The organism is Thiothrix sp. UBA5583, from assembly GCA_002425225.1.
Classification (GTDB): Bacteria; Pseudomonadota; Gammaproteobacteria; order Thiotrichales; family Thiotrichaceae; genus Thiothrix; species Thiothrix moscowensis.
Genome location: DILV01000011.1, coordinates 1 through 94,342 on the forward strand (window position 1 = coordinate 1; position 94,342 = coordinate 94,342).

The following is a 94,342-nucleotide window of genomic DNA, read 5'->3' on the forward strand; positions in this document are numbered from 1 at the left end:
GCTGACTTGTGTATAAGGAGATGGGTTTAATCGCCTCAATCCAGGCACTCAACCGCGCCTCGGTCAGCAAGCTCTGTGACTGCTGATCCAGCACCAGCCCGACAAACTGCCCATCCACCACCGCAGGCGATTGCTTGAAGGTATAACCCTCAGTAGACCACTGCCCAACCACATCCGCGCCACCCGCCACGCCCCAGCGGTACAAATGAATCAGCGAATGCGCAAAGCGGTCGGGGTATTTCTCCTGATCGCCCAACCCGTACAGCGCAATCACCTTGCCGGACAAGTCCTTGCCTGCCAGTTGCGGCATGAAATCTTCCCAACTGCCATCCTGAATATCGGTGCTTTTACCCGGAAGCTGGTCGATGCCGTAAGTGGCAGTCCCCAGAATCAGCGCATCGTATTGCAACAATTCTTCGGCAGTGGTGCGGTTGATATTGAGCGGCTTGGCAGCGACATCGCCCAGCAGCTTCGCCATCTTTTTCGCCATCAGCCGCGTTGTGCCGGAATTCGTGCCAAAAAAGATGCCGATCTTATTCATGCGCAACCCCATGCCGCAGCTCGTGCAGGTTTTCCTGCAACATCTTGCGGTACTGCTCGGTGTAATAGGCGATTGCCGCCGCCTCTTTATCCTCGTCACCCAGCGTTTCCATGAAGTGGAAAGCGTTGTAACGCGCCGCTGCGTACAGGATCGCTGCACTGAGGAAATTCGGTGCCCATTCCGCGCTCAACTTATTCGCCAGATTGACGAATTCATCGGCGACCTCGTGAAAATCCAGTTCTTGCATGGTCAATCTCCTTGATTAAAGAACCCCTCACCCCCCAGCCCCCGCACCCAGCCGCCTTTGGCGTCGTCCCTCAAGGGGCGAGAGTGAGCAAAGATTATCTCTTAGCCCCTCTCCCCTTGAGGGAGAGGGGTTGGGGTGAGGGGTTTCTTACTCCAACCCTTCCGGCTTCGCCCGCTCGCCCTTGTCCGCCAACCAGCCCTCGCTTGCCTGCGGAAAACAATCGAAGCGTTTCACATACGGCTTGATGTCGAGCAGCGGCGAACCATCCAGCATATCCACCCCGCGCACGGTCAGCACATTGCCTTCCACCGCCAGCAACTCCACCACTGTCAGCCCCAACGGATTAGGCCGCGCCGGATGCCGGATCGCAAACAAGCCACGCGGCACATCATCCAGAAACGGCGTGCGCACCAGTTGCACCGCGCCCGCCCGATGAAACTGGTACAACAAAATCAGGTGCGAAAACCCCACCACATCCTGCAAACCCTCAGCAAATTCGGCATCCACTACCACCGAACCTTCCGCACCTTGGGCATATTGCCCCTGCACCGGCGCATCCGGCTTATCCACAAACGGCGTGCGGATGATGCCAATGGGTTGCAGGATGAGGGGTTGCTTCATACGCTATAAGACCGCTGTTCCCACTCACGCAAAATCTTCAAATCCCGCGCTGGCAAATACGCATAAGCCTCCATCTGGTCACGCAGCACCGCCTCCGCCACCGTGGTCGGCACGCCCTTGCGGTTCAACATGAGGAAATACCAGGCAAACGGATACCCCACCTTGCGGTCAAAACTGTGCAGGGCTTTTGCCATCTCAGCCCCCTGCAAACCGTGGTTTTCCGCGAAATCCGCCACCTTGTCGGTAAACGTTGCGGTCGGTTTGATATTGTAATGTTCCGCCTTGTCGCTACCCTGATACGCCTGCAAGACCATTACCCAATGCTGGCAGAAAATGGCATCGTTATGCCCCGCGCTACTGTTCTGCCAGTCCTGCATAAAGCGCAGCAGGTTCAGTACATGGCGGCTATGGAAATTCTGGTCGGCAAATACTTCCGCCATCGCCTGCAAGCGGCGGAAACGGTAATGCGGCTTGCCCACGGGTTCGGGTTCGAGGCGTGGGTAGTCAACCGGATCAAGAAACTCTTCCACGTTATCTGGCAGGAAATCGGGGTCGGAAAGCGGGCGATCCAGCACTTCCTGCAACACTTCCACCTCAAGCTGGATAAAATCCTGCGGCTTGTCGCCGGTCGATGCGGTGAAATACAGGGTCGTGCCGCTGATTTTGGTGGCAAACAGGATTTGCTCCGAACACTTGTCCAGCAGGGTTTCAATCTCACCGCCGGATTCGGTTTCTGCCCAGATACGCAAGTTTTTAGCAACAGGGCGCATATCAATGTCGACCACGCCACCCAGATGATGCCAGCCGCCGCGTTCCAGCACCTTGTCAAAGCTGAGGTTGAGCGGTGCGAACAGGGTATTGATGTTGTGCAGCAGTTCAGCATGGGTTGCACCGACGCTCAGTTCCGGGCACAGGGCGGCGAGTTTTTTGGCTTGCCAGTCGAATTCAGTCATGGGTATCCGTCTCCCGAAGCCGCTGACGGGCGACTTCCTTCACATCGGGGTCAGTGTCATAAACCAGTACTTCCAGCATCCCACGGGTAGCGCGTTCCGCGACCTTGACCCGCACGCCCCAGTCGGGGTCGTGGAGCAAGGCACTCAAGGCTTCCGGCTGGATACGTTCGGCGACAATGCGGCGGATTTCCGGCTCGCTGTCGTTCAGCAGCAAGCCGAGGCTCTCGATCGGCAAGCGTCTTGTTACCGTCATGCGCACTTCGCGGTCATTGTCGCAGATCATGCGGAACAGGCGACCTGCGGGCATCCGCCGCGCCACGTATTTGCGTACCAGATAGTCGTTGTCGTTAGCCAGCCGTTCCAGTTGCTCCGGCGGCAGGCGATCGGCGACGGTGATCCGTACTTCGCGGTCATTGTCGTCAATCAGGCGGTGTAGTTCTTCCACCGGCAGGCGGTAAGCCAGCACCCGCCGCACCACTTCGTCCGGGTCATCGACCATTTCCAGCAGGCGTTGCTGGGAAAGGTAACGCGCCGCAATCGCCCGCCGTTCCCAGAATTCATCGCCTGCATAGTCCTGCGCCAGATCAGGGTTTTCACGGAAAAAGCGTTCAATTTGCCGCCCGCTCATGGCTTTCACGCAGCGGTCGCCGGGCTGGCAACGCCCGTTGCTCAGCCGGTCAGTCCGATGCGGACACTGGCTGCAATCGGCGGTCGGGGTTATCAGATCCATGGGCGGCGCTTCAGTCATTGTCCTCCCCCAATTCGGCGATGACCACGCCGCTGGCGGCTTCCAGACTGGGGGTGAAACACAGGCAGTGGTTGCTGCTGTCGACCAGATACACATTGAAACCCTTGCCCTGTGCGGCAGGTTGCGGGCCACACACGTCGTCATCCATGCACCAGGTGAAATGCAGTTCCGGGAAATGCGCCCGCAGGTCAGTCAGATTGCTGTCAGCCAAGCCGCGTTGTTCGACCTGTTCCACCACACTGGCAAGCTGTTCCGGGGTCATCATCCTTCAGCCTCAAGCAGTTCGTCGTCATCGTCGTCGCTGCTGAAACGGGCGCGGGTTTCGGCATCCTTGCCCATCACTTTGCCCAGCCAGGGCGGCGGGGATTGCAGCGCGGTTTGCAGCTTGACCAGCAATTCGCTGGTAGGGACGACCGTGGGTTGCTTGATCGGGTGGATACCTTTCTTGACGATCTTGGCAGCAGCGGGGCCACCCACCGAAGCGATGAATAGCACCTGGCAATCAAGGATCAGGCTGGCGCGGTAGGCATTCTTGTCTTCTTCGGCTTCGTCGTCACCCACTTCACGCACATCAATCAGGCGGTATTCGGTTTGCGACACCTGATAGACCAGAAAGCGTTCGCAAGAACCAAAATGCCCGTTGAGCAGCTCGCCGCTGTTGGAGGCGCACGCCACGCGGATGGAGTCCGGCATCTCGCCGTCGGTATAGGGTTGGGGAGTCGGGATGTCGCTCATGATCGGCTCCTAAGAGAACCCCTCACCCCCCAGCCCCCTCTCCCTCAAGGGGCGAGGGGGAGCAAGAGAGGTTATTTTCTTAGCCCCTCTCCCCCTGAGGGAGAGGGGTTGGGGTGAGGGGTTCTTTGGTTAATTAAACGTATTCAATACAGCCATCTTCCAAACACACTTTCAGGCACTGTGGCTCGTCGTGTTCGCCTTCGCACTCGGTGCAGGTGTCTTCAACGATCTTGTAAGTGCCTTTGAACGGCTTGATGGATTTGGTTGGGCAAACGGGTTCGCAATCACCACAAGAGGTGCAGAGGTCGCGGTTGATTTTCAGTGCCATGACTATTCTCCTTTCACTGGGTTCAGCATTCAGCCGCGCTTGAAACGCAGCGTGGTCGGAAAGACAGGTGGGGGGCTGATCGGGTCGATGTACCATTTCGAGCCATCGGTCAACTCAATCGCACCACCCCATTCTTCGGCAGTATCCTTCTCGATGGTTGCCACTGTCTCTTCCATGTCCTGCTTGGCGACATAAAATTGCAGCTTGCCATCGGGCTTGCGTCGGATCATTACGTTGGGCATAGGAAGCTCCTTTAAGAAACCCCTCACCCCAACCCCTCTCCCTCAAGGGGAGAGGGGCTAAGAAAAGAGGATAAAAGTTTCTTGTTCCCCTCTCCCCTTGAGGGAGAGGGGCTAGGGGTGAGGGGATCTTAACGAACCAAATCGTAGTTATAATCCGTCGTCCCCATGCCGCGAGTTTCCTCGTCCAGACGCTCCAGCACTGCGTTAGTCAAAGTGCGCAGCATGTACATCGCACCCTCGTAACCCAGGGTAGTGTCACGGTGCATATGGTGGCGGTCGAAGATCGGGAAACCGATACGGATCAACGGAACCTCGAACTCTTTGCCTTTATGCAGCGTGTCACGCTGGATGAACTTGCCATAGCTGTTGCCGATCATGAAGTCTGGCTTGTTGGTGAACATCAGTGAACGGAAGTGCCACAAATCCTTGCCGATGTGGACTTCACTGTTCGCGCCGTAAGGGGAAGACGCCAGCAGTTTTTCCACTTCTTTCTTCCAACGCTTGTTGGCGTGGTTGCAGAGGATGTGGATCGGCTCTGCCCCCACTTCCAGCAGGAACTTGGTCATACCCAGCACGAAGTCGGCATCGCCGTAGAGGCCGAATTTCTTGCCGTGCAGCCAGGCGTGGGAGTCGGTCAGCATATCCACATAACGCCCGCGTTCCAGCAGCAGGGATTCGGGGATAGCCTTGCCAGTGATTTCGGCAACCTTCATCAGGAATTCGTCAGTCCACTCCAGACCCATCGGAATGTTGATTTTGGCAACTTCGTGTTTCCAGGTGTTTTGTACAAACTTCTTGGTCTTTTCCAACTGCCAGGGTTGCAGCAACAGGGTGTCATACGCATTCGGTGCGTCTTTCACCTCTTCCATCGTAGTGCCGCCGGAGTACATGCGGAACTTGCCGTCAGCCGGGGTATCCAGCACTTCAGTCGGGTCAGACAACAGGGTCAGGTCAACACCCATGTCGGACATCATGCGCTTGATAACGCGGAAGTTGCCGAGGTAAGTCTCAAAACCGGGTACGATATTGAGCTTGCCGTTGCTGCCAACTTCCTTGCCTTCCATGTGGTTGAGGGTGAAGTAGCGGGCAATGCCTTCAAACATATTGTCCCAACCGGTGGTGTGCGAACCGACGAAGCTGGGGGTATGGGCGAACGGCACGGGGTATTCCTGCGGGATATGCCCTTCCTTCTTGGTGTTATTGATGAACGCATTCAGGTCGTCACCGATAACTTCCGCCATACAGGTGGTGGAAACCGCGATCATGTCCGGCTTGTACATCGCCTTGGCGTTTTCCAGCCCGTCGAACATGTTCTTTTGGCCACCGAACACCGCTGCGTCTTCGGTCATGGAGTCAGATACGCACGAAATCGGCTCTTTGAAATGGCGGTTGAAGTAGGTGCGGAAATACGCCACGCAACCTTGTGAACCGTGGACATACGGCAGGGTATTCTTGAACCCCAGGGAACACAGCACCGCGCCTAACGGCTGGCAGGCTTTCGCCGGGTTGACGGTCAGGGCTTCACGCGCAAAGTTCAGATCCTGATATTCCTTGGTGGTTGACCACAGGAAAGTTTCCTGAATTTTGTCCGCCGGGTGACGCTCTTCGTAGTTATCCTGTTTGTTTTTCAGGTTGGCTTTGTACTCGTCATTACGGAACAAAGGGTAGCTGGGTTGGATGTTTTCAACAGCTTGGCTCATGTCTTTTCTCCTCCCGCGCCGCTAATCTGCGGACTACGGGTAGTCAATTTACAATCTGGGTCATACCCCTCACCCCAACCCCTCTCCCTCAAGGGGAGAGGGGCTAAGAGGTTTCTTGTTCCCCCTCTCCCCTTGAGGGACGACGCCGAAGGCGGCTGGGTGCGGGGGCTAGGGGGTGAGGGGTACTCTTCATTACGCAGCAGCAGCAATCGCTGGTGCAGCTTCGTCCTTGATCCACGGCGCTTTCATCTTGCCCCAGCAAGGGTTGTTCAGCGTCATGTCCATGTCACGGGCAAAGATGGCGAAGCCGTCATAGCCGTGATAAGGGCCGGAATAATCCCAAGAGTGCATCTGGCGGAACGGGATACCCATTTTCTGGAAGATGTACTTTTCCTTGATCCCTGAACCGATCAGGTCAGGCTTGATCTTCTTGACGAATTCCTCGAACTCGTAGCCGGTCACGTCGTCATAGATCAGGGTGGCGTTGCCCATTTCCTTGATGGTGCGGTCGTAGTCGTCGTTATGGGCAAATTCATAACCCGTACCGACCACTTCCATACCCAAATCTTCATACGCACCGATGACGTGGCGTGGGCGCAGACCGCCGATGTACAGCATGACGCGCTTGCCTTGCAGACGTGGCTTGTACTTGGCAATCACAGCTTCGTATTCGGCTTTGTAACGCTCAATCACGCGCTCAGCCCCGGCCTTGATGGTGTCGTCGAAGTAACTGGCAATCTTGCGCAGGGATTCGGCGATCTTGGTCGGGCCAAAGAAGTTGTATTCAACCCAGGGAATACCATACTTCTCTTCCATGTGGCGGCTGATGTAGTTCATGGAACGGTAGCAGTGCAGCAGGTTCAGCTTCACTTTCGGGGTCAGTTCCATTTCCGCCAACGTGCCGTCACCTGACCACTGGGCTACCACGCGCAGACCCATTTCTTCCAGCAGGGTACGGGAAGACCAGGCGTCACCACCGATGTTGTAGTCGCCAATGATGGAAACGTCATACGGGGTGGTCTGGAAGCTGTTGTCGCCGTCACGGTTGCTCAATACCCAGTCACGTACTGCGTCATTGGCAATGTGGTGACCCAGGGACTGGGAAACGCCCCGGAAACCTTCGCAACGCACGGGTACAACCGGCTTGTTGAGTTCCTTGGAGGCTTTCTTGGAAACGGCTTCGATGTCGTCACCGATCAGACCAATCGGGCATTCGGATTGCACGGAAATGCCTTTGGCCAGCGGGAACAAGGTTTCGATTTCACCAATCAGTTTCGCCAGCTTTTTGTCGCCGCCGAATACGATGTCTTTTTCCTGGAAGTCGGAAGTGAAGTTCATCGTGCCGAAGGTGTTGATACCGGTCGTACCAACGTAATAGTTACGGCGACCAGCGCGGGAATATTGTCCGCAACCGACCGGGCCGTGGGAAATGTGGATCATGTCCTTGATCGGGCCCCACACCACGCCTTTGGAACCGGCGTAAGCGCAACCACGGATGGTCATCACGCCCGGCAGGGATTTGCGGTTGGAGGTGATGCACTTCTTGGACTGTTCAACGCTCTGGTCGTTGACGGTCAAATGCTTGGCGCGGTCTTTTTTGGCCTTTTCGGGGTAGATTTCCAGTACCTCGGCGATGAGGGCCTGGGTTTCTTCTTTGGTCAGGTTCGTCATGTCGTATCTCCTGGGTCACCGCCACTAATCTGTGGACGGGTGAGGGAAGGATGGGGAAAGATGGTGGGTATCGCTGATGCTCCACCCACCCTACATACCCGGTTCGGAATTAAGCAGAGGCTTCTTCAGCAGCCGTCTTACCGACGATGGATTCGTCTTCTTCGTCCATCAGGCCGAATTGCATCAACAGGTCTTCCAAAGCGTCCATGGTGATCGGGGTTGGGATCACGAACATTTTGTTATTGATGATTTTCTGTGCCAGTGCACGGTATTCATCAGCCTGTTTCGCGGTTGGCTCGTACTCAATAACGGTCATACGGCGGATTTCTGCACGTTGTACTACGTTGTCACGCGGTACGAAGTGGATCATCTGCGTGCCGAGCTGGCGAGCCAGTTCCATGATCAGCTCGTCTTCACGCGCAGTATTACGGGAATTGCAGATCAGGCCAGCCAGACGCACGCCGCCGGAGTTGGCGTATTTCACGATACCCTTGGCAATGTTGTTCGCTGCGTACATCGCCATCATTTCGCCGGAGCAAACGATGTAGATTTCTTGCGCCTTGTTTTCGCGGATAGGCATGGCGAAGCCGCCACATACAACGTCACCGAGTACGTCGTAGAATACGAAGTCGAGGTCTTCTTCATACGCGCCTTCTTCTTCCAGGAAGTTGATGGCGGTGATAACGCCACGGCCTGCACAGCCTACACCTGGCTCAGGGCCGCCGGACTCAACGCATTTGATGTCCTTGTAGCCGACCTTGAGCACGTCTTCGAGTTCGAGGTCTTCCACAGAACCGGCTTCAGCCGCCATCTGCATGATGGAGTTCTGGGCTTTCGCATGGAGGATCAGACGGGTGGAATCTGCTTTAGGGTCGCAGCCCACGATCATGACTTTCTTGCCCGCTTCAGCCAGACCTGCCACCAGATTTTGGGTTGTGGTAGACTTGCCGATGCCGCCTTTACCGTAGATTGCACATTGACGCAGTGCCATATCTTGGTCTCCTTGTGTTAATGGATCAGAGTGATTTGTGACGATGAACTCTTTGCAAGCTGCGTGCCAAGGCGGCATTTTATTTTCAAGACACTGATTTTAAAGCAGTAATATTTTCTCGGCGGTAAAATGGCACAGTCTGGTTCAAGTCGTGTTCCCGACAATACCGATACAATTTGTATGGGTAAGGACAGTGCTTTCCTGCCGTTCAACCGTTGTAACCTGCCTGCCAGCATCCTTGGCAGCTTGCCGTTCCAGTTCCACCCCGCGCCCCTGAAGCTGGACGGGGTAGAAGTCCTGCATCGTTCCCTGTTCAAACACCTGCAAGGCTTGCCGGATACTGCGGCACGGGCGCAGCGTTTCATCGACTACATGACGGTACATTTCTGCCTGGAAACACTGGAAGAAGCAGGGCTGGAGCCAGGCAAGCCGCAGAAACGTGCCAATGCCAATTACTTGCGGGTGCTGCGCGGCTGGGGCTTTGATTCCAGCGGGCGTGAGGGTGCGGTGCTGAAAGGCTGGGTGGAATCGCGCTTTGGGCTAGCAGTGCAATACCATCAGGGCAACTTCGCGTTTGACCGTTGCAAGGGGCTGTACGGGACGAATGCGCTGGAAAGCCAGCTCGACCTTGTTTATACCTATTGTCAGTACGAACTGGCGTTGTCGCATTCCCAACAATCGCACCTGACCTTGTATCGCGGGGTGAATGCACTGGATGAGTACCGCATCCTCCAACGTGAGGGGAAACGGGCAGTGGTACTGCTGAACAATGTCAGCTCCTTTACCCATAGCCGCGAGCGGGCGGATGAGTTTGGCGATTACATTATTGAGGCGCACGTTCCGCTGGTGAAGGTGCTGGCCTATTACGATTTGTTGCCGAAGTTGTTAAGGGGGGAAGGGGAGTTTTTAGTGGTGGGGGGAATGTATGAGGTGAAGATTACCCATTTGGCTTTTATGGAGTGATCGTTTGGGATGGGTCTTTAACCAGCACCTCCATTTACTCTCATAAAGCCACCGACAGCGAATGTACGAAAACCGTATAAGTCATTGAAAAAAAATGGTGCCCGGAGCCGGGGTCGAACCGGCACGGTGTTTCCACCGAGGGATTTTAAGTCCCTTGCGTCTACCAATTTCGCCATCCGGGCAGGGTCTGGCTTTTATGTTATGCAGGTCGAGCTTTTTACCATTTGCAGGCGATACGTACAAGTAAAATAAGCCATCTTGCACGTTATAAAAGGCAGCCTAACCAGAAATCTGCGTGAACCGGTTATCCTGCATTCACGCAAACATCAGTCCCCCAACTTGCAGGGGGGCGTGGCATCATGCCTTGATCCGGTACTCCGCTGAGCGTGCATGGGCAATCAGCCCTTCGCCGCGTGCCAACGTGGAAGCAACTTTACCCAGTTCCGACGCACCTTCTGCCGAGCAATCAATCAGCGAAGAACGTTTCTGGAAGTCATAAACCCCCAGCGGGCTGGAGAAGCGTGCCGTGCGTGAGGTTGGCAATACGTGGTTTGGCCCTGCGCAGTAGTCGCCCAGTGCTTCCGCCGTATAGCGCCCCATGAAAATTGCCCCGGCGTGGCGAATTTGCTTGACCAGCTCACGCGGATTTTCCACTGACAATTCCAGATGCTCTGGCGCGATGTAGTTCGCCACTTTCACCGCTTCGTCCATATCCTGCGCCACGATCAGCGCACCACGTGCTTCCAGTGAGGTGCGGATGATGTCCTTACGTGGCATTTCTTCCACCAGCCGGTCGATGCTGGCTTTGACTTGCGCGACGAAATCGGCATCCGGGCATACCAGGATGGATTGGGCGTCTTCGTCGTGTTCGGCTTGCGAGAACAGATCCATCGCAATCCAGTCCGGGTTGGTCTTGCCGTCGCACACCACCAGGATTTCGGAAGGTCCGGCGATCATGTCGATGCCGACTGCGCCATACACCATGCGCTTGGCGGTGGCGACATAGATATTGCCCGGCCCTACCACCTTGTCCACTTGCGGGACGGTTTGCGTGCCGTAAGCCAGCGCTGCAACTGCCTGCGCACCACCAATGGCAAACACACGGTCAACATTGGAAATGGCTGCCGCTGCCAGCACCAACTCATTCACTTCACCACCGGGGGTTGGCACGACCATGATCAATTCCGGTACACCGGCAACCTTGGCAGGCACGGCGTTCATCAGTACTGAAGACGGGTAAGCCGCCTTGCCGCCGGGCACGTACAGCCCCACCCGATCCAACGCTGTCACCTGCTGACCCAGCAGCGTGCCATCGGCTTCGGTGTAGCTCCACGAGTCCATTTTCTGGCGCTCGGCATATGCCTTGATGCGGTCGGCGGACAGTTGCAAGGCATCACGTTGTGCCGGGGTGATGTTGTTGAGGGCTGCCTGCAAACGTTCCAGCGGGATTTCCAGTTCCGACATGCTGCCTGCATTCATGCGGTCGAAACGGTTGGTGTATTCGACCACTGCCGCATCACCACGGCTGCGCACGTCCTTGAGGATGCCGTTGACAGTGTTGAACACGGCATCATCGGAAACGCTTTCCCAGGCCAGCAGATCCTGCATTTGTTGCCAGAAACTGGCGTCTTTGGTGTTTAATTGTCTGATATTGAGCATAACGATATTCCGTCATTTACCCCTCACCCCAACCCCTCTCCCTCAGGGGGAGAGGGGCTAAGATGAGGAAAATTTATCTTGTTCCCCCTCGCCCTTTGAGGGAGAGGGGGCTAGGGGGTGAGGGGTGTTAACCCCTACGTTTTTCAACGGCTTCCGCCAGTTGCTCCAGCACTTGCACCGTGGTATCCCAGTTGATGCAGGCATCGGTAATACTCTGACCGTACACGAGTTCTTCGCGCTGTTTGCCATCGGCTTTCTGGTTGCCTTCCACCAGATGGCTTTCGATCATCACCCCTGCAATGGCCCTGTTGCCAGCGGCAATCTGCCCGGCGACATTGCTAGCCACTTCCGGCTGGCGGCGGTAATCCTTGTAGCTGTTGGCATGGCTGAAATCGACCATCAGGTACGGTGACAGCTTGGCCTTTTCCAGCGCAGCCACCGCAGCGGCAACACTGGCAGCGTCATAGTTCGGCTCTTGCCCGCCGCGCAGGATGACATGGCAGTCTTCATTACCTTTGGTGGCAAAGATGGCGGTACGACCTTCCTTGGTGACGGACAGGAAGTGATGCGGGCGGGAAGATGCACCAATCGCATCCACCGCAATGTTCAGGTTGCCATACGTGCCGTTCTTGAAGCCGATCGGGCAAGAAACGCCGGATGCCAGTTCACGATGCCCCTGACTTTCGGTGGTACGTGCGCCAATTGCTGCCCAGCTTACCAGATCCGCCACGTATTGCGGGCTGATCAGGTCGAGGTATTCGGTCGCCGCAGGCATCCCCTGATTGTTCAGATCCAGCAGCAGCTTGCGAGCCATGCGCAAACCCTTGTTGATGTGGAAACTGTTGTCCAGATCCGGGTCATTGATCAGCCCTTTCCAACCCACTGTTGTGCGTGGCTTTTCAAAGTAAACGCGCATGATGATGTGCAATTGGTCTTTCAGCGCGTGGCGGTAATGTTGCAGACGGGCAGCATATTCCAGCGCCGCATCCACGTCATGGATCGAGCAAGGGCCAGTCACCACTAGCAGGCGGTCATCCTTGCCATGCAGGATGTCATGGGCTTCCTGGCGGGCGTTGTACACGGTTTCGGTGGCGATTTCCGACAGTGGGTATTCACGATGCAGTTCCACCGGCGGAGTCAACTCGTGCATCCCAATAATGCGTAAATCATCGGTCTGGTATTTCATGCGTTGTTCCTTTGTTCAACCGCAGCCTGGATATGGGCGAGCAGGTCGCGGATGGGGGCGTGTTTCAGTTTCATGGACGCCTTGTTGACAATCAGGCGGGAAGTAATGTCCGCCATGTGTTCCAGTGGTGCAAGCCCGTTGGCGCGTAAGGTATTGCCGGTGTCAACCACGTCCACGATGCAGTCAGCCAGACCGACCAGTGGGGCAAGTTCCATCGAGCCATATAATTTGATCACATCCACCTGACGGCCTTGCTGGGCGAAATAGTGGCGGGTGCAGTTGACGAACTTAGTCGCCACCTTCAAACCCGCTTCCGGCAGCGGGCGGTCAGGGAAACCCGCTACCATCAGCTTGCAGCGGGCAATTTGCAGGTCGAGCAGTTCGTAAACGTCCTGCCCGCCGTGTTCCATCAGCACATCCTTGCCGACCACGCCCAAATCTGCTGCCCCGTGTTGCACGTAAGTCGGCACGTCAGTGGCGCGGATCACCAGCAGTTTCACATTGTCACGGTTGGTGTCAATGATCAGCTTACGGCTGGTTTCCGGGTCTTCCAGCGGCTCAATGTCGGCTGCTTTCAGCAGCGGCGCGGTATCCTTGAAAATGCGCCCCTTGGAAAGCGCAATCGTCAGTATGTCTTTCATGTCAGCCATTCACCCGCTGGATTTTTGCGCCCAGCCTAGATAGCTTTTGTTCAATTTTTTCATAACCACGGTCGGTGTGGTAAATGCGGTCGACGGTGGTTTTGCCTTGCGCCGCCAGCCCTGCCAGTACCAATGAGGCGGAAGCCCGCAGGTCGGTAGCCATGACTGGCGCACCTTTCAGGTAGGGCATTCCGGCGACAATCGCGGTATTGCCTTCCAGCCGGATATTCGCCCCCAAACGCATCAATTCGGCGACGTGCATCATGCGGTTTTCGAAAATGGTTTCGACAATCACACCGATCCCGCGTGATACCGCATTCATCGCCATGAACTGCGCCTGCATGTCGGTCGGGAAGGCGGGGTAAGGATCAGTGCGGAGGTCAACGGCTTTCAATGTGCGGTCGCGCATGTCGACTTCAATCCAGTCAGCCCCACTCGTAACCAACGCACCGGCTTCGGTGAATTTGTGCAGCACAGCATCGAGTGTATCAGGCGCGGCTTTCAATGTCCTGACCCGCCCGCCAGTAATGGCGGCAGCGGCAAGGAACGTACCGGTTTCAATTCGGTCAGGCAGTACTGAATAGTCCACGCCCTTGAGGCTGCTCACACCTTCGATAATGATCTTGTCCGTGCCAGCACCCTTGATGTTCGCACCCATCGCAATCAGGCAGTTGGCAAGATCCACCACTTCGGGTTCACGCGCCGCATTTTCCAGTACGGTCGTGCCTTCCGCCAGTACAGCGGCCATCAGCAGATTTTCCGTGCCGGTAACGGTCACAATATCCATGACAATGCGTGCACCTTTGAGGCGATTGGCTTTGGCGCGGATATAACCTTCCTCGACCACAATTTTCGCACCCATTGCTTCCAGCCCGGAAAGGTGGATATTGACGGGGCGTGTGCCAATGGCACAACCACCGGGCAGGGACACTTCCGCTTCACCGTAACGCGCCACCATCGGGCCGAGAACCAAAATGGAAGCCCGCATGGTGCGAACCAGATCATACGGTGCGCAGAAATGCTGGATAGTGGCAGTGTCGGTATGGACGTTGTTGTGTTCGTCGATCTCAACCGTTACCCCCATGCCCCGGATCACTTCCGCCAGGGTGGACACATCCTTGAGACGTGGCACATTGCGGATGGTCATGGGCGTTTCTGCCAGCAGGGTAGCTGCCAGCAGGGGCAGGACAGCATTCTTGGCACCGGAGATTTCCACTTCTCCGTCGAGGACAACACCGCCCTCAATGATGAGCTTTTGCATTTTATTAAGACCCGATTCAGTCGCTTGTCAGCAAAAGGAAGGAATAATAGCGAAAATTGTTGGTGGATTCACCGCATAGCGCAAACTTTCCTGCAAAGCTGCGCATGTGAGGAACTAAATCAAGACGATCACCTTCTAATTGTTAGCTTACATTGGGGAACAGGCTGATACGTGCGGGGGCGCGGCTGGCCTGACAACACATAAACTGGGGTCTAGTTAATCATGACAAAAGTACGATGCTTCGGGGGAAGTCGCTTGCTTGCGTCTTTCATTCTGCTGCTGGGCTTGGCAGCAACCCATTCCGCCAGTGCGTTTTACAACAGTAATTCGCCATTGGGAACCAACACCAACGAAATCATGGACGATGATTCCAGTGCACCCTTCATCGACCTGATGAAAATGTCCCTGCCCTTCCGGGAAGCTCGCCAGTTGAACAAAGGCGACATCCAGTACGACCGTTACGGCTGGCCTACCCGCATTTCTGCCGGAGGTCAGGCAGCTACGCGCTTTGTCAGCAAACTGCCCGCAGGCACCATTCCGCCCGGCCCTTACACCGTGCTGTACGAAGGTGAAGGCGTGCTGGAATACGGTAATGATGCCAAATTGCGTGATCATCGCCCCGGACGTGACGTGATCATCCTTGAACCGGGTCAGGACAACGAACTGAACGCTACCCTATTCATCAAAGCCACCAACCCGGCAAACCCGATTCGCAATATCCGCATCCTACCGCCCGGTGGCATTTGTTCCAGCAACCCGTTCCAGCGCGTGCCCAATCCTGGGCAATGCCGGGGTGACTTTCTGTCATTTGAGGAAAACTCCGACAAGATCATTTTCAACCCGGATTACCTCAACTACATGAAGGATTTTCGTGTTATCCGTTTCATGAACATGAGCGGTATCACCCGCAATCCGGTGTATGCATGGGAAGACCGTGCCAGTATTGATCAAGCCACATGGGGTGGCGTGGAAGGTATCCGGGGCGCACCGATGGAAGTGATGGTGGAACTCGCCAACCGCCTGCACGCTGACCCGTGGTTTTCCCTGCCCCATGCAGCCAGTGATGATTTCATCCGTCGTTTTGCCGAATACGTGCAAGCTCATCTCGACCCGACCCTGAAAGTGTATGTGGAATACACCAATGAAGCCTGGAACGGCATCTTCACCCAGCACGCTTTCGTCAAACAGCGTGGTCTGGCAATGGGGCTGGATACTGACCCCAACCAAGCTGCCTACAAATATTATTCCAAGCGTTCGGTGGAAGTGTTCCGGGTGTGGGAAAGCGTGTTTGGTGGTGACAAACGGCTGGTACGGGTCATGTCCGGCCTGATTGGCAGTACGCAAATGACCAAGACCATCCTGTCGTTTGAAGGTGCTTACCGTTTTACCGATGCCTACGCGGTAGCCCCGTATGTTTACGGCGACCTCAATGCCCTGCGTCAGGCACGCAGCGTCAACGATGTATTCAACATCATGACCAACCCCAAATACCCGCATTCATTACCGAATGAAATCAACCTGATTCGCAAGCAAGCGGAAGTGACCACCAGTTTCGGGCTGGACTTACTGGCCTACGAAGGCGGGCAACATCTGGTCGACATGCATACCAAATCCGATGACCAGCATCCCAACACCCTGTTCTATCAGGCCAACCGCCACCCACAGATGGCAGCCATTTACCAGCAATTGCTGCAAGGCTGGAAACAGGCGGGTGGCAAACTGTTTGTGCATTTCAGCTCGCCACGCATTTACCGCAAATACGGCAGTTTTGGTACCAAGGAATTTATTACCCAGGCCGAATCACAAGCTCCCAAGCATCAGGCATTACTGGGCTTTTCACGCAACAACCCTTGCTGGTGGAGCGGCTGTTCCGGCAATACACTGGTACGCCATACCAAACCTGCCACCACCCTGGAAGCCATGAAAAGCCAGTCTGAACCGCTGGATGCAACTGCCCCGCAACACGAATCTGTCTATGGCGAAGCCCCACCCTTTCCGATGGGCAACATGACGCCAGAAGCAGAATCACAAGCCTCAGCACCTGCGCAGGAAGCCGCACCACAATACAGCCGTATTCTGGTTTCGATGCAAAACGCCCCCAACGAACAGTACGTGATGGGCGGCAATGCCGTGATCCGCCGTATCCGCGATGCTGGTAATGTCTGGCAAGGTGCATCCACTTACCAATTGCGTACCGTAGTCAATGGGCAAATCGACGGCAAGAGTGACCTCGCCGCTTTGTGGCAAGGCAGTTGGGACACCAACAACCTGTACCTGCGCATTGGTGTGGAAGATGACCATGAATCCAGTGACTCCCGCGTACCCTGGGAAGATGATGCCATCGAGGTATACCTGGATGCGGATGGCTCATCCCATAACCAGTACGACGGACAAAATGATTTCCACTTCATCATCAGCCGCAAGGATGGACGGGTTGCGCTTGGCAAAAACTCGCCAGCAACGGAAACCATGCCGATGAATAGTCATGTCACCCGTTCCGGCAATGGTTATGTTGTGGAAATGACCCTGCCGTGGGATGCGCTGCGTATCCAGCCCCGCACCGGTATGCGTATCGGGTTGGATGTACATATCAGTGATGATGATGACGGTGACGGACGTGATGGCAAACTGACCTGGAAAGCACGCCAAGATGAAGCTTGGCGCGACCCTTCCATCATGGGCAAGGTTATTCTGGGGGAATAACTTACGCTGCCAAGGCCAGCAACCCGTCCCGTGTTTCCTGGGTAACGGGTTGCTGATCCTGACCTTTCAGAATACCGTCCAGATCGGTCGCCAGACGCTCGGCAGTACGCACAAAATCGTGAATGGCATCGCTGTCATTGATCGGGCTGGGTAAATTCAGGATCAAGGACAAACCGGGAGTAGACTGCTCCACCAGCTCCTCGGGAACCAGCGTCCACGGTTTCACACCATTGGCAACCCCAAACAGGTTGGCTTCCCCGTTCCCGGTCAGAACTCTACGGTGGAAAATATCCATGTCACCAAAAGCCAGACCGGCATTATCCAGTGCTGTCAGTACGTTTTCACCGGTAAAGCCCTCTTCCGTCGCAGCCGCCACAAACAGCACCAGTTGTGGTGGCAACACAACCGCTTCCCTGACAACTTGAGTCGCATTGCCAGTCTCAACAGGTACGGGTTTTGCTCCTGCCACACCTGACATCATCACATCCGACATGGCACGAGCATGAGGGGATGGACGCTTGCCATCGCGGGCTGGCATATCATCCAGCACAGATGAAAACTCGTTGCCGTCTGCATCACGTAACACAGGCACACTTTCGTCACGTTTCTGTGGAAGGTCACGACGGGAAATACGGCTAATGACATAGATTGCCACCAAGGCAACCAGCCCCAAAACCATGATAATCAGGCTTACCAGTTCCATTTACAGTCCTTTAATCATTTAATATTTTATCCATTTGCCAGCTTGACGGCTTCAGCCACATCCACCGTTACCAGCCTTGAAACACCCGCTTCACGCATGGTCACGCCGATGAGGTTGTCAGCAAGTTCCATGGTTGTTTTGTTGTGGGTAATAAAAATGAATTGTACCCGTTCTGACATGTGTCTTACCAGTTCACAGAAGCGCCCAACGTTGGCTTCGTCAAGCGGGGCATCCACCTCATCCAGCATACAGAAAGGGGCTGGATTCAGCTCGAAAATGGCGAATACCAAAGCTACTGCGGTCAGGGCTTTTTCACCACCTGACATCAGGTAGATGGTGGAAATCCGTTTGCCAGGCGGACGAGCCATGATAGCCACGCCTGTAGTCAGCAGGTCCTCACCCGTCATTTCCAGATAGCATTCACCGCCCCCGAACAAGCGTGGGAACATGTCACGCAAGCGGCCATTGACCAAATCGAAGGTATCCTTGAAACGGGCGCGGGTTTCACGGTCGATCTTGCGGATAGCGGTTTCCAGCGTTTCCAGTGCCGCTACCAGATCGTCATTTTGCTGGTCGAGATACTGTTTGCGCTCGCTTTGTTCATGGAATTCGTCGATGGCCGCGAGGTTAATAGCACCCAACCGCTGGATACTGCGCTGAATGGTTTCCAGTTGTTGTTGCAGGCTTGCAAGTGGAACATTGCCTGCCAGTTCTGTTTGCAATGCCACGGCATCAAACTCGGTTTTGGCAAATTGTTCAGCAATGGTTTGCTCACGCACCTGAATGGCTTGCCATTCCAGCTTGCGGGTTTCCATGTCCGTGCGGGTTTGTTCGGCTTGCCTTTCGGTCAGAATCCGCTCGTGATCATGCTGACGAATGGCACTTTCCTGTGCCTGTACATGCTGGCGAGCCTCGGTCAGGCGCAATTCGACAGCCGCGCGGCGTTCCAGGGCGTCTTCCAGTTCAGCTTGCTGGTCGGCTGCGGGGTCTTCCTGCATGTGGATTTGTTCGAGCAGGGCATCACGTTGCTGTTCCAGCAACTCAAGGCGACTGCTGATACGTTCGAGTTGGCGCAGGCTATGCTCACGTTGCTGGCGACTGGTTTCGAGTTCCAGACGCAGATCGTGTATTTCGTCCTGACAGTCGCGCTGGGCGCGACGGGCTTCGGCTACAGCCTGCTGGAGTTCTTCGCGAGTGGCAGCAAGCTGGTCACGTTCATGCTGGGCTTCTTCCAGCATTTCCAAAGCTACGTTGCGGTTTTCGGTGGCAATCAGCAGATCTTCTTCCTGCTGCATCCGCTGTGTGTCGAGTTCTTCGTGTTCGGATTGAACCTGTTGCTGGCGTGAATGCAGTTGGTCGATGCGTTGTTGCAGGGTGTGCAGGCGGCTGCGCTGTTCGGATTCGGCACGGTGCAGGCGGTTGGTTTCGGCCTGGGCTTGCTGGCGTTGCTGTTCGAGATGACGGATGCTATCGCGCAGGCTATCAGCGCGTTCCTGCATGTCGGCAAGGGTGGCTTCCAGTGTTGCCAGTTGTTCGCGCAGATGCTCGATTTCCTGCTGACGTTGCAGGATGCCGCTGTGGGCATCGGACTGGCGGCGACTGCGTAGCCAGTTGGAGCCAAGCCACAGACCAGCGCGGGTAATGATGGATTCACCGGGGGCAAGGGTGTGGCGTTGGGCAAGGGCTTCTGCCAACGTGTCGACGCAGCGGATGTTAGTGAGCAGGTTGGTTACTGATACTGGCGACCGGACTTTGCTAGCGAGGGTGGATGCACCGGGTTTCCCGGTGTTCCCCTCACCCAGCCCCTCTCCCTCAAGGGGAGAGGGCGGAAGCGTGTTTGACTCCGTTGCCAGCAGTGTGACTCCAGCCTTCGGAAATATCTCTGTTCCCCTCTCCCTTTGAGGGACGACCCGGCAAGGGGCTGGGTGTGGGGCTAGGGGTGAGGGGTTCTTCACCATCACCGCATCCAGATCGTCCCCCAATACCGTTTCCACCGCCGTTTCCCAGCCGCTTTCCACCCGCAACTGTTCGGCAAGACGCGGGTGATTGTCCAGCCCATTGGCTTGCAACCATTGGCTGCGGGCTTTGTTGGCCTTGTCCAGCCCGGATTGTTGCAGGGTTTCGAGGGAGGCAAGGCGGCCTTGCAATGACTGGCGGCGGGAACGCTGCATGTCGAGCTGGGCTTGTGTATCGCGCTGTTCCTGTTGCTGCTGGGCAAGCGTGGTAGACAGATCGGCAAGCTGTTGTTCAGCAATAGCATGGGATGCCTTAGCTTCTTCCAGTTGGGCTGCGCTGAGCTGAATGTCTTCCACAAAGCGGCTGGTGGAAAGGTTGGCGGTTTCCTGTTGCAAGCGTTCCAGGCGCTGGGTGGTTTGTTGCAATTGGCGTTCGATCTGCTCCATGCGGGCTTTTTCGACTTGCGCTTGCCGGGTAGGTTCGGCTACACGCTGCTGAATGGCGTGCCATTGTTCCTGCCAGTCATTGAGCTGGTCTTCGGCTGCAAACAGGCGCTCTTCCGTCAGACTGACCTGTTCGTTGAGTTCGTCTTCACGCGGTTCAAGGTCAGCAAGGGTCTGTTCCGCTTGTTGCAGCTTTTCACGGTCTTCGGCTGCGTGGCGCAGGGTTTCTTCGAGGCTTTGCTCGGCATTGCGCAAGGCTTCCTGCTGACGACGCTGGATGTCACGCTGATGGCGGATATTTTGCTCAATACGGGCAATGTCGGAACCCGCCTGATAGTACTCGCCTTGCACCGCGTTCAGGGTTTCGTTGGCATCGGTGTAATGATTGCGAAACTCCTCAATGATGGCTTCGAGATGACGTAACCGGGCGATTTGTGCCTGATAGTCGTTGGAACGCTGGCTGAGGTCACGCAGACGTTGCTCACCATCGGTCTTGAGGGCTTGCCATTGCAGTAGCAGCACGCTGGCTTCGAGCTTGCGTTCTTCCTCGCGCAATTCGCGGAAACGCTGAGCAGCCTTGGCTTGTTTGTCGAGGCGTTCGAGCTGCTTGTCGACCTCTTCGCGCAGGTCGGTGAGGCGTTCGAGGTTTTCACGGGTATGCGCCATGCGGGTTTCGGTTTCGCGGCGGCGTTCCTTATAGCGGGAAATCCCGGCGGCTTCTTCCAGCGTATTGCGCAACTCTTCCGGCTTGGCTTCGATCAGGCGCGAGATCATGCCCTGTTCGATGATGGCGTAGCTGCGTGGACCTAACCCTGTACCGAGGAAAATGTCGGTGATGTCGCGGCGGCGGCACTTGGAGCCGTTGAGGAAATATCGGGAATCACCATCACGGCTAACCTGGCGCTTGACCGATATTTCGGCGTATTGGGCATATTCACCGCCGATCTTGCCATCAGAATTGTCGAATACCAGCTCCACTGATGCCAACCCTACCGGTTTGCGTGAAGAGGAACCGTTGAAAATGACATCTTCCATCGAGGAACCGCGCAGGTTTTTGGCGGAAGTTTCGCCCATGACCCAACGCACAGCGTCAATGGTGTTGGACTTGCCACAACCATTGGGGCCGAGGATACCGGTGAGATTGTTGCGGAATTCCAGCGTTACCGGGTCAACGAAACTTTTGAATCCGGCAATGCGGATTTTGCTCAGACGCACTTTCTTTTTCCTGATTCAGGGCGCAGTAATGGACAAACGCGAGAGCATGATATAAAACCAGCGCATTTTCAACATCCGCCCGACTGTGTATCGGGTCACAAGGAGCCAACATGTCCACACGCCCCAGCAAGGAACTCGAAACCTTCCCCAACCCCAACCCGCAACGCGATTACACCATCCGCATTGATGTGCCGGAATTCACCTGTATCTGCCCTAAAACCGGGCAGCCAGATTTTGCCCAGTTCAAGATCGAATACATCGCCGATGAGAAGTGTGTCGAGCTGAAATCCCTCAAGCTCTACATGTGGAGTTACCGTGAGGAAGGTGCATTCCACGAAGCTGTCACCAACAAGATTCTGGAAGATCTGGCGACAGCCACCCAGCCACGCTTCATGCGTCTGACCGGAGTGTGGAATGTGCGTGGCGGTATTTACACCACAGTAGTAGTCGAACACCGCAAATCAGGCTGGGAACCCGCCCCAAAGGTGGAACTGCCTTAAAGTTTTTTAAAGGCAGCAGCAATGTCATCAACCGTCAGGGAAGACTTTTCCCTGACTGGCTCTTCCTCGGGTGCTTGCCAGTACTCGGGGGGAACTTCCAGTGTTAATGCACGGGTATTCAGATTAAATGATGCTTTGTCCTTGGATAATTCTATTGACTTGGGAAAACGGTAAGCACGTGAATAAAAACACAGCTTGTAAAAACTACCTGATAATTTGATTTTGCGGGCATAAAACGGTGTTTGTTCCGGCTCAGGTTCCGGTATTTTCTGGAGAGTGATAAAACCTTCTCGACTTAAATCAAACTCTAGCCAATCGCCAGAAGTCCAACCCAGTTTGCGAAACAGACCAGAGCCGAAAGACAGACAGATGTTGATTCTGCCGCTCACTTCTTCTCTGCCCAGAAAAATATCAAAACTACCCGATGACATTTGCTTGGCCATCTTTTGCTACTTCATACTCCCTAAAAACGGCTATTGCAGCCGCGTAACCCTCTAAACTACCTAATACTCTACCCGGCTAAGCGCGGGCTTACAACAAGCGGTTGAACATGTCACCTGAATCAGGCTATACACGAACGGTAATTATAAATACATTAAGACCGGATGATTATGGTTTTTAGCTATTGGATTGTCAATACAGTAGATTTTTCCTGATACCTTGTTTATCTTCCACTGCAAATACAAACAGGACATGACAGGAATTTCCCATGAACAAGCCCTACATCAAATCCATTGTTTCCTATTCCATGGTTGGCAGCCTTGGCCTGACCATCCTTGCCAGCCTGCAAGGTTGCGGCGGTGATCAGCCACCTGCCCCACCACCCAAGACAGCAGATGCCGGAAGCATAGCCGAAGCCAGCAAGGGCGAAGGCGTATTCATGGTTATTCAGCAAACCGCAGTCAACCCTGACACCTATGAGTTGAAGGAAAAATACCCTTCTGCTGAGGGCACTCGTGCCATTCTCAAAGACATGAACGGCAACGAACGCATCCTGAACGAAGCCGAGTTGAAAAAGATTGCCGAAGAAGAAGCCAAAAAAGTGGAAGACGGCACATCCAAGCTGACCCAGCCAGCGGCTGAAAACCAAGGTTTGAGTCTGGGTGAAACGCTGCTGGCATCAGCCGCAGGCGCATTGATTGGCGGTATGATTGCCAACAAGCTGATGGGCAACTCCAATTACCAGCAGCATCAGCAACACCAGCAGCAACGTGCCCAGACATCCATCAGCCGTCCGGCAGCCGGTGGTACGGATACCCGCGCGGTCAATCCGAATCAGGCACAACAACCCAAATCCGGCTATTTTGGCAACAACAGTGCAGGCAACCCCAGCAACGCTCCGGCTGCCAGCTCAAGCAGCAGCTCTACTGGCTCTGGTACAACCGGCAACAGCTCTCACGGTGGCTAAGGCATGATCCAGTTGGAAAAAGTACAACCCATCAGCCCTGCCCTGATGGAAGAAGTTGGGATGAGCTGGCACACCGACCCGGATGGTCAGCCCTATGTTGCCGATGAAATCGTGCCTGTAACAGAAGCAGAAGTGGACGCCTATTACAACGCAGCCAACGAGCTGTACGACATGTATGTGGAAGCCGCCCAGCACGTCATCGACAATGACCTGTTCCTTGATCTGGACATTCCCTACAATCTGGTTGACCCGATTCTCCGCAGTTGGGAAAACGACCACCGCCACCTGTACGGGCGTTTCGACTTTGCCGGTGGCATTGATGGCTTGCCGATCAAGCTGATTGAATTCAACGCCGACACCCCAACCAGCCTGTTTGAAACTGCCGTGGTGCAATGGGCACTGCTCAAAGCCAATGGCATGGATGAAGCTCGCCAGTTCAACTCGGTGTATGACAGCATCCTGCGCAATTTCCGCCGTTTGGTGACAGGTGAAGACGAGCCGGAACAATTCGACCGTTACTACAACTTCCAGAACATCCTGTTCTCCAGTATGCGCAACCAGCCGGAAGACGAACGTACCGTGCGTTTCCTGCAACAAATGGCCAATGATGCCGGTTTCCAAACCGATTTCTGCTACATGGATGAAGTCGGTTTCCTTGAACAGGAAGGCATTTTCAACCCGCGTCAGACCCGCTTCGACTACTGGTTCAAGCTATACCCGTGGGAAGACATTGCCCTGCAAACCGATGGTATCAACGGCATTCTGGATGAGATCACCCGTTATACCAATACGGTCATTCTCAACCCTGCTTATACCCTGTTGTTCCAAAGCAAGGGCATCATGAAAGTGCTGTATGACCTGTTCCCTGACTCGCCCTACTTGCTGGAAACCCGTGACCAGCCTTTGCAGGGTAAAAAGCAGGTAGCAAAAAAGATGTTCGGGCGTGAAGGAGCGAATACCACCATTTACGATGCAGCCGGACGCATCCTGCAAGCCACACCGGGGGCATACGACCGTTACCGCACCATCTATCAGGAATTTGCGGCGTACCCCAAAGACTCGCAAGGGCGCAGTTATCAGGCAGGCGTGTTTTTTGCGTGGGAAGGTTGCGGTCTTGGTTTCCGCCGTGGCGGGGACGTCCTCGACAACCTCAGCAAATTCGTCAGTCACCGCATCGTTTAAAGCAACTGGATGGAACCATCCGGTTCGACTCGCAAAACTCCGGCAATACAAACCAGCCGCTCCCCCACGTAAATCAGGGGGAGCCGGTTGCGCTGCCAGGGCGGCACACCCGCTTCCTGCAACAGGTTTTTCAAGCTGTGGTGTCCGCCTCGCCGGGGAATCAGCATGGTTTCCCCACCCTGGCGAAAACGCACACTGACCATCTCCGCTCCCACCTGCCAACAGCGTTCCTGCCAACCACCCAGCATTGACGGGTACAAGGTCATGTCCGCCACCTGCAACGGTACAGCGTCCGCCCAAACCTGCACAGTACTGGTATCATGTGCAGGCAGTGGCTGGAGGGCGTACACCTCATCGCGGTAACGGCGTATTTCACACCCTTCCCAGCGGATGCAAGGTTCTGCATCATCACGCGCGTGCAGCACATCACGAGTCACCTGCAACAGACGGGCTTCATCCGGCCTGACAAATCCGGCTTGTGCTAGCCATTCACGCAACAGGGCTTTTTGCATGACCAGTTCGTGGGCGCGTAACAGATTGACGGATAGCGTACCGGGTTTGCTACCTTGCACAGATGGCAGCTTTTCATGCAAAAAACCTTGCAGCAACTGGCGACTTTCCTGCTGCAAACGGGCAGCGCGGCTCAAGGTGTCCGCCACGGAAGGCCAGCGCGATTCCAGTACCGGCATGACCCGTTGCCGCAGGTAATTGCGATCGAAACGGTTTTCCAGATTGCTGGGGTCAGTGATGTAATCCAGTTGATGCGCATCGGCATACTGTTGCAATTCCTGCCGGGTAAACCCCAGCAAGGGACGCCCCAGTTTGCCCAGACCAAATGCTCGTACTTCCGGCATGGCAGCCAGCCCATCGACACCACTGCCTCGCACCAGATGCAACAACAGGGTTTCAGCCTGGTCATTGCGGTGATGGGCAGTCAGCAACATTTCACCGCTGCGCAAATGGCGGGTAAAGGCTGCGTAACGTGCCGTGCGGGCAACCGCTTCCACGCTGTCACCTGCCAGCGGCACAACCTTCAAGCGTTCACAGGTAAAAGGGATGTTGTATTGCTCACAGATACGGCGGCAGTGACCAACCCAGTGCGCGGAAACACGCTGCAAGCCATGGTCGACATGTACTGCCCGCAAACGCAATTGCGGCATGGTTTGGCGCAATTGCATGGCGGCATGGAGTAACACGAGTGAATCAAGACCGCCACTGAATGCAAGCAGATAGGCGGTCGCAGGATACTGCTGAAAAAAAGCCGACAAACGTTCAGGCGTGAACATGTACGCCGTTTATTCCTCGAATTGCCCGAAACTCATGATTCGCTGGTAACGCTTGTCCAGCAGCTTGTCGATATTCATCGCGTTCAGGTCACGCAGATTGGATTCGAGTGCTGCACCGACAAAGTTTGCCGCTGCTTCCATATCGCGGTGTGCCCCACCCAAAGGTTCGGGGATGATCTGATCAATCAGACCCAGGGATTTGAGGCGGTCAGCCGTGATACCCATCGCATCCGCAGCTTCTGCGGCTTTTTCCGCACTTTTCCACAAAATGGAGGCGCAACCTTCCGGGGAAATCACTGAGTACGTTGCATACTGCAACATCATGACCCGATCGCCTACTCCAATCGCCAGCGCCCCGCCGGAACCACCTTCACCCACGACCGTACAAATAATCGGGGTTCGCAGCTTGGCCATTTCGTAAAGGTTACGAGCAATCGCTTCACTTTGCCCGCGCTCTTCCGCACCGATGCCCGGATAAGCTCCCGGTGTGTCGATGAAAGTAATAACGGGTAGATGAAATTTTTCTGCCATGTGCATCAGGCGCAGCGCCTTGCGGTAACCTTCCGGGCGCGGCATCCCGAAATTGCGCTTGATGTTCTCGTTGGTATCACGACCTTTCTGATGACCAATGACCATCACAGACTGCCCTCGAAAACGGGCAAGACCGCCGATAATGGCTTTGTCATCGGCAAAAGCGCGATCCCCGTGCAGTTCCTGGAAATCGGTAAACAGATACCGGATCAGGTCAAGCGTGTAGGGACGCTTGGGATGGCGGGCGAGCTGGGAAATCTGGCGCGGTGTCAGCTTGGCAAAGATGGAACGTGTCATTGACACGTTTTTTTCTTCCAGTTTGGCAATCTCTTCGCTCAGGTTGATTTCCGCGTCACCCACATAACGCAGCTCTTCAATTTTCGCCTGCAATTCGGCGATAGGTTGTTCAAAATCAAGAAATTCAGGATTCATGCCTGTCGTTTTCCGTCACCCCTTATGGTCAAGCGGCTAATTTTACATGGCTTGTTGACAGATTACGACTTTAAAAATACTGCTCGGTCGTGATATGCCCCGGTTTATGGCGCAAATGGCGCTGCATTCCACGTTCTGCCAGCAATGCTTTCATGTCATCAAGCATGTTGTGATTACCGCACAGCATGACATGACTATCCTCCGCTTTGATCTCCAGCCCTGCCAATGCCTCCAGCGCACCACTGGCAAGCGCTGTTGTGACACGGGTTTCCAGCCCGGCAGGATTGGCTTCACGGGTTACGCAAGCAACAAAGCGGAACTGTTGGGGATTCTTGCGGGCGAAACCCTGAATCAGGTCAGCATACAGCAACTCTTCCCGCTGTGGCACACTGTGAACCAGCACAATCTGCTGGAAACGTTCCCACACTTCCGCCGTTTTCAGGATAGAAAGGTATGGCCCCAACCCTGTACCTGTCGCCACCATCCACAGGTTGGCAACCGTCGGAATTTCTTCCAGCACGAAAAAACCCTTGGCAGGCTGGGAAATCTCCAGATGATCCCCGGCGACAAGCCGTGCCAAAGCGTTGGAAAGCCTGCCATTGGGAACGATATTGTAGAAAATCTCCACTTCTGCTTCGTGAGGTGCATTGATCAGGGAATAGGATTTTGCCACCAGTTCTGTTTGACCATTGACCACCACAGGCAAGCGCAAGGTGACAAATTGCCCCGCCTTGAACGGCATGGCTTGCGTGCGGATACGCAAGGACAACAAGCGTTCTGTCCAGCGATGATTAGCCACAACTTCAGCCTTGTGCCAGCTTGTACGAACAATGGCTGTCATACCTGCCTCCCTATAAACCCAGTAAAACACTAGGAAACAAGTATAGTCTTGCCCCAACAACAGGGAATAGAGCGCCTACCAACCATGCGGTATTTCACCACCAGCCACAGACCGTTATAATTGCCGCCTCATTGCGGGAGAACAGCATGACCACGTATAAATTCATCTTTGACATCAATGGCTTTGACGACTTTGCAGAGCGTGTCATCAAGGCATCAGCCAGAAACCCGGTTCTGGTTGACTTCTGGGCTGACTGGTGTGGCCCTTGCCTGTTTCTTGACCCGGTTTTGAAATCTGTCATTCCCGACTATCACGGCAAGGTTTTGCTGGCAAAAGTTGATACCGATGAAGACGAAAACATGAAACTGGCAGGGCGTTACAAGGTGCGCGGCTTCCCCACGGTTCTGCTGATTGAAAACGGCGAAGAGGTTGCCCGCTTCAGTAGCGCCCGCACCAAACCGTTTGTACGGGAATTCATTGATGGCAATAGCAAACTACTGGAGAGGTTAAGTTCCGCCCATCCATAAAAGCTGGAATCATTCTTGTTGATATGTCATTATTTCGATTAATAGATAAAAATAAAGTCAGTTGAGGAAATGGTACGTTATGAAAACAACAACGCTTGTTTACACTGCCCAAAATGGATTTTCAGCAACTTTGCCTGCTATCAGCAGCCCCCAATTGCTGGTTTTGGTCTTTGGTCACTCGAAATTCCTGCATGATCCAGCCCCGTTTGCAACCCTGCACGAGCAATATCCCCAAGCTGTCTTTATGGGCTGCTCCAGTGCTGGTGAAATACTGGGTAAGAGCATCCATGATGATGGTCTGGTTATTGCCTTGGTACAGTTTGAATCCACCCGCTTGCACGTTACGCACGCCAGTATTGATGACGTAAAAGAGTCACGCAATATTGGGCGCTTGCTGGCTGACCGTCTCAGTGGCGAAGACTTGCAAGGCATTCTGGTGTTGTCGGAAGGGTTACATGTCAACGGCAGCGAACTGGCACAAGGTTTCAATGATGTCGTGCAAGGTATCACTGTCACAGGAGGTCTTGCCGGAGATGGCGACCGCTTCGCCCAAACCTGGGTGTTACAGCAGGATGGTCAGCCTGTCAGCCACGGTGTTACTGCGCTGGGTTTTTATGGGAATGTTCGTATCGGTCACGGCTCCAAAGGTGGCTGGAAACCATTCGGCCCTGCCCGTGAAGTGACCCGCGCTGAAAACAACGTATTGTATGAACTGGCAGGCAAACCCGCCTTGGCTCTGTACAAAACCTATCTGGGGGAAATGGCGGAAGGTTTGCCAGCCACCGGTCTGCGTTTCCCGCTGGCACTCAGTATGCCCGGCGAAGACAAGGAGCTGGTACGCACCATCCTTGCCATTGATGAGGCTAGCCAGTCACTCACCTTTGCTGGCGACATTCCGGTCGGTGCTTACGCGCAACTGATGCGAGCCAATCTGGAACAACTGGTGGAAGGTGCGGAAGATGCCGCCCTGATGAGTGCCACCGAGACCGACACGGAAGTGCTGTGCATTTCCATCAGTTGTGTCGGGCGACGCATGGTCATGGGTGCAGATGCCGAAGAAGAAGTGGAAGCAGTACTGGATATTCTGCCGGAAAAAACCACCCAAATCGGCTTTTATTCCTACGGGGAAATTTCACCGTTTGCCAAAGGCTCTTGCGACCTGCACAACCAAACCATGACCCTGACCACCATTCATGAGTGAGCTTGACCGCACGCTCAACCGGCAACTGCGTTCTCTCGGCCTGAGTGCGGAGAGTCCGCCAGACGTTGCCAGTTGGCGTGCCTTGCTGGCAAAAGTCAGCCAGACTTACGGTGAACACAAACACGGTCACTACTTGCTGGAACGTTCCCTGGACGTTTCCTCGCAGGAAATGTTGGCGCTGAATGAATCCCTCAAGCTGGAATCGCAGGAAAAAATCCGCGCCCTGCAAAAATCGCAGGAAAAATCACGTTTTCTTGCCAACATGAGCCACGAAATCCGTACCCCGATGAATGGCGTGTTGGGGATGCTGGACATTCTTGCCCAGACCACACTAGACCCGCAGCAGCGCGAATACCTGAAAACGGCTTACAGTTCCTCGGAAATTTTGCTGGATGTGATCAATGCCGTGCTGGATTTATCCAAGATCGAGTCAGGCAAACTGGTGCTGGAACGTATCCCGTTCAACCTCTCCAAACTGCTGGATGACATGTTGCTGCTGTTCAGTGGTTCTGCCACCAAAAAACACCTGACACTGAACAAACACCTGCCGGATAACCTGCCCCCCTGGTTTTACGGCGACCCGATCCGACTCAAGCAAATCTTAGGCAACCTGTTGGGCAATGCGGTGAAATTCACCGACAGCGGTGTTGTCAGCGTACATGCCGACTTGCGCGAAGATCTGCCGGGTCAAGCACGCATTCGTCTACTGGTCGCTGATACCGGCCCCGGCATAAGCCCTGCCCAACAGGAGGTGTTGTTCAATGCCTTCAGTCAGGCCGATGAATCCACCACCCGCTTATATGGTGGCACGGGTTTAGGGCTAACCATTGCCCAGGAACTGGTACACTTGATGGGCGGGCATATCCGCATCAAATCCACTCTTGGACAAGGCAGCACTTTCTATTTCGACCTGATGCTCGACAAGCATACAGTGGCAATAGCCACTATTGCGGCAAAACAACCGGCGTTAGCAGACACTAACCAACCAATCACGCTCAGCGGACATCTGCTGCTGGTTGAGGACAACACCGTCAATATCAAGGTCGCCAAGGTGATGCTGGACAAACTGGGCTTCACCTTTGACATTGCGATGGATGGGCACGCAGCAGTCGATCTGCTGGCAAAAAACCGCTACGACCTGGTGCTGATGGATTGCCAATTGCCTAGCATGGATGGTTACGAAGCTACCCGCCATTTCCGCCAAATGGAACAGGAACGGAATCAACCCCGTACCCCGGTTGTTGCCCTAACAGCCAACGCAATGCAAGGCGACCGGGAAAGCTGCTTGCAGGCTGGCATGGATGACTACCTGACCAAGCCGATTGCCTTGTCAATCCTGCGGCAGAAACTGCAACACTGGCTTGCCGCCATACCAAGCGCAACAGCCTAATCCGCCTGACCCAACATGGCACTTGCCACTGCTTCGGCAATGCGGATGCCATCCACTCCCGCTGACAAGATGCCACCTGCATACCCTGCACCTTCACCTGCCGGATACAAGCCTTGCACATTCAGGCTCTGCAAATTCTGTCCACGGGTGATACGCAACGGTGATGAGGTACGCGTTTCCACCCCGGTCAGCACCGCGTCATACATGGAAAAGCCCCTGATCTGGCGCTCGAAGGCAGGCAAGGCTTCGCGGATCGCCTCAATCGCATAGCCCGGCAAGCTGGGGGCAAGGTCGGTCAGATGCACCCCCGGCTGGTAAGACGGCTCCACCGCCCCCAACTGGCTAGACTTGATGCCCTTGATGAAATCACCCACCAGTTGCCCCGGTGCTTCATAGTTGCCGCCGCCGAGTTCAAACGCACGTGATTCCCACTGGCGTTGGAATTCGATACCCGACAGCGGGTTGCCGGGGTAATCCTCCGGGGTAATACCGACCACAATTCCGGCGTTGGCGTTGCGTTCGGCGCGGGAATACTGGCTCATGCCATTAGTCACAACTCGCCCCGGTTCCGAGGTTGCCGCCACCACCTGCCCGCCGGGACACATGCAGAAGCTGTAGACCGAACGCCCGTTTTTGGCGTGATGCACGATCTTGTAATCTGCCGCCCCCAGCAGCGGATTGCCCGCGTGTTTGCCAAAACGTGCCTGGTCGATCAGAGTTTGCGGATGTTCGATGCGGAAACCGAGCGAAAACGGCTTGGCTTCCATGAACACCCCGCGCTCGTACAGCATCTGAAAGGTATCCCGCGCACTGTGCCCCAGGGCGAGGATCAGATGGTCGGTACGGATTTGTTCACCGCTTGCCAGCACTACCCCGCGCAAATGCCCGGCTTCGATCAACACATCCGTTACCTGTTGCTGGAAACGGATTTCGCCCCCCAGCGACTCGATGTCGTGGCGAATATTTTCCACCATTTTCACCAGCCGGAACGTGCCGATATGTGGCTTGCTGACGTAGAGGATTTCTTCCGGCGCACCTGCCTTGACGAATTCGGTCAGTACCTTGCGCCCGTAATGTTTGGGGTCTTTGATCTGGCTGTAGAGCTTGCCGTCGGAAAACGTGCCTGCTCCACCCTCACCGAATTGCACATTCGATTCGGGATTAAGCTGGTGGTTGCGCCACAACTTCCAGGTATCCTTGGTGCGTTCGCGTACCTTTTTGCCACGTTCCAGAATGATCGGGCGCAAACCCATCTGTGCCAGCACCAGCCCCGCCATGATGCCGCAAGGGCCAAAACCGACCACCACTGGGCGTTGTTCCAGCGGCTCCTGTACCTGTGCCACAAAACGGTAGCTGGTATCGGGGGCAGGATTGACATGCTGATCCTTGGCAAACCTTGCCAGAACCCCGGATTCCTCGGTGAGCGTAGCGTCAATGGTATAAACCAGCACGATGGCATCACGCTTGCGGGCATCATAACCACGTTTGAATACCGTAAAATCCAGCAAGTCGGCAGCAGCAATGCCCAGACGCTCAACAATCGCGGCAGGCAAAGCGGTATCGGGGTGTTCCAGCGGCAAGCGCAGTTCAGTGATGCGTATCATGGGGCTGTGTTTCGTGAATTCGGCAAAAGCGGAATTATACACATACACGGCTCACCTAGACTGGTAGCCCTTCACAAAATAATCCAGCGGTTTAAAATCGACCACGCAACGCATAGCAGGAAGCCATTCACCGAGATGCTCAATGGTAAACAGGCGGCCTTCATGCGACTGGTTTTCCACACCATCATGAAACAGCACCACCCCGCCCTTTTGCCGTGAACACACCTGAGTCAGCACATTCTGCAAAATCTTGTCGCCCTGTTGGTTCTTTTCATCCCAGTCGAACGCCGACAACTGCCAGTCCACATGCTGGAAGCCAGCCTCTTGCAATGCCTGCATCACGTGCCCGGTTTGCTGGCGGTTAAACCAGCCATCCCCATAAGGCAGACGAAACAGCGGCGGTTGGGTGGTAAAAAACGGCTCCAGCAAGCGTTTCGATGCCAGAAAATCACGCTGCATCCTGTCGGGAGCCACCCCGGAATAGCGCAAATGCCGGTAGGAATGCGAACCGATCATGTGCCCCATCTGTTTGGTCTTGCCGAGGATTTCGCGCCGAGTCTGGCACTCGCGGTAGGCCGTGCAATCCTTGCCATCGCTTGCTGGGTCAGCCTGTTGGCATTGTTGTAGCACCGTCTCGCAGTCGATTTTTTCGGCAATAATGAAAAAGGTCGCCGGAACCTGTTCACGTTGCAAGACCTCCAGCACACTGGCGGTCTGCAAAGCCGGGCCATCGTCAAAGCTCAGGTGCAGGGGATATTTTTCATTGGCGGGGCAGTTGTACTGCGCCCGGATTGCGGCACAATCCACTGCCATTGCCGTACCCATACTGGCTGATATTGTCACGCTTACCAACAGGCGCATCCATCCTGATTTCATGCTGTGTCTCCTTACCCAGACTGTTGCCTGCAACAATATAACGATTTCCTGCGGTCATCCATAAAATGCTAGTATCTGTGGCTTTGCCACAAGCTGAAACCCCATGCTCAACCGCGACCAACTCAACAATCTGGCAGGCGACATCTGGAAATCGGCGGAACGCCTGCGCGGCAAGTTTAAAGCCTACGAATATCAGGGCGTGGTGTTGCCCATCATCCTGTTGCGGCGCATTGAGTGTGTGCTGATCGCTATGCGTGAGGCCAAACGGCAGGAACTACTGACCAATGTTCCGGCACTGGCAGATGACCCTACCAAGCTGCAAACCATGCTCAAGGAGCTGGAAAAGTTGTTCCCCTTCCACAACCGGACTGACTGGACATTGGCGAAGCTGTGCGAAGAAGACCACAGCTTGCTGGAAGGCAATTTCCGCGCCTATATTTCCGGCTTTTCCGACAATGTGCAGGACATTCTGGAGCATTTCGACTATCGCGCCACCATCGGCAAGATGAAGAAAAACGCCAGTCTGGTGCCGATCCTCAAACAATACGCCCATGCCGACCTTGCCCCGGAGACGCTTTCCAATCTGGAAATGGGTTATGTGTATGAGGAATTGCTGCGGCGCTTCTCGGAGCAAAGCGGTGAGGAGGCAGGTGAACATTTCACCCCGCGTGAAGTGATCCGCCTGATGGTGGAATTGCTGGATGTGCAGACCCACGGGCAAAACATCAAGATTTATGACCCGGCTTGTGGGACGGGCGGGATGCTGTCGGTCGCCAAGGAACATGTGCTCGACAAGATCGACGATCTGGCGCAGCGGGAGGAAACCGGCAAGCTGATCATCCTGCACGGGCAGGAACTCCAGCCGCAGAACTACGCCATCTGCAAGGCCGACATGCTGTTGAAGGGCGAGCAGAAAGCGCAAATCCGTCAGGGCAATTCGCTGATCCCGCATATCAACAGCCCCGGTGCGGAACCGGGCGACCAGTTGATGGGGGCGGAACACCAGTTTGATTACATGCTCTCCAACCCGCCATTCGGGGTAACGTGGGGCGGCAAGGATGGCTACGAAACCGAAGCCCGCAAGTTGCAGAAAACCCGCTACAAGGCGGGGATGCCGCGCACCAATGACGGCGCGTTGCTGTTCCTGCAAACCATGCTGGCAAAGATGAAACCGGCCGATAAAGGCGGCACTCGTATTGCCATCATCTTCAACGGTTCGCCGCTCTCCAATGGCGATTGCGGGTCTGGGGAAAGCGAAATCCGCCGCTGGATGCTGGAAAACGACTGGCTGGAGGCGATTGTGATGTTGCCCAACCAGTTGTTTTACAACACTTCGCTGTATACCTACGTGTGGGTGCTGACTAACAACAAGCCAGCCGGACACAAGGGCAAGGTGATGCTGATTGATGCGCGGGAACAGTTCGAGAAAGAACCGAAATCGTTCGGCAACAAGCGCAACCGCATTACTGACACGCACCGCCTGTGGGTGGAGAAACGTTACCGCGCCGACTGGGACAGCATCAACGACCAGCAGGTGAAGGTGTTCCGCACAACCGATTTTGCCTACCACAAGGTAGCCGTGGTGTTTTGGCAGACGGATGAAAATGATCAGCCTGCCGTTGTTACCGAGCCTTATGAGAAGGTGTTTTCGGCGGCCAATATCAAGAAAGAGCAGGCGTTTTACAACTCTGACATCGGGTTTCGCATCCGGCTGACGCATGGGGAAACGGTGCGGGAGATTGCGTTTACGCTGCCGCCCAGTGGCAATTTCGCCACTTTGTATGAAAAGCAGGTCAAGGCGGCATTTGCGGATGAAATCAAGATGCTGACAGAGGCGGCTGCGCCGCCAATCCCCCCTTCCCCGACCCTTCCCCCGCAAGGGGGGCAGGGAGAGAAGAAAGAGATGGATGCGCGGGAGTTCAACAAGCTGGTGAAAGCGTTTATCGACTCGCTGGCGGTGGAAGTGGAGTGGACGCATCGGCACTACATCAAGGATGACGAATACATCCCCTACGGTGAGGACATTGCCGCGTTTTTGCAGCGCGAAATCAGGAAACCGATCATCCGTTGGGAAGACAGCCCGCAGCTTGGCTATGAAATCCTGCCCAACAAATACTTCTACCAGTACCAGCCGCCCAAAGCGGCGGACGCACTCCTTGCCGAATTTTGGCAACTCGAATCCCAAGCCGAATCCATCCTGCAATCACTGGAGCGCAGCCGTTGATGGAACTTGATAATCAGTGGATTGGAAATGCCCCAGCAAGTTGGGAAAAAGTTCGTTTGAAAGACGTGGCATTTTTTTCACCAAGCTACTCGGCAGAAACACCCAATACAAATGAAATTTGCACTGTTATTCCAATGGAAGCTGTTTCTGAACAAGGGCAAGTACATGACTCAGAGCAACGACCCTATGAAACCATCAGTAGCGGACTGACCCTTTTCGAGGTGGGCGATGTCATTTTCGCTAAAATTACGCCCTGCATGGAAAACGGTAAGGGCGCATTTATCGCAAGTTTGCCTACTCGTTATGCTTTTGGTAGTACCGAATTTCACGTCATGCGCCCTTTCCACAAAATTGATGGGCGGTTTCTGTACTACTACACATTTAACCCAACGTACAGAAAGTACGCTGAGGTCAACATGGTGGGAGCCGCAGGACAAAAACGTGTTTCCACCAGATTCCTGAAATACACTCCCCTATATTTGCCTGATGTGGAGGAGCAGCGGCGGATTGCGGGGTATCTGGATCAGCAGTGCGCAGCGATTGACGGGGCGATTGCGGTCAAGCAGCAGCAACTGGAGAAATTGGAACAGATTCGCAGATCAGTGATTTATAGGGCTGTTACCAAAGGTTTAGACGATACTGCTGTCATGCAAGAAACCCATATCGACTGGATTGGCAAGGTTCCTGCACATTGGCAAGCGAGCAGAATCAAAAATGTAGCTGAACTTTCGCCTCGATTTTCAGGTGAGAAACCGTCTGCAAACGAGGAATATGCAGTTGTTCCAATGGAAGATGTATCCGACGATGGACAAATTTCAATCAAACAAATCAAGTCTTTCAATGATATATCAAGCGGCCTGACGTATTTTGAAAACGGTGACGTTATCTTTGCCAAGATAACTCCCTGCATGGAAAACGGTAAAGGTGCATTTGTCACCAGCCTACCTACTCGCTACGCGTTCGGCAGTACTGAATTTCATGTGCTACGTCCAAATCGCGTTAATGGAGAGTTTCTGTACTACTACACCTACAACACATCCTTCCGTGACTATGCAGAAGTCAACATGGTGGGCGCAGCAGGGCAAAAACGGGTTTCCAGCACATTCTTGAAAACAACGCCCATTTATCTGCCATCCACTGAGGAGCAGGCACAGATCGTGGCATGGGTAAAAGCCGAACTCGACAAAATCCAGCAGGCGCGTGCCGTGGTCAGCCGTCAGGTGGAAGTGCTGGCGGAGTACAAAAAGTCGTTGATTCATGAGTGCGTGACGGGGAAACGGCGGGTTGTGGTATAGTCAGAAACAAGCAAAAGCCGTGAGGAATCACAATGTCAAATGCCATACACGTAGAGTACCCACCCCATTTCCCGGATGCGCTGCAAACCACGCCGGAGGCATTCGTGCAGGAAGCCCGCATGGCTATGGCGGTAAAGCTGTTTGAAATGAAGCGTCTGTCTTCCGGCATGGCGGCTCAGTTGGCTGGTATAGATCGTGTGACATTCCTGCTCAACCTGCACCGCTACGGCGTACCTATGCTAGATTTGTCAACGGATGAACTGGAAGCCGACCTAGCCAATGCTTGACAAAAAAACCATCGTTATCAACACCAGCCCACTCATTTCACTGGTGGCTGCATGGGGAACACTAGAACCATTACGCGCCCTCTATGATACCGTTTGGGTTCCTTTGGAAGTTACGGAAGAAATTTACCAGGGAGGTGATAACAACTTTGCGATCCCCGAATTCGCAACAGCCAATTTCCGCCCCCTTCACCCCTTGCGGGGGAAGGGCTGGGGATGGGGGGAAGTTCGGAGAACAGCTATTCATACATTTCCGCAAGAGAAAGCTCAGCGCCCAATGCTTCCAGCACCACAACATCTGTCAGTTCTGAATAGACTTTCAGCAACCACTCATCCCGCTTGATACGGTGAAAATGTTCAACCAGCACGGATTCAGGGTCAACCAGCAGATAATCCTGCAAACCGGGAATAGAGCGGTAATGGGTAAACTTGCCGCTGCGGTCATAATCGCGGGTGCTGGGTGACAGGACTTCAATCACCACTACCGGATTCAGCAGCGTTGTCTGGTTATCAGTCAGTTCAGGTTGCCCACAATACACCGACACATCCGGGTAAGTATCAAGCCCTGACGGGGTGTGTATCCGCATGTCACTGTTCATCGGCTGGCAGGGTTTGCCACGCAGAAACTGGCGCAAGCTGGCAAACAGGTTGCCTGCCACACGGGCGTGGTTAAATGTTCCGCCTGCCATCGCGTATACCTGCCCCTGAAAAAACTCATGTTTGTCATTTCCCTGAGCTTCCATCAGCAGATATTCATCCCGGCTGGTTTTAGCCTGTACCTGAGGCATCATCATTCTCCTCCCAAACAACTGCCCTGACAGTGTATTGCATTTGCCGGATATTACCAGACAAGTAGAGATAACAGGCAGGCCGTGATACATTCATCATCAAGCCAATCCATTGATCCAGAAGCCTGCTGAATGCCTGATTCGCCTGAAAAACGTTTCCAGAACCACATTGCCCGTTTCCTGCGCAAAGTGCATGGCTATACGCCGCTGGAAAGCCGGGAAATCCAGGACGGTTATATCGCCCAACAACACCTGCTGGATTTCATCCAAACCACCCAGGCGGAAACGTATGCACGCTTGGAAACGGATTACACCACGGATGCACCGCAGCAAATCCTGTTGACTTTGCGGGAAGAACTAGCAAAAGCCCCGCTGTGGCTGATCATGCGCGATGGTTTGAAGGTTCGCGGGCAACACTTCCAGCTTTACTCACCCAAACCACGCTCCAGCGCAAGCACCGCAGACCACACCCAAAACCGCATCAGTTTCAAGACCGAACTGGTCGTTGGTGATGCCAAACGCCCGGACATTGTGCTATTCCTCAACGGCCTGCCCATTATCGTCATTGAACTCAAGCACGAAGCTGCCGGGCAAAACGTGCATGACGCAGTGATCCAGTTCACCCAACGCAACCCGGATGATGCCATTTTCCGCCTGCCCTTCCTCTACATCGCCGCCGACACCTCGGAAGTCAAGGTCGCCACCAACCCGCGACAGGCAGAGCATTTCCGTTGGTTCAACACCGGTCTGGAAAACCTGCCGGAAACGGAGGGCGAATACCCGGTTGAGTACCTGTACCGGCATGTACTGGCGCGGGATGCCATCCTGCAAGCCATCAGTTTTTATCTGGTGTATGTGCCGCAACGCGCAGCCGACCCGGACAAAGGCATCAGCGCCCGTGACGCTTTCAGTCTGTTCCCGCGCTACCACCAGTCACGCATGGTCGAGCGGCTGGCAGCCGACATCGGCACACACTTTGCTGGGCAAGGCCATATCGGCAAAAAATACCTGATCAACCATTCCGCTGGCTCCGGCAAAACCCTGTCAATCAGTTGGCTGGCGGATCGGCTCAATAGCCTCTATCTGGGCGGAACCAGCACCAAACTGGTGGACATGGTGTTTGTGCTGACCGACCGCAACAGCCTGGACAAGAACATCCGTGACGAGTTGGAAAACTTCCACCATTTACGCAACGTCATCCGCTACGCCAAGACTTCGCAGCAACTCAAGCAGCACATTGCCCGCCGCGAATCCATCATTGTCAGCACCCAACAGAAATTCGTCGAAATCCTCAAGGAACTGGAAAGCCAGCCCGAATTGAAAACCCTGCGGGTTGCCTACCTGATTGATGAAGCGCACCGCTCACAGGAAGGCAGCATGGCAACTGCCGTGCGCAAACCCTTCCGCGATACGCCGGACGTGGAGGAAGACAGCGACCCGGAACAGACATTGGCAGATGCCATCCGCGCCCACGACCACAACCAGTTATTCGTTGCCTTTACCGCCACGCCCGCCAACGCGACTGTGCAACTGTTTGGTGCAGCCTTCGACACCTATTCGGAAGCCGAAGCCATTCATGAGAAATACATCGTTGATGTCGCCGCCAGTATCATTTCCTATAAAACCCTGTTTCACCTGCAAAGCCCCGTCATTCCGCCAGATGCAGACAAGCTCTACCCTGCCGGGGTGCTCGCCAAAGCCTTGCAGAATGTAGCCTTTCAGGATGAAGGCTTGATCCAGTACAAGGCAGAATTGATGTTGCGCATCTTCGATGAAGACATCAAACCGCTGATCAACGGGCAAGCCAAAGCCATGATCGTTGCCAGCTCTCGCCTCGCCGGGCTGCTGTATTACCGCATCCTCAAGGAAAAGCTGCGGGAAAAGCGTGAAATCGAGCCAGAGCGTTACGCTTATGACGTGGTGTATGCCTTTTCCGACTTTGACCACCCGGAAACTCACGCACACATCAGTGAACACACCCTCAACGGGCTGGACAAGGAAGAGCTGATCGAAGAGCGTTTTGATACTGACGGCTATCGCCTGATGGTGGTTGCCAGCAAGTTCCAGACCGGGTTTGACCAACCGCTGCTGGCGGGCATGTTTCTCGACAAACCGGTGCAAGACCGGAATGCCGTGCAGACTATTTCCCGTCTCAACCGCTGCGCTCCCGGCAAGGAGGGGGTGGTCGTGGTTGATTTCACCAATAATGCCGACAAAATCCTCAAGGCATTCAACAAATACCGGCAGGGAACGCCCTATACCGCTTCGGAGCCGGATCAGGCGCAATGCAAAGGGCTATACCTGCAAATCCTGGATGCCGGGATTTTCATTGCCGATGATGCCGAAACCTATCTGCATCTGGCAGGACAAATCGGACGGGATCAACAAGCAGCAGGGCTGCCGGCAGCGGAAACCGTCAAATGGCGCGGGCGCTTCAACAGCAGGCTGGCAAGCATGGAAGAACGCAAAGCCTTTGTCTACTTGCTGACAAAATTCGCCCGCTCTTACCAGTTCCTGTCCTGTTTCTTTGTGTATGCCGGTGAACTGGCACAGTTTGCTGCATTTGCCGAATTTCTCGCACCGCAACTGATCAAGGCCGGTTCCACTTCTGATCTGATGACACACATCGGCAAACTGAAACTGGAGAAAGCGGCGGTCACATTTCAGGGTATCCGCGAACTCAAACCAGCCACGCTCAAACCCCGCAGCGGTGGCGGTGGAAATCACGAGCCGCCACCCAAAACCACCATCAGCGACATGATCGAAAAACTGCGCGAGCGCTTCCAGATCAGTGAAGCAGAAGCCTTGGTCATCCGTGAAGTGTGCGAGGAAAAAGTTGCCGACCCGATCATTTTCCGCCATGTACAAGCTAACCGCCATGACCGACCTTATCTAGAGCGTTACTACCAGCCGGAAGTACGCACTGCCATCGAAACCAGCTATGCCAGCCGTGCCTTGTACCAATGCCTGCTGGATGAAAAATACATCGACCCCGGTTCCATCTTTGACATCATGGCACATACCGTGATTTATCGCGGGCTGGAAAACCGCATTTCATAGGCAAGCACCACCTACTGTCTGGTAATATGCAGCCCGTTTGTCATTCCGTAGCATTTTCTCTGTAAGGATCATTCCCCATGCCAGTTGTTCCCTTCCCTGCCAGTACCCAAAGCCTGCTTGATGAAGCCACTGCCCTGACCGGGCGCAGTTTCGACATAGTGTTTGATGCCAGTTTGCCGGTGGTTTCCAGCGTGCGTATCGGTGGGCGCGAAGGGCGGGAAAACCATGAAATCGTGCTGCGCGTACCGGGGGATGAAAACAACTACCTGATTGCCTGGCAAGCCGCCTTTGTTTTGCACCAGTACCGCACCCCGGAAACTGAGCGCACCAACCTGCAACCTAATGCTGCTTACCTTGCCAGCGTCAAAAATGAGTTGCTGACCATGCACCCCGGTATTCCACTGGGGCAACGCGAAGCCTTTACCGATCATGTGATTGGCGGGGTACTGACGCAATTGCGTTCTGTGCCGATTGGAATGCTGATCGACATCCACCTGCACCGTGAATATGCGGAATTGCACGCTGTCCAGCAACAGTCACTGGTCAATCAGGTAGTGGAGCATATTGCCTGCCTGCAACTGACCCCGGACATGTTCCCGCGCACCCTGGTGCGTGCCAATCAGGTGATGAATGCCACACAGGCGTTGATGGTAGCCGAACTGTTCGACATGCCCGGTATTTTTGAGCCTTACCGCACGGTAGGCATGGAAGCGGCAGCCGCCATCCTGCTGGAGCCGTGTATGCAGCAGATTTTTGACGACACCAGCGACCGTGAACTGATTGATTCCTGGGGACGCAACCTCGGGATCGAAAAATGGTATCGCTGGGTGTAAATCCCCCCATCACTCCTCTTTTGCATTGCACACTTGTGGTGCAAGTGGGAATATAAAGCCCACATTCTACATGGACAAAGGAGGACTGAATGACAACCAAAATCTACCTGCCCGAAGCCGATATGCCAACCCACTGGTATAACGTCGTTGCTGATATGCCCAACAAACCCTTCCCCTATCTGGGGCCGGATGGCAACCCTGTGCCTCCCGAAGCAATGCTGGGCATTTTCCCCGAAACGCTGGTGATGCAGGAAATGAGTGCCGAACGCTGGATTCCGATCCCCGAACCTGTGCGTGAAGCCCTGACCATGTGGCGCCCTTCCCCGCTGTACCGTGCTCACCGCCTAGAAAAAATGCTCAATACCCCGGCGAAAATCTATTACAAAAATGAAGCGGTTAGCCCGGCAGGTTCGCACAAGCCCAACACAGCAGTAGCCCAGGCTTACTACAACCAGCAAGCGGGCATCAAACGCCTGTCAACGGAAACCGGCGCGGGTCAGTGGGGCAGCTCGCTGGCACTGGCTGGGCAAATGTTCGGTATCGACGTGCGCGTGTACATGGTGAAAATCAGTTACCAGCAGAAACCTTACCGCCGTTCCATGATGCAAACCTGGGGTGCGGAAGTGTTCGCCAGCCCCACTGACATGACCGAAGCCGGGCGCAAAATCCTCGCGGCTGACCCGGATTCACAAGGCTCACTGGGCGTTGCCATTTCTGAAGCGGTGGAAGAAGCAGCCAGCCGTGCCGATACCAACTATGCGCTGGGTTCAGTGCTGAACCATGTCCTGTTGCACCAGACCATCATTGGGCTGGAAGCAAAACAGCAGTTGGCAATGGTCGGTGACTACCCGGACATGGTATTCGCGCCATGCGGTGGCGGTTCCAACTTTGGCGGGCTGGCATTCCCATTCCTGGCAGACAATGCCACTGGCAAGAATGTGCGTCTGGTAGCGGTTGAACCGACTTCCTGCCCAACCCTGACCAAAGGCATTTATACCTATGACTTTGGTGACGTGGCTGGCTATACACCGTTGATGAAAATGTACACCCTTGGTCATGATTTCATGCCACCGGGCATCCATGCAGGTGGCTTGCGTTACCACGGTGATTCCGCACTGGTCAGCCAGTTGTACCACGAAGGGCTGATCGAAGCCGTCGCCGTGCCGCAACTGGAAACATTTGCAGCAGGCGTCATGTTCGCCAAGAGCGAGGGCATCATTCCAGCGCCGGAATCCTGCCACGCGATTGCCGCCACTATCCGTGCCGCACAGGAATGCAGCAAAACCGGTGAAGCCAAAACCCTGCTGTTCAACCTGTCAGGCCACGGTCATTTCGACATGACCTCTTATGACCGTTATCTGCAAGGTGATCTGACTGACTTCGACTACCCGGAAGAAGCCATCAGGGAATCACTGGCACATCTGCCCAAATTCGGTTAACCGTCTGGTTGTCAGGGGTGGGTAACATGCCTGCCCCTGCCCATTCGGTTCATCAACTGACCGCCAGCAGTACCAATGGCAGGCTCATCATGCTGAGCAGGGTTTCGCCCGTAATCAGTACCGCCATCATGGCAGCATTGCCCCCCAGTTGCCGCGCAAGGATGTAAGCGGAAGAAGCCGTTGGCAGGGCAGCAAACATCACCAATACCGCCCGTTCCAGTGAGGGTATATGTAACAGGCTACACAACACAAACACCAGTGCGGGTAACAACACCAGCTTGATCAACGCTGCCCACAACAAGGTTTTCCCTGACTCACGCAAGGCTTGCAAGCGCAACCCCGCCCCGACCGCCAGCAAGCCCAGCGGCAACGCCATCTGTCCCAGTTTCACCACCACTGACCACCACATGTCCGGCAGAGAAAATGGCAACACATTCAGGATAATGCCGATAACACTCGCCATGATCAGAGGGTTGCGCACAATCGACAGCAGGATGGCAACAGGTCGTACCTGCCCGTGGGTATAACGGGCAAACACGGCAATGCACAACAGATTCACCAACGGGATCATGACTGCCACAATGATGGCTGCCAAGGTTAAGGCCGGAGCTGGCAACGCCACCGCCATGACTGCCAACCCAATATAGGTATTGAAACGAATGCTTCCCTGAAAAAACGAGGTAAAATCTGCCCCGTTCAAACGCAGCCAAGGTGCAAACAAAAAGCACAACAGGCTAGCCAGCAGCGGAACCGCCCCAGCCAGCAACAACAACCAGCCCGCTGACGCAAAATCCACTTCAGCTTTAGCCAGATGCTCGACCAGCAGGGCAGGGAACAGGATGTAATAGGTAACTTTTTCTGCCTGCACCCAGAAATGCTCGTCCAGAAAAGCGCTGCGCCGCGCCACGTTGCCCAGCATCAGCAGGATGAATACTGGAAAAATGGCAGCAAACACCGGATACATTATTCAGGGTACAGCGTAGCCAGACCGGGATGGTTGGAATGGGGAGTAACAGCCACGGGCTTGAAAGCCTGTACCGCTTTCCACAGACCACTACCCTGCCAGCTTGCCGCTTCACGCCCGTACAGGCTGGCAAGCAGTTTGTCGATCTCGCTGCGCAAACTCGGGTCGGCCTGTTCACGCAAGGTAGTAATCAGGGCAGGATGCAAACCCAGGGTGCTATCCGCCCATGCCAGTAAGGCATCATGCGCAGCCTGCGCCTGATTTTGCCGACAAGCCTGTTCCAGAACGCGCAAACTGTTTTTGCCACTAGCCGCCGCTGTTTTTTGTAGCGGAAGGCTTGCCGGTTTGGCTGGTTTGCGCAACCAGCGCCACGACAACCAGCCGAATGACAGTACCACCCACAGCAACAACAGGCTGAAAGCCAGTCGTTCCCAAGTCAGCCAGCCCCACAGGCCAGCCAGCAGATCCTTACCCGCCTCGCCAGCAACAGGCGGGGCTTGTGGTTTGTTATCAGGTTCAGCAACAGGCGGGGGCGTAACAACCGCTGGCTCACCTGCTGGAGCTGCCTGTCCACCACTGACGCGCATTGTCACCGGATTGATGGAGGCAGTTTCCTGCTTGCCCGCCGTACTGTTCCACCAGGTCAGGTTAATGGCTGGAATGGCATATTCGCCGTTGTAAGGGGCAACGATGACCCATTTCTCCTGACGTACACCCACCACGCCATCATTACCGGCATCATTGCGCAGTTCCGGCTTGTCGGTGTATGCCTTGATTCCTGCGGGCATCTGCACATCCAGTTTTGGCAACTGTTCGGCTGCCAGACCATCCGCCATGATTGCCAGTGTCAGGGTGACTGGCTCACCAGCCTGTAATTTGTCGGGGGCAGTCTGCCAGTGGGCATTCAGGGTAATGCTTTTGGCTGGCAACCATTGCTGACCGGTATAGGTGGCGGGTTGTCCCTGGATTTGCAGCGTCAGGGGCTCTGAAAAACGCCGGATACGTTTGCCATTAACACCAAACGGGTCGTAACTGCTTGGCCCCGGTTCTGCCAACACGCCCTCAAAGGCTGCCCGCCCGATGGTCAGCGTACCGCTTTGCTGGGGAACCAGCGCATAACGGCGCTCAATCACTTGCCAGTTGCGCCCATCACGCATCAGGGTGTAATTGCGGGTATTGCCAATCTGGCGGATGTCACCCTTGCCTGCCTCAATGACCGGATGCGACAAGGTAGCTTGCGGCTGCAAGGGCTGGATGTGCAGGATGCGTTGGGTCACAAGGGTTTGTTGCTGCACGTAAGGCTGTTTTGGCTCAGCTTCCAGTTCAACCAGCAGGTCTGCTCCACCGCCTCCGGTACTGGAGGGAGGAGGTTGATCAAGCACCTGCAAATCCAGTGCCTGGCTCTGTTCAGCACCAAAACTGATGGGCGGAATGTGCAAGGTACCGGTATTGCGTGGATACAGGATTAGCGACCATTCGGTACGTACACTGCTGACCCCGTTAACCATGCTGAAACTGTTGCTTTGCGAACGGCTGCGAATTTCAAAATCCTTGAGCAAGGGGGCAAAATCAGGATCGTTACCCACCACACCGTCTGCGGTCAGGGTCAGCGTTACCGGGTCGCCCAAGGCTACCGGATTGCGATCAAGCTGCGCCATGATACTGGCAGCGTGCGCCCACCAGGGTAGACACCCTAACAGTGCAAACAACAGAAACCTTACCATTCTTCACCTCTTGCCTGATTGCCACCACGCTGCTGGTACTGGTATTGAAACTTGCGCCGCCACAAGCCTGCCGGGTCATCAGGGATGCGCCGTAACCACTGTTCCGTGGCTTGCTGTTGCTCCCGTTGCTGCGAGTCCTGCTCGCCTTCCTGCTGACCTGCTTTGTCGGGCTGCTGCTGTTTCCCATCTTGCCCTTGTTGTTTTTGCTGTTCGGCCTGTTTTTCGGCTTCTTTTTCCTTGCCTTCCTTGCCGTATTGTTCAGCTTCAGGGGGATTTTGCTGCTGGCCTTGTTGCCCTTGCTGCCCGTCCTGCTGTTGTTGCTGGCCTTGTTGCCCCTGTTGCCCGTCCTGCTGCTGTTGCTGGTTTTGCGAGTCTTGTTGTTGCTGGCTGGCAGAATCTTGCTGTTGCTGTGGGTTACTACCCTGCTGCTGGTTTTGTTGCCGGGAAGCCGCCTGTTTCAGTATATCCAGATTGTGGCGGGCATCCGCGTGCTGCGGGTCTGTCTGCAAGGCTTTTTCATAAGCCACTATCGCGTCTTCAAACTTGCCCTGTTTTGCCAAGGCATTACCATAATTATAGTACCCGTCAACCGTCGGAGTATTGGCGTACTGGCTGGCAGCACTGGCGTAGTCACGTTGCCGGTAAGCAGCAGCAGCTTTCCATTGCGGGTCATTGAACAGTTTGGCAGCTTCGTCCGGCTGACCATCATCCATCGCTTGCTGCCCTTGCTGGTCGGGTGTCTGCCACAGGTCATTCCAGCCAAATGCTTGCGCCTGCTGGGGTTGGGGCAACAGCAGGCAAACCAGTGCCGCTCCCAGCCAGCCACGCCGGAAAGCCAGCGCTGCCAGCGGCAACAGCAACAATACCAGCCAATAACCTTGGTTGATCCAGGTATCCACCTGTCGCCCATCGTTTGCTGTCAGCTTGCCATCCACGCTGGCCTTCCACTGTTCGCCCAGACTGGCAAGATCGGCATCACCCATCGTGGCCTTGACAAACAAACCCTCCCCAGCTTCAGCAATTGTGGTCAATTCCGCCAGATTGGTGGATGCCACCACGGTTTTACCGTCATTGTCGATCAGGAAGCCGCCCCTGACGCTCGGAATCGGCGCACCAGCTTCACTGCCGACTGCCAACACCGATACCTTATAACCTTGCTTGCGGGCATTTTCAGCAGTTTCCCTAGCAGTATCCGGGTCAGATGCTCCGTCGGTAATCAACAGGATATGCCCTTGCGTTACACCTGCCTGCTTGAGAAGATCGACCGAACGCTGGATGGCAGGTGTTAGCAAACTGCCGGGAGCTGGCATGATTTCCGGCGAAAGATTTTTTACCTGTTCCTGGATAGTCTCCCTGTCATCGGTCAGAGGTGATACCACAAAAGCATCACCGGCAAAGACCACCAACCCCGTCTGTCCGTCTGCCCGTGCCTTGAGAATATCGAGCAACTTGAAACGTGCCAGCGTCAAGCGGTTGGGCTTCTCATCTTCTGCATACATCGACGCGGAAAAATCCATTGCCACTACCAATGCCTGCTGGTTGCGGAACACCGGCACTTCACGCTTGTCCCAAGCAGGCCCCGCCATTGCCACCACCGCTAGCAACAAGGCCACAGACAGGATCAGCAAAGGCATCAAGCCCAAGCGACCAGCCTTGCCACTGAGGACAAACGGCATCAGGTGCTTGTCAATGAGGCGTTCCCACTCGCCCTGCTGTTGGTTACGCAACAGATGGATACCCCACAACAGCGGGATTGCCAGTAATAACCATAGCCATTCGGGATGCATAAAGTGCAAGGTATTCATGCCATCACTCCCGTTCCATACGCAAGGCTGCTGCCAGTAACGTCAACACAAAGGCTGCCAGCAACGGCCAGCGGAACAGTTCCATTTGCGGACGCCATTGCTCTGCCTCCTGTTCGACGGGTTCCAGCCGGTCAAGTTCGGCGTAGATACGCTGGAATTCTTCGGTGTCACGGGCGCGGAAATACATGCCGCCGGTTTTTTCCGCGATGCCCTTGAGGGTGCGTTCATCCAGATCGGCTGCCGGATTCATCAACTGGAAACCGAATACACTGCGCATTTGGTCACTTTCTGAACCAATCCCCACCGTGTAGATTTTCAGGCCAGCGGTTGCTGCCATATCTGCTGCTTCCAGAGGGCTGACACTCCCGGCAGTATTGGCACCATCGGTCATCAAAATCAGCACCCGGTTTTTCTCCGGGCTGGCTTGCAAGCGCTTGAGGGCAAGACCAATCGCATCCCCAATGGCAGTGCGCTCCCCTGCCAGACCAATCGCTGATTCATTCAGCAATTTCAGCACTGTCTGGCGATCAAAGGTCAACGGAGCCTGCAAATACGCCTGATCCCCAAACAGTACCAGCCCAATCCGGTCGCCGCTACGGCTACGGATGAATTCTCCCGCCACCGCCTTGGTTGCCACCAGCCGGTCAACCACCTGCCCGCCGAGGATGAAATCCTGCTCCTGCATACTACCCGACAGGTCGACTGCCATCATCAGGTCACGCCCTGCCACCGGCAAGGCCACCGAGTCTCCGATCCACACCGGGCGGGCAGAAGCTGTCACCAGCGCCACCCATGCCAACGTTGCCAGCAACAAAGCCAGCCAGCCATGCCAGGAACGCGCCAGCAAGCTGTTACCCTGCTGCTGGAAATCCTCCAGAAACGGCACATGCAAGGCCACACCCGCCTGTTGTTGTGCCGGTTTCAGCAGCCAACGTACCAGCCAGGGTATGGGCAACAAGGCAAACATCCACCACCAGAGGAAGTCATACATGGCTTTTCCCCTTTTGCAACCTGATCCACTCGCGGGTGGCACTGACAAAAGCACCGGTTTCCGCATCCGACTCAGGACGGTAGGGCATTTCGGTCAGAAACACTTGCAGATTGCCCTTAAACAACGGCTTGCCTGCTTTCTGGTTGAGGAAATCTACCCATGCTGAACCAGTGAAACCAGCCACCTGTTTACGCCCATACTGGCTGATAGCAACCCGCCGCAACAATACGGAAAGCTCCCGTACCAGCGTGCTGCCATCCCTGCCATACTGGCGGCGCAGGTATTCCAGCTCATGCAAAGCCAGCTCCAGTGCCTGTTCACCCCGTTTTTGCCGCCTCCATAGCCAAACCAACAACAGAATGCCTGCCAGCATCACCAGCATGATGACCCACCAGCCAGGTGCCAGCGGCCACCAGCCAATCGCTTCCGGCAAATGGATGTCGCGCAGTGGCAAATCTTCCGGGTTCATCGCAGCCCCCGTGACAATTTCAGCAAGCGTTCGTTACTGGTATCAGCCGTGGACAGTTGCACCAGCGGAATCCGGTGGCTACGGCTGAATTCCTGCAAGTTTTTGTGCGCCTGTTCGGCACGGACAGCATAGCGTTTGCGCCAGAGTTGCAGCCCCAGATTGACCCACAAACCACGTTTGCCATCGGTCAGGCGCAAACGCCCCTGTTGTGGCAGGTTAGCTTCAAACGGGTCGTGAATGGCAATCAAGGTAAGCTGCGAATGGCGACTAATCATGGCAAGCTGGCGCATGGCAGTCGGGCTGGAATGACGGAAATCACTCAACACAAATACCTGGCTACCCGGCTGGGCAACCCGGCGCAAGCGCGTCCAGCTTGTTTGCAAATCCGTGCGGCTGTGTTCCGCTAGTTGCTCCTTTTCTGCCACCGCATCATGCGTCATGTCGCTCAACTGCCGCAGGAAATGCAAAGCTGCCGAACGGCTGCGGGAAGGCTTGAGTTCCACATGACGGCTGTTTTGCAGGATGCCCCCGATGCGGTCGCCATCCTTGAGTGTTTTCCACAACAGCAAGGCAGCCATTTCTGCTGCGATAACGGCCTTGAAACGCCCACGGGTGGCAAAAAACATCGAAGGACGCAAATCCAGCCACAACAGCACCGGCTTTTCACGCTCTTCCTCAAATACCTTGGTATGGACACGCCCACTACGGGCTGTCACCCGCCAGTCAATGGTACGGATGTCATCACCGGGCTGATAAGGACGCGATTCGGCAAAATCCATCCCGCGCCCCTTGTAGACCGAACGGTGCAAACCGGCATGACGGGCGCGGATATGCTTTTTCGCCAGATACAAAGTACGTACCTGCCCTTGCAGGTTGAGCAGGGAATGCAGGGAACTGAAAATGATCCCCTCACCATTACCTGTGCTGTGTCGCTGCCCAGTGGGCGGAGACGATCGGGTAACACGCCCGCCAGCCATCAGGGGACTGCCACCAGCGCCAACAATTCGTCAATGATATGATTGGCGGTCATGCCATCGGCTTCCGCTTCAAACGTCAACAACAAACGGTGGCGCAACACATCGTGGGCAACTGCCTGCACATCTTCCGGGCTGACGAAATCACGCCCTGCCAGCCAAGCATGGGCACGTGCGCAACGATCCAGCGCCAGGGTGGCACGCGGGCTGCCACCGTAGGCGATACTGCCTGCCAGCGACTTGCCGTAGCGTTCCGGGGTACGGCTTGCCAACACCAGTTGCAGCAAATAGGTTTCCACCTTGTCTGCCATGTAAACGTTCAGGACATCCTGCCGTGCCAGACGCACATCTTCGCGGCTGACCAGCGGGGCAACCACCTCTTTCTCACGCTTGACCTGCTGCATGGCTTCCTTACGCCCCAGATGCAGGATGACCTTTTCTTCTGCGGGAGTTGGGTAATCCACAATCACATGCATCAGGAAACGGTCGAGCTGGGCTTCCGGCAAATGGTACGTACCTTCCTGCTCGATCGGGTTCTGGGTCGCCATCACCAGGAAAGGTTCCGGCAAATTCCAAGTTGTGCCCGCCACCGTAATCTGACGCTCCGCCATCGCTTCCAGCAAGGCAGACTGCACCTTGGCGGGCGCACGGTTGATTTCATCCGCCAGAATCAGGTTGTGAAACAACGGGCCTTTCTGGAAATGGAACGTACCATCGTTCGGGTGGAATACTTCCGTGCCGGTAATGTCGGCTGGCAACAGATCCGGGGTAAACTGGACACGATGAAAATCACCTTCGATCCCTTGCCCCAGCATCTGGATGGCACGGGTTTTAGCAAGCCCGGGAGCACCTTCCACCAACAAGTGTCCATCTGCCAGCAAGGCAATCATCAGGCGGTTGATCAGGGACTTTTGACCAATGATTTTGCTTTGCAAATACTGGGACAACTTGTCAAAATTTTCTTTTTGGTTCATGTTCGCTAGCGTTATATGGGTGTAGGCGAAATATACGCGCCCTCTTCCCGTGGTTTCAAGTTAATCATCGTTAATCTCAACCGGACTACCATGAGCATCCAGACCCAGATTGAGCAGAAAATCCAGCAAGCCATGCAGCCCGACTTCCTCGAAGTCGTCAATGAAAGTCATATGCACAACGTGCCTCCCGACTCCGAGTCGCACTTCAAGGTGACGGTTGTCAGCAGCCAGTTCAATGGGAAAATGCTGATTGCACGCCATCGACAGATTAATGGCATTCTGGCAGAAGAACTCAGCGGCAAGATTCACGCACTGGCCTTGCACACCCTGACACCGGATGAGTATTTTGCCAAGGCAGGCAAGGTGGCGGATTCACCCTTGTGCATGGGTGGCGGTAAATAACAGGCTCATGCCAGTATCCCGTCATTTGTGACGGATTAGCCAGCAACCGTGAATTTTGGGGTCACGCTGAAAATCTTCCGGTAGGGATTGCAGCCGGTAATCCTGTACTGCATACGCACGCTCAATACCCGGATCAAGTTTGAATTTGCGGAAATTGTTGGAAAACACCAGCGTCCCGTCTTTTTCCAGCAAACGCATACAGTCGCGGATCAATTGCACATGGTCACGTTGCACATCAAACACATCATCCATGCGTTTGGAATTGCTGAAGGTTGGCGGATCCAGAAAAATCAGGTCATAACGGCTTTTGCAACGTTCCAGCCATTCAAGCGCGTTGGCTTGGACGAAACGGTATTTGTAAGGATCAAGACGCAAACCATTCAGGGCAAAATTGTCTTCCGCCCAGTCGAGATAGGTAGCTGACATATCCACACTATCAACCCGCGTTGCCCCACCGACAGCCGCGTGCACACTGACCGTTCCGGTGTAGCAGAACAAGTTGAGCACGGCTTTGCCGCTGGCATGTTGCTGCATCCAGTAACGCATCGGGCGGTGGTCGAGGAATAGCCCTGTATCCAGATAATCGGTCAGGTTGACCTTGAGCTTGACCCCGTACTCGCTGACAGTCAGTGCCTGTTCTGCCCTGCCCTGTTTTTCATACTGGTTGCGGCCTTTCTGCTGTTTGCGCTGTTTCAGCACAATATGGTCAGGGCGCACGCCCAGCGCCTCAGGCAGAGTCATCAATGCCTGTTCCAGCCGCTGTTGCGCGGTTTTTTCGTCAATGGTTTTCGGCGGGGCATACTCCTGCACATGCAACCAGTCAGCATAGCGGTCAACGGCAATGGCATATTCGGGAATGTCTGCATCATAAACACGATAAGCATTGGTATGCCCACGCTTGATGAAAGGTTTCAGCTTGCGCAGGTTTTTGCCAATACGGTTTGCCAAATCGTCAGCAAACAGAACAGCGGGGCGTTCCTTCTGCACCAGTCGATCCAGCGTGTAGAGCTTGCATTCGGCTTCACTGTTAAGGAAACGGTATTCCTTGCTATAGAACAGTTCCGTTAGGGGAAACGGGGCGGCAGCATCACAAAAAATGCCGCCCCGGAAACCTTCCGGCAGTGCAGCAAGACGCTGGCCTAGCTGCTGGTAGGCAGGGCGCAGGGCTACAGCAGTGCTGGTTTCCTCATAAGGCAACAGGGTAATGACCATGCCTGCACTATCAGGGGAAGCAGGGAGCAGGCAGGATACCGGCAAACCGGCAGCCTGCCAGTCAGTCCTCACATTGAACAGAGCTGCGGGGTTGCCTTCAGCCGCGAAACTGAAGCGGTTGGCATTGGCGAGGCCGGTTTGCTGGCGTTGCCGGGCTTGCTCACGCAAGGTTAACCACAGTGCAGCGTCATGGCCTAACCAGCGGTCAGCGACTGTTTTGCCGCGCAACAGGCCGGGAGCAATGTCGAACGCCATCAATGCGCCTTCGATCAACAGGGTACTGCTACTGCACAGCGGATCAAACAGCGACAGATGAGCCGCATCACTGGTCAGCATGACAGGCCAACCGGCACGGGTCAGAATGGCGCAGGCCAAGTTTTCACGCAGGGGCAGATGTGCATCCGGGTCATGGTAGCCACGCTGATGCAGGCTCTGCTGGTTGAGTTCCAGACCAATACTGGCATTACCCTTGTGCAGGTTAACCACCACCACAATGTCCGGGCTGTTGCTGACACTGGGGCGTTCACCGTGCTTGCTGCGGAACTGGTCGCCGATCTGATCCTTGACCCACTGCGCCCCAAACTGGGTATTGCGGATGTCGTCGTTCAGACCGAAAAAACGCACCTTGAGCGTGCCATCCGGGCGCACATGCTGATCCCAGGGAATGGAATGCAACAGGGCTTGCAGCTCAGTCTGATCCTTGCCAAAACCTTGAGCCAGTTGCAGGGTGGCGCGGGAAGCAAGGCGGCTCCACAGCATGACATTGTAACCAAAGCGCAAATCGCCGCTGGCTTGCACCCCGGCATGACCGATTTTGACCTGTTCAGCCCCAAGAGCCAGCAATTCATCAGCCAGTAACGGCTCAATAAACTGCGGACAGGCAAAAAACCATGAGAAAGAATCCGTATTGTCTGCTTGCATCGGGAAAACCGGGTTAATGTAGCCTACATGATGGCGACCGGATATGACCCCAGCACCCTGATAACTTCAGCTTCGCTGCGCAATGCATCCAGTGCCTTGCGGATCGGCGCGTCCTGCTCATGCCCACGCACATCAAGGAAGAACAGGTATTCCCAGTTGGTGGTTTTGGAAGGACGCGATTCAATGCGCGTCATGTCCACCCCATTTTCCGCCAGCGGTTTCAGCAAGTGATACAACGAACCTGGCTGATTGCGAGTGGAAACCAGCAACGACGTGCGGTCATTGCCACTCGGTGAGACGGTTTGATCACCGATAATGAGGAAACGGGTGGTGTTGTTTGGGTTATCTTCGATACTTTCCTGTGCCATCTGCAAACCATAAATCGGTGCAGCCTGACGGCTACCAATTGCCGCAGCACAGGCATCCAGTGACGCCAAACGCGCGGCTTCGGCATTGCTACTGACCGGAATGCGTTCTGCTTGCGGCAGGTGTTTGTCCAGCCAGTAACGGCACTGTGCCAATGATTGCACATGGGCATACACCTTTTGCACATTGCGCCAATCCGCATTCAGGCACATCAGGTTTTGATGGATGCGCAAGCTCACTTCCCCGCAAATGCGCAAGCCCGATTGCACAAACATATCCAGCGTGTGGTTCACCACACCCTCAGTGGAATTTTCAATCGGCACAACCCCGTAGCGTACCCTGCCCGCTTCCACTTCACGAAACACTTGCGGGATCGAATCCACCGGCAAAGTGGCAACGCTCATGCCGAAATGCTTGAAGGTGGCTTCCTGGGTGAATGTTCCCGCAGGCCCCAGATAGGCAATGCGCATCGACTCTTCCAGGGCAAGGCAGGAAGCAATGATTTCACGGAACAAGTGGGTAATTTGCTCATTGCGCAGCGGCCCTTCATTCAGCGCCTGCATCCGCGCGAGGATTTGCGCCTCACGTTCCGGGCGGTAGAATTTGGCATTGGGGTCTTCCGCCAGTTTGATATGCGCAACTTCTTCGGCACAGCGGGCGCGTGCATTCAACAATTCCAGAATTTGCGTATCCAGCGTGTCAATACGTTCACGCAAGGCTGCCAGCCCTTCACTCATAATAACCGTACCTTCAGGACTCCGGGGATGGCGGCTAATGCTGCCAGGGTATCATCACCCACGGCAGAATCCACATCCATCAGCGTATAAGCCATATTGCCTTTGGAATCATTCAGCATGTGGGCGATATTGACGCCAGCCTGCCCTAACACATGCGAAATTTTACCCAGCATATCCGGGTTATTACGGTTCACCACGGCAATACGTGCCAGCCCGGTGCGCCGCAGTTTCACATTCGGCAAGTTGACGGAATTGCAGATATTACCGTTTTCGAGGTAATCACGCACCTGATCAGCCACCATGATGGCACAATTTTCCTCTGCTTCGCGGGTAGTCGCCCCTAGGTGCGGCAATGCCACCACCCGTGGATTGGTGCGCAACAGGTTGCTGGGAAAATCGCACACATAAGCATAAACCTTGCCGCTTTCCAACCCTGCCAGTACCGCACTATCATCAAGGATGCCGTTACGGGCAAAATTGAGCAGCACCACCCCATCCTTGAGTTTGTGCAGGCTGTCGGCATTGATCAGGTTGCGGGTGCTGTCGATCAGAGGAACGTGGAAAGTGATGAAATCGGCCTGGGCAAGCAAGGTATCAATATTGGGAGCTGCTTCCACATCCGCATCCAGTTGCCAGGCACGTTCAATGGTAATGGTGGGGTCATAGCCGATCACGTTCATGCCAAGGCTACGGGCAGCATTGGCGATCCTGACCCCGATTGCCCCCAACCCGACCACGCCTAACGTTCTGCCGGGAAGCTCGAAACCACTAAAGTTTTTCTTGCCTTTTTCAGCATTGACCAAAATTTCTTCGTCTGTTCCCTGAAGATTGCGCACAAAATTCAGCGCAGGGCTGATATTGCGGCAAGCCATCAACATTCCTGCAATTACCAGCTCCTTGACCGCGTTGGAATTAGCTCCAGGAGCATTGAACACGACCACCCCCTTTTCAGACAAGGCAGCAATCGGCACATTATTTGTGCCCGACCCGGCACGAGCCACCGCCAGCAAGTTGTCAGAAAACGGGTAATCATGCAGTTTGAAAGAACGCAGCAAAATGGCGTCAGCCTCGGGCTGGTTGTCAGAAACGTTGTAACGGTCGGCAGGCAGGCGGTTCAAGCCTTTGGCAGAAATAGTGTTTAGGGTTTGAATTTTATACATGGGGCACATCCTGTGGTTTTACCCCTCACCCCAACCCCTCTCCCTCAAGGGGAGAGGGGCTAAGAGAAGAGGCTTGTCAATTTTGATCTTGTTCCCCTCTCCCCTTGAGGGAGAGAGGTTGGGGTGAGGGGTTCTTACCCGTTCTTTTGCGCAAAGTCCCGCATAAAGCTAACCAGCGCATCCACACCTGCTTCCGGCATGGCGTTGTAGATGCTGGCACGCATTCCACCAACCGAACGGTGGCCTTTCAGGGTAGTCAAACCCACTTTGGCCGCTTCACTCAGGAACGGCTTGTCGAGGTCGGCATTCGCCAGCGTGAACGGCACATTCATCCACGAACGGCAGTCAACGGCAACCGGGCTATTGTAGAAACCGCCAGATGCTTCGATGGCACTGTACAGTTTCTGTGCTTTGCGTTCGTTAAGAGCCGCCATGCCTGCCAGACCGCCTTGCTGCTTGATCCACTGGAACACCAGCCCGGACAAATACCACGCATAGGTTGATGGGGTGTTGTACATGGATTCATTGTCAGCATGGATTTTGTAATCGAACATGGTCGGTGTACCGGCAATGGTTCCCCCAATCAAATCTTCACGCACAATCACGATGGTCAAACCCGCAGGGCCAATATTCTTCTGTGCACCCGCATAGATCAACCCAAACTGGCTAACATCCAATGGGCGTGACAGGATAGTGGACGACATGTCCGCCACCAAAGGCACATCGCCGCTTGCTGGCACAAACGGGAATTCCACCCCACGGATGGTTTCGTTCGGGGTGTAATGCAGGTAAGCCGCATCCGGGTCGCATTTCCAGCTATCGAAAGCCGGTACACTGGTGTAATTGCCTTCCTTGCTGGAAGCGACCACATTCACATTGCCATATTTTTTGGCTTCCTTGATTGCTTTGACTGACCAGTCGCCGGTATCGACGTAATCGGCCGTGGTTTTGCCACGCAACAGGTTCATCGGGATCATCGCAAACTGGCTGCTGGCTCCACCTTGCAGGAACAGCACCTTGTAGTTCGACGGAATACCCATGATTTCACGCAAATCGGCTTCTGCCTGTGCCGCGATGGACATGTATTCCTTGCCCCGATGGCTCATTTCCATCACCGACATGCCGCTACCGTTCCAGTCGAGCATTTCGGCTTGAGCTTGTTCAAGGACAGACTGTGGCAACATGGCAGGGCCTGCGCTGAAATTGAATACTCTCGTCATAATAGTACTTTAGCTCCTATTCCTCAGCAGTTTCTTCAAGTGAATCTTCGTTGCTATCGGTCAGAATTGGTGCAATCTGCACCAGTTTCTCACCTTCGTTGAGGCGGATCAGGGTCACGCCCTGGGTATTGCGCCCGACGATGGAAACATCCGCAACCGGCGTGCGCACCAGCGTGCCACCATCGGTAATCAGCATAATCTGGCACTCGTCCTTGACCTGCACCGCCCCCACCGCATTACCATTGCGTTCGGAAGTCTGGATAGCGATCACACCCTGCCCGCCACGCCCTTGCGCAGAGAATTCATCCACACGGGTGCGCTTGCCGTAGCCGTTTTCGGTGGCAATCAGCAACTCACCTTCACCGACAATGATCAGCGCATTGACTTCCTGACCATCATCCATACGGATGCCTCGTACCCCTGCGGCAGTACGCCCCATCGCCCGCACATCAGATTCATGGAAGCGGATAGCCTTGCCCGAGGTGCTGAACAGCATCACGTCGTTGTCGCCATTGGTGACAGCTACATCCACCAGTTTGTCACCATCACGCAAATCCACCGCGATAATCCCGGCAGTACGTGGACGTGAGAATTCGGTCAGTGGGGTCTTTTTCACCGTACCTTCGGAAGTTGCCATGAAGATGTATTTGTCTTCGGCGTATTCACGGATTGGCAGTACAGCATTGATACGTTCGCCCTCTTCCAGTGGCAGCAGGTTGACCATCGGTTTGCCGCGTGCACCACGTCCGCCCATCGGTAACTGGTAGACTTTCAACCAGTACATGCGCCCACGGCTGGAGAAGCACAGCAAAGTGTCATGCATACTGGCAACGAACAGTTTTTCGATGAAATCTTCGTCTTTCATCGCGGTAGCGGCCTTGCCTCGCCCGCCACGCTTCTGCGCCCGGTAAGTGTCAAGGGTTTGCGCTTTGGCATAACCGGCGTGCGAAAGCGTGACCATGACTTCCTCGTCGGCAATCAGATCTTCCATACTCAGGTCTTCGCCGACCACATTAATTTCGGTGCGGCGCTTGTCACCGTAGGTATCACGTACCAGCAGCAATTCATCGCGGATTACTTGAATCAAACGGTCAGGATTGGCAAGGATTTCCAGCAAATCGGCGATTTTATCGAGTAATTCGCGGTATTCGGCAAGGATTTTGTCCTTTTCCAGACCAGTCAAACGGTGCAGACGCAGGTCAAGAATGGCTTGGGCTTGCACTTCTGACAGCCAGTAACCATCAGGGTGGATACCGTATTGCGCGGGTAAATCATCCGGGCGGCAGGTATCCGCACCAGAACGGGTCAACATGTCAGTGACAATGCCCGGATTCCACGCACGCGCCAGCAAGCCGATTTTGGCATCGGCAGGGCTAGGGGCAGCCTTGATCAGATCAATGATTTCGTCGATGTTAGAAAGTGCAATCGCCAAACCTTCCAGAATGTGTGCCCGTTCGCGTGCCTTGCGCACTTCAAAAATGGTACGGCGGGTCACGACTTCACGGCGGTGGCGCAGGAAGGCTTCCAGCACTTCTTTCAAGTTCAGCAAGCGCGGCTGACCATCTACCAGCGCAACCATGTTGATGCCGAACACGCTCTGCATCTGGGTTTGCTTGTAGAGGTTGTTCAGGATCACTTCGCCGGATTCGCCGCGCTTGAGTTCGATCACCATGCGCATCCCGTCCTTGTCGGACTCGTCGCGCAATTCGGAGATGCCTTCGAGCTTTTTCTCTTTCACCAGTTCGGCGATTTTTTCCAGCAAACGCGCTTTGTTGACCTGATACGGTAACTCGGTAACGATGATGGTTTCGCGGCTGGTACGGCTATCCACTTCGATTTCAGCACGAGCACGGACGTAGATGCGCCCTTTGCCGGTACGGTAGGCTTCGCGGATACCACGTGCGCCGTTGATGATGCCCGCAGTAGGGAAATCAGGCCCCGGCAGGTAGGTCATCAGGTCGCTGATGTCCATATCCGGGTCTGCCAGCAGTGCCAGGCAGGCATTGACGGTTTCAGTCAGATTATGGGGTGGAATATTGGTTGCCATCCCCACCGCGATACCGGATGAACCGTTAATCAGCAAATTGGGCAAGCGGGTCGGAAACACCGAAGGTTCACGTTCATTGCCGTCGTAGTTGGGGACGAAATCAACGGTTTCCTTGTCGATGTCGAGTTGCAACTCGTGGGCAATCTTCGACATACGGATTTCGGTGTAACGCATCGCAGCGGGCGCGTCACCATCCACCGAGCCAAAGTTGCCCTGACCGTCGATGAGCATGTAGCGCAGTGAAAACGGTTGCGCCATACGTACCGCCGTATCGTAAACAGCAGTGTCACCATGTGGATGGTATTTACCGATCACGTCACCGACGATACGTGCCGATTTCTTGTAGGGTTTGTTCCACTCGTTACCCAATTCGCTCATGGCGAAAAGAACACGCCGGTGGACTGGCTTTAGTCCATCCCGCACATCGGGTAACGCACGTCCGACGATGACACTCATGGCGTAGTCCAAGTAGGACTTGCGCATTTCATCTTCGAGGTTTACAGGAAGAATTTCCTTGGCAAATGTGGCCGTCATTATTGTTCGATCGCATAAAACAGAAGTGCGGGATTATATCAGAAAGATGCCTGCTTGTGCGCTATGTTGCTGTCTTGACGGAAAAGAAAATAGGGCATCGTCCTGACGCCCGGAGTAGTGTGTAGTGAGGGAATGTGTTTTTTATGATTAGCTATGTGTGTGTAAGTGTGGCCTTAATATTAGCATGATCTAATATAGATTCCTAGAGCCTGTTACATGACTGCGCTAAAAAATTTCTGCCGTGACAACAAGATAACCCATCCAGTTGCCCTTTGTAGAATTCCACTTCCCCTACCAAGGTTTCTTTGCTATACCACTCCATGAATTCCCAATACTTAGCATTGGGAATTTCAATATTAATCGAGAGGAGGTATTTTTTATATGTTCAAACAATTGTCACTCAGCAGCCTGTGCCTGCTGGCTGTGGTATCCACCACGCAGGCTCAGGCTGGTGAATTCATGGATGCAGCTTGGGCAAAACAAGCCTGTGATGCCTGGAATACAGACGCAACATTAACTGCCGGACTGATGGATACCGACGGCTATTCATGGATAAAAAACGATGCAGGCAGAGGCTATAAACTCATACAGATGTATCGCACAAGCTGCGGCGAAGCCAGCAAGGTGCAACTGAACATTAGTCTGCAAGGTAACAAAGCCATGTGCAACTACGGCGGAGCCACCGATGGCAAAGCCATGAATTTTGATGTCGACTATCTGATGCACGCCAAAGATACCGACTGGACATGCATGGGCAATGGCGACTTTGGCTGTGGAGCGATGGGAGCCATGATGTCCGGCAAGCTCAATTTCAAAGGCCCCAAGATGGAAGCCATGAAAGTTATGTCCCCGTTTGAAAGTTTCCTCAAACTGACTGGCAAAGTGCCAGGCAATAAAACCGAGTGCAAAACCCAGTAAAATCCTGCAATAACCCTGCACAACAAACGGCCTGATGATGAAAATTGTCAGGCTGCTTTGACTTTACTCTGCGCAAACAGTGCAACACCGGGCAAGCGTGCTATAGTTGCCCCATCACGATTGCAACAAGAATTAATCATGTCCGAACAACATCAACCACCAGCAACGACCTCCCCTCTGTGCAAGCTATCCCGTTCCCTGATCCTGCGTATCCTGCTCGTCAGCCTGTTGGGGCTACTGGCTGCACTCTTGCTTTTCCCTATTAAAGGCATTGTTCAGCAACGCAGTAACGATCAACAGGCAGCTCTGCAAACCATCGCTCATCATTGGGGAGAACGGCAGGTTGTGATTGGCCCGGTACTGGTCGTGCCATATGTCGAACATTTTACCAATGTTGACACCGTTACCGATGCCAATGGGCAAAGCAGCGTAGTCAGCAAGGACTTTTACAACGATCGTACTGCCATCCTGTTACCCAAAAACCTGGAAATCCGTACCGACATTAAAGAAGAATACCAGCAACAAGGAATGCACAACGCCCTCCTCTACAACGCAAATATCAGTCTGACCGGGCAGTTTGATCATGCGGTGTTGCTGGGGGCTGATGAAGGTGAACGGCGTATCCAATGGGACAAGGCATACGTCATGGTTGGCGTCAGCGATACCAAGGCACTGGACATCGCCTCCAGTTTTTTCTGGAAAGATGAACGCATTGCCCTGCAACCGGGAACGCGCCTGCTCAGTTTGCTGCCCAACGGTTTTCACGCACCTTTGCCTGCAGAAGAAAACAGCGCAGCCACCCATGAGTTCAAACTCAACCTGAACCTGCGTGGCAGTGATGGTCTATTTTTTGCCCCCCTGGGAGAATCCAGCAAGGTACGCATGAGTTCAAGCTGGCTTTACCCGAACTTTCAGGGCAGTTTGTTGCCGGGTAAGCAGGAAACCAGCGAACAAGGCTTTAATGCAGAATGGGAAATTCCGCATCTGGTACGCGACTATCCGCAATACTGGATACTCGACGGCAAGCAAAGCTATTCGCTGGAAAATTTCCTGATTGGTGTCAACTTTCATGAAAAGTCATCGCTTTACCCGCAAATCCTGCATCTAGTTCCCTTTGGAGGGGTGTTCATCGGGCTGGCTTTCATGCTGTTGCTGGCGGCGGAGCAACGTATCAAGCGGCGTTTGCACCTGCTGCACTATGGGCTGGTTGCTATGGGCTTGTTGGCGTTTTTCCTGATCTTGCTGGCACTGGCAGAACAAATTGGGTTCCTGTACGCCTATCTGGTAGCAGCAACCCTGACCGCACTGACAATCAGCATATATACGGGCAGCATCCTGCGCAGCAGATTCAGTGCATTTGGCATGTTGTTGTTGCTGGCATCGCTGTATGCGGGGCTGTTCTGGCTAAGAGAAATGACAAGCTATACCTTGATGGCGGGGGTTGGTCTGCTGACGGCGGTAACATTCCTGATGATGATTGCCACGCGCCATCTCAAAGCGGCTGACTGACTCACTCTGCGCCAGACGCAGACCCGGATGAAGCAGGCGGGCGGCGTCTGCGCCTGCGCCGTTTTTGCGCATCAGCCCCACCATCACGCACAACCTCACTCGTTGGCGCGGGTGCTTCTGCTGCGACAACTTTCGGCTTGCTACCGCCCTGCGATGATCTTTGCGGGGGACTGCTACGACGAGCCGGACGCTTGCCATCACGCGGATGCTGTCCAGCACGTTCCCGCTGAACACGCTGCGGGCGTTGCAAATCGGCAGGCAGCAAGTCTGCACTGATCTTTTCAACCGGAATCGGCTTGCCGGTATATGCCTCGATTTCCGGCAGATAAAAAGCAGTATCTTCACAGGCAAAGCTGTGCGCTTCTCCTGATGCCCCTGCGCGTGCGGTACGCCCAATACGGTGTACATAGTCTTCCGCCAGTTGTGGCAAATCGAAATTGAACACATGGGTAACATCTGGAATGTGCAAACCACGTGCAGCCACATCGGTCGCAATCAGCACCTGGAATTCGCCTGACTCGAATGCCTTGAGCAGTTTTTCACGCTTGCTCTGGCGTACATCCCCGGAAATCAGCTCAGAACTGATGCCATTGCCACGCAAATAATCGTCAATCCGCTCAGCAATATGTTTGGTATTGACGAATACAATCGCCCGAAACGGCTTGTGCTTGCGGATCAGGCCAATCAATAGCGGAACCTTTTCCTCATTGGCCGGAAAATACACATGCTCGACAATATTGTCAGCCCGCACAGACTCTGCTTCTATTGTCACCTGCTGTGGGTTGTTCATGTGTTCATACGCCAGTTCCAGCACCCGCTGGGAAAGCGTGGCAGAAAACAGCATGTTCAGGCGCTGGGTCGGCGGTGGCAACTTGCGCATCAGATAACGCACATCCTGAATGAAACCCATGTCGAACATGCGGTCAGCCTCATCCAGCACCATTGCCTGCGCATATTTCAGGGTAAAAACCTGCTGTTTCCAGTAATCAATGACCCGCCCCGGCGTACCAATCAGCACATCCACCGGCTGCTCAAACTGGCGGCGCTGCTTTTCATAACCCGCCCCACCGTAGACCAATACGGAACGCAACCCCGTATGCTTGCCCAGTTCCTCGGCATCCCGCGCGATCTGGATTGCCAGCTCACGAGTAGGCGCCAGAATAATGCAGCGCACGCAACCTGCTTGTGCTTCCGGCAAAGGATTTTTCAACAGATGCTGAAAGACGGCAATCAGAAATGCGCCGGTTTTGCCCGTACCAGTTTGCGCCTGACCTGCCACATCCCGACCTGACAACGCTAAGGGCAAAGTCTCAGCCTGAATACGGGAACAAAACTCAAATCCCGCCTCGCGGACGGAAGCTAGTAGACGCTCATCCAGCGGGAAATGATCGAAACGTGTTTGACTTAAGTAGAAATTTTCCATCTGCGGAGAATACCACACTGAGTGCATGGCAGTGACAAAAAGCAAGTCAAATTGCCTGCTAATTTTCTGAAACTAACATCAATAGACCAAATGTCGACAAGGCAATTCCCGCCTGTCGACAATATTAGGTTTTACTGATGAAAATCAGGACTTATGTATTTCAAAAGTCGACACATTAGCTTATCATTCGACGCCTCTTTTTATATTTCGCGAAGATTGTCGACATTTAGACGCGCTACCGGAGGCGACACATGAACACAACAGCCACGCTGGCACAGCACCTTGCCAGTACTTTGGGTATCCAGAATCTGAAAAACATTTACTGGAACCAGTCATCTCCTGTGCTGTACGAACAAGCACTTAACCGCCAGGAAGGCAAAATCAGTACAGATGGCGTATTCGTGGCCTACACAGGAACCTTTACCGGACGTGCCCCCAACGACAAATTTACGGTGGATGATGCCGGTTCACACGACAAAGTGTGGTGGGGCAAAGTCAACAAAGCCATTTCCGAAGAACATTTCGACAAAATTCTAGCGGATGCCACTGCCTTTCTGGCAAACAAGGAAGTCTTCGTGCAGGACTTGCTGGCAGGCGCAAGCGAAACAGATGAACTGCCTGTCCGCATCGTGACTCAATACGCTTGGCACGCCCTGTTTGCCCGCAATATGTTTATTCGCCCGGACGACCTAGGGCGCAAACTGGATATTACCGAGCCGCAATTTACCGTCATCCATGTCCCTGACATGCAAGCTGACCCGGCTATCCACGGCACAAACTCCACTGCATTCATCCTGGTCAACCTGTCCCGTGGCCTGGTGCTGATTGGTGGAACCCATTACGCCGGTGAAATCAAGAAATCCATTTTCTCGGTGCTCAACTACCTTCTGCCACAGCGTGGCATCATGTCCATGCACGCCTCTGCCAACGTGGGGCAGGCGGGTGATGTTGCCATCCTGTTCGGCCTGTCAGGTACTGGCAAAACCACCCTGTCTGCCGACCCGAACCGCGCCCTGATCGGTGACGATGAACACGGCTGGAGTGACGATGGCGTGTTCAATTTGGAAGGCGGTTGTTATGCCAAAGTCATTAACCTGTCCCCCGAGCAAGAGCCACTGATCTACAAGACCACCCAGACTTTTGGTACTGTGCTGGAAAACGTGGTGATGAATGAGGACACCCGTCAACTGCTGCTGGATGACAACAGCATCACGGAAAACACCCGCGCCAGTTACCCGATCACGCAGATTCCGGGTTCCCTGTACCCTGGCAAAGCCGGTCATCCCAAGCACATCATCATGCTGACCTGCGATGCATTCGGTGTACTACCACCGATTTCCAAGCTGACCACCGAACAGGCGATGTACCACTTCATTTCTGGCTATACTGCCAAAGTTGCCGGTACGGAAAAAGGTGTTACAGAACCCACCGCCACCTTCAGCACCTGCTTTGGCGCACCATTCATGGCATTGCACCCATCCGTTTATGCTGATTTGCTGGGCAAGAAAATCAATGAGCACGGCGTTTCCTGCTGGTTGGTTAATACTGGCTGGACAGGTGGCGGTTACGGCGTCGGCAAGCGCATGAACATCCACCATACCCGCAGTATGGTCAATGCAGCCCTGAATGGTGATCTGGATAATGTAGAAACCCGCACTGACCCTGTATTCGGCCTGAACATCCCTGTTGCCTGCCCTGGCGTTCCTGCCGATGTTCTGGATCCATCCTCTACCTGGACTGATAAACAGGCATACACTGATAAAGCCAGCCGATTAGCGATGTCATTCCATCAGAACTTTGCCCAGTACAGTGAAGGTGTAGCTGACTCCATCCGGGAAGCAGCGCCATTGGTCGGGCGCGACTAATTGTTCTCATTAGGTTGTTGAATAATAAAAACCGCACCCATGAGTGCGGTTTTTTTATGCACATTGAAAGCTGTTGCCGGTACGGTCTGCTCACAACCAGCACCAGTCAAACGCTCGAAATGATAAAAATAGCCGAATCATGCCAATAATTTTTTTTATTTTTGACTACTTTTTATATTTTTTGACTAAATTTCATCTATACTAGGGTTAAGGCTAGGTTAAGGTTCTGGAGTATCAGAGATTGTGAATGCCTTTGCTTGGTCGCATAGAGTTGGGATCACAAGGAGGTTATTTATGTGTGTCAAAGCAGCAGTACGTCATTGGATGTTGGTGTCATGTCTGGCAATAGGTTTTCTGGCTGTACCGGCGCAAGCCGTCGAAAGTTCAGGAGGAAGCGTCAATCTGGTAGCTACGCTGAAAGATGGTCCGGCAATGCGCCCTGTGGACTGGAAGGTTTACCGCATTGACAACAACAGTGTCATCAAAAGTACCCGCAGCCATTCCCTGAATTTGCCGCTCAGCCCCGGCACTTACAAAGCGGTTGCCACCCTGAATGACGTCAGCCGCAACCGGACATTCACCGTTAACAACAGCGGTCAGGTGAATATCGTTATTGCGATGGACTAACACAAAAGTCTTTTTCCGCACTGCCTACAGACCCGGAATCGTTGCCCTGTTTTTGCCGGTTCCGGGTTTTTTACCGGTAGCTATCGTCAATGTGATGTGGTGACTACCTACCAAAGGCTCTTACCCGCCAATGCCATTGCCAATTCCAGCATGTCATCCCACAAACGTTGTGAATGACGAGAAACATCCTGCCCCACCCCTTTACTGTGCCGGTCAAGCCGTGCAGCCAAGCTGAACAGGGGTGTCCAGTCTACACCCATCATGCGCCGCAATGCTTTCTGGAAAGTATCCTGACGAGGCTTGGGCATTCTCATCAGTAGCGGTTGCAGGGATGCACCACTACGCAAACTTTCACAGCCACTATAGAGTTGACGCAATAAATCAGCCAGTGCCCACAGCAGTAACGGTGGTGCGGTGTCTTCCTCCTGCAAAACCTGCATGATGTGGCGGATACGGCGCATATCTTGCGTCAGGATAGCGTCTGCCAGATCAAACACACTGAAACGGGAACTGTCTGCCACTACATTCATGATGTCTGCTGCCGAGACAGGCTGGCGACCAAACAACAAAGCCAGCTTGCCGATTTCCTGTACCGCTGCCAGCAGATTGCCCTCCACCCGTTCAGTCAGGTAACGCACCGCTTCCGTATCCGGTTGCAAACCGGCATGACGCATCCGTTTCGCAATCCATGCTTGGGTCTGGGCAGCATTCAACTCCCAAACCTGTACCATGACCCCGACCTGTTCAACTTTTTTTACCCAAGCTGCACTTTTACAGGCTTTATCCAGTTTGCCGGTCTGGAGCAACAGCACCTTGTCACTCGGCAAGTAATCCAGATAGTGCTGCAAGGCTTTGGTTCCAGACAAGCCAGCCTTGCAGGTCTGCATCCGCACATCCAGCAGCTTTTTGTCGGCAAACAGGGAGAGTGCCCCGGCAGCGTCATACAACACATTCCAGTCGAATTGTGCATCCACACTCAATACGTCACGCTCGCTGAAACCACGTGCTGCCGCCACTTTACGGATGGCATCAGCCGTTTCCATCACTTGCAGCGGCTCATCCCCACTAATCAGGTAAACCGGAGCCAGTGTATGGCGAAGATGTTCCTCAATCTGCTCAGCGCGGACTTGCATGTTATGACCTGTCTCGGAATATAAAGGAAATGTGGCAGCCATCTATCCATAATTTATAGAGCCTTGTCCAGCCTGTGCACGCCCTGCGGGCAGATTTACTCCATAATACGGCAAGGTTTCCCGCAACGAGGCTTGCAATCCATGACTGTTACCAACCGGCATACCTTTCACAACCAGCGTCTGCTACAAAATGCCTGCGCCTTACACCCTGATCATTATGCTGCATTATCCAACCGTTATTGTGTCAATGGGCGCATCCTTGCGCCTACCGGCAAACTTGCTGAACCTGCTGCCTTTGAACCACGCATGGATTTTATCCCGGAAACAGCCCTGCCCCACTTCCCGTCCTGTTGGCACGACCCTTTGATATTGCCGGACAACCTTTCCAACACACAACCAACACCGCTCAAACCTGCCCTGCCCAAAACCCGCATGGTATGGAAACACGGGCATGGGGTCATCGAAAAAGTTGACAGATTAACCGGTGAAATCATGCATCTGGCAGAAGAATATCTGGATAAAACCACCAGTAATATCATGCCGGTGACAAACTGAGTTTTTTTAATGTTACGCGGGTTTTTTCGCCTGTTTTTGTTTAGAATCCATCCCACCGGATTTCATGAACCTGCAACAAGAACAAGCTGATGAACACAATTTTTCAACCTCAAGCGCTCCGCTGGCTGTCGCTGGCTACCGGATTATTGCTGATACCGCCAGCACTGGCGGAAACATCTGCTGTCTGCATGTCACAAGTCATTGCTCCGGCACTGTATCAACCTGCCACGGAAACAGTCACAGTCCATGAGAGCAGCACTGCCTACACCACCACACCGGTAAAGATTGGTCATGGTGAACGTAAGGTCAAGGTTGCCGATGCATACCTTGACTACGAGATCATTCCGGCAAAATTCGGTGAAGTCACCGAAATGGTCGAAGTTGAACGTGAACGGGTAGAAATCGAGACATTGCCCGCCACTTACCGTACCGAAACCAAACGCATCAAGATCAAGGATGCCACCACCCGCTGGAATCCTGACTGCCCTGCCGTTGCATCAGCCAGCCAGACGGATATTCCAGCTCATTGCCTGCTTGAAGTTCCGGCAGAATACACGGAAATCACCCGTGAAGTGGTCGACTTGCCTGCCCGCACCGTCAAGAAAATCATTCCTGCCAAAACGGTGACTGTTACCCGTAAAATCCTGCTGGAACCTGCCCAGGTAGTCCGCAAGGAAATCCCCGCCGTCTATGAAACCATCAAACTGACCCGTGTGGACGAGCCTGCCAAACTGGTCACATCACGTACCGAAGCCCGTACCCAAAACCTGCCAATCCACAAGAAAGTGCGCCCGGAACGGGTGTTGCAAATGCCAGCCCTGTGTGAAGACCACTTGCGGCAAGAAGACATCGTGCAATTACAACAACGCCTGCAACAGCACGGTTATTACCAGGGAGCCACAGATGGGGAACTGGGTTCCATTACCCGTACCGCACTGACCCGTTACCAGGAAGACAATCAGCTTGCCAGTGGTGCCATCACACTGGAAACATTGCAAAAACTGCAACTGCGATAGAGAGCCGGAAGTTGTTTCCTGCTACACTGTCCTTTACTTAAAAATACCAGAATCAAAGGAGTCATCATGTCAGAACAGACCGGCATCCTGATCGGCAAAGGCGAACATCAAGTGTTCCTTAATCCGCGTTTCGCCAACCGCCACGGCTTGATTGCAGGTGCAACCGGCACCGGTAAAACCATCTCCCTGCAAGTGCTGGCGGAAGGCTTTTCCCGCATCGGCGTACCCGTGTTCATGGCTGACATCAAGGGCGACCTGACCGGCATTGCCACTCCCGGCAACCCGCACCCCAAAGTTGACGAGCGCGTCCAGAAAATCGGCATTGAAGGTTTTCGCTTTGAAGGCTGCCCCAGCGTCATCTGGGATTTATCCGGTGAACGCGGGCATCCGGTACGTGCCACCATTTCCGACATGGGACCACTGTTGCTAGCGCGGCTACTGGATCTGAACGATACCCAAGAAGGAGTACTCAATATCGCCTTCAAGGTTGCGGATGAACAAGGTTTGTTACTTCTGGATCTGAAAGATCTGCGTGCCATGCTGCAATTTCTTGGCGAAAACAGCAAGGAATTCAGCAACCTGTACGGCAATGTCAGTTCTGCATCCATCGGCGCGATCCAGCGACAATTACTGGTACTGGAACAACAAGGGGCAGACAAATTCTTCGGTGAACCAGCTTTGGATTTGTGGGATTTCATGCGCACGGGTACGGGCGGCTACGGCAACATCAACATCCTTGCGGCTGACCGCCTGATCAACACGCCACGCCTATATGCCACCTTCCTGCTCTGGTTGCTGTCCGAACTGTTTGAAAACCTGCCCGAAGTCGGCGACATGGACAAGCCACGCTTGGTATTTTTCTTCGACGAAGCGCATCTGCTGTTCAACGGCGCACCCAAAGCGCTGGTGGAAAAAGTCGAGCAAGTGGTCAAACTGATCCGCTCCAAGGGGGTTGGCGTCTATTTCATTACTCAGACACCACTGGACATACCTGAATCTGTGCTTGGGCAGCTAGGCAACCGTATCCAGCACGCCTTGCGGGCTTTCACCCCGCGCGACCAGAAAGCGGTGCGTACTGCGGCAGAAACCTTCCGCCAAAACCCGAACATCGACACCGCCGAAACCATCATGCAGATGGGTGTAGGCGAAGCACTGGTTTCCGTGCTGGAAGAAAAAGGTACGCCCAGTATCGTGCAACGCACCATGATCCGTCCGCCACAATCACGCATTGGCCCTCTGACGGATGGCGAGCGTTCGGACTTGTTGCGTACCAGCCCGTTTGCAGGCCGTTACGACACCAGTGTTGACCGCGAATCAGCCTATGAAATCCTGCAAAAGCGCACGCAACAAGCCGCCGCTGAAGCCGCCACCCAGGAAGCGGAAGAGGCAGAACGTAAGACTACTCGCCGTTACGAGGCCAGCAGCAAACGCGAAGAAAGCAGCATGATGGGCGATATTGCCGAGGGCTTGCTGAAAAACGCCGTCAAGGCTGCCACCTCCAGTGCAGGTCGCCGGATCGGTACACAAATTGTGCGCGGTATTCTTGGCTCCCTGTTCAAGGGGCGTTAAGTCACCCTGCACTTTTTGCATTTTCACACCGAATTGCTGCATATCGTGACAATTCGGTGTAGAATGCCGCCATTTTATGGGTATCTGCAACGAAAGGCGGATGTTTGATGGCGACAATTCTCTTGCTCAATGGGCCAAACCTGAATCTGCTGGGAAAGCGTGAACCCGGTCACTATGGCAGCCTGACCCTGAGCGAAATTGAAACCCGCCTGACATCGCTGACAAACCAGCAACAACATGCCTTGCTGTGTTTCCAAAGCAATTCCGAAGGTACTCTGGTTGACCGCATCCATCAGGCGATGGATGAAAAGGTTGATTTCATCCTGATCAACCCTGGTGCGTATACCCATACCAGCATTGCCTTGCGGGATGCTCTGCTGGGTGTTGCCATCCCCTTTATCGAAATTCATCTGTCTAACGTACACCGCCGCGAATCTTTCCGCCATCACTCTTATCTTTCCGATATAGCAGAAGGCGTGATTCTGGGGCTTGGGGCGTTGGGCTACGAACTTGCACTGTATGCCGCCATACAGAAACTCAATAAACATGACAGGGCGTTAACTCATGATGGACGTGCGTAAAATACAAAAACTGATCCAGCTACTGGAAGGTAGCGATGTAGCTGAAATCGAGATCAAAGAAGGCGAAGACTCCGTGCGCATCAGCCGACTCAACTCCGGCATGATGGCAACAGCTCCTGTCCCGCAACACTTCTATGCCCCGCCTGTAGCCCATCCTGCTGCCAGCCCGGCAATTGCAGCCCCCGAAGCACCGGTTGCCAGCAAACCTACTGGTCATGCGGTCGAATCGCCCATGGTAGGAACCTTCTACCGGGCATCCTCTCCAACTGCCAAGGCTTTTGTTGAAGTTGGGCAAAGCGTCAAGGTCGGTGACACCCTGTGCATCATCGAAGCCATGAAAATGCTCAACCAGATCCAATCTGACAAGGCAGGGGTTGTTGCCGCCATTCTGGTTGAAAACGAGCAACCTGTTGAATTCGGGCAACCGCTGTTCATCATTGAATAAGTTTGTGATCCGCCATCTTCTGGATGCGTAACACCTTCGAGGTGACAACATGTTGAAAAAAGTATTGATCGCAAACCGTGGCGAAATTGCCCTGCGTATTTTGCGTGCCTGCCGCGAACTCGGTATCAAGACAGTTGCGGTACATTCCACCGCTGACCGCGACCTCAAACACGTGCGTCTGGCAGACGAATCCGTCTGTATTGGCCCACCCCGCTCGATTGACAGCTACCTGAATATCCCTGCCATCATCAGCGCAGCGGAAGTGACTGGTGCGGATGCCATCCACCCCGGCTACGGCTTCCTGTCGGAAAACGCCGACTTTGCTGAGCGGGTTGAATCTAGCGGCTTTGTCTTTATCGGCCCACGTGCCGAAACCATCCGCCTGATGGGTGACAAGATTTGCGCCAAGGAAGCCATGATTACCGCAGGCGTACCCTGCGTGCCTGGCTCGGAAGGCGGCACACCTGATGCACCGGAAGACATTTTGCAGATGGGCAGCCGTATCGGCTATCCGCTGATTGTCAAGGCGACGGGAGGTGGCGGTGGGCGTGGGATGCGGGTAGTGCGCAGCCCGGACGAACTGGTGGGTGCGGTAGCCATGACCCGTGCCGAAGCCAAAACGGCTTTCGGCAATGACGTGGTATTCATGGAAAAATTCCTCGAACACCCGCGCCATATCGAGTTGCAAGTACTGGCAGATTCCTACGGTAATGCCATTCATCTGTGCGAACGTGACTGCTCGATGCAGCGACGCAACCAGAAAGTGGTGGAAGAAGCACCTGCTCCCGGCATTACCGAAGAGCAACGCGCCCGCATCGGCGCACAAGTCACCGAAGCCTGCCGCCGCATCGGCTACCGGGGCGCGGGTACGTTTGAATTCCTGTACGAAGACGGCGAGTTCTATTTCATCGAAATGAACACCCGTTTGCAGGTCGAACACCCGGTCACGGAACTGATTACTGGTGTGGATCTGGTCAAGCAGCAATTGTTAATTGCCTCAGGCGAAAAACTGACAATCCGCCAACAAGACATCAAGCCGCATGGTCACGCCATTGAATGCCGTATCAATGCGGAAGACCCCAACACCTTTGCCCCCTCACCGGGCAAAATTACCCGCTACCACGCACCGGGCGGGTTGGGTGTGCGGGTAGACTCGCACATCTATGCCGATTACAGCGTACCGCCTTACTACGACTCCATGATCGGAAAACTGATCGTGCATGGTGAAAACCGCATGACCGCCATCAGCCGGATGCACGGCGCACTCAGCGAAATGGTGGTGGAAGGCATTAAGACCAATATTCCGCTGCAAACCCGCATCATGCAAGACGCCGCGTTCCAGGCTGGTGGCGCTGACATCCACTACCTCGAAAAAATGCTGGGCATGAAGAAATGAGTTGGCAGCAACTGGTTTGCCACACGACTTCCCGCCATCAGGATACCGTCGTCGATACGATGGAGGCCGCTGGTTCGGTTTCCATCACCTGGCAGGATGCGGAAGACGACCCGATCCTCGAACCCAAACCGGGCGAAATGCGCCTGTGGGACAATCTGGTCGTCACTGCCCTGTATGAGGAAGACACCGACCTCACCGAACTGCTGCTGGAACTGGAAGTCCGTAAAATCGACTGGCAAATCAGTTTCCTGCAACAGGAGACCATCGAAGACCAGCCATGGGAACGCGCATGGATGGATAGCTTCCAGCCAATGTGTTTCGGTGAACGGCTGTGGATTTATCCAAGCTGGTACGAGACACCCGACGATGACAGCGTAAAACTGCTGCTCGACCCTGGCCTCGCTTTTGGCACAGGCACACACCCCACTACTGCACTCTGTCTGGAATGGCTGGATGGGCAAGACATGACGGGTAAAGCCGTCCTGGACTATGGCTGTGGTTCGGGAGTATTGGCTATTGCAGCCCTCAAGCTGGGTGCAACACAGGCAGTCGGCACAGACATCGACCCGCAGGCTCTACAAGCCACCCTAGACAATGCCGAACGCAACCATATTGACCTAGCTCAACTGCACACCTGTTACCCGGATGCACTGCCACAACAAACCCATGATGTGGTAATGGCAAACATTTTGGCTGGCCCACTGGTTGAATTGGCTCCTGTGTTGCTTGCCAGATTGCGCAAAGGCGGGCAACTGATTCTTTCCGGTATTTTGGCAGAACAGACCGAAGCCATTATCAACGCCTATCAGCCATCATTAGACAATCTAATTATTAAGCAAAAAGACGACTGGATTCGGGTTTCTGGCACTTGCCGTTGATCTGCATTTTTTGCGCGAATCGCCTTTACGGTGTTATTTTCTACACCTCTGAATGTGAATTCCTGAATTTTTACGACTAAAATAAGGCGACTATTCAAAATGGCATGGAGTCATGTACACACAGTGTAATCACTGCAAGGCGATTTTTCGCGTTACCATGAAAGAACTCACAGCGGCTCAAGGCTTGCTGCGGTGTGGTGAATGTGACGCGATATTCGATGCCATGAAGAACCTGAGCACCACCCTGCCAGAAGAGCGCCGCTTTGCCCAAACAGAACATGTTATGGCTCTCAGGGCAGATACAGACAATTCTGATCAGAAAGTCTCCTACCCACAAGAGAACTCAGGATTTTTCAGTAAAAAAATACCGCATCCGGCAAGTCAGCCACCAGCAAACAGAAATACTTACAAAACAGCCACCCCCAAGTCGTTCAGTTCCCGCAGCTTTCTGTACATTGGTATTGCTGCCCTGACATTACTTCTGCTACTCCAGGGGCTGTATACCAGCCGCAACTGGCTGGCTCAACAGCCGCTGACCGCCACGTTTACCCGCCAAGCATGTACTTTGCTTGGCTGTGAAATCCACATTCCACGCGATGTCAGCAAAATCAATTTACTCAGCCGTAATGTCTACTCCCACCCCAACACACCGGATGTCCTTACTATTAGTGTATCCATCCAGAATGACGCAGTTTTTGCCCAACCTTACCCGTTAGTTGAAATCAGTTTCCTGGACAAAAGTAACGAAGTGGTAGCTCTACGACGCTTTACGCCCGAAGAATATATAAACAATTTTAATAGTGAACTGATGAAAACTGGCATTCCCAGCGAATTGGTACTAAATATTTCTGATCCAGGGGAAGAAGCTGTCCGGTTTCAGTTTCGTTTTATGTAAGAAATAACGTGTTTTAACCAAATAGTTCGGCTATAATCCGCGCCGCAAATTTGCGGTCATTATGCCTGCTCAAACGCAAGGTCTGACGTGGCATTCAAACCCGCCAGCCTTGACCCTTAAGCTTGTTGGAGAAAAAAATGGCAACTGACAATGTAACCTACATGACACGGAAGTCAGCGTTACCAGTTGAAGGTATCGAGCCCTATATCCCGGAACCCGACGAAGAATACATGAACGAAAAGCAGATAGCGCATTTTCGTAACATCCTCGTCGCATGGAAAAAGTCCTTGATGGAAGAAGTCGACCGCACGGTTGACCACATGAAGGAAGATGCAACCAACTTTTCTGACCCTGCTGACCGCGCAACCCAGGAAGAAGAATTTGCCCTGGAACTACGCGCCCGCGACCGTGAACGCAAGCTGATCCGCAAAATCGAGAAAACCATCGCCCGTCTAGACGAAGAAGACTACGGTTACTGTGATGCCTGTGGTGTTGAAATCGGTTTGCAGCGTTTGGAAGTCCGCCCTACAGCAGAACTCTGCATCGACTGCAAAACTACCCAGGAAATCAAGGAAAAACAAATGGCTGTCTGAGGACACCCCCCTTGTTGACCACCGGCAGATTTGCCCCATCCCCCACTGGGTCATTGCATTTTGGCTCATTGGTTGCGGCAACCGCCAGTTATCTGGCGGTTCGCCAGCAAGGTGGCAAATGGCTACTGCGCATCGAAGACCTCGACAAACCCCGTGAACAGCCTGGTGCTGCTAATCACATCATTCAGACACTGCACGCCTACGGCTTTGAATGGGATGATGAAATCCTTTTCCAAAACCAGCGGATTCCTGCTTATCACGAAGCACTTGCCTACCTGCAAGCCCATACCTATCCCTGTTACTGTTCGCGCAAGCACATCCAGCAACAGGGGCACGCAGGTGAATATGGCTGGGTTTACCCCGGTACTTGCCGCCAACAACCCCATGTACCTAGCAAACATCAACATGCCATCCGGGTACGTACCCATGACCAGCCGATCTGTTTTACAGATGCAGTAAGAGGCGAGTATTGTCAGGACCTGCAAAGTGAGCTGGGCGATTTCGTCATTCTGCGAGCAGATGGCCTGTTTGCCTATCAACTGGCGGTAGTGGTTGACGATGCATTTCAGGGTATCAATCAGGTGGTACGGGGAGCCGACCTGCTCGACAACACACCACGGCAAATTTACCTGCAACAACTATTGGGGTTGCCCCAACCTGCTTACGCACACATCCCTCTCGCAGCCAATGCACAAGGGCAAAAGCTAAGTAAACAAAACCTAGCGCCTGCCATCGACACCCATAGCCGGGTAAAAACACTGGTTGCCTGCCTGCATTTTCTCGGTCAGCCCTGCCCTGCCGCTCATGAATTTCCAGACACCACCACCTTGTGGGACTGGGGCATTGCCAACTGGAACATGGCACTTGTCCCCAAAATCCACACTCAACCTTGCAACAAAAATGGTCTCACCCCATGAATACGCCTCATTGGCAAACCTTCCCTCGCTGGTCGCTGACAGAACATGCCACTGACCTGCAATTTGCCGCACAGTTATCGACCGGACGTGCAACCGAAGTTACTGCCCGTATCCAGCAAGAACCAGCAACCCTGCAAGTATTGCTGAAACTGCTGGGCAGCCCGAGCACCAAACTCAGTGTGCGGATCGGCATTGGCGTGGTGATGGAAGATCTGGCAGGCACACCTGTTTTGCGCCATGTAATACCAGATTTGGGTAAATTGGCAATGCACCGCAAAGCATCTATCCGCGCAGATGCCTGCCACTATTTGGGGCTAACCCACGATGCAGCAGCACACCCTTTCCTGCAAAACTGCCTGCAAGACCCAGAAGCAGAGGTGCGCGAGGTAGCAGAAGATGCCCTGGCTCACTTGAAAAACGTAACATTATCTTCAACGTAGCCCATGTTATGGTTTTTTATGGTACTGTCTAACATCCGACAGTAAGGAATTTAGTAGCATGGGGCAGTCTTCTTACGCAAACTTAATACCAGCACCCGTTGCCCGTCACGCAATGAATGACAGCGCGGCCTTCATTGATCGGCTGAAACCTGATTCAGGCATATCAGAACCGGTCTATCGCCAATTGCAACGTCAAATCATCCAGATGATTGAAGCAGGCGAATTGAACGATGGCGATAGCCTACCCTCGGAACGCACGCTGGCAGAAGCCCTCAAACTCAGCCGTACCACTGTCCGTCGCTGTTACGATGAATTACGCGAGCAAGACTACATTAGCACCCACGGACGTGCCGGTGTCATGGTTAAAGCTCCGCCACGCATTAACCCGGAACTAGGCAAGCTCAAAGGTTTTACCGAGGAAATGCGGGAAATCGGGGTCGCGCCATCCACTCAATTACTGGAACGGCGTATTGTCTCTGATCGCACCATTGCTTCTGTTTTCAACCGCCCGTCTACAGCACGCTTTTTAAAACTGGTGCGCTTACGCCTTGGTGATGGAATCCCCATGACGCGGGAAGTGGCTTGGTATGACCTGACTATTGCACCTGCTTTAGCAGAATGGGACATTGAAGGTTCTGCTTATCAGTTTTTGCAGCAACGCTGCGGCATCGCATTGGATCATGGCGAACAAACCATCGAAGCAGCGATGAGCAACGAGGATGAAATGGCTGTTTTTGGTTTCCTGGAACCCGGCCCCTGTCTGTTGCTTAAGCGTAAAACTTACGCCACTAGTGGACAAATGGTGGAATATGTGGAAGGAACATTCCGGGGGGATGCGTATACGTATCGGATTACGTTGAAGATGAATCCTGAACAGGTATAAAAGTATTAACCTGCGCGACGAATGGCAACGCAGACAGAACTCCCTGCCGGGATGTAACCATAGCCCCACAGGCATTGGCAAAGCGTAATGCTTTAACGAATGGATAATCGTTCAGCAAAGCATAAGCCAGCCCTGCGGTAAACGCATCCCCTGCTCCTGTCGGGTCTACAGGCGTAATTGTCCAAGCAGATTCATGTATTGCCACCTGCCCGCGCTGTAATGCCACACAGCCCCGCTCAGCCAGCGTCACCACCAGCAACTCCCCCTCCCATGCCAGCAACGGTAACAAACGCAACCACTGGACAAGTGACATGGTGTCCACATCAGTAATACCAAAACAAGCTGCTGCTTCTGTTTCGTTGAGTACCAATATATCCGTCAGGGCAAGCAGCACCGTTTCAGGTTCACGCCAAGGCGAGGGATTCAGCAAGGTTTTGATGCCGCGTTGCCGTGCTTGTCGGAACGCTTCCTGTATCGGCGCATCAGGAATTTCAAACTGGGCACACACCAAGCGGCAATCTTGCAAGGCATTACTGGCAGTCTGAACATGACCAATATTCAGTTGGGCGTTCGCACCCGGATAGACAACAATAATATTGTCACCATCGGCTGTTACCAAACCGACACCAAAACCGGAAGGGATGGAAGTACGTACAACACCTTGTGTATCAAGACCTTCAGACCGTAGCAAGGCAATCAATGCATCACCCGGCGTGTCGTTGCCTACCGCAATCAGTGGGTAAGTCCATAAGCCCAAGCGCTGCATTCCAATCGCCAAGTTTAAGCCTTTCCCTCCATGTTCCGTCCATAACGATTCAGCCTGCAACGACTCCCCGGCTTTTGGCAATTGCTTAACCACAAGGCTATTAGCATTCACATAACTGCACAGCACAAACACATCCACCATACTCTCTACTACTCCCTCCATATCCCAGAAAGCGCAATTTTAGTTAAATCTGAACTTTACCCAACGTTTTTTTATGGGCTTAACTTCAGGGAAATATACACGCAGCTACATTTTGGTATTTGCCAAAATACATTACTGGTACTATATTGGTATCTCTTGTAGCGAGAAGGAGTATGACCATGAAATCACTAAGCACCATCAGCATGACCCTAGCACTGACATTGGCCTGCCTGAGCGTGCCCGCCAGTGCCGAACCCGCAGCAGACGGTATCTTTTACATCAAGGCCAAACACAGTAATAAGTGTGTCCATCAGCATGGGCATATTAACAACAATGGCGGCAACGTCACCCAATGGGATTGCGTTAATCAGGGTAATACCAAGCTGGAACGTATCCCAACCGGCAGTGGTTATTTCCTACTACGGTTCAAACACAGTGGTAAATGCGTCACTGTCGAAAATGATAGCCTAGATCGTGGAGCCAATATCATCCAGTGGGATTGTAATTACGATGGCCCACGCAACCAAACCTGGCACACACTTAAAGCCAGCAACAACCCGACTGATCCTTACGTACAAATCCAATCCGGTAATGGAGCCTGTTTGCACCAACACGGAGCAACTAACGGCAACGGCGACAATATCACCCAATGGGATTGCGTCAATGAGCCAAACGTATTGTGGAAATTTACCCCGGCTCCGAATTGATTGACAACCCAAAATGTCAGGGATGCGGTGAAAGCTACCGCATCCTGTCATTAAATTATAGATGCAAGAGGGGGAGTATCTATGTCCATTCCACTCCGTTTAACCAGTCTTTTTATCTTGTTACCATCAATAGTCATGGCAGCGGATTATCCTCCGCTACCTACAAACTGGGCTAGTGAAAACACGCCCCTACTCGTGCCTGCACAAACAATGATAGGTTCTGAAGTCATAGTTATGGAAGGGGCGCAAACATTAGGACGCATGACACAAACCATCGTAGAAATTCGCGCTTGGATGGAAAAATCCCAAGACGTTACTGACGAATTGGACAAATCCGTCGAAACACTGGAAAAAGACATGGCAACCGTCAAGGAAGCCATTGCCCGTTTACAGCAACAACAACCCGGCGGCAACCCCGCTCCCACCCCACCTGCCAATAACGATGCACGTCTGGAAGCTCTCGAAGCCCGCATTGCCAAACTGGAAGCCAACCGCAATACCGTGCAAGCCCCGTTCACTGTGGTGGATGCAGCAGGTAAAACCCTAATGACCGTTAATTCTGACAAAGGCATTTCAAGCCTGCGTCTGGGTGAGCCGGGTAAAGCCATGGCGGAACTGTTGATTGACGGTGAGTCTGCCCGTGTTATTGCCGCGAATAAAAGCAATATTGGCTACCTCAATGCGGATGCCAATATCAGCCAAGCCGTTTTAACCAGCAATGGTGTCCGTACCGCCCTTGGCTCTCCCGAAGAAGGAGTCAATGGCTTGCTCGTCAGCAATGCTGACAGCAGGCAACCCTTAGGCGAAATGGCATTACGCCCCGGCAAGAAATTTGCCCTGCGCTTGTATGACGAAGCAGGCAAAGTGGTGGTTTCCGCTGGCACAAACCCCACTACCAGCGGCTCCGGCACAGTCATGGCGGCCAATACCCAAGGTGAAAACGTGGCTTTTGTTGGTACATCCAGCGACGGTCAAACAGGGGTCGTCAGTGTGGCAAAAGGTGGGAAGGACACGGCTGCACTTATCTCCGAACCGCGCATGATCGTGTTATACAACGATGCCGGGGAAGCGATTACCACCCTTGCCAAAAGTCAGGAGGGTACGGGCGAAGGTGGCAATATCACCATCCGCCAACCCGATGGGGAGGGTATTTTCTCCGCTGGTTACAACGCCGAAGCAGGTGGTGGTGATGCTTGCGTGTATCGAGCTAAAAAACAAAACATGTTCTGCCTCGGTATTGGTGTACCCGGCATGGGTGCAATAGGACGTTGAGGCGATGATGATGAAATTCGTGTTGCGTTGCGCACTGTTCGGTTTGGGTGTATGGCTGCTCATCATGGGCTGGCAAACTGCCGCTTACCCCCTTTATTACCGCGTGGTGGGTACGACAGTGGAGGGCGAAGTCATTGGTTTTTTGGCAGGACGCTATTCGCCCTCCATTCAGCCGGAAAATACCGCTATCCGCAACGGGCATCGCATTGCCAGACGACCCGCGTACAAGTACCCCGCTACCATTGGTGGCAGCCCGACACTGATTGGCAAAGCAAACGGGGCATTTACGTTTTCTTTCTACCCGTTTGAATTGGGTGAGAAAGTGACGGTGGTGTTTCCGACAGCACACCCCGAACAGCCGTATTTGCTGGCGATTTCCACCCTGACAGGCGGTTTGTTATTCATGGGCTTTGGTGCGTTTTGTGTTTATCTGGGTGTAGGGGGCAAACTGTGAAGGCTTTAATCCCGTGTCTGGTTTGTTTGTACATCAGCCTGCCTATTGCCAGTGTGGCGGATGCCACCACACCCACCATTCCGCTATGCCCCGGTTTGCACATTGTCACCGCCATCAACCAACGCAGCGGCGATTACGAATCCATCAAACGCATTACCAGTACCGATGAAGCAGGTATTACCCTGCATTACTCCAGTGAACATGAAGTCGATGATCCCTTCAGCGACAAGCCACCGGAACTGGTCAGCACCCACGTGACCCGCCGGGTATTGCGCGAAGACCAGCAGAAAGCGGGCTATTATCTCGCGGTGTTTGACCCCAAATTGCCGGAAACTGTGCCGAACAGCGTTGCTATCAGCCTGACACACGACAATTACACCCGCTTAAAAACCACGGGCAAAGCAGATGTTTCCATCGTTACCACGCTCAATCACAGCACCACCCCGGAAAATGTGCTTGACCCTGATTCGCCCTATCGCTGGTGGTTTGCGCCCTCAGTTTATGCGCTGGAAGTGCCCGATAAAACCCCCGTCCCATTCCCCGTATTGCTGAACGGTAAACCGGCGGAATTGCCTGCGTTACACGTCAATGGCTTGTTCGGTGAGGAAAAAGCAGAGTTTTTTGTGCTGGATGACCCCGATAATCCACTGATACTCAAATTCCGTCTGGGTTTTGGTGCGGATGAAGCCTTGAGAGCCAAGTTTGCCGATGACCCAGTGATGAGCAAAATGCTGGAAGAAATCGCAGCAACATCGCCTGCCCCGTCAGAACGCGATCGCTTACAGGTCACACAAATTACGTTTGACTGCCACAGCAGCGACGACTTGCCGATGGCGACCAATACGGGCAAACCACCGGAAATAGCCGGTGAATTTGATACCGATGCCGAACCTTTCCCAACAGGTAGCGGTGGTGCAGCCAGTGGCAGCGGTGCAGGAGCGGGTACTGGTAACGGTGGCGGTGGTACAGGCACGGGTTCAATGGGCGGCGGTGCAGGTAGCCTAAGCCTTGGGCAAGGTGGCAACGGTGCAGGAAGTGGCAACAAAGCCGCTGAACTGGAAAAAGCCTTGCAAGCAGGGGAAAAGGTCGACATCTACGACATCTTTTTCAGCTTCAACAGTGCCACCTTGCGCCCGGAATCGGATGAAACCCTGAATACCATTGCCGACCTGCTCAACAAACACCCCGACTGGAAACTTGCCATCGGCGGGCATACCGACAGCATTGCCAGCGACAGTTTCAACCTTGATCTTTCCAACCGGCGGGCTGCTGCGGTGAAAACCGCCTTGGTGGAACGTTTCAAAATCACTGATAACCGCTTAAGTACCCAAGGGTACGGCGAAGCCAGCCCGCGTGATACCAATGATACCCTTGAGGGACGCGCCCGTAACCGTCGGGTGGAACTCAGGAAACAATAACTGTGAATCCAAGGAGCAAACCATGAAACAGCGTCGTTTAGTATTGCTACTCTGTGCTTGCGCACTGCTGGCGGCTTGTGGTGAAAAACAAGCCGCCGACAAACCCGCCCCCATCACCAGCACTGCCAGCAAAGCGCCTTCTCTTTGCACCTTGATCAGTGCCGCCGATATTCAGGCCACTTTCGGTCAGACAGTAACAGCCACCACTGACACCCCGGAAATGTGTGACTACGAAAATGCACGCTTCTCTGTGCGATTGATGTTGATCGACTACCACGATGTCGATGCTGCCAAGCAAGGTTTCAAAACGTTGTTTGCGGGCAAAAACAGCATTGCCAACCTAGGGGACGAAGCCAACAGTTTCCGGCGAGGACGCGAAATCGACAAGGTTTCGCTGCGCCAAGGCCAACGGGTCTTGAGTATCAGCAAAATGGGGGGTGAATATCTGGAAGATGGCCTGCAAAAGCTGGAAACACTGCTGCGTCAAGCCCACCGCCAATTACCATGAGGAAACGAAAGATGAAACACGCTGGACTTGTTATCACCCTGAACCTGTTCGCCTTATCGCCTGCCTTTGCATTGGATGCTGCCTGTGAACCCATTGTCAAAGCCAGTGAAACCAAAATAGCCCAACCCGCATGGCATTCCGTAACAGAAGGTGACGGCATCAAACTGGAAGCCATGAAAGTCGATGGGCAGTTTTTCATGGCAATGGATGGCAAATGGCAAAAAGCTCCGATGGACATGGATACTACCGAGAAAATCACCATCGGCATGATGAAGGATGGCACCATCCAATTATCAAACTGCAAGGAAGACGGGACAGAAACCGTTGATGGCGTGGAAATGACAGTATTGAGTTATCACAGCGACATGAAAGACATAGGGTCGGGTACTGCTAAGCTGTACATCGGCAAGGCAGACGGCTTGCCTTACAAACTCTTGTCCGACAGTGCAGACGAGCAACACACACAAACCATCAGATACCAACATATTACCATACCAACACGGTAAAACCCCCGAGGAGATCAACGATGAAAACCAGTCATGCCACCACCCTGATCACCCTTTGCACCACCTTGGCATTCCCCGCTTATGCCAACAACGCCGCAACCTGTGACATCTACGCCAAAGATGCCGTTGGCGACAACAACCTTGCCACTCGCCTGGGTTGCGGCTTTGCCAACAGTAACGCCCGCTGGCAATCCAGCTACAATAACCACTACGGCTGGTGTTTAAGCACAACGTCTGCTGCCTTGCTGTCTGAATCAAGCGCACGGGATGGCGAAATACACCCTTGCATGGTCAAATCCACCCAATGCGAAACTTACGCAGAGCAAGCGGTGAAGCAATTTAACCGCAACAAACAGCTAGGCTGCGGTTTCAGCCCGGCAAGCCAACCCGCAGGGCGCTGGATGGATAACCACCGTGGTCATTATGACTGGTGCATGAAAGCCAAACCCGAGTGGTTGACCAGCGAAGCTAAAGCCCGTACTGACGGTTTAACCCATTGCATTAGTCAGTAAACATGCGCACGAGGAGTTGCCCCCCATGACCATCAAGACCATAACAGGCTTTGCAATTCACGCCACACTATTGGGAACGCTACTGGTAATATCCAGTGCTAGTTATGCCAGTTCAGCCAACCTGCCAGATTGGATCAATGGTGAGATGAACTGCAAAATTGATGGTCGCCCTGCTAAGATGCAGTGGCGAGTGGAAACTCGCTACGAAACCACATGCGACACTTTTGGGAGAAATTGTTCGCAAGCAGCTTATGCAGTGAGCATAGGCAGCTTTAGCGATAATGGGGGGTCTTGGGTTCCCCTTGAAAGTCGCGGCACGGGCAATGGCGGCAATACCTTTTTTATCCGCTACCTTGGGGAACAACCCAACAACTGGGAATTAAGTTTTATCCCCGCCAGAGAAATTGCTCAAGGTCATAGTGTTTGGCGTGCTGGCACTTATAACGTGCGCTATGACCTAGAATGCTGGAAGGGTGACAAACCGCTACATGAACGTTGTAACGACTATGCCTCCCACGCTGTTCAACAGTACCAAAACGCACAACGTCTGTTTTGTGCGATTCCGTCAGATGCTCGCTGGCAAGATAACCACGCAGCCCATCAAACTTGGTGCGTACAATCTAAGGGCAATCCGGCATGGCTTGATGCAGAAAATAAAGCCCGGAGTGATGTGATTGCACAATGCCGCAACAGCAATACGCGCAGAATCATACGCCACGAAGTACCACGATAAACACTAAGCCGGATACCCCGCCAGTCGATTAATCGCCTGCGCCAGCGTAATATCCTTGTGGGTCAGACCACCAGCATCATGGGTGGTCAGGCTGATGGCAACGGTTTTGTAGACATTGCACCATTCCGGGTGATGATTCATGCGCTCAGCAACCAAAGCCACTTGCGCCATGAAACCAAACGCTTCCACAAAGTCCGCAAACGTTAACACGCGATGCAGCTTGTTTTCACGCAACACCCAACCCGGTAAGCCTTGCAGAATATCTGCCAGTGCGTCATCAGTCAGTTTGTCAGTCATTTGTTTTCTCCCAGTAATACAACAGCATGGGCTGCAATACCTTCCTTGCGCCCGGTAAAACCCAGCTTTTCGGTGGTGGTTGCCTTGACGTTGATTTGCCCGATGGCACATGCCAGATCAGCCGCAATATTTGTACGCATCGCCGGAATATGCGGCATCATTTTCGGCGACTGGGCAATGATAGTGCTATCCAGATTGAGGATCGCATACCCCCGGCTTGTTACCAGCCCATAGACATGCCGTAACAGAATACGGCTATCAATGTTCGCGTATTCTGCGGCGGTATCGGGGAAATGTTGACCAATATCCCCCAGGGCCAGTGCTCCCAGCAAAGCATCGCAAATGGCGTGCAGCAAGACATCACCATCGGAATGCGCCTTGAAGGCATGAGTATGCGGAATCTTTACCCCACCCAGCACCAAATGATCGCCCTCAGTAAAGGCATGGACATCGTAACCGTGGCCAATTCGCATCATGCTTTTTTACCCAGCAGCTTGGCAGCCATAAAACCTCCCGCATACAGGCAGACACTCAAAACCAGCAAGGCATAGCCATACGCCCTTTCCAGCGGATCCAGCACGACCCAGATCCCCAACATCAGGTACAACAGCGATACCAGCACCGCCAACACATGGGTTTTAGCATTGCCTTGCCAGATTCCCCGTAACAGCAACAGTAACGGGGCAAGCAACAAACCCAGTTCCAGCCACAAGGGCACGAGTTGCACAGGCCGCAGCCAGACATTCCACACCACAATCAGCCCCATCAGGCCAAGCAAACCGAACAGGGTCAGGTTGCGCCATATTGCCAGATTTTTCATAGCTTTTGCGCCAGTTGAGCCAGACGTTTGCCAAGGGCAAAACACAGGCGTTTTTCTTCATCCGTCAGTGCGCGGGAACTGTCACTGCCGGAAACATGGGTTGGCCCATACGGTGTACCGCCGCTTTGCGTACTGATCAGGTCAGCTTCGGCGTAAGGCAAACCGCTGATGATCATGCCGTGATGCAACAGGGGCAACATCATCGACAGCAAGGTACTTTCCTGCCCACCATGCAGGCTGGATGTCGAGGTAAACACGCCAGCCGGTTTGCCGGTCAGATGCCCGGAAAGCCACAGGCTGCTGGTTTTTTCGAGAAAATATTTCAGCGGGGCTGCCATGTTGCCGAAGCGCCCTGGGCTGCCCAAGGCCAGTGCATCACAGGCTTTCAGCTCATCCAGTGAGACATAAGGCGCACCACTGGCAGGAATGCTGTCAGCCACCGTTTCACACACTTCGGAGACTTCCGGCACAGTGCGCAGCATGGCTTGTGTTTCGGCAACACTCTCTACCCCACGGGCAATCTGCTGCGCCATGCTGGCGGTGGAACCGTGGCGGCTGTAATACAGGATCAGGATGGTTTTCATAGGATGTCGAGTACCTTCTGGGGTGGGCGACCAATCACCGCCTTACCGTTGGCAACTACCACGGGGCGTTCTATCAGACGGGGATTCTGTACCATCGCAGCAATCAACTGCTCACGGCTCAGGGTGGGATCGGCAAGATTCAATTCTGTGTATTCCGCTTCACCCTGGCGCATCAGTTCACGGGGTTCCAGCCCCAACAACTCAAGCAACTGGTTGAGGGTTGCCGTATCAGGCGGAGTATCCAGATATTTGACAATGGTTGGGGTAAGACCCTCGCCTTCCAGTATTTCCAGCGTCTGGCGTGACTTGGAACAGCGCGGATTGTGGTAAATGGTTACGGTAGCAGCCATGAAGCCTCCTGATGGTTTGCGGTGCAATCTAGCGGGATGCCAGCTTGTACGCAAGTGGGCAAGCATTTTGCAAACGATTAAAGGTAATTGAGTCAATTTTTCGAGCTGATATACTGAGAAAACATAATTATAAAAAATATTTAAATAAAAACAGCAAGTCATTGAAAAACAAATAATAGCGATACAATAAACATGAAAAAACCAGTATCCGCCCCCTACCCTGCTTCCCGTGTAGGCATCCAGTGTGTACTTGGCTTGCTGTTATGCATGATCCTGATACCCCAGGCATTTGCTGCCAATTGTACAGCCAGCTACACCTATACCAGCACAGGCGGCACTGCCAACTACACCCTGAATACCGGGCAGTCACTCAAAATTGCCAGCGGTACATATACCGGCGCACTGGATGGCTTTGCCAGCGGTTCAAGTGTGTGCGTGGAAACAGGCGCAACGTTTAATCCAGCCAACATTAATGTCATCGCAGGAACACTGACCAACTACGGCACAACAATCCTGCAAACCTTCGTTTATAACGCAGGTGCAGTTATTGACAATTACGGCACACTGACTTTCCCCGGCGGGCTGAATACCAACGGCATGACGACATACCGTAACCGTACTGGAGCAACCATGACCATGGATTACAGTTTCCAGTTGGGGAAAAACTCCACCTTCGTCAACGATGGGTTGCTAGTGGCGAAACAAGATTTCAACACGGAAAATGGCACAACCCTGACCAATAACCATCGGCTGGAACTGGAAGGCAATTTCAACCCGGATGGCAAGTTTGACAACTACGGGCGGGTTTATGCCAAAGCCTTCATGAACATCAATCTGAACTCCGATGTCACCAACTATTGCACGCTGGTGTCATGGGGCGGTTTCAACAACAACAGTGCCTTGATGGATAATCAGGGAACCATCCTGATCACCAGTGCCGGTGGTACGCCGGGCGGATTGTGGCAAAACAACAAACCCTTCCAGAACGGCTCAAATGCCAAAATTGCCGGTGGTGATTTCACCAATAACGACAGTTTTACGGGTGGCGGCCAAATGATTTTCGCCGGTTTTACCCGCAACAACGGTACATTTACCGGTAACAGTAGCAGCGACAAGATTACCTTTTACGATGAAACCCAGACGGGTTCACAACTGTTTGACGTGGAAAGTGTTGCAGCCGTAAATACGGTAAGGGCTGTCGTGACGCGACCAACTGAGCTGGATTCTCCCAGCAATTGCTCAAGCAGCTACAAAAATTTTGCCAACCCGGTAGTGAATGATTACGGCGATGCTCCCGCTTCTTATGGTGATGCCGGTCATGCCATCGTTACCGGTATTCACATGGGGACAAAAACGCCTGATGCAGAAGCTGCCAGCCAATACAGTTTCAATGCATCCGCAGACGGTGCAGAAGATGATGGTGCACCTCATCCTGTTTCCCCCGATGGCCCGGCCACCGTAGCACGTTTCCCTGTTCTTCAGGCTAATGCAAGCAGTTACAGTAGCCCGTTTACTGTCACTAATACCACGGGAACAGCAGGCAAACTGTATAGCTGGATCGACTTTGACAAAAGCGGCACGTTTGAAGCGGATGAAGCAGCTTCCGTTGCTGTACCATCCGGCTCCAGCAATGTGGCAGTCACCCTGACATGGAACAGTATTCCAGCCGACATCAAGATAGGTACTACCTTCATCCGTTTGCGCCTGACCACCGATACAGCGGTCACAACAGCCTCCCCAACCGGAAATGCCAGTAACGGTGAAGTGGAAGATTACCCGCTTGCCATTTACCAACCCGTACCAAGCAACAGCGTCAACCTGAAAATCATCAATGGCATTACCCCGTCAAGCTGCCAAACCACGGTTTTTTCAGACAATTTCAACGATTTGACTCACTTCAAATGGGGGGCGCTGGCTGGCGGGCAGAATATTCGCAACTGGGTCAGGGCTGGTGGTGGAACCGATACTTATGCTGAAGTTGAAGAATGGAATACTGCCCCTTATTACTCAGCCATTTATTTCGGCAATGGTGCTCTGCGCGGTGTTTACCCTCCCATTCCCAATGGTTTTACTTTCGATGCAGATGGCAAGCTAACCTCAACCCTGACAGCCGTAGCCTTGCGTGATGTACCAGACGACCTAGATGTTTCCCACTGGGGGCCAAATCCGGTCACATTATCAACCAGTGTGCCAACCCAGGTCGGTAAAGCTTATCGGTTGTATTTCAAGGCTATTCCTGAAACTGATAGCAGTACCGAGTTTGCAGATGGCATCATGCGTGTTGACATAACAGGCTCTACGACGGAATCCATCCATTTCAAAGCACCGGGCAGCAAGGCTGCCGCTCAGGATTATGCCATTGAGTTCACGGCAACAGCGGCAACAACTACTGTTACCTTCGTCAACTACGGTCATGTTGCCGATATATGGTGTGATCCACAAACAAACACATGGTGTACGGAGGGTGGCATCAAGGCCGATTTGAACAGTAACGAACTCATTATTGATGATGTGGTAGTAGCAGCCAAACAGGATTGCGGCAATGATTATGGCGATGCTCCTGCATCATACGGAACACCATCCCACTCAGTTACAACGGGTATTCATCTCGGCAGTGTCGCCCCCGACACTGAGAGCAGTGCGCAACCTAATGCAACTGCCAGCGGCGATGATAACAATGGTGTGGATGATGAAGGTGGTATCAATATCCCTGCCATGACTCAAGGCCAGACAGCCACACTGACAGCCGTTGTCACGGGTGCAAGTGGCTATCTGCAAGGCTGGATTGATTTCAATGGCGATGGTGACTTCACTGATACAGGCGAACAGATTGCCACCAATGTACAGGATAATGGTGCAAGCGACAGCAACGCAGGTGCTGACACTATCGGCATCACTGTCAATGTACCTGCCACAGCAACAACCAATCCCACTTATGCACGCTTCCGCTGGTCAACCGCTATCAATCTGGATAGCACCAGTGCTGCTGCCAATGGCGAGGTCGAGGACTATACCCTGACAATTGCCTCTGCCCCTTGTTCCCTGATTGTTACCACTACTGCTGACACCGACAATGCCAACAACAACTCCGGCTCACTGCGGGATGCCATGGAATGTGCCAATAACCGTGCTGGAGGGGATACCATAACGTTCAACATGCCCACCACTGAAGCAGGTTACAATGCCACGACCGGCGTATGGACTATCAAACCACTATCACCCCTGCCTGTCCTGAGTGGTGACAGCACATACATCGACGCCACCAGTCAGGCAGGAGCAAACTGCGGTGACTGGTGGGCAGGCAGCCGTATCCTCAAGGTACAACTGGATGGTGCAGGCTTGTCTGCCACAACTGACGGGCTAGTGGTGGAAGGTGACAATTTTGCCCTACGCGGCATGTCCATCACCCGTTTCCCACAAAACGGCATCAGTTTCAAAACTGGCGCAGATAACGCGCTGATCGCCTGTGACCACCTTGGCGTTGCTGCTGATGGTATAACTTCCGGCAGCAACAAGACCGGCCTGAGTCTGGCGGGTACTGCCCTTCTGGTCGGCGGCATGACCGCAGGTGACGCCAATGTGATAGCCCATAATACTGAACAGGGTGTTTCCCTGCCAAACAGCGCAGGGCAGGTCATACTCATGCGCAACAGCATTCATGCCAACGGCAAACTGGGTATTGATCTTGGTGTCGATAATGTCACTGTCAATGATGCCAATGATACAGATAGCGGAGCAAACCAGTTGCTTAATCTGCCGATTCTGAATCAGGTTATTGTTGGAACAGGCGACATTACCGTGCGTGGTTGCGCCCCTGCTGGTGCAACGCTTGAACTGTTTGAAGCAGATGTCAGTACCGGTGGCAGCGCGACCCAAGGCGACAACCAGCTTGGTCGCACCAAAGACTACGGTGAAGGTCAACGCTATCTGGCAAGCTTCGCAGAAAACAGTGCCGCAGATATTGATGCGGGCAATTGTGCCCTCCCCCCTTTCGATACCCATGACAATACTGGTATGAAAGCATTCCAGCTTACCTTGCCATTACCGGCAAATGTTGCTATCGGTGACAAACTCACTGCTACTGCCATGCTTGGAAGCGCTGGCACATCCGAATTCGGCCCGGTCATCATCACCGAAGGTGGCCCGCCCACCGTAGGCGGCGGCAGTTGTGCTGCCACAGGTGGTACAGATATTTTGTTCATTGTGGACAACTCAGGCTCAATCACACCAGATGAATACGCTGACTTCGCAAAGACCATCCAGACTGTCGGCACACAACTGCTGGCTGACAATCCGGCAAACCGAATTGGTGTTGCCCATTTTGGTGGCCCTACCGATTCACTGGTCAGTGGTGGTCAATACGTCTATTTCGAGCGTGACTTTTCTACCGCAGCAATGGCAGCTCCTGTCCGTCAATTTGGTACCAACGGTGCGTACAATGTTAACTGGTGGGCAGATCATCTGGCTGGTGCTGTACAACAAATCCGTTATGCCATTGATGGCAATACCGGTACATCATCCAGCTATATCGTCAGCCCACTACGGGAAATGAGCCGTACTACGGCATCCCCGTTGCAAATCGTCTTGATGACTGATGCAGTACGCTACGGTGACTGGGTTCCAAGTGACATTTCCATGCTCATCGACCCGCCAGGTTCTGGTGCTGAACCCAATGATGGTTCCGATTTTACCGTTTATAACCAACTGAAAGCTGATGGTATTGCATTCTCAGTAGTCAGCTTCAACCCAAATCCTGTAGACATTGCTGCATCTGCCGCTATTGCATCAGTAGGCGGAACCTATACAGGGGTAATCGACCCCAACCCGCAAGACCCTGATGGCTCCCAAACCACACCGCGCCGTTATATATCGGTCACGTCCGGCTTCCAGTTGACTGCCACACAAGTTGAAGAACTGGTTGAAGGTACAGCCATTTGTAGCAGTGCCATTTCCGGGCTGGTATTCGAGGATGTCAACTATGGCGGCGGGGCAGCCCGTCCTGCCAGTGAAGCGGGCACAGTTGGCATTACCAATGCAACCGTTGAAATCTATGACAGCACAGGCAAATACCTGGCACAGACAACAACTGACGCCGATGGCATTTATAAACTGCCCAATTTACCAGACGGCAAATATTACCTGCGTGCTGTTAGTGATTCTGTCAATTCCAGCCGTGCTGGCAGTAACGGAACAGAAATCCCGGTTCCAACCTATCCCGTTATTGGTGGTGTCAAAGCAGCCGCTGCTGACGCAAATATCAATCCCGGCTCATCAAATTTGAATACCAGCAATTTCATATTTACGGGTGGCGTACTGAACGGTCAACAGGCTCAAGCGGTACAAGCAGCTACCCTGACCGGCAATAGCCTCAAGAATGTGGATTTCGGTTTCAACTTCGATACCATCGTTAATGCCAATGACAACGGGCAAGGCTCCTTGCGCCAGTTCCTGCTGAATGCCAACTTGCTGGGCAATGACAGTGCCCTGGCACAGAGCGGGCTTATTGCTGGCAAGGAAAACGCCATCCTGATGCTACCAACCACCGATCCAAACTATGACAGCACAGGCAAATACTGGAGCATCAAATTGCAAAGTGCCCTGCCGGACATCATTGCCCCGCTGGTGCTGGACAGCTCCAGACAGACAGGCTTTACCAGTACGCCATTACTGGAACTCAATGGCAATAACGCTGGTTCCAGCAGTCACGGCCTCACCTTGGCAGCAGGCAGTGATGGCAGCAGTATCCGCTATCTGAGCATTACCCGTTTTGCAGGTGATGGCATTGCCGTTACGGGGAACAGCAAAGGCAACAGCCTCCTCAGCAACAATATCTACAACAATGGTGGCTTGGGGATTGACCTCGGCAATGATGGCGTTAGCAATAATGACGCGGGTGATACAGACAGTGGAGCCAATAACCTGCTCAACTACCCTGAGGTGAAAACCAGTTCATTTGGCACAAATGGCTCCAAAATCATCTCCTATGATTTCAACCTGGATTTGCCAGCCAATACCATTGGTTACCGTCTGGAATTTTTCAAGAATATTGCCAAAGATCCATCCGGCAATGGTGAAGGCCAGACCTTCATTGGCAGCAAGGACTTCAGTCATCCGGGCGGCGGCACACTCAACTTTAAAGGAACCTTTAACGCCAATCAGGCCGTTACCACCAGCGATTTCATTTCTGTCACAGTAACGGAAAAAACCGGAGCAACCACGTTTGGCAGTACTTCCGAATTCTCAGGTTCTGCCAACAATAACAATGTCGTTGTTTGTACCAGCCTGATTGACAACCCTGGCTCCGCCTTGCCCGACATGATGATTGATGAAAATGCTACCGGTATTACCCTGTTGCAAACCAAGGACAGCAGCGGAAATCCAGTGACTTATGCAATCACTGGTGGAGCCGATTCCAGCATGTTTACCGTAGGCCCGGTTTCTGGGGGAACGACGGACTGTGCACAAATCCAGTTTGTCAAGACATTGATCACCAAGGATGCCAGTGTCAATCCCCGCGTCCTGCCACCCGGCATGATTGACCCCGGTGATTTTGAAGTACCTGTCGATAAAGACAAAGACAATGCCTATGACCTTGAAATTACCGCAACCGCCAGTACCGGACAAAAATATGCCCGAACATTGCGGGTCAGGGTCATGGATGTCAACGAGGCTCCCATCATCACCTCCAGCAATACTGTCAGTGTGACAGAAGACACTTCCACCCTAGCACTGGACATCAAATCACAGGATCCGGACAGCGGAGATACCGAAGGCAACGGTTTAAGCTATGCCATTAGCGGTGGTACAGACCAAAATATCTTTGCGCTGGACAGTAGCAGTGGCATCCTGAACTTCAAGGCCATCCCGGATTATGACGCCCCCATGGATTCCAATCGGGACAACAGCTATGAAATAGCCGTAACTGTTACAGACCACGGTGGCCTGACTGCCAGCAAAACCTTCAATATTGCTGTACAAAACCAGACTGGCGATGACGGTGTAAAACTGCAAGCACGGGTATTGCTACAAGGTGCTTACGATAGCAAAACCGGCCTGATGTCAGACACACTCAACACCCTCAAGTTGCTACCAGCCAATCAACCCTATCAGTCCGCGCCTTTCAACCACAGCGGAACTGAAACCATCAGTGCACTGGTCAATAGCAATACCGGTAATCAGTCTATTGTAGACTGGGTACTGCTTGACCTGCGCAGCAGTAGCAAAACCACCTTAAGTACCCGTGCCGTACTGGTACAACGCGATGGCAATCTGGTTGACGCACAGACGGGTACAACCACCCTGAATTTTGCAGGTATCAGCGCTGGCAACTACTACGTCAGTGTACGCCACCGCAACCATCTAGGAGTCATGACGGCCAGCCCGGTCAGCCTTGGCAGTACTGCAACGCTGGTGGATTTCAGCCTTGCCTCAACCAGCGTTGCTGGCAGTGAAACGCGCTATACATCCGGCACACTGGCATTGCTGTGGGTAGGCGACATCAATGCCAGCTCCACCCTGACCTGCAATGGCCCAGGCAATGACATCACCAACCTGTTAAGTACAGTCCTGAGCAGTACTGAAAACCCACAAGCCTATACCAACTACATTTTGCAGGGCTATCTGAATACAGACATCAACATGGATGGCAAAACCCTGTTCAGTGGGCCAAACAATGATGCCAATACCCTGCTTGGTAATGTGTTGCTCCACCCGCTCAACAGCACCTTTGCGGCAAACTACATTGTCAGGGGAGGATTACAATAGACATCTGCCAGCAATCTTTGTAACGAATCAAAGGGTGTGACCGGAAGTGATGCATGGGTTAATATCTGGTAACTATCCCCATTAAAACGAGTCCCGACATGTCAGACAAGCCAACACAGCTAGCCCAACGCCTTGCCCGTCATCCCGCACTTCAGGAAC

At 53.7% G+C, this 94,342-nt stretch carries 85 protein-coding genes and 1 tRNA gene; 40 read left to right on the forward strand and 46 right to left on the reverse strand.

Features of this window, described 5'->3' with window-relative positions; translation table 11 throughout:
- From B2U47_RS03365 to nifH, 12 genes are all read right to left on the reverse strand, one after another.
- Positions 1-541: flavodoxin (locus tag B2U47_RS03365; RefSeq protein WP_296677944.1), on the reverse strand; the 541-nt coding region annotated here is incomplete at its 3' end.
- Entirely contained in the window at positions 534-788 is a 255-nt protein-coding gene (locus B2U47_RS03370) for a DUF3144 domain-containing protein (protein WP_296677941.1), read from the reverse strand. The genes B2U47_RS03370 and B2U47_RS03365, both read right to left, overlap by 8 nt.
- 147 nt (positions 789-935) lie before the next feature.
- Positions 936-1,409 carry a tRNA (N6-threonylcarbamoyladenosine(37)-N6)-methyltransferase TrmO gene (gene tsaA, locus B2U47_RS03375; protein ID WP_296677937.1) on the reverse strand — a complete coding sequence of 158 codons (474 nt, stop codon included), beginning with the start codon at positions 1,407-1,409 and terminating at the stop codon, positions 936-938.
- Positions 1,406-2,362 carry a hypothetical protein gene (locus tag B2U47_RS03380; protein WP_296677934.1) on the reverse strand — a complete coding sequence of 319 codons (957 nt, stop codon included), beginning with the start codon at positions 2,360-2,362 and terminating at the stop codon, positions 1,406-1,408. The genes tsaA and B2U47_RS03380 overlap by 4 nt, the downstream gene beginning before the upstream one ends.
- A complete protein-coding gene (locus tag B2U47_RS03385) occupies positions 2,355-3,092 on the reverse strand; it encodes a 4Fe4S-binding leucine-rich repeat protein (RefSeq protein ID WP_296677931.1) in 738 nt (245 codons plus the stop codon). Before B2U47_RS03385 ends, B2U47_RS03380 begins: the two co-directional genes overlap by 8 nt.
- A 10-nt stretch (positions 3,093-3,102) precedes the next feature.
- On the reverse strand, positions 3,103-3,375 hold the full coding sequence (locus tag B2U47_RS03390) for a DUF6129 family protein (RefSeq protein WP_296677928.1): 273 nt from the start codon (positions 3,373-3,375) through the stop codon (positions 3,103-3,105).
- Entirely contained in the window at positions 3,372-3,845 is a 474-nt protein-coding gene (locus B2U47_RS03395) for a NifB/NifX family molybdenum-iron cluster-binding protein (protein ID WP_296677925.1), read from the reverse strand. The genes B2U47_RS03390 and B2U47_RS03395 overlap by 4 nt, the downstream gene beginning before the upstream one ends.
- Positions 3,846-3,978: 133 nt before the next feature.
- Positions 3,979-4,173 (reverse strand): 4Fe-4S binding protein, encoded by a 195-nt coding sequence (locus B2U47_RS03400; protein WP_093070874.1) that lies wholly within the window; start codon positions 4,171-4,173, stop codon positions 3,979-3,981.
- A gap of 29 nt (positions 4,174-4,202) precedes the next feature.
- The gene (gene nifT / locus B2U47_RS03405; protein WP_296677918.1) at positions 4,203-4,415 is read right to left on the reverse strand and encodes a putative nitrogen fixation protein NifT; all 213 of its coding nucleotides are present in this window, start codon (positions 4,413-4,415) and stop codon (positions 4,203-4,205) included.
- A gap of 128 nt (positions 4,416-4,543) precedes the next feature.
- Positions 4,544-6,115 (reverse strand): nitrogenase molybdenum-iron protein subunit beta, encoded by a 1,572-nt coding sequence (gene nifK / locus B2U47_RS03410; protein ID WP_296677915.1) that lies wholly within the window; start codon positions 6,113-6,115, stop codon positions 4,544-4,546.
- Between the two features lie 192 nt (positions 6,116-6,307).
- Positions 6,308-7,786, reverse strand: coding sequence for a nitrogenase molybdenum-iron protein alpha chain (gene nifD / locus B2U47_RS03415; protein WP_296683928.1), 1,479 nt, complete (start codon positions 7,784-7,786; stop codon positions 6,308-6,310).
- Positions 7,787-7,895: 109 nt separating this feature from the next.
- Entirely contained in the window at positions 7,896-8,777 is an 882-nt protein-coding gene (gene nifH, locus B2U47_RS03420; protein ID WP_296681396.1) for a nitrogenase iron protein, read from the reverse strand.
- Between the two features lie 180 nt (positions 8,778-8,957).
- Between nifH and B2U47_RS03425 the strand changes: the two genes are divergently transcribed.
- On the forward strand, positions 8,958-9,740 hold the full coding sequence (locus B2U47_RS03425) for an NAD(+)--dinitrogen-reductase ADP-D-ribosyltransferase (RefSeq protein ID WP_296681394.1): 783 nt from the start codon (positions 8,958-8,960) through the stop codon (positions 9,738-9,740).
- Positions 9,741-9,835: 95 nt separating this feature from the next.
- Here the strand turns inward: B2U47_RS03425 and B2U47_RS03430 are convergent.
- The 5 genes from B2U47_RS03430 to murA form a co-directional block, all read right to left on the reverse strand.
- Positions 9,836-9,922, reverse strand: a tRNA-Leu gene (locus B2U47_RS03430).
- Between the two features lie 175 nt (positions 9,923-10,097).
- Positions 10,098-11,399, reverse strand: coding sequence for a histidinol dehydrogenase (hisD, locus tag B2U47_RS03435; protein ID WP_296683930.1), 1,302 nt, complete (start codon positions 11,397-11,399; stop codon positions 10,098-10,100).
- A 127-nt stretch (positions 11,400-11,526) separates the two neighbouring features.
- Entirely contained in the window at positions 11,527-12,585 is a 1,059-nt protein-coding gene (locus B2U47_RS03440) for a 3-deoxy-7-phosphoheptulonate synthase (RefSeq protein WP_296683933.1), read from the reverse strand.
- Complete coding sequence (hisG, locus tag B2U47_RS03445; protein WP_298683016.1) at positions 12,582-13,217, reverse strand: ATP phosphoribosyltransferase; 636 nt, start codon at positions 13,215-13,217, stop codon at positions 12,582-12,584. The genes B2U47_RS03440 and hisG overlap by 4 nt, the downstream gene beginning before the upstream one ends.
- A 10-nt stretch (positions 13,218-13,227) precedes the next feature.
- Positions 13,228-14,487: a UDP-N-acetylglucosamine 1-carboxyvinyltransferase gene (gene murA, locus B2U47_RS03450; protein WP_296683939.1), complete on the reverse strand. Its 1,260-nt coding sequence runs from the start codon at positions 14,485-14,487 to the stop codon at positions 13,228-13,230.
- Positions 14,488-14,709: 222 nt separating this feature from the next.
- Here murA and B2U47_RS03455 point away from each other — a divergent pair, with 222 nt between their 5' ends.
- Complete coding sequence (locus B2U47_RS03455; protein WP_296677863.1) at positions 14,710-17,190, forward strand: sugar-binding protein; 2,481 nt, start codon at positions 14,710-14,712, stop codon at positions 17,188-17,190.
- Position 17,191: 1 nt separating this feature from the next.
- Here the strand turns inward: B2U47_RS03455 and B2U47_RS03460 are convergent, their stop codons facing one another.
- Together B2U47_RS03460 and smc are read right to left on the reverse strand one after the other, a co-directional pair.
- Positions 17,192-17,893 (reverse strand): cell division protein ZipA C-terminal FtsZ-binding domain-containing protein, encoded by a 702-nt coding sequence (locus tag B2U47_RS03460; RefSeq protein WP_296677860.1) that lies wholly within the window; start codon positions 17,891-17,893, stop codon positions 17,192-17,194.
- Between the two features lie 26 nt (positions 17,894-17,919).
- Positions 17,920-21,507, reverse strand: a complete 3,588-nt coding sequence (gene smc / locus B2U47_RS03465) for a chromosome segregation protein SMC (RefSeq protein ID WP_296677858.1) — start codon at positions 21,505-21,507, stop codon at positions 17,920-17,922.
- Between the two features lie 110 nt (positions 21,508-21,617).
- Between smc and queF the strand changes: the two genes are divergently transcribed.
- Positions 21,618-22,007, forward strand: a complete 390-nt coding sequence (gene queF / locus B2U47_RS03470) for a preQ(1) synthase (protein WP_296677855.1) — start codon at positions 21,618-21,620, stop codon at positions 22,005-22,007.
- Here the strand turns inward: queF and B2U47_RS03475 are convergent.
- On the reverse strand, positions 22,004-22,450 hold the full coding sequence (locus B2U47_RS03475; RefSeq protein WP_296677853.1) for a hypothetical protein: 447 nt from the start codon (positions 22,448-22,450) through the stop codon (positions 22,004-22,006). The genes queF and B2U47_RS03475 overlap by 4 nt on opposite strands.
- Before the next feature lie 266 nt (positions 22,451-22,716).
- Between B2U47_RS03475 and B2U47_RS03480 the strand changes: the two genes are divergently transcribed.
- Together B2U47_RS03480 and B2U47_RS03485 are read left to right on the forward strand one after the other, a co-directional pair.
- Positions 22,717-23,415: a hypothetical protein gene (locus tag B2U47_RS03480; protein ID WP_296677848.1), complete on the forward strand. Its 699-nt coding sequence runs from the start codon at positions 22,717-22,719 to the stop codon at positions 23,413-23,415.
- Between the two features lie 3 nt (positions 23,416-23,418).
- The gene (locus B2U47_RS03485) at positions 23,419-24,597 is read left to right on the forward strand and encodes a glutathionylspermidine synthase family protein (RefSeq protein WP_296677846.1); all 1,179 of its coding nucleotides are present in this window, start codon (positions 23,419-23,421) and stop codon (positions 24,595-24,597) included.
- Here B2U47_RS03485 and tilS read toward each other — a convergent pair.
- The 3 genes from tilS to B2U47_RS03500 form a co-directional block, all read right to left on the reverse strand.
- Positions 24,594-25,883: a tRNA lysidine(34) synthetase TilS gene (gene tilS, locus B2U47_RS03490; RefSeq protein ID WP_296677844.1), complete on the reverse strand. Its 1,290-nt coding sequence runs from the start codon at positions 25,881-25,883 to the stop codon at positions 24,594-24,596. The genes B2U47_RS03485 and tilS overlap by 4 nt on opposite strands.
- A gap of 9 nt (positions 25,884-25,892) precedes the next feature.
- Positions 25,893-26,846 (reverse strand): acetyl-CoA carboxylase carboxyltransferase subunit alpha, encoded by a 954-nt coding sequence (locus tag B2U47_RS03495; protein ID WP_296677840.1) that lies wholly within the window; start codon positions 26,844-26,846, stop codon positions 25,893-25,895.
- Between the two features lie 70 nt (positions 26,847-26,916).
- Positions 26,917-27,687 (reverse strand): ferredoxin--NADP reductase, encoded by a 771-nt coding sequence (locus B2U47_RS03500; RefSeq protein WP_296677837.1) that lies wholly within the window; start codon positions 27,685-27,687, stop codon positions 26,917-26,919.
- A gap of 146 nt (positions 27,688-27,833) precedes the next feature.
- Between B2U47_RS03500 and B2U47_RS03505 the strand changes: the two genes are divergently transcribed.
- The 3 genes from B2U47_RS03505 to B2U47_RS03515 all read left to right on the forward strand — a co-directional run bounded on the left by B2U47_RS03505 (position 27,834) and on the right by B2U47_RS03515 (position 30,805).
- Positions 27,834-28,214: a thioredoxin family protein gene (locus B2U47_RS03505; RefSeq protein ID WP_296677835.1), complete on the forward strand. Its 381-nt coding sequence runs from the start codon at positions 27,834-27,836 to the stop codon at positions 28,212-28,214.
- Positions 28,215-28,293: 79 nt separating this feature from the next.
- Positions 28,294-29,415 (forward strand): FIST signal transduction protein, encoded by a 1,122-nt coding sequence (locus B2U47_RS03510; RefSeq protein WP_296677832.1) that lies wholly within the window; start codon positions 28,294-28,296, stop codon positions 29,413-29,415.
- Complete coding sequence (locus tag B2U47_RS03515) at positions 29,408-30,805, forward strand: ATP-binding protein (RefSeq protein ID WP_296677829.1); 1,398 nt, start codon at positions 29,408-29,410, stop codon at positions 30,803-30,805. The genes B2U47_RS03510 and B2U47_RS03515 overlap by 8 nt, the downstream gene beginning before the upstream one ends.
- On the opposite strand, the gene B2U47_RS03520 is transcribed toward B2U47_RS03515, so the two are convergent.
- Entirely contained in the window at positions 30,802-32,409 is a 1,608-nt protein-coding gene (locus tag B2U47_RS03520; protein WP_296683941.1) for an NAD(P)/FAD-dependent oxidoreductase, read from the reverse strand. The genes B2U47_RS03515 and B2U47_RS03520 overlap by 4 nt on opposite strands.
- 51 nt (positions 32,410-32,460) lie before the next feature.
- Positions 32,461-33,285, reverse strand: coding sequence for a polysaccharide deacetylase family protein (locus tag B2U47_RS03525; RefSeq protein ID WP_296677824.1), 825 nt, complete (start codon positions 33,283-33,285; stop codon positions 32,461-32,463).
- A 103-nt stretch (positions 33,286-33,388) separates the two neighbouring features.
- On the opposite strand from B2U47_RS03525, the gene B2U47_RS03530 reads away from it, so the two are divergent.
- Genes B2U47_RS03530 through B2U47_RS03540 form a run of 3 tightly spaced genes read left to right on the forward strand, consistent with a single transcriptional unit; the run spans position 33,389 to position 37,091 of the window.
- The gene (locus B2U47_RS03530) at positions 33,389-35,509 is read left to right on the forward strand and encodes a type I restriction-modification system subunit M (protein WP_296677822.1); all 2,121 of its coding nucleotides are present in this window, start codon (positions 33,389-33,391) and stop codon (positions 35,507-35,509) included.
- Positions 35,509-36,804: a restriction endonuclease subunit S gene (locus B2U47_RS03535; RefSeq protein ID WP_296677820.1), complete on the forward strand. Its 1,296-nt coding sequence runs from the start codon at positions 35,509-35,511 to the stop codon at positions 36,802-36,804. Before B2U47_RS03530 ends, B2U47_RS03535 begins: the two co-directional genes overlap by 1 nt.
- 32 nt (positions 36,805-36,836) lie before the next feature.
- Complete coding sequence (locus B2U47_RS03540) at positions 36,837-37,091, forward strand: UPF0175 family protein (RefSeq protein WP_296677818.1); 255 nt, start codon at positions 36,837-36,839, stop codon at positions 37,089-37,091.
- A gap of 236 nt (positions 37,092-37,327) precedes the next feature.
- Here B2U47_RS03540 and B2U47_RS03545 read toward each other — a convergent pair whose 3' ends face one another.
- Positions 37,328-37,876, reverse strand: coding sequence for a Uma2 family endonuclease (locus B2U47_RS03545; RefSeq protein ID WP_296677816.1), 549 nt, complete (start codon positions 37,874-37,876; stop codon positions 37,328-37,330).
- A gap of 132 nt (positions 37,877-38,008) precedes the next feature.
- On the opposite strand from B2U47_RS03545, the gene B2U47_RS03550 reads away from it, so the two are divergent.
- The 3 genes from B2U47_RS03550 to B2U47_RS03560 all read left to right on the forward strand — a co-directional run bounded on the left by B2U47_RS03550 (position 38,009) and on the right by B2U47_RS03560 (position 43,208).
- Entirely contained in the window at positions 38,009-40,936 is a 2,928-nt protein-coding gene (locus B2U47_RS03550) for a DEAD/DEAH box helicase family protein (RefSeq protein ID WP_296677815.1), read from the forward strand.
- Between the two features lie 77 nt (positions 40,937-41,013).
- Entirely contained in the window at positions 41,014-41,769 is a 756-nt protein-coding gene (locus B2U47_RS03555; protein ID WP_296677813.1) for a hypothetical protein, read from the forward strand.
- A gap of 89 nt (positions 41,770-41,858) precedes the next feature.
- Positions 41,859-43,208, forward strand: coding sequence for a TrpB-like pyridoxal phosphate-dependent enzyme (locus B2U47_RS03560; protein ID WP_296677811.1), 1,350 nt, complete (start codon positions 41,859-41,861; stop codon positions 43,206-43,208).
- Between the two features lie 52 nt (positions 43,209-43,260).
- Here B2U47_RS03560 and B2U47_RS03565 read toward each other — a convergent pair whose 3' ends face one another.
- The 7 genes from B2U47_RS03565 to B2U47_RS03595 are packed head-to-tail and all read right to left on the reverse strand — an operon-like array spanning position 43,261 to position 51,109.
- Positions 43,261-44,172, reverse strand: coding sequence for an AEC family transporter (locus B2U47_RS03565; protein WP_296677809.1), 912 nt, complete (start codon positions 44,170-44,172; stop codon positions 43,261-43,263).
- Positions 44,172-45,896: a BatD family protein gene (locus B2U47_RS03570; protein ID WP_296677807.1), complete on the reverse strand. Its 1,725-nt coding sequence runs from the start codon at positions 45,894-45,896 to the stop codon at positions 44,172-44,174. Before B2U47_RS03570 ends, B2U47_RS03565 begins: the two co-directional genes overlap by 1 nt.
- Entirely contained in the window at positions 45,890-47,701 is a 1,812-nt protein-coding gene (locus B2U47_RS03575) for a VWA domain-containing protein (RefSeq protein ID WP_296677805.1), read from the reverse strand. Before B2U47_RS03575 ends, B2U47_RS03570 begins: the two co-directional genes overlap by 7 nt.
- Before the next feature lie 4 nt (positions 47,702-47,705).
- On the reverse strand, positions 47,706-48,692 hold the full coding sequence (locus tag B2U47_RS03580; RefSeq protein ID WP_296677803.1) for a vWA domain-containing protein: 987 nt from the start codon (positions 48,690-48,692) through the stop codon (positions 47,706-47,708).
- Complete coding sequence (locus B2U47_RS03585; RefSeq protein ID WP_296677801.1) at positions 48,685-49,161, reverse strand: DUF4381 domain-containing protein; 477 nt, start codon at positions 49,159-49,161, stop codon at positions 48,685-48,687. Before B2U47_RS03585 ends, B2U47_RS03580 begins: the two co-directional genes overlap by 8 nt.
- Positions 49,158-50,138 (reverse strand): DUF58 domain-containing protein, encoded by a 981-nt coding sequence (locus B2U47_RS03590; protein ID WP_296677799.1) that lies wholly within the window; start codon positions 50,136-50,138, stop codon positions 49,158-49,160. Before B2U47_RS03590 ends, B2U47_RS03585 begins: the two co-directional genes overlap by 4 nt.
- Entirely contained in the window at positions 50,138-51,109 is a 972-nt protein-coding gene (locus B2U47_RS03595; RefSeq protein WP_296677797.1) for an AAA family ATPase, read from the reverse strand. The genes B2U47_RS03590 and B2U47_RS03595 overlap by 1 nt, the downstream gene beginning before the upstream one ends.
- Positions 51,110-51,199: 90 nt before the next feature.
- On the opposite strand from B2U47_RS03595, the gene B2U47_RS03600 reads away from it, so the two are divergent.
- Positions 51,200-51,511 (forward strand): BolA family protein, encoded by a 312-nt coding sequence (locus tag B2U47_RS03600; RefSeq protein ID WP_296677795.1) that lies wholly within the window; start codon positions 51,200-51,202, stop codon positions 51,509-51,511.
- Between the two features lie 21 nt (positions 51,512-51,532).
- On the opposite strand, the gene rlmKL is transcribed toward B2U47_RS03600, so the two are convergent.
- The 5 genes from rlmKL to gyrA form a co-directional block, all read right to left on the reverse strand.
- Positions 51,533-53,644 (reverse strand): bifunctional 23S rRNA (guanine(2069)-N(7))-methyltransferase RlmK/23S rRNA (guanine(2445)-N(2))-methyltransferase RlmL, encoded by a 2,112-nt coding sequence (gene rlmKL / locus B2U47_RS03605; RefSeq protein ID WP_296677794.1) that lies wholly within the window; start codon positions 53,642-53,644, stop codon positions 51,533-51,535.
- 23 nt (positions 53,645-53,667) lie between these two features.
- A complete protein-coding gene (gene pheA, locus B2U47_RS03610; protein WP_296677791.1) occupies positions 53,668-54,747 on the reverse strand; it encodes a prephenate dehydratase in 1,080 nt (359 codons plus the stop codon).
- On the reverse strand, positions 54,744-55,907 hold the full coding sequence (locus B2U47_RS03615; protein ID WP_296677789.1) for a phosphoglycerate dehydrogenase: 1,164 nt from the start codon (positions 55,905-55,907) through the stop codon (positions 54,744-54,746). Before B2U47_RS03615 ends, pheA begins: the two co-directional genes overlap by 4 nt.
- 134 nt (positions 55,908-56,041) lie before the next feature.
- Entirely contained in the window at positions 56,042-57,127 is a 1,086-nt protein-coding gene (serC, locus tag B2U47_RS03620; protein ID WP_296677786.1) for a 3-phosphoserine/phosphohydroxythreonine transaminase, read from the reverse strand.
- Between the two features lie 16 nt (positions 57,128-57,143).
- Positions 57,144-59,708 carry a DNA gyrase subunit A gene (gene gyrA / locus B2U47_RS03625; protein WP_296677784.1) on the reverse strand — a complete coding sequence of 855 codons (2,565 nt, stop codon included), beginning with the start codon at positions 59,706-59,708 and terminating at the stop codon, positions 57,144-57,146.
- Between the two features lie 381 nt (positions 59,709-60,089).
- On the opposite strand from gyrA, the gene B2U47_RS03630 reads away from it, so the two are divergent.
- Together B2U47_RS03630 and creD are read left to right on the forward strand one after the other, a co-directional pair.
- On the forward strand, positions 60,090-60,626 hold the full coding sequence (locus B2U47_RS03630; protein ID WP_296677782.1) for an SCP2 sterol-binding domain-containing protein: 537 nt from the start codon (positions 60,090-60,092) through the stop codon (positions 60,624-60,626).
- 138 nt (positions 60,627-60,764) lie between these two features.
- The gene (gene creD / locus B2U47_RS03635; RefSeq protein WP_296677780.1) at positions 60,765-62,135 is read left to right on the forward strand and encodes a cell envelope integrity protein CreD; all 1,371 of its coding nucleotides are present in this window, start codon (positions 60,765-60,767) and stop codon (positions 62,133-62,135) included.
- 1 nt (position 62,136) lies between these two features.
- On the opposite strand, the gene B2U47_RS03640 is transcribed toward creD, so the two are convergent.
- Entirely contained in the window at positions 62,137-63,558 is a 1,422-nt protein-coding gene (locus B2U47_RS03640; RefSeq protein ID WP_296677778.1) for a DEAD/DEAH box helicase, read from the reverse strand.
- Positions 63,559-63,809: 251 nt separating this feature from the next.
- Here B2U47_RS03640 and pckA point away from each other — a divergent pair, with 251 nt between their 5' ends.
- Together pckA and B2U47_RS03650 are read left to right on the forward strand one after the other, a co-directional pair.
- The gene (gene pckA, locus B2U47_RS03645; protein WP_296677776.1) at positions 63,810-65,423 is read left to right on the forward strand and encodes a phosphoenolpyruvate carboxykinase (ATP); all 1,614 of its coding nucleotides are present in this window, start codon (positions 63,810-63,812) and stop codon (positions 65,421-65,423) included.
- A gap of 294 nt (positions 65,424-65,717) precedes the next feature.
- Entirely contained in the window at positions 65,718-66,050 is a 333-nt protein-coding gene (locus B2U47_RS03650) for a hypothetical protein (RefSeq protein ID WP_296677775.1), read from the forward strand.
- A gap of 107 nt (positions 66,051-66,157) precedes the next feature.
- Here B2U47_RS03650 and holA read toward each other — a convergent pair whose 3' ends face one another.
- The gene (gene holA / locus B2U47_RS03655) at positions 66,158-67,183 is read right to left on the reverse strand and encodes a DNA polymerase III subunit delta (RefSeq protein WP_296677773.1); all 1,026 of its coding nucleotides are present in this window, start codon (positions 67,181-67,183) and stop codon (positions 66,158-66,160) included.
- A gap of 141 nt (positions 67,184-67,324) precedes the next feature.
- On the opposite strand from holA, the gene B2U47_RS03660 reads away from it, so the two are divergent.
- The 12 genes from B2U47_RS03660 (at position 67,325) to B2U47_RS03715 (ending at position 77,351) form a co-directional block, all read left to right on the forward strand.
- Positions 67,325-67,738, forward strand: a complete 414-nt coding sequence (locus tag B2U47_RS03660; protein WP_296677771.1) for a hypothetical protein — start codon at positions 67,325-67,327, stop codon at positions 67,736-67,738.
- 89 nt (positions 67,739-67,827) lie between these two features.
- A complete protein-coding gene (locus B2U47_RS03665) occupies positions 67,828-68,754 on the forward strand; it encodes a peptidoglycan-binding domain-containing protein (RefSeq protein ID WP_296677768.1) in 927 nt (308 codons plus the stop codon).
- Positions 68,755-68,820: 66 nt separating this feature from the next.
- Complete coding sequence (locus B2U47_RS03670; RefSeq protein ID WP_296677766.1) at positions 68,821-70,323, forward strand: helicase HerA-like domain-containing protein; 1,503 nt, start codon at positions 68,821-68,823, stop codon at positions 70,321-70,323.
- Between the two features lie 107 nt (positions 70,324-70,430).
- Positions 70,431-70,904, forward strand: coding sequence for a type II 3-dehydroquinate dehydratase (gene aroQ / locus B2U47_RS03675; protein WP_296677763.1), 474 nt, complete (start codon positions 70,431-70,433; stop codon positions 70,902-70,904).
- Entirely contained in the window at positions 70,891-71,349 is a 459-nt protein-coding gene (gene accB, locus B2U47_RS03680) for an acetyl-CoA carboxylase biotin carboxyl carrier protein (RefSeq protein ID WP_296677905.1), read from the forward strand. Before aroQ ends, accB begins: the two co-directional genes overlap by 14 nt.
- Before the next feature lie 49 nt (positions 71,350-71,398).
- Complete coding sequence (accC, locus tag B2U47_RS03685; protein ID WP_296677761.1) at positions 71,399-72,745, forward strand: acetyl-CoA carboxylase biotin carboxylase subunit; 1,347 nt, start codon at positions 71,399-71,401, stop codon at positions 72,743-72,745.
- The gene (gene prmA / locus B2U47_RS03690) at positions 72,742-73,623 is read left to right on the forward strand and encodes a 50S ribosomal protein L11 methyltransferase (RefSeq protein ID WP_296677758.1); all 882 of its coding nucleotides are present in this window, start codon (positions 72,742-72,744) and stop codon (positions 73,621-73,623) included. Before accC ends, prmA begins: the two co-directional genes overlap by 4 nt.
- Before the next feature lie 112 nt (positions 73,624-73,735).
- The gene (locus tag B2U47_RS03695; protein WP_296677756.1) at positions 73,736-74,518 is read left to right on the forward strand and encodes a zinc-ribbon and DUF3426 domain-containing protein; all 783 of its coding nucleotides are present in this window, start codon (positions 73,736-73,738) and stop codon (positions 74,516-74,518) included.
- 137 nt (positions 74,519-74,655) lie between these two features.
- Entirely contained in the window at positions 74,656-75,111 is a 456-nt protein-coding gene (gene dksA / locus B2U47_RS03700) for an RNA polymerase-binding protein DksA (protein ID WP_296677753.1), read from the forward strand.
- A gap of 11 nt (positions 75,112-75,122) precedes the next feature.
- A complete protein-coding gene (gluQRS, locus tag B2U47_RS03705; RefSeq protein WP_296677751.1) occupies positions 75,123-76,028 on the forward strand; it encodes a tRNA glutamyl-Q(34) synthetase GluQRS in 906 nt (301 codons plus the stop codon).
- A complete protein-coding gene (locus tag B2U47_RS03710; RefSeq protein WP_296677748.1) occupies positions 76,025-76,468 on the forward strand; it encodes a HEAT repeat domain-containing protein in 444 nt (147 codons plus the stop codon). The genes gluQRS and B2U47_RS03710 overlap by 4 nt, the downstream gene beginning before the upstream one ends.
- 58 nt (positions 76,469-76,526) lie before the next feature.
- Entirely contained in the window at positions 76,527-77,351 is an 825-nt protein-coding gene (locus B2U47_RS03715; RefSeq protein WP_296677745.1) for a GntR family transcriptional regulator, read from the forward strand.
- Here B2U47_RS03715 and B2U47_RS03720 read toward each other — a convergent pair.
- Positions 77,320-78,258 (reverse strand): ribokinase, encoded by a 939-nt coding sequence (locus tag B2U47_RS03720; RefSeq protein WP_296677743.1) that lies wholly within the window; start codon positions 78,256-78,258, stop codon positions 77,320-77,322. The two genes, B2U47_RS03715 and B2U47_RS03720, sit on opposite strands and share 32 nt — an antisense overlap.
- 179 nt (positions 78,259-78,437) lie before the next feature.
- Here B2U47_RS03720 and B2U47_RS03725 point away from each other — a divergent pair, with 179 nt between their 5' ends.
- The 8 genes from B2U47_RS03725 to B2U47_RS03760 all read left to right on the forward strand — a co-directional run bounded on the left by B2U47_RS03725 (position 78,438) and on the right by B2U47_RS03760 (position 84,368).
- Positions 78,438-78,965: an RICIN domain-containing protein gene (locus tag B2U47_RS03725; protein WP_296677740.1), complete on the forward strand. Its 528-nt coding sequence runs from the start codon at positions 78,438-78,440 to the stop codon at positions 78,963-78,965.
- Positions 78,966-79,226: 261 nt separating this feature from the next.
- The gene (locus tag B2U47_RS03730) at positions 79,227-80,237 is read left to right on the forward strand and encodes a hypothetical protein (RefSeq protein ID WP_296677738.1); all 1,011 of its coding nucleotides are present in this window, start codon (positions 79,227-79,229) and stop codon (positions 80,235-80,237) included.
- 4 nt (positions 80,238-80,241) lie between these two features.
- Positions 80,242-80,691 (forward strand): hypothetical protein, encoded by a 450-nt coding sequence (locus tag B2U47_RS03735; protein WP_296677735.1) that lies wholly within the window; start codon positions 80,242-80,244, stop codon positions 80,689-80,691.
- On the forward strand, positions 80,688-82,109 hold the full coding sequence (locus tag B2U47_RS03740) for an OmpA family protein (protein WP_296677731.1): 1,422 nt from the start codon (positions 80,688-80,690) through the stop codon (positions 82,107-82,109). Before B2U47_RS03735 ends, B2U47_RS03740 begins: the two co-directional genes overlap by 4 nt.
- Positions 82,110-82,131: 22 nt before the next feature.
- Positions 82,132-82,617, forward strand: a complete 486-nt coding sequence (locus B2U47_RS03745; protein ID WP_296677728.1) for a hypothetical protein — start codon at positions 82,132-82,134, stop codon at positions 82,615-82,617.
- A gap of 11 nt (positions 82,618-82,628) precedes the next feature.
- A complete protein-coding gene (locus B2U47_RS03750; RefSeq protein WP_296677725.1) occupies positions 82,629-83,123 on the forward strand; it encodes a hypothetical protein in 495 nt (164 codons plus the stop codon).
- Positions 83,124-83,143: 20 nt separating this feature from the next.
- Positions 83,144-83,635, forward strand: a complete 492-nt coding sequence (locus B2U47_RS03755) for a hypothetical protein (protein ID WP_296677722.1) — start codon at positions 83,144-83,146, stop codon at positions 83,633-83,635.
- 25 nt (positions 83,636-83,660) lie between these two features.
- Entirely contained in the window at positions 83,661-84,368 is a 708-nt protein-coding gene (locus tag B2U47_RS03760; protein ID WP_296677718.1) for a DUF6006 family protein, read from the forward strand.
- A gap of 3 nt (positions 84,369-84,371) precedes the next feature.
- Here the strand turns inward: B2U47_RS03760 and B2U47_RS03765 are convergent, their stop codons facing one another.
- Genes B2U47_RS03765 through arsC form a run of 5 tightly spaced genes read right to left on the reverse strand, consistent with a single transcriptional unit; the run spans position 84,372 to position 86,419 of the window.
- A complete protein-coding gene (locus B2U47_RS03765; RefSeq protein ID WP_296677714.1) occupies positions 84,372-84,665 on the reverse strand; it encodes a 4a-hydroxytetrahydrobiopterin dehydratase in 294 nt (97 codons plus the stop codon).
- Positions 84,662-85,138 carry a 2-C-methyl-D-erythritol 2,4-cyclodiphosphate synthase gene (ispF, locus tag B2U47_RS03770; protein WP_296677902.1) on the reverse strand — a complete coding sequence of 159 codons (477 nt, stop codon included), beginning with the start codon at positions 85,136-85,138 and terminating at the stop codon, positions 84,662-84,664. Before ispF ends, B2U47_RS03765 begins: the two co-directional genes overlap by 4 nt.
- On the reverse strand, positions 85,138-85,485 hold the full coding sequence (locus tag B2U47_RS03775) for a DUF2069 domain-containing protein (RefSeq protein ID WP_296677710.1): 348 nt from the start codon (positions 85,483-85,485) through the stop codon (positions 85,138-85,140). The genes ispF and B2U47_RS03775 overlap by 1 nt, the downstream gene beginning before the upstream one ends.
- The gene (gene wrbA, locus B2U47_RS03780; RefSeq protein ID WP_296677708.1) at positions 85,482-86,069 is read right to left on the reverse strand and encodes an NAD(P)H:quinone oxidoreductase; all 588 of its coding nucleotides are present in this window, start codon (positions 86,067-86,069) and stop codon (positions 85,482-85,484) included. The genes B2U47_RS03775 and wrbA overlap by 4 nt, the downstream gene beginning before the upstream one ends.
- Entirely contained in the window at positions 86,066-86,419 is a 354-nt protein-coding gene (gene arsC, locus B2U47_RS03785) for an arsenate reductase (glutaredoxin) (RefSeq protein ID WP_296677705.1), read from the reverse strand. Before arsC ends, wrbA begins: the two co-directional genes overlap by 4 nt.
- Before the next feature lie 192 nt (positions 86,420-86,611).
- On the opposite strand from arsC, the gene B2U47_RS03790 reads away from it, so the two are divergent.
- Positions 86,612-94,183 carry a GEVED domain-containing protein gene (locus tag B2U47_RS03790; RefSeq protein WP_296677702.1) on the forward strand — a complete coding sequence of 2,524 codons (7,572 nt, stop codon included), beginning with the start codon at positions 86,612-86,614 and terminating at the stop codon, positions 94,181-94,183.
- Positions 94,184-94,342 lie beyond the last annotated feature (159 nt).

Excerpts from the sequence above, each read along its gene's own strand:
- B2U47_RS03370 (WP_296677941.1), bottom strand. The coding sequence starts at position 788 with ATGCAAGAACTGGATTTTCACGAGGTCGCCGATGAATTCGTCAATCTG.
- tsaA (WP_296677937.1), bottom strand. The coding sequence starts at position 1,409 with ATGAAGCAACCCCTCATCCTGCAACCCATTGGCATCATCCGCACGCCG.
- B2U47_RS03380 (WP_296677934.1), bottom strand. The coding sequence starts at position 2,362 with ATGACTGAATTCGACTGGCAAGCCAAAAAACTCGCCGCCCTGTGCCCG.
- B2U47_RS03385 (WP_296677931.1), bottom strand. The coding sequence starts at position 3,092 with ATGGATCTGATAACCCCGACCGCCGATTGCAGCCAGTGTCCGCATCGG.
- B2U47_RS03390 (WP_296677928.1), bottom strand. The coding sequence starts at position 3,375 with ATGATGACCCCGGAACAGCTTGCCAGTGTGGTGGAACAGGTCGAACAA.
- B2U47_RS03395 (WP_296677925.1), bottom strand. The coding sequence starts at position 3,845 with ATGAGCGACATCCCGACTCCCCAACCCTATACCGACGGCGAGATGCCG.
- B2U47_RS03400 (WP_093070874.1), bottom strand. The coding sequence starts at position 4,173 with ATGGCACTGAAAATCAACCGCGACCTCTGCACCTCTTGTGGTGATTGC.
- nifT (WP_296677918.1), bottom strand. The coding sequence starts at position 4,415 with ATGCCCAACGTAATGATCCGACGCAAGCCCGATGGCAAGCTGCAATTT.
- nifK (WP_296677915.1), bottom strand. The coding sequence starts at position 6,115 with ATGAGCCAAGCTGTTGAAAACATCCAACCCAGCTACCCTTTGTTCCGT.
- nifD (WP_296683928.1), bottom strand. The coding sequence starts at position 7,786 with ATGACGAACCTGACCAAAGAAGAAACCCAGGCCCTCATCGCCGAGGTA.
- nifH (WP_296681396.1), bottom strand. The coding sequence starts at position 8,777 with ATGGCACTGCGTCAATGTGCAATCTACGGTAAAGGCGGCATCGGCAAG.
- B2U47_RS03425 (WP_296681394.1), top strand. The coding sequence starts at position 8,958 with ATGGGTAAGGACAGTGCTTTCCTGCCGTTCAACCGTTGTAACCTGCCT.
- hisD (WP_296683930.1), bottom strand. The coding sequence starts at position 11,399 with ATGCTCAATATCAGACAATTAAACACCAAAGACGCCAGTTTCTGGCAA.
- B2U47_RS03440 (WP_296683933.1), bottom strand. The coding sequence starts at position 12,585 with ATGAAATACCAGACCGATGATTTACGCATTATTGGGATGCACGAGTTG.
- murA (WP_296683939.1), bottom strand. The coding sequence starts at position 14,487 with ATGCAAAAGCTCATCATTGAGGGCGGTGTTGTCCTCGACGGAGAAGTG.
- B2U47_RS03455 (WP_296677863.1), top strand. The coding sequence starts at position 14,710 with ATGACAAAAGTACGATGCTTCGGGGGAAGTCGCTTGCTTGCGTCTTTC.
- B2U47_RS03460 (WP_296677860.1), bottom strand. The coding sequence starts at position 17,893 with ATGGAACTGGTAAGCCTGATTATCATGGTTTTGGGGCTGGTTGCCTTG.
- queF (WP_296677855.1), top strand. The coding sequence starts at position 21,618 with ATGTCCACACGCCCCAGCAAGGAACTCGAAACCTTCCCCAACCCCAAC.
- B2U47_RS03475 (WP_296677853.1), bottom strand. The coding sequence starts at position 22,450 with ATGGCCAAGCAAATGTCATCGGGTAGTTTTGATATTTTTCTGGGCAGA.
- B2U47_RS03480 (WP_296677848.1), top strand. The coding sequence starts at position 22,717 with ATGAACAAGCCCTACATCAAATCCATTGTTTCCTATTCCATGGTTGGC.
- B2U47_RS03485 (WP_296677846.1), top strand. The coding sequence starts at position 23,419 with ATGATCCAGTTGGAAAAAGTACAACCCATCAGCCCTGCCCTGATGGAA.
- tilS (WP_296677844.1), bottom strand. The coding sequence starts at position 25,883 with ATGTTCACGCCTGAACGTTTGTCGGCTTTTTTTCAGCAGTATCCTGCG.
- B2U47_RS03495 (WP_296677840.1), bottom strand. The coding sequence starts at position 26,846 with ATGAATCCTGAATTTCTTGATTTTGAACAACCTATCGCCGAATTGCAG.
- B2U47_RS03500 (WP_296677837.1), bottom strand. The coding sequence starts at position 27,687 with ATGACAGCCATTGTTCGTACAAGCTGGCACAAGGCTGAAGTTGTGGCT.
- B2U47_RS03505 (WP_296677835.1), top strand. The coding sequence starts at position 27,834 with ATGACCACGTATAAATTCATCTTTGACATCAATGGCTTTGACGACTTT.
- B2U47_RS03510 (WP_296677832.1), top strand. The coding sequence starts at position 28,294 with ATGAAAACAACAACGCTTGTTTACACTGCCCAAAATGGATTTTCAGCA.
- B2U47_RS03515 (WP_296677829.1), top strand. The coding sequence starts at position 29,408 with ATGAGTGAGCTTGACCGCACGCTCAACCGGCAACTGCGTTCTCTCGGC.
- B2U47_RS03520 (WP_296683941.1), bottom strand. The coding sequence starts at position 32,409 with ATGATACGCATCACTGAACTGCGCTTGCCGCTGGAACACCCCGATACC.
- B2U47_RS03525 (WP_296677824.1), bottom strand. The coding sequence starts at position 33,285 with ATGAAATCAGGATGGATGCGCCTGTTGGTAAGCGTGACAATATCAGCC.
- B2U47_RS03530 (WP_296677822.1), top strand. The coding sequence starts at position 33,389 with ATGCTCAACCGCGACCAACTCAACAATCTGGCAGGCGACATCTGGAAA.
- B2U47_RS03535 (WP_296677820.1), top strand. The coding sequence starts at position 35,509 with ATGGAACTTGATAATCAGTGGATTGGAAATGCCCCAGCAAGTTGGGAA.
- B2U47_RS03540 (WP_296677818.1), top strand. The coding sequence starts at position 36,837 with ATGTCAAATGCCATACACGTAGAGTACCCACCCCATTTCCCGGATGCG.
- B2U47_RS03545 (WP_296677816.1), bottom strand. The coding sequence starts at position 37,876 with ATGCCTCAGGTACAGGCTAAAACCAGCCGGGATGAATATCTGCTGATG.
- B2U47_RS03550 (WP_296677815.1), top strand. The coding sequence starts at position 38,009 with ATGCCTGATTCGCCTGAAAAACGTTTCCAGAACCACATTGCCCGTTTC.
- B2U47_RS03555 (WP_296677813.1), top strand. The coding sequence starts at position 41,014 with ATGCCAGTTGTTCCCTTCCCTGCCAGTACCCAAAGCCTGCTTGATGAA.
- B2U47_RS03560 (WP_296677811.1), top strand. The coding sequence starts at position 41,859 with ATGACAACCAAAATCTACCTGCCCGAAGCCGATATGCCAACCCACTGG.
- B2U47_RS03565 (WP_296677809.1), bottom strand. The coding sequence starts at position 44,172 with ATGTATCCGGTGTTTGCTGCCATTTTTCCAGTATTCATCCTGCTGATG.
- B2U47_RS03570 (WP_296677807.1), bottom strand. The coding sequence starts at position 45,896 with ATGGTAAGGTTTCTGTTGTTTGCACTGTTAGGGTGTCTACCCTGGTGG.
- B2U47_RS03575 (WP_296677805.1), bottom strand. The coding sequence starts at position 47,701 with ATGAATACCTTGCACTTTATGCATCCCGAATGGCTATGGTTATTACTG.
- B2U47_RS03580 (WP_296677803.1), bottom strand. The coding sequence starts at position 48,692 with ATGTATGACTTCCTCTGGTGGTGGATGTTTGCCTTGTTGCCCATACCC.
- B2U47_RS03585 (WP_296677801.1), bottom strand. The coding sequence starts at position 49,161 with ATGAACCCGGAAGATTTGCCACTGCGCGACATCCATTTGCCGGAAGCG.
- B2U47_RS03590 (WP_296677799.1), bottom strand. The coding sequence starts at position 50,138 with ATGGCTGGCGGGCGTGTTACCCGATCGTCTCCGCCCACTGGGCAGCGA.
- B2U47_RS03595 (WP_296677797.1), bottom strand. The coding sequence starts at position 51,109 with ATGAACCAAAAAGAAAATTTTGACAAGTTGTCCCAGTATTTGCAAAGC.
- B2U47_RS03600 (WP_296677795.1), top strand. The coding sequence starts at position 51,200 with ATGAGCATCCAGACCCAGATTGAGCAGAAAATCCAGCAAGCCATGCAG.
- rlmKL (WP_296677794.1), bottom strand. The coding sequence starts at position 53,644 with ATGCAAGCAGACAATACGGATTCTTTCTCATGGTTTTTTGCCTGTCCG.
- pheA (WP_296677791.1), bottom strand. The coding sequence starts at position 54,747 with ATGAGTGAAGGGCTGGCAGCCTTGCGTGAACGTATTGACACGCTGGAT.
- B2U47_RS03615 (WP_296677789.1), bottom strand. The coding sequence starts at position 55,907 with ATGTATAAAATTCAAACCCTAAACACTATTTCTGCCAAAGGCTTGAAC.
- serC (WP_296677786.1), bottom strand. The coding sequence starts at position 57,127 with ATGACGAGAGTATTCAATTTCAGCGCAGGCCCTGCCATGTTGCCACAG.
- gyrA (WP_296677784.1), bottom strand. The coding sequence starts at position 59,708 with ATGACGGCCACATTTGCCAAGGAAATTCTTCCTGTAAACCTCGAAGAT.
- B2U47_RS03630 (WP_296677782.1), top strand. The coding sequence starts at position 60,090 with ATGTTCAAACAATTGTCACTCAGCAGCCTGTGCCTGCTGGCTGTGGTA.
- creD (WP_296677780.1), top strand. The coding sequence starts at position 60,765 with ATGTCCGAACAACATCAACCACCAGCAACGACCTCCCCTCTGTGCAAG.
- B2U47_RS03640 (WP_296677778.1), bottom strand. The coding sequence starts at position 63,558 with ATGGAAAATTTCTACTTAAGTCAAACACGTTTCGATCATTTCCCGCTG.
- pckA (WP_296677776.1), top strand. The coding sequence starts at position 63,810 with ATGAACACAACAGCCACGCTGGCACAGCACCTTGCCAGTACTTTGGGT.
- B2U47_RS03650 (WP_296677775.1), top strand. The coding sequence starts at position 65,718 with ATGTGTGTCAAAGCAGCAGTACGTCATTGGATGTTGGTGTCATGTCTG.
- holA (WP_296677773.1), bottom strand. The coding sequence starts at position 67,183 with ATGCAAGTCCGCGCTGAGCAGATTGAGGAACATCTTCGCCATACACTG.
- B2U47_RS03660 (WP_296677771.1), top strand. The coding sequence starts at position 67,325 with ATGACTGTTACCAACCGGCATACCTTTCACAACCAGCGTCTGCTACAA.
- B2U47_RS03665 (WP_296677768.1), top strand. The coding sequence starts at position 67,828 with ATGAACACAATTTTTCAACCTCAAGCGCTCCGCTGGCTGTCGCTGGCT.
- B2U47_RS03670 (WP_296677766.1), top strand. The coding sequence starts at position 68,821 with ATGTCAGAACAGACCGGCATCCTGATCGGCAAAGGCGAACATCAAGTG.
- aroQ (WP_296677763.1), top strand. The coding sequence starts at position 70,431 with ATGGCGACAATTCTCTTGCTCAATGGGCCAAACCTGAATCTGCTGGGA.
- accB (WP_296677905.1), top strand. The coding sequence starts at position 70,891 with ATGGACGTGCGTAAAATACAAAAACTGATCCAGCTACTGGAAGGTAGC.
- accC (WP_296677761.1), top strand. The coding sequence starts at position 71,399 with ATGTTGAAAAAAGTATTGATCGCAAACCGTGGCGAAATTGCCCTGCGT.
- prmA (WP_296677758.1), top strand. The coding sequence starts at position 72,742 with ATGAGTTGGCAGCAACTGGTTTGCCACACGACTTCCCGCCATCAGGAT.
- B2U47_RS03695 (WP_296677756.1), top strand. The coding sequence starts at position 73,736 with ATGTACACACAGTGTAATCACTGCAAGGCGATTTTTCGCGTTACCATG.
- dksA (WP_296677753.1), top strand. The coding sequence starts at position 74,656 with ATGGCAACTGACAATGTAACCTACATGACACGGAAGTCAGCGTTACCA.
- B2U47_RS03710 (WP_296677748.1), top strand. The coding sequence starts at position 76,025 with ATGAATACGCCTCATTGGCAAACCTTCCCTCGCTGGTCGCTGACAGAA.
- B2U47_RS03715 (WP_296677745.1), top strand. The coding sequence starts at position 76,527 with ATGGGGCAGTCTTCTTACGCAAACTTAATACCAGCACCCGTTGCCCGT.
- B2U47_RS03720 (WP_296677743.1), bottom strand. The coding sequence starts at position 78,258 with ATGGTGGATGTGTTTGTGCTGTGCAGTTATGTGAATGCTAATAGCCTT.
- B2U47_RS03725 (WP_296677740.1), top strand. The coding sequence starts at position 78,438 with ATGAAATCACTAAGCACCATCAGCATGACCCTAGCACTGACATTGGCC.
- B2U47_RS03730 (WP_296677738.1), top strand. The coding sequence starts at position 79,227 with ATGACACAAACCATCGTAGAAATTCGCGCTTGGATGGAAAAATCCCAA.
- B2U47_RS03735 (WP_296677735.1), top strand. The coding sequence starts at position 80,242 with ATGATGATGAAATTCGTGTTGCGTTGCGCACTGTTCGGTTTGGGTGTA.
- B2U47_RS03745 (WP_296677728.1), top strand. The coding sequence starts at position 82,132 with ATGAAACAGCGTCGTTTAGTATTGCTACTCTGTGCTTGCGCACTGCTG.
- B2U47_RS03750 (WP_296677725.1), top strand. The coding sequence starts at position 82,629 with ATGAAACACGCTGGACTTGTTATCACCCTGAACCTGTTCGCCTTATCG.
- B2U47_RS03755 (WP_296677722.1), top strand. The coding sequence starts at position 83,144 with ATGAAAACCAGTCATGCCACCACCCTGATCACCCTTTGCACCACCTTG.
- B2U47_RS03760 (WP_296677718.1), top strand. The coding sequence starts at position 83,661 with ATGACCATCAAGACCATAACAGGCTTTGCAATTCACGCCACACTATTG.
- B2U47_RS03765 (WP_296677714.1), bottom strand. The coding sequence starts at position 84,665 with ATGACTGACAAACTGACTGATGACGCACTGGCAGATATTCTGCAAGGC.
- ispF (WP_296677902.1), bottom strand. The coding sequence starts at position 85,138 with ATGCGAATTGGCCACGGTTACGATGTCCATGCCTTTACTGAGGGCGAT.
- B2U47_RS03775 (WP_296677710.1), bottom strand. The coding sequence starts at position 85,485 with ATGAAAAATCTGGCAATATGGCGCAACCTGACCCTGTTCGGTTTGCTT.
- wrbA (WP_296677708.1), bottom strand. The coding sequence starts at position 86,069 with ATGAAAACCATCCTGATCCTGTATTACAGCCGCCACGGTTCCACCGCC.
- arsC (WP_296677705.1), bottom strand. The coding sequence starts at position 86,419 with ATGGCTGCTACCGTAACCATTTACCACAATCCGCGCTGTTCCAAGTCA.
- B2U47_RS03790 (WP_296677702.1), top strand. The coding sequence starts at position 86,612 with ATGAAAAAACCAGTATCCGCCCCCTACCCTGCTTCCCGTGTAGGCATC.